Consider the following 115,343-nt stretch of genomic DNA (forward strand, 5'->3'; position numbering starts at 1 on the left):
GGTGGTTAGTAGTAGTTTGGGTTGGATGGCTTGGCAAAAAACCAGACAAGCAGAATTTAATCAAGCTGAGTCTCTTGGTAGATATTCCTTATCTCTATTGAATGAACATAAAAACTTGGAGGCTTTCGTCGAAGCGATTAAAGCGGGAAAAATTCTACAAAAGCAGCAGACGTACAACAAGGAGGTGACTAATGCCTTACAGGAACTTCTCAACCGCAAAAGTGAACGCAATCGCTTAGAGGGGCATGATAACTTTGTCCAGAGTGTTAATTTTAGTCCCGACGGCAAGACTTTGGTGAGCGGTAGTGTTGACAAGACTATCAAACTCTGGAATGTAGAAACAGGCCAAGAAATCCGCACCCTCAAGGGGCATGATAACTTTGTCACAAGCGTTAATTTTAGTCCCGACGGCAAGACTTTGGTGAGCGGTAGTGTTGACAAGACTATCAAACTCTGGAATGTAGAAACAGGCAAGGAAATCCGCACCCTTAAGGGGCATGATGGCTATGTCTCAAGCGTTAATTTTAGTCCCGACGGCAAGACTTTGGTGAGCGGTAGTGTTGACAAGACTATCAAACTCTGGAATGTAGAAACAGGCAAGGAAATCCGCACCCTTAAGGGGCATGATGGCTATGTCTCAAGCGTTAATTTTAGTCCCGACGGCAAGACTTTGGTGAGCGGTAGTTGGCAGACTATCAAACTCTGGAATGTAGAAACAGGCGAAGAAATCCGCACCCTCAGGGGGCATGATAGCGGTTTCAATAGCGTTAATTTTAGTCCCGACGGCAAAACTTTAGTGAGCGGTAGTAATGACAGCACCATCAAACTCTGGAATGTAGAAACAGGCAAAGAAATCCGCACCCTCAAGGGGCATGATAGCTATGTCAATAGCGTTAATTTTAGTCCCGACGGCAAGACTTTGGTGAGCGGTAGTATTGACACGACTATCAAACTCTGGAATGTAGAAACAGGCAAAGAAATCCGCACCCTCAAGGGGCATGATGAGCTTGTCAGAAGCGTTAATTTTAGTCCCGACGGCAAAACTTTAGTGAGCGGTAGTTGGGACAACACTATCAAACTCTGGAATGTAGAAACAGGCAAAGAAATCCGCACCCTCAAGGGGCATGATAGCTATGTCAATAGCGTTAATTTTAGTCCCGACGGCAAGACTTTGGTGAGCGGTAGTATTGACACGACTATCAAACTCTGGAATGTAGAAACAGGCAAGGAAATCCGCACCCTCAAGGGGCATGATGAGCTTGTCTCAAGCGTTAATTTTAGTCCCGACGACAAGACTTTGGTAAGCGGTAGTTGGGACAACACTATCAAACTCTGGAATGTAGAAACAGGCAAGGAAATCCGCACCCTTAAGGGGCATGATGGCTATGTCTCAAGCGTTAATTTTAGTCCCGACGGCAAGACTTTGGTGAGCGGTAGTGATGACAAGACTATCAAACTCTGGAATGGGTCAACAGGCAAAGAAATCCACACCCTCAAGGGGCATGATAGAGATGTCTTAAGCGTTAATTTTAGTCCCGACGGCAAGACTTTAGTGAGCGGTAGTTGGGACAAGACTATCAAACTCTGGAATGGGTCAACAGGCAAAGAAATCCACACCCTCAAGGGGCATGATAGAGATGTCTTAAGCGTTAATTTTAGTCCCGACGGCAAGACTTTAGTGAGCGGTAGTGCTGACAAGACTATCAAACTCTGGAATGGGTCAACAGGCAAAGAAATCCACACCCTCAAGGGGCATGATAGAGATGTCTATAGCGTTAATTTTAGTCCCGACGGCGAGACTTTGGTGAGCGGTAGTTTGGACGGGACTATCAAACTCTGGGATGTAAAAACAGGCAAAGAAATCCGCACCTTCAAGGGGCATGATAGAGGTGTCTATAGCGTTAATTTTAGTCCCGACGGCAAGACTTTAGTGAGCGGTAGTGGTGACAAGACTATCAAACTCTGGAATCTTGGGACAGACTGGGGTTTAAGTGATTTAATGGAACGTAGTTGCGATTGGGTGCGGGCTTATTTGCACAATCCTAATTCTGGTGTCAGGGAGGAGGATAGGGGTTTGTGTGATGGGATTGGGGGTAAATCGTCAGTATCAGGATTTTGAGGATTAGAGGATTTTCAGGATGCTCAATCTTAAAAGATTGTCAGGAGTTTCCAAGTAAATAATCCAGTTAATCCTAAAATCCCGTTAATCTTGGTTTAGACTTCTTTGTGAGGATACAGAAGGATTGTAGGGCGATGCAGAAGAGTTGTAGGACAATACAGAAAGATTGTAGGACAATGCAGGACTTAAACGCTTTAATGGGGCGTAGTTGCGATTGGGTGCGGGTTTATTTGCACAATCCTAATTCTGATGTTAGGGAGGAGGATAGGGGGTTGTGTGATGGGATTGGGGGTAAATCGTCAGTATCAGGATTTTGAGGATTAGAGGATTTTCAGGATGCTCAATCTTAAAAGATTGTCAGGAGTTTCCAAGTAAATAATCCAGTTAATCCTAAAATCCCGTTAATCTTGGTTTAGACTTCTTTGTGAGGATACAGAAGGATTATAGGGCGATGCAGAAGAGTTGTAGGACAATACAGAAAGATTGTAGGGCAATGCAGGACTTAAACACTTTAATGGAGCGTAGTTGTGATTGGGTGCGGGCTTATTTGCACAATCCTAATTCTGGTGTTAAGGAGGAGGATAGGGGTTTGTGTGATGGGATTGGGGGTAAATCGTCAGTATCAGGATTTTGAGGATTAGAGGATTTTCGGGATGCTCAATCTTAAAAGATTGTCAGGAGTTTCCAAGTAAATAATCCAGTTAATCCTAAAATCCCGTTAATCTTGGTTTAGACTTCTTTGTGAGGATACAGAAGGATTGTAGGGCGATGCAGAAGAGTTGTAGGGCAATGCAGGACTTAAACGCTTTAATGGAGCGTAGTTGTGATTGGGTGCGGGTTTATTTACACAATCCTAATTCTGGTGTTAAGGAGGAGGATAGGGGTTTGTGTGATGGGATTGGTGAGGAGAAGTGATAATATAGTTACATATTATGGAGGTTTAGAGAAGAAAATGATCTTACTCAATTATTGTGAAAAAGCTTTACAAAAAGCACAATACAAAAGGCTAAATGACGGTACTTGGTTTGCTGAAATAGAAGGCTTTCAAGGCGTTTGGGGAAATGGATTGACCGTTGAAGAATGCCGTCAAGACTTACTAGAAGTTCTAGAAGAATGGATCATTTTAAAATTACAAGATGGCGACCCTTTACCTGTCATAGATGGACTAGAAATTAAAGTTACAACAGTTGCAGAAGTTTAGTTATGCCATCAGCAATTTCTCGCAGAAAATTAATCAGAAAATTGAAAGCTTTAGGTTACACAGGGCCTTTTTCTGGTAGTAAACATCAATTTATGAAAAAGAGTCAACATAAAATTCGCATCCCTAACCCTCATGGAAATCAAGAAATCTCTACAGATTTAGTTAAGGAAATTCTCAAACAAGCGGGTATTAGTGATGAAGAATGGGACAACAGTTAAACAGTATTGGTTATATATTTAGGATTTGATCTTTATGATTCTTTTCATATCGCTTGCGCTGAATATGCTAGAATAGATGTATTGTTAACCACCGATGACAGATTACTGAGAAAAGCCATAAAATACAGTAAATTATTGCAAGTAAAATTAGCAGAATTAAATATCTTAACCAATTAAAAAAGCGAGAAAGTATTAGCAACCCTTCTCGCTTTATTATAACTAAACCAACGCCTCCACAGCTTGCGGAACCACTGCCGTCTCAGTTGTGGTATTTTCCCCTAGGTAAATTCCCAAAGAACGGGCTGTTTTGACGATAAAACCATCAGGATCCACGGGATAGGCACAGCGATTCTCTTGATGACATTTTTTGATAATTTTGATCACCGGTTTCAGAGGCAAACTACGCACTTGTCCCCCGCGCCAAATCACCACGCGATCGAGTTTTCCCTTTTCAATTAATTCTACGGCCTTAATGCCAAAAGCCGTGGCTAACAGTCGATCCATGGCCAAAGGAGGACGACTTCTTTGCAGGTGTCCCAAGGACATGGCCCGCACATCCATGGAATTGAGATAACAGAAGACGGGATCGGTAACGCACAAAGAGCGAGTTTTGTCAACTATTAATTTTTCTAAATAATCGGCAATATACTTCTCTTTTTGGTTATCTTCGTTTTTAACCCCCTCAGAAATGACAATGAGAGCGAATTTACGACCTTGAGCGCGTAATTCTGCCAAATGATCACAACAACCGTCGATGATTGCGGGAGTGAGAGCAGGGGTTAATTCGGGAATAAAAATCGCATCGGCACCCCCAGCAATCCCCGCATGAAGGGCTAAATGACCGGCATCTCTACCCATCACCTGCACAATCATCACCCTTTCGTGACTAGCGGCGGTAAAGGTGAGATCATACAAAGCTTGGGTGACGATATCGACGGCAGTGGTAAAACCGACGGCCCATTCCGTATAGGGAACATCATTATCGATGGTTTTGGGAACCGCGATAATATTCCAATTGCCTTTCTGAGCGAGATCATAGATGATATCAATGCTCCCGTCGCCCCCGACGACGATCAGGGCATCTAATCCTAGCATTTCGTATCCTTGCAGGATTTTCGTGGCAATTTCTGGGTTTTCAGGATGTCCTTTGCTCAAAGAACCCAAGACACTACCACTAAGAAACTGCAAAACGTCTAATCCTTTCAATATCCCGGGTAGGTTATAGCCATGGTGAGTCAGGATCAAATCTTGGGGGTGATATTTTCCCTCGGCAATCTGCATAAAACCATCGGTCCCGTAGGGAATGCCGTACACATCCCAACCCTTTAGTTTTGATGCTTTCACCACGGCACGAATTACCGCATTTAACCCCGGGCAATCGCCACCACTGGTCAGAATACCAATTTTTTTGTTTTGATTCTCGTTCATGGTTATATTCTCTAGGATTTTTTTGTCAGTTATCAGTTATCAGTTACCAGTTACCAGTTATCAGTTACCAGTTACCAGTTACCAGTTACCAGTTACCAGTTACCAGTTACCAGTTACCAGTTACCAGTTACCAGTTACCAGTTACCAGTTACCAGTTACCAGTTACCAGTTAAGTACCTAAGCAAAATTAATTACACATATCTAACCCCCTCTTGCCTTTTGCCTCTTGCCTTTTGCCTATCTTTACTAGGAAATTAATTTTGCACGACTACTTACCAGTTACCAGTTACCAGTTACCAGTTACCAGTTACCAGTTACCAGTTACCAGTTACCAGTTACCAGTTACCAGTTACCAGTTACCAGTTACCAGTTACCAGTTACCAGTTACCAGTTATCAGTGATCAGATGTAAGTTTTCAGTTTTCAGTTAAGTAGCTGGTTATAATTAAATTAAAAATGGATTTTAGGTTCGATCCCCCCTTAATCCCCCCTTGATAAGGGGGGTGTCTGATAATTTTTAACGCCTACCTACTTAAGTTTTCAGTTCACTGATTACTGATTACTGATTACTGATTACTGATTACTGATTACTGATTAAGTACCTAAGCAAAATTAATTACACATATCTAACCCCCTCTTGCCTTTTGCCTCTTGCCTTTTGCCTATCTTTACTAGGAAATTAATTTTGCACGACTACTTACTGTTTACTGATTACTGATTACTGATTACTGATAACTGATCACTGAAAAAAGCTTCCCACTTTTATTTGCTGGTGGTTTGAAAACGTTTCCAAACAGGTTCGTAACTTTGCAAGGCCCTCATGTACTGTACCCGTTCAAAAGCGGTCGGATCTGGGCAATTCATTTGACTCATGCTGCCAATTAACTGCTCGATCGATTCGTATTCATTTTCTTCCAACCAATGCAATAAACCCTGTTCGATCTTGGTAATTTCCTCCAAACCGTGGCGTAATAAAACACTAACTAACATAGTAGCTTTTGCCCCCACCATCATCATTTTGATCACGTCGATGGCGTTATGAATACCACTGGTAGCGGCAAAATCCGTCGCTACACGACCATAAAGCATGGCAATCCAGCGCAGGGGTAAACGCATTGCTTGGGGATTACTGAGGATAATATTGGGGTGAACATCTAAGGTGTCTAAGTCGATATCCGGCTGATAGAAACGGTTAAATAATACCAACCCATCGGCTCCCGCTTCCGCTAATTGTTTAGCCATATTAGCCGTATTGCTAAAGTAGGGACTTAACTTCATCGAGACGGGAATTGATACCTCCGATTTGACAATTTTGAGGATATCAATATAGTTTTGTTCGACGTGATTTCCGGTTAATTCTAGGTCGTTGGGAACATAATAAACATTCAACTCCAAAGCATCAGCGCCCGCTTGTTGAATTTGAATGGCATACTCTAACCATCCCCCAGAGGTCTCACCGTTGAGACTGGCAATAATGGGAATATCGACCATTTCTTTGGCTTTGCGAATATGGTTGAGATATTCGTCGGAACCAACGTGAAAAACCTCTGGTTCGGGAAAATAAGTCAAAGCTTCCGCAAAACTCTCGGCTCCGTGGGTAAAATGATGGTGTAGAGCCAGTCTTTCCTGTTTAATCTGCTCCTCGAAAAAGGAGTGTAAAACCACGGCAGCGGCTCCAAAGTCTTCCATTCTCTTGATATTGTCGATATCCTCGCTCAAGGGTGCGGCCGCACCGATAACTAACGGCGATCGCAATTGTAAACCCATGTAGGTAGTGTGTAGATTCATAACTATTCGTTGCCTCCTGTACCTTTTGCTGCTAAATACTGATACATTTGCCAGCGCGTATCCACATCTGCTTGTGCTTCTTTGAGCAGACGTTTAGCTTCCTCCGGCTTACTGGTGGCCAACATCTTAAAGCGATTCTCCGAGTAGAGAGTTTGCGCTACGGTAAGCTTAGGCGCACGGCTGTCCAATTGTAGGGGATTTTTGCCTTCTTTAGCTAAATCGGGATGATAACGGTACATTAACCAGCGACCGCTTTCCACCACTTCTTTTTGATGGTTCATGGCGGTGGTCATGTTGATCCCGTGAGCAATACAGTGAGAATAGGCGATAATTAACGATGGACCGTTATAAGCTTCCGCTTCTAGGAAAGCTTTGATAGTTTGCTCGTTTTTTGCCCCCATAGCCACGCTGGCCACATAGACGTTACCGTAGGTCATGGCCATTAAACCGAGGTCTTTTTTCGGTCCCGGTTTGCCACCAGAAGCAAATTTAGCTACGGCAGCGCGAGGAGTCGCTTTCGAGGCCTGGCCGCCCGTATTCGAGTAAACTTCCGTATCCATGACCAAAATATTCACATTACGACCACTGGCTAAAACGTGATCTAAACCACCATAACCGATGTCGTAGGCCCAACCGTCACCCCCGACAATCCAGACGCTTTTCTTGACCAGATAATCGGCCACGGATAACAACATTTTCACCTGCGTGGTCGGGGTTAATTGCCCTAAACGGGATTTTAAGGCCTCTACCCGTTGCCGTTGTTCGTAAATTTCCGCTTCATCGACTTGGTGACAATTGAGAACATCTGCCGCTAGACTTTCTCCGATTTCACTAGCGAGGGTTGCTAACAGTTCGGCGGCAAATTCTGCCTGTTTATCGATGGAAACCCGGAATCCTAAGCCAAATTCGGCATTATCTTCAAAGAGGGAATTCGACCAGGCCGGACCGCGACCTTCGGCGTTAACTGCCCAGGGTGTTGTCGGTAAATTACCTCCGTAGATAGATGAACAACCGGTGGCATTAGCCACTATCATGCGATCGCCAAATAGTTGACTGACTAATTTAACGTAGGGAGTCTCACCACAACCGGCACAGGCCCCGGAAAACTCAAAGAGAGGTTCCTGCATTTGCTGATGGTTAATTTTGTTGAGATTTAGGCTTAATCGGTCTGGATTAGGCAAATTAAGAAAGAAATCCCAGTTAACTCGTTCCTGTTCTCGCAGGGGCAGTTGGGGAGCCATATTAATGGCTCTTAGACGCGGTTGCGATTTGTTTTTAGCGGGGCAAACATCAACGCAGAGACCGCAACCGGTACAATCTTCGGCGGCCACTTGGATGGTGAATTTTAGACCTTTCCAGTCGTGATCCTTGGCATTAGCGACTTTAAAGGTTTCCGGGGCCGTGGCTAATTCGGCCTCATCATAAACTTTCGAGCGAATAACGGCGTGGGGACAAACGAGAACGCATTTACCGCACTGAACACAGACATCTGCATCCCAAACGGGGATTTCTTGGGCAATATTGCGTTTTTCCCATTGGCTAGTGGCAGTGGGATAGGTCCCATCGTTGGGAAGGGCGCTAACGGGCAATTCATCCCCGTGACGGGCGATAATTTTGCCGAGGACTTCTCGGACGAAAGCGGGTGCGTTGTCGGGAATTGGTGGTCTTAATTCAAAAGCTTCAGGGGTGACAGTGGCGGGAATTGAGACTTGATAGAGGTGTTCTAGGGCAGAATCCACAGCTTTGATGTTCATCTGCACGATTTCTTCTCCTTTCTTGCCGTAGGTCTTGCGGATGGCTTTTTTGATTTGTGCGATCGCCTCTTCCCGAGACAAAACCCCCGCTAGAGCAAAGAAACACACCTGCATCACGGTATTAATCCGGCTGCCCATCCCCGCTTCTTTGGCCACTTGAGTGGCATTAATCGTATAAACTTGCAGATTTTTGTCGATGATAGTTTGCTGGAGATTGCGGGGTAGGTGACTAAATAGCTCCTCCGGTGGATAGGGACTATTGAGGAGGAAAATTGAGTTCGGTTTAGCGGTTTCTAGCAGGTCAAATTGTTCGATAAATTCCCACTGATGACAGGCGATAAAGTTAGCATCGGTGATTAAATAGGTAGAGCGAATCGGCTCCGGTCCAAAGCGTAGGTGAGAAACGGTGACGGAGCCAGATTTTTTGGAATCATAGACGAAATAACCCTGGGCATAATTATCAGTATCTTCACCGATAATTTTAATTGAATTTTTGTTAGCTCCCACCGTACCATCGGAACCTAAACCGTAGAAAACCGCCCGCACTACTTTGTCTGGTTCAGTGGAAAAACTGTGGTCATATTCCAGACTGGAAAAGGTGAGATCGTCAACGATACCAATAGTGAAGTGATTTTTGGGTTTGTCGAGACTTAAGTTATCAAATATACCAGCAACCATGGCTGGAGTAAATTCTTTGGAAGATAAACCGTAGCGTCCTCCGACAATTTTCGGCAGCTTGCCTTCGTACTCTTCCATAAAGGCATTTACCACGTCTAAATATAGCGGATCGCCCCCGGCACCGGGTTCTTTACAGCGATCTAAAACGGCTATTTTTTTCACTGTGGTGGGCAAAGCTGCCAGTAATTTGTCGGCGGTAAAGGGACGATAAAGACGAACTTTTAAAACCCCAACTTTAGCCCCATTTTGATTGAGATAATCCACGGTTTCATGGACGGTTTCTCCTCCCGATCCCATTAAAATAATCACTCTTTCGGCATCGGGCGCACCGTGGTATTCATAGAGATGGTATTGCCGTCCTGTTAATTGGGCAAAACGATCCATAATTTTTTGGGCGATATCGGGACAAGCATGATAGAAAGGATTGACGCTTTCCCTTGCCTGGAAATAAACATCGGGATTTTGTGCTGTGCCTCGCAACACCGGTCGATCGGGAGTTAAAGCTCTTTGACGATGGGCAATAATTAGGTCTTCATCGATCAGTTCTTTGAGAATTTCATCACTAATTAATTCGACTTTTTGCACCTCATGACTGGTACGAAAACCATCAAAAAAGTGCAGAAAAGGAAGCCGCGTTTCTAGGGTAGTAGCTGTGGCGATTGCTGCCAGATCATGAGCTTCTTGAACGGAATTAGCCGCTAACATAGCCCACCCGGTACTTCTGGCGGACATGACATCACTATGATCGCCAAAAATTGACAATCCTTGAGCGGCTAAAGCACGGGCCGCCACATGGACCACTGAAGAGGTTAATTCCCCCGCAATTTTGTAGAAGTTGGGGAGCATTAATAATAATCCCTGGGAGGAGGTGAAGGTAGTAGTTAAAGAGCCTGTTTGTAGCGCTCCGTGCAGGGTTCCCGCTGCCCCACCTTCGCTCTGCATTTCGATTACAGAAGGGATGGTTCCCCAAAGATTAGCCCTGCGTTCGGCTGCCCAACTATCGGACCATTCACCCATAGGCGAGGAGGGAGTGATAGGATAAATAGCGATTACTTCACTGAGACGATAGGCAACGCGCGCAACAGCTTCGTTACCGTCTATGGTTGCATAGGTTTTTTTGGTCATGTGTTCCCCTTAGTTTTGACGATCTTTGTCGGGATTTTAAGTTTTTTTACGGCTCAATTTCGCACTAAATATCCCCTCGTTTCCCTGACAACCGAAGGACTTTCTTGAGCGTCGCTTTTGACTCCCTATCTACTATTGGACGCTTACGGCAGACAGGCTTAAGTAGAGCAATTTTTCTGTCTCCACCTCGATCATTATCCAGATTCTGGGCTTTCTAGCAATTCGTTATTTTTTCTTAATACGCTGCTGAGTTTGCCAGCAACCGACCCTGGGATTAATTAATATTGAGAATTGATAAGTAATCGTGCAGAATTAATTCTCTAAATTTTTGATTTTCGCAAGAGATCTAATAACCAGTTGATTTAGTCAGCCGATGAAGTTAAGATGTACTAGGTTAAACACAAATGAACTAAAGTACAAATTATCTTAACCCAAGGATAGGAAAATAGATCATGACTAACCTCGAATCCCTTACTCAAGCGCAACAGGAGTTGTACGACTGGCTAATTGAGTACATTCGCACTACTCAGCACGCCCCTTCCATCCGGCAAATGATGCGAGCGATGAATTTACGCTCTCCTGCACCGATTCAAAGCCGTTTAGAACGTTTACGCACCAAAGGCTATATTGATTGGACAGAAGGAAAAGCACGCACCCTGCGGATTCTCAAACAACCAGTGCAAGGTTTACCGGTTCTAGGCGCGATCGCTGCTGGTGGTTTAGTGGAACCCTTCACCGATGAGGAAGAAAAACTCGATCTTTCTAATCTGTTGCAACGCAGTCAAGACTGTTATGCTCTGCGCGTTTCCGGAGACAGTATGATCGAGGATCATATTGCCGATGGGGATCTGGTGATCATGCGTTCTCTCACGGGTAATGAAGGGGTGTCCAATGGGGAAATCGTCGCCGCCAGAGTTGAAGGCCACGGCACTACTTTAAAACGTTTCTACCAAGAAGGCGAAATCATCACTCTCCAACCCTCCAATCAAAAATATCAACCAATTACAGCCAATACTGAACAAGTACAGGTGCAAGGGGTTTTGGTTGGTGTTTGGCGCGGTTATTAGCCAAAACTGGGGCGCACTTAAGCGCCCCGATCATTTTTCCTCTCCTTGACTTCCGGAAAAGAATCGGGTGGGCCAACGAGGATAATAGAACGGAATCGAATATCTGTTTTCTTAGTTGCCCGGTGTCACCGTGTTCTAGATGTGCCATCCAGCTAGTCAGCGGTCGTTCTACATCTTGCCATTCAATTGTACCGATCGCATAATCTTGTTGCAATCGTCTGAGTCTTCTCCTACCCCGATGAAGGTTACTATTCCTGACGCGAACTCGGTCGGGTAGAATAGGGAAACCAAGGAAACTAGCACCGTATTTAGTGGCAAAAAGTTGACTTTCGGTCGCAACGCGCTCGCTACGCGAGATCGGGTGAATTTTCAGCTAATTCTTTGATTGCCTTAATAAAATTTAACATTAACGCCATTTTCTCAAAAAAATCGACCCGCCTAAGGGCGGGAAAGAAAAGAAAAAAGAAAAAATAGGGAATGAGGGTAAAAAGGGAAAAAAAGGGAAAAAGGGTTACAGAGTCCTCCCAGCACCGCACACCACCCGAAAACCGAAGTCGTAGGTGTAGTTGACGCGGCGGAGGCCGTAGTTGCGGTAAGCAGAACGGCAGTCATTTGGAAGGCCGTACCAAGAACCGCCCCGCATAGGAGAACGATTATTATTCCCATTTTCTGTCCAGACACTGCCATCCGTCGGCGCACCCTCATAATTATCGTGCCAGGTATCGGCGCACCATTCCAAGACATTACCGTGCATATCGTAGAGTCCGAAGGCATTGGGCGGAAACTGTCCCACGGGAGTCGTTTTTCCTCGATATTCTCCCTTCGCTTCCTCGGCGTAGGTATAGCCGGCATTGTAGTTGGCCAATTCCCCGGTAATGATTTCCCCAAAGTAAAATGGGGTGGTGGTTCCAGCACGACAAGCGTATTCCCATTCCGCTTCACTCGGTAATCGGTATTCCCTTCCCGTTAGTTTCGATAATCTCGCGCAGAACTCGATCGCATCGTACCAGTTGACTTGTTCCACGGGACGGCGATCGCTATCGGGACGGTCTTTAAAATGGGCCGGGTTGAGATCAAGGTTGACCCTGAGCGAAGCCGAAGGGTCAACTTTTAAATCCGTGCGAGAGGCGATCGCTTTCCACTGGGCCTGGGTGATGGGGTATTTACCCATAAAGAAGGGTGGGACAGTTACTTCATGTTGTGGTCTTTCCCTTCTAAATCCTTCCCAATTAAATTTTTTAACCAGTCTTTCGATTTCCTCATCTTCTGTTCCCATCAGGAAAGTTCCCCCCGGTATGGCGACCATTTCTAGGGTGATGCCGTTGCCCAGATCTTGGGCGAAATATTGGGACTGCTTCGACTCTTTTCTAATTTGCTCACCCTTCGCATTTACTCCCACCACCTCAAAGTTAAATACCTTGAGTCCAGTTTCTTGAGAAGGTTTAGGGGACGATGACCTATTTCCCTCAGACCCCGTGACGTATTCGCGACGCGTCAAAGGAATCGAAGACTGTCTTAGAGCGATGCGCTTGATAGCTTCGATCGCCTCTAAATCGCCACGAGATGCTCCTAAGACACGAATCCATAACTGTTCAGCTAAGTCAAGGTCGCCCCTATTTTCTGCTAAGGAAGCCTGATATTTTAGGGGTTGCACGTCCCTAAGCGTGGCAACTTGTTCTAACAAAATAAAATAGAGCTTGTGGGGCGGTTCTGCTTTCAGATAGGGATTCTGTCTCGGTTTCCCATATCTAGCGTTAGTTTGCTCGACTTGACGGCGCAGATATTCGTCTAGACGCTCGACCGTAGCACAATTGGCTTCTCCTCGCCGCCGCAATCCTTCCAGCAGCCCATGAGTAAATGAGCCTTGTTGCAACTCATCGATCTCCCAAGATTGCTGATTGGCAGTACAGGAATAAAAGGTTATGACTCCCTGATGCTCCTCTTCTCCAATGCCCAGACCGCCTCGGCTGTCCTCATCTCGACAGGCATCTAATAATAGTACGACGTTATCCGCCCCAGACCTCCGCAGCCGCTCGGTAACATAATCCACCGATACAGCCGTTTCTCTTACATTACCCGGATCGCTATCAGGGAGCATCAGATAGTCTTTGTCTTGATAGCGCCTGCCATGACCGGCAAAGAAAAACCAGAGATTGTCTCCAGACTTAAGCAGGGGAGTCTCGAACTGCCTCTGAAGAAACCGCTTGAGACGACCGTGGGTTAGCTGCGTGGGAATGGGGGGACTAGCAGGAATGGGTGGAGAATCTTCGGTAAAGAGAAATATCCCACTACGATCGAATCCTCCCTCCCCTTCACACCAAGCTTTGATCGCTTCCGCATCTTTCTTGGCGTATTTCAGCGGCTTGAGGTTATCATACTCGTTGATGCCGATCGCTATCACCCAGTTTTTAGCCATCTTTTCTCTTGAACTTAAACGTCATCGCTCCTTTCCCTCCTGCTTTGCCCCCGACCCCAAACAGGCTAACTTGTCCTTCCCCATTAATTTCTACAGACAGTTCCACTTCATCGAGCCGGATTTTAGCGCTTGGAGGATCGGCTTCATCGAGCATTTCCCGCATCGCTTTGAGAAAGCCCTGCATTTCTAGCTTCAGTTTGGACACATCCACTTGACTTCTTTCGGTGGCCGCAACTTCGGGCGATTTTTCCTTTTCACCGAGCCGTCCCCCGATATCACTGCTACTTCTAGCGCCGGTGGGCGTTTTTTGAAGATCAGATTCACCCGTAATAATCCATATTTTGCTGGGAGTTGCGATATCTTCGGTCATTGTGTTGATTTACCCTAAATGTTATCTCGCTTACCTTTAGCCAAACTTTCTAATTCCATTATCTTTCTCTCAACCTCAGCCATCCTCTGACTCAACGGCACAGTCTCGGCACAGCCCAAGTAAGCAGCATTGCCGAAGGCACTCGCTACGCGAGACCGCGCTGATGATCACATTCGTCTTGGACGTGCCAACCCGCTCGACGTACTGGTTGAGTTCGGCGAGGAGAGGTGGGGGAATTCGGACGGCGATTTGTGGTTTGCCCATAACAGTTACATTTCTTCTCCCGCCATGCTACCAAACGCATGACCAAGTATCACCCTTCCAGTCATTTTTCTTAACGAACGATCGAACAGCGAGCTACGTTCGAGTACCATCCTACAGTTATTCGCTAGAAACAATACAGGACAAAAGTTACAGAAAAATTTAAAAACCTGGCTCTTCGTTACTTGGTATGGTTCGATAGGGGGGCATAAATTGACTAAATCCTTATCTGGCAACAGACTTAATTGATGAGTTCGCTCTAGATGAAAAACAATTGACAAAAATCGCCAAATGCCTTTCTATATAAGGGTTCCATCCCTTATAACCCCCGTCCATTGCATAAGACAAACCGAAGAGCCAAAAACCTTTCCTTAAAAAATTAAGTGAACCACGAATAAAAATTTCTCCTTAGCCCAAAAGTATTCAGCAACAATTTCAGCTTTAACTTGGGATTTTTCTATAGATTTACCAAAAAAGAATTTTGTTACATTTTGTCATAATCTTCTGGCTCACCATCTGAAACTTTAGCTAATGCTTGTTGAAACTTCTCCCAACTTCCCTGTTGTGCTTTTTCTTCTAGATAATCTTTAGTCATCCAAGAGGATATTTGGGCAGATAAAGCCATTGTTACCAGTTGCTCTACTGGTATGTTTTGTTTATTGGCTAAGGTTTCAATTTGTTGATATAAAACATCTGGAATGTTTGTGCTTAGTTTCATGGTTTTATTTCTCCTAGTAATCGTAAAAATTGTTTGGGTGTTAAAATAAAAATGCCGAATTTTTCAATGGGCTTTAGGTCTCTTTGATTGTAACTGATTATAAAATTAGCTTGACATTTGAGAGCTAAATCCAAAGGCTCTAAAAGTTATCGTAAATACGAAAAACAATTAGCCAGACTTCAATACTTGAACCGACATAAGGTAAAAGGTTAAAATAATTGGAACAAAGCCCAAAGGCAAATAGTTAAACTTCATTTTAAAATAGCTAATATCCGTAAAGATACGTTACATAAACTCACCACTTATTTAGCCAAGAACCACGGCAAGATAGTAATTGAGGATCTAAATGTGTCTGGGATGATGGCTAATCACAAATTAGCTAAAGCCGTTCAGGATATGGGGTTTTACGAGTTCCGAAGACGACTTGATTATAAAACTCAGTTATATGGTTCGGAATTGATCATAGCGAATAGGTGGTTTCCTAGTAGTAAAACCTGTTTTAATTGTGGGTACAAAAAAGAGTCTCTATCTTTAACTGAAAGAGTTTTTGAGCGTGAACAATGCCATGGAGTTTGCGCTCGCAACGCGCTCGCAACGGGAGATCGAGACTTGAACGCTAGTCTAAATCTAGCTTCTTTGGCGGTGAGTTCCACCGTGTCAGCTTGTAGAGTAGATAGTGCCGACACTACTACAATGAAGCAGGAAGTTAACGTCAAATTTGCTCATGAGTAGATTTGAGTAAGTTTAATAGAACGGTTTTAGCCTATCCCGCACTCAGGTGTTTTAACTTTTATGCCCAAAAAACAGAAGTATCCCCATCTCTTAGGATCAAAATGGACGGCAAAACAAAAAACATGGGGCTGGCGACATTTTCAAGTGGTCAATCGTCAAAATCGCGGTCAATGGGTTTTTGCCGAATTAGTCGCTTCCTGCGATCCGACTGTCCGCTTCTGGATTAATGCTAAACAGTTGCAAGACGCGAATCTCTGGCAATCCGGTTGGCAAACCCTAACAGAAATGAACCAACCCGACAGCACCGACGAGATTATTGTTAATTAAATGCAGTACAGCCTAGGGACTTGCGCTTTGATAATGTACCTTTTGGGCGAACGCAGTTCGCCCCTACATTGTGGACAAAATCCGTTACTGTGGGGGCGCAAAGCTTGCGCCCTCCGATCGATTGGGATATTATTCCCACGCAAGTCCCCTATTACTGTTCCATAAAGGTCCGCACCGTACCATCAGAACCAAGAACTAGACGCAATTGGGGATTACCAGAGATATCGAGGGGAGACACGAAAGGTTGATTGAGCAGGGGCATATTAGTGCGATCGAGATAGATTTTCGCCGCCTGTCCTAGGGGAATAATCTGTTTTAGGGAACCATCCTGATTTAAGACCAAACGGTACTCTAGAGTATGTTTGAGACTTTCCGGGGGTTGCCAACGGGATTGAAAATATTCTCTGGTTTCTGCCACTTGGGGAATTGTATCTAGTAAGTTCGTCTCTGGAGCTTTAGCGGTACTTGTGGGCGGTTTGGAGTCTAAATTGACATTTTCGGGGTTAACAGGGCTTAGAGGCGGTAAATTGGGCAATTTTGGCGGTGCTGGAGTCGGATTCATCGTGGTGGGGGGGACATTTGCTAGTGCATTTGTACCCTGAGCGCTGGTGACAGGGGGGGCAGGAATCGGGATGTTCTGATTATTCGGTTCAATTACGATCGCCGTGCCGCCGGGACGGGAACCTGTGACTGGTGGCGGCGGTAAAGTGGACGGCGGAATCACTAGGGGGACGCTAGAGGGACGAACTGGGGCTGGAACGGTTGCCACGGGGGGCGGTGGCGGTAAAGGGGTTTTATTGCCCAAATTTGCCGGTAACTGCGGGTTTGGGGCGGCTGTTCCCGTGGGGGGTAAAGGCAGCGTTGGCAAGGGTTGGGGAATCCTGGCGCTATTGGGATCGGTGGTTAAATCATTGTTGGTTAGTTCTTGCTGTTGATAAAATGCGATCGCTATTCCCCCGATAGTTATTAGGGCTGAGGCGATTAATCCCGTCCAGATCAGGGTATTCTTTCGAGTTTTCTGGCGAATTAAAGGGGGTATTAGGGTGATTTCATGGTTATATTCCCCTAAAGCATTGGCTAGGTCGAATAATTGCGATGTGGTTAATTCAATCTCCTGTTTATCTCGATCGGTTAGCAGGGAACCCAAAAATAATTGATGCTGGAGAAGTCCCTGACAATGGAGAGAGGGTAAGGAGGGAAGATGACTTTCGGGGGAACCACTAGCCACGAAAGAGAGGCTAGAAACGGGACTAGAGAGTAAATTCTGCACATAATTAGCGACAATTTCCCCTAGTAGTTGTAATTGTGTGCGATCGCCTTTGATCGTCACCTGTTTTTCCTCACTCAATCTAGGATCATCAAAGCGCAATTGAAAGTGGGCATCGTTTAAGACATTTTTACCTAGCCAAACCGCTAGGGGCGAACTATTTCCCCAAATTTCTAGGGTACAGGTGGGGGGTGTATATTTGCGAATTAGATTAATCATTTTTAGTTATCCGTGGGAATTATAAATTATGAATTATGAATTATGAATTATGAACTGGGAAGCTTTTTTTCAGTGTTCAGTAAACAGTAATCAGTGAACTAAAAACTTACATCTGATAACTTACATCTGATAACTGATAACTGATAACTGATAACTGATAACTTACATCTGATAACTGATAACTGATAACTGATAACTGATAACTGATAACTGATAACTGATAACTGATAGGCTTTTTACTTTTTACTTGCTAAAAGGGTGTGCCAGAGAAGGAGATGACTGCGGGGGCTGCTGTAGAACAATAAATCGATTAATAATTTCCAGGCTAGGGAAGTCAGGCTAGAATCGCTGAGATTATTTTCCGATATTTCTGGGTATTTTAAGCGAAAATTATCGATATAATTGCCCAAAAGTGTAGTTTTGACCGGTTCTTCTCCTTGAGTTCCCACTTGTTCCAAGAGAATTACAGCGCGACGGATTAACTCTTGCTTTTTTTGGGCTAGATGACAAAGGAGGAGAACTAAAGAACGGATGTCCGCGAGGGAAAGTTTTGACTGGGGTTGCCAGTAGTGGGCAACTAGGCGATCGCTTGTATCCGCATCTAAGGCTAATTCCTGGGCTGCTTGGGTGATAGAATCGGAGTCTAAATTAGCTAGAGAGACTAAAGCAACCAAAATCAGGTTTAAATAGCTATTAATACTCTCTAACTGCTCGTTACTGGGTGAGATAGCTAGGGGTAAATCCTCACCCGTGGAGGACTCGGCAGACTGAGGCATAGTCAAGGACATAGATAAAAGGAATTGCCAGCAGAAAAACTTGGGTTTAGGAGAAAAAATCACTGGTTCTAAAGTGTAATAATAATTTAGATTGTTCTTTTCTTGCACGTCCGCTCACCGATTGCCTCCCACCCAATGAGTTTAGAATCCGCTACCGATGAAGTCATTAAGCAAAATTTAGAACAATTTCTAATTGTTTTGTCCGTTTCCCTGAGTGTGGCCACGGTTTCGAGGATTTTTAGCTGGTTTCGCCAAATTCCTTACACCCTATTGTTAGTGATAGTTGGTTTAGGTTTAGCTTTCATCGATATCCGTCTGGTGAACCTATCCCCCGAACTGATTCTAGAAATTTTTCTGCCCCCTTTGCTATTTGAAGCCGCTTGGAATACGCGCTGGCGAGATCTGAAGGATAATTGGATTCCCGTCAGTCTTTTCGCTATTGTCGGCGTAATTATCTCGATTTTCGGGGTTGGCTTTGCCCTAAATGAATTGACCAATTTACCCCTATTTACGGCATTATTAGTGGGTGCGAGCCTTTCTTCTACGGATCCCGTCGCTGTTGTCGCTCTTTTTCGCGAATTGGGGGCCAGTAAAAAACTCACCGTGCTTTTGGAAGGGGAAAGCTTATTTAATGATGGGGTCGCTGTCGTCGCTTTCGCTCTTTTGGTGGAAATTCCCCTCGGCGCTAGTGGTCTATCCTTAGAGACAACCATTAGCCGGATTGCGGCTTTTATCGGTATCGGGGTGGCAGTGGGTTGTTTAGTGGGTTTTGGTATTTCCTATCTGACTCAACGTCTCGATTTACCCCTAGTGGAACAGTCTTTAACTCTTGTGTCCGCCTACGGTGCTTATCTATTAACCGAGGAGTTCGGGGGTTCGGGGGTAATCGGAGTGGTGACTACGGGGATTATTTTAGGTAATTTTGGCTCTAGAATTAGCATGAGTCCCCGTACCCGCCTATTAGTCACGGAATTCTGGGAGTTTCTCGCTTTTTTTGTCAATTCGATCGTTTTTCTCCTCATCGGCGATCAGATCCGTCTCTCCAGTTTAGCTGATAATCTCAATTTAATTTTTATCACGATCGCCGCCGTGGTAGCGGCCCGTTTTCTGGCTACCTTTGCTTTGGCAACTGTTAGTAATGCCTTGATGGAAACTAAAATTAATTGGCGAGAAAAAACGGTTTTATGGTGGGGAGGTTTGCGTGGTTCCGTTTCTATTGCCCTAGCTTTAAGTGTGCCGGTTATTTTTCCTAATCGTCAGGATATCATCGATATCGTCTTCGGAGTTGTTCTCTTTACCCTTTTGGTTCAAGGATTAACTATTCAAACTTTCCTATCGAGATTAGACTTGATCGGTGATCAACCAATTCGAGAAAACTATGCGGAACTTTTAGCCCGACGGGTAGCTTTAAAAAGGGTTTTAGACTATCTTTCTAAGTTAGATAAATCTCCTGATGTTGCCCCCGAATTTTTTAGTTATGAGCAGCATCTCGTCAAAGAAAAGTTAAAGACTGTAGAAGCAGAAATACAATCTCTCAACGATAGTTATCCCCAATTACAACTATTAACAATGGAACAACTTCGGGAAACCCTCCTAGATATCGAAGCTGATACCTACGCTGAATTTATTCGAGCCGGCCGTTTAACTAGCAATTTATCCCCCGTCCTCCAAGAAATTCTCGCTGAAAGTAAAATCAGTGAACAGTAGGACTATTTTGGGGTATATACCTGAACTTTCCCCGTATAAATATACGGCTCATCTGAGTTCAGTATGCTCAAGATCGAAGACAAATTTCTCAAACAGTTTTCACACAACTATTTTGGCTCTTGATAACCGTCCTGTTGGATTTTAGGCTCTGTAATCTTGGGCAAGAGAGGGATTGAGTTTTTATAAATTTATAGATAACCTACTAAACTAGGATGAGCCCATTGGTATGGGAGACGATAGTTTCGATCGATACCGACTCCACAGACTATCTTGGCTTATCCTTTACTAAAGTTCTTCAGCCAAAGCTAAGACACGCTGATATAGCTGGGAACTGACACGAAAACCAGCTTGGCTAATCAAGGCATCCATAACAGGTTGAACTTGAGGGATGAGGCTTCTTTGTTTGGCAATCAGCAGAATGCCCAGAATACCAATGATAGACAGCCCTAGCCGCAGGGCTTCTTGCCGCCCCAAGCGTTCATCGATGAGCAGATCATCAGCTTGCAGATCAAGTGCCAAGGCTATTGCATTTGCTTCTCCAGCATCCAATCCTCGTTCTTGCTGAAGCTGGTTAGCGAGTTCGGAGTTGGTGAGGGGTTGGGGTTGAATCCAGCCGACTTGGAGAATGGCTGGAATGAGGGGATTGCTTGCGGCTGCTAGTTCCCTAGCAACAACGTCTGGAATAATAACGGTTTGGTAAATTGACTCTAGCAACCAGAGATGATCGACGATCGCTAGATTGGCAAGGGCGGAGGTATCGCTGACCACGATCATAGCCAGCCTCGATCGCGCAGATGTTGAACATCCTGCTCAAAGTCTTCTACATCGTAGTGAACACAAATATCGCGATCTGCCAGCAGTTTTTGAAAGTCCATGACTTCCATCCCGGCAATCTTACTGGCGCGACTTAGGGAAATCCGCTCTTGCTGAAACAGCGCAATGGCAATCTCCCGGAGCCAGTCGCCCTGGTTAAAGGTTTCGGCTTGGCTGAGGTTATCAGGTAGGTTCAGGGTAATTTGCATTGAGACATCCTCACGCACTAATCCTTATTTTCTCTAGCCTGCCAGATCTCGGTTAAAGCTTTTTCAATATCCGATCTTTGCAATTTTACCATGTCCTTAACATGGTCTTCATGAACTATCGTATCATAAACATCTGTGACATAATAGTCGTCACTTGATCGTTCACATAAAGCATCTTCCCAAGGAACAGAACACCTTCTTTCCGATGTTGTCCAAAAGTAACAAATTTTACAAAATTCTATGATAAAATCAGCCCGATCACTATATTGTGCTGATTTTTCAATTCCATTTTCAAGTCTTAAATACTGCTGCGTAAATTGCTTATTTTGAGTTAGCAATTTCACAGAATAGCCTGGGCTATTCAAATATCTAGCACTTAAAATAAATTCGGTATAAGAGCCTTTAACTTGATAATTCTTATGGGAAATTTCACGAACTATTTCTGAACTTCCCAAGCCTAAAAATCCTCTTGTATATTCCACTTTTTTTTCGATGGAATTACCATATATTAATTGCCCAAAATCATCAAGAATTTCGGGGATTAGGGAGGAGAAATGATGCCATATTCGGTTATTTTGTGCTTCCTGTGTCATTGAAAAGCTTTGTCTCGCCCGTTCGGCGCTTTCCATTGCTTGGTTGTATCGATACTGATTTTCACGACGTTCAGCTTCCGCTCTTTTCCTTTCCTCTAGCTTACGCGCTTCTTCTTGCTTTTGCCGAGCTTGCATTTTTCTGAGATCTTCAAAACTTGACATGATGAATCCTTTAGAATTGAGTCTAATTGCCAATTATGATTTTATTGCGATCACCCGATCGAGTCAACAAGCTTGAGCAATTCGTGATTCACTTAGGTTGGCTAGATCGGTGGAGATGCCTAATGGCCAAATTGAGCGGTATGCGATCGCGTTTTGGCTCAACAATATAGAGATTCAATTAACGTAACGGTAGAGAATCCCGTGATTTGGTTGATGGCGACTTTACAGGAGGATGGCAATGAAATTAGCTGAACTGAGAAAACAAGGATATCAAGCTTTAGTTGACTCTTTGGGGGTGGTGGGAATGCTCCGCTTCCTGCAACAATTGGAAGTCGGCCATGGCGATTACACCGCCGAGCGACACCAGTGGTTAGATGAACTGACCCTCGCCGATTTTCAGAGCTACGTTCAACAAAAGAAAAGTATCAATGGTGGGGAGTTAGGGGGTTAGAAGGCAAGAACTGGCTCTTCTGGTTTCTGTGTGAAAACGAGGTCTATACTGATAGAATATCCGCTAAATAGTGCTGAAAATCTTGCCCGATAAGCATTCCACGATTCCATAAGCAAAAATTATCAGACAAAATCGAGAAGAGCCATTAATTCTGTTGGGGTACTTAGAAAGGAATATCGTCTAAATTTTCCTCCACTGGTGTGTCGCTAGGTTGCCAAGCGGAAGGATTAGAAAGTTCATAGGATGCGTCGTATTCAAAGTCCCCGGTGGAGACAGGTGCGACGGGTTTTTCCACCGGGGTTTTATTCGATTTGTGGGTATTGATTGGTACGACTTTTTCTGGAGTCGGGGCTGCCATTTCACCGCTACTCATGCTGCCGTCAAGATGATAGAGATGACTAATGACTAATTCGGCCCGTTTTTCCTTAAAACCTTCGGGACGATCGATCGTCTGCATGGAGAGACGACCTTCCAAAATTACCCGATCGCCTTCATTATAGTTCTGAGCGACTTCTGAGGCCAAATTTCCCCAAGCTACGGCCCTTAAATTAGCCGGGGTTGCCTCGGCACGATTGGGAGAAAACTCGACTAACATTTGAGCGTAGGGAGTTTGATTATCTTGGGTATAACGTAATTCGGGACGACGGACAATTTTAGCCATTAAAATGCAACTGTTCATGGTCGAAAATCAGTCTGAATTTTTCTAATAGCACCATTGTACTGAAAAAGTACAATGATCACCACTGTGGAGGTTAGGGAATTTTATGGGACTCTGGTTAAGAAAAAATCTCTTTAACACTTGGTACAACGTCATCTTAACCCTTGCGGGTCTATTTCTCAGCCTCTGGGGTGGCTTAAGTTTCCTTGATTGGGCGATAACTCAGGCAAAATGGGCTGTAGTGACGGAAAATCTCGGTTTATTTGTGGTCGGTCGTTATCCAGAACAGTCAATATGGCGAATTTGGCTGATTTTAACGATAATTGCGGCTTTATCGCTGTTTTCTTGGCAATTAAACCGGGGTCGCTTCCCCGATTGTCCCGCTTTTCTGCAACGCTGGTGGGGATTGCTCTGGTTATTGACTTTACCTTTAATCGCTTGGTTGCTATTGGGGGGATTATTTTTAAAGGCAATTCCCCTTGATGATCTCAGTGGTTTAATCTTAACTTTATTAGTAGCGATCGCAAGTATGATTTTATCTTTCCCCTTGGGGGTATTATTGGCCCTAGGGAGACAGAGTGAATTACCGGCAATTCGTTGGCTATCTATTGGTTATATCGAATTATTGCGCGGTTTACCTTTGTTGGGAATTTTATTCATGGCTCAGGTGATGTTACCTTTAATTTTACCCGCCGGGACGAGACCGGAACGGGTGATCAGAGCGATCGCCGGATTTACCCTTTTTGCGGCAGCCTATCTGGCCGAAAATGTCCGGGGTGGTTTACAAGCGATTCCCAAAGGTCAAATTGAAGCGGCCAAAGCTTTGGGTTTAAAACCGATTTTCGTTTTATTATTGATCGTTCTACCCCAAGCTTTAAAAGCGGTCATTCCCGCTATTGTTGGTCAATTTATCAGTTTATTTAAGGATACTTCCCTACTGGCGATCGTGGGACTGGTGGACCTCTTGGGTATGGCAGGATCGGTTTTGGCTAATCCGAAATTTATCGGCGATTATCCAGAGGTTTATCTATTTTTGGCGTTTATTTACTGGATTTTCTGTTATTCTATGTCCCTAGCCAGTCGTAGGTTAGAACAGCGTTGATTGGGGTGTGGGGTGATGGGGAAGTGGGGTGATGGGGTGTGGGGAGACCAGTTCCTGCGAGTTGCGGGGGGAAGTGGAGAGTTTTCCGCTGTGAACAGTAAACAGTAATCGGTAAACTGAAAACTCTTATCTGATCTGGTGCATCTCGCATTTGCTGAAATACCGACAATTAGCAATTATCGGTGACTCTTAAACTATGACAGATATATCAGCAGCTGGCTGTAAGCATCCCACCGAAAAACTAATGCGCTCCGGGGTTTGGGGAGTTCTACCCCCCAAAAGCTTGGATTGAGTGATAAAATCGAAAGTAATGCCCGACTTTAGCAGAGAGTTTCCCTTTTAAAATCCCAACTTAGTAGATTTACAAAAATGAGATGCACCCAATCTCAGAAAGTACAGGAATCTCTTTTTTGGCTAGGCGGGATGGTAATAAAAAGCCACTGCCAAGATTAAATAGGTGGCTAGTAATAGGGTTCCATCTAACCAATTAGAACGACCGGTAAAGCTGATTAAATTAGTGACAACCACTGCTACAATTAAAGCCACCACGTTAAAGGGATTAAAATTTAAATCCATCGGTTGCTGCCACAATTGGCCGATAAAAACTAATAAAGGTGCTACGAATAAAGCCACCAATAAACTATCACCCATCGCCACGGAAACCGTTAAATCCATCTGATTTTTTAGGGCTAATTGAGTGACGGTAACTATTCCAGAAATATCAGTAATTAAAGGAATGAAAATCACCCCAATAAAGAGAGGAGTGAGATTAAATCCTTCCATCACCGATTCCACCACATTAACAAATAAATCCGACTCATAGGCTACAGCTACGGTGGAAGTAAGCAGCACAACTAACCACATCCAGACTTGAGCTTTCTCTTCCTCACTAACCTGATTGTCGGGGGTATTTTCGTTACTTAATCCCACTTCGTATAGATAGCTATGGGTTTTCAGGGAAAATAATAAAGTTAACCCATAAACTATTAATAAAACCGTAGCGGTGACTAGGGAAAGACTGAGAATATCGGCAACTTCCACCACGTTAGAAGTATATATTACCAAAGTTGGTAAAGCGATCGCTATTACTGCTAAAGTCATAGAAGAACCATTTACCCGCGCTAAAATTGGTTTAAATTCCTGCTCTTTGTAGCGAATTCCTCCGGTGAGCATTCCCATCCCCATAAATAATAATAAATCGCTGAGAATACTACCGGTAATACTGGCTTGTACGATGTCCACCAAGCCTTTTTTTAGGGCAATTAAGGCAATAACTAAAGTGGTAGTATTGCCAAAGATAGCATTAACTAATCCTCCCAAAGTTGGCCCAGTGACTACGGCAACTCTTTCCACAGAGGTACTTAACCAAATTGACAGGGGAATGATCGATAAAGCGGCAGTGATAAAAATAGCTTGATCTCCCCAATTAAGACGACTAGCGACCACGGATAGGGGAATAAATAATAGGAAAGCAAAGGAGACAATTTTTCTTAAATTCATGGATTATTAATGGCAATTTCTCCCACCATTCCCGCTTCGGCATGACCCGGAATAGTACAGATTAATTTATACTTACCAGTTTTGAGAGGAACTATTACCCATTCTGCCTGTGCATTAGGTTTTAATTCTAGTTCGTGAATTGCCCCTTTAATCTCCACTTTTCCCGCTTCAACTTTCTGAGTCCAACTAGCATCGGCGAAGTCTTTAGCAGTAAAATAATGTTTAGTGGGACTGGGATTATCGAGGATTAATTTGTATTTTTGTCCAGCAATAAAGTCTAATTGACTAGGAAAGAATTTTAATTCTCCTTGTCCGGAGCCTAGACTAATTTTAACTTCTAAAGGGGCGAGTCCAGCGAAGGAGGGAAAAGTCACTAACCAACAACTAATTAAAAGTATTACTACTGCCACAAATTTTTGATAAATATCCTTGCCAGCGAAGTAAGGATTAGAATTCATTTTGCTCCTCCAGCTTATATTATGATAGAGAAAATCCGGCGGTTTTTAGGTAGCTAGACATAATCAATTACACATATTTAACTACTTCTTGCCTTTTGCCTATCCCAACCAAGAAATTAATTTTACACGACTCTTAGGATAATTTTACAACAAGTGGTGATTCTTCCTAGCTCTCTTCCTTTCTTTCTCTGAAAAGTCCCTTGGCCACTGTTCAAACCTCGGGACTTCTCGCCACTGTCAGTTAAATCGACAAAATTAATCTAAGCTATCGGGAGAATGGGGATAAAGTTGTTCTGCTTCCGGACAATCTTCCGAGACATTAATATCAGGATTCGTCCGCGACACGGAGGCCAGTTTTCTGCTAACTGCACCGATACTTTCTAAGCGCACCATTTCTTCCCAAGAACTAATCTCGTCTTCTTCTTCTGTTTCGTAGCGAATGGTGACGAGATCGCTTTCTAGATCGATAATACGAGCATTATCAATCCATCTTTGCTGATCGCGCAAGAAAATGCAGACTTCCTGACCATCCATACAGAATTGATAAATCTTGCGGTGTAACATAAATTGCTCCTAAACAGCTTCTTTTGTTGGATTCAACTAACGGGAAGTGACAAGATGCCAATCTCAGCAATAGCTCAAGAATTCCCGTGGGTAACACAAAAAGGAGAAAAATTCCGCTAGTAGTGGCAAGAATGGGAAAGGAAAGTCAGGTTTCCAGTTTGGGACTACGTTCTTCAAAGACATCGATTCGATTAATAGACGGCCTCGGCGATTCAGTAAAAAACCGCCCTTATAGAGTCATTGTTACATAAATTTTCACTTCTTAACAGTATCTGTAGATGGAATCGGGAAATGGGGAGATAGGGAAATTTCCACTAAAACCCTAAAAACCCAACACCTAACCCCGATGCTGATTTAAAATAGCGATCATCTTTTGGGCCACGGCTGCTGTTTGTTCGAGCATGGCAAAATGACCACAATCGGATAACTCAATCACGTTGCTGCCGGTTTCAAACAAGGGATGAAAACTAGCCAAATGGTTAACGTACTTAACTTCCATAATCGTATCCTCTTTCCCCGCCAGAAAATAGACCGGCTGCGGAAGACGGGAGACAATCTGGGGTAAAAGATGAACTTCATCGATAGTGGTGGTTTCCAACAGTGACCCTAGGGCTGCTTGGTAATCGGCCCGGACAAAATCAATCACGCGCTGTTTGCCCCATTTTGTACTTAGGGTTTGCTTGACCATCATCCGCGAGAATAAAAGATCAATAAAGGGAACACTGGGCAACCAAGATGGTCTTCTCTCTAAAATCTGTCTTCCGGCTTCCCGAAATCGCTCAAATTCCTCCTTTAGATAGATGCCACCGCCGGCATTCATACAGATTACCCCTTTAATCCGTTGAGGACAGATATCCGCGGCCCATAAAGCAACACTACCACCGAGGGAATGACCAACTAACCAAGCAACATCGAGGTTTAAGCAGTTAAGAAGAGTAATAACGTCTTGGGAGTAGGATTCAAGGTTATAACTGCTAGGAGGACTGTTAGAGGTAATTTTTTGGGAGTCGCCAAAGCCACGGAGATCGTAAACTAGACAGGGATAATCCGGGGAGAGAATATCTACCAAAGGCTGCCAGTAGTGACGACTCAACAGCCAACCGTGTATAAAGACTAAAACCGGTTTATCCGCTTGGGGCGAAAATAACTCGTAACTGTGGGATACTCCCGATATGTCGATGGTAGGCATATAATCAATCTCAACCTAAGTTAAACCGTTGATAGGGGTTACTAGGGAAACTTCTAGAGAAAAATCGGTGTATTTAGCCTTGTTTACAGAGCATAGTCAGGAAAGCTTAGGATTTTCCCTGATAGTTGGTCAATCAATGCTATAGACAATTTTAAAAGCTTCTGCTTTAAGTATAAAACACTGGGGATACCTCCCTAAAATAGGATGAAAACCCTAAACTAGGATTTGTCTATGAAATGCGATCGCTTTTTAACTCTTTCCCTAGTGTTAAGTCTGGGATTAGTTTTTCCCCCCTCTTTACCCTCTCAAAATCCCCCCGCTACCACCTTTCAACCGGGTCCCTGGCAGCCTGTCGCTAGGGTGAATATGAGTCGTCCTGTGGAGATTAAAATCATCAATCAAACCGATATTGACCTCAATTATGACCTATCGGCCAATATTGATTCCTCTCCCCAATTATTATCTCCCGGTACGGAGACAACCCTAAAAGGTTTCGTAATTCCAGCATATATTTTGATTAATCGAGCTAATGCGGCTGCGGATCGCTATTCTTCTAGTTTAATCTATGGCGTAGAAGTCAATGATGATAATTTAGTCACGATTACTGTCACCAAAGTTCCGGGGAGTACCCCCGGTTATACCACCTTTAACATCAATCAACAGGGTGCTATTTATATTTACTAGCTCTAACTTAGGGCGATCAGACTACAATTATATGATCGCGATCGAGATTTATTCGAGATTGATCAATAATTGTAACGTTTTAGTCAATTAACCGTAATTTCCGCCCCAGGGAGGTTAAATTAATAGGGGTATGACCCCAAATTAGCCGACAAAAGGTTAAAAAATCTCCTATAAACCTGGCGAGGACAAGCATGAATACAATCACTAATTTTTTAGCTAGTGCTATTGTCGGTGGTTGGATTATGACTATGGCAGTTTTTGCTATTCAAAATATCCAACCAGTTTCTTTAAAGTTTCTACAATTTGAGTCAATTAAAGTACCCATCGGTGTTTTGTTGGCTTTTTCTTTGGGAATCGGATTTTTTATCGCCGCAATTATTCCCGCTTTTTTTAGAAAGTCGAAAAAATCTCCTCGCAGTCGCTTTTCTTCCCCACAATCGGAGTTAGACGAGTTTGATTTTTAAATAGTCTTTTGACTTGCTAAAATCATCTTGATTATTTAATTATCAGTCACACCGAACCCGACCACAGTGGTTTAGTCAAAGAAGTTTTAGAATTAGTCCCAGAAGTTACCGTGGTGGGGGCAAAAGTTGCCATGCAATTCCTCGAAAACATGGTACACCGACCCTTTAAACAGTTAATTATTAAAAGTGGTGATACTTTAGATTTAGGTAATGGCCATATCTTAGAATTTGTTGCAGCCCCTAATCTTCATTGGCCTGATACTATCTTCACTTTTGATGCTAAAACCGCCACCCTTTTTACCTGTGATGCCTTCGGAATGCACTTTTGTGATGATCAAACCTACGATCAAGAAAAAGAGCTGCTAGAAGCGGATTTTCAAACCTATTATGACTGTCTGATGCGACCGAATGCTCGTTCAGTTTTAGGGGCAATTAAAAGGATCGAGAAATTTGCGATTAATCTCATTGCCACCGGTCACGGTCCCCTATTAAAACACCATATCTCTGATTGGGTGGGACGCTATCAAACTTGGAGTCAAGAACAAACTTCTGCTGATACTTTAGTGGCTGTATTTTTTACCCAAGATTACGGACAAAGTGAACATTTAGCTACTATGATTAGTCAGGGTTTGAATAAAAATGATGTGGTGACAGAATTAGTCGATATGAATAATGCTGATCCTCACGAAGTCAGAGAATTAATCAATCAATCTAAGGGAGTTATCATTGGAATGCCTCCCCAATCTTCCCCGATTAACCAGACGATTTTAAGCACGATTCTTGCTTCAATTAATGGCAAACAAGCAGTAGGATTATTTGAGTCAGGAGGTGGGGAAGATGAACCAATTTTTCCCCTAAGAAATAAATTACAGGAAATCGGGGCGATCGAAGCTTTTCCTCCTCTTTTAGTTAAAGACAATTCCCATCAATCCCTCGATTTAATTGCCGATGAAGCAGGAATCGACCTCGGCCAATGGTTAAGTCGAGAAAAAACGATTAAACAAATTAAATCGATTAACAACGACTTAGAAAAAGCTCTAGGACGTATTAGCACGGGATTGTACCTAATTACTTCCCAAAAAGCTGATTTATCCAGTGCCATGATTGCCTCTTGGGTGACACAAGCAAGTTTAAATCCTTTAGGTGTGGCAATTGCAGTGGCTAAAGATCGGGCAATGGTATCCTTTTTACAGCCTAGCGATACCTTTGTTTTAAATGTTTTAGCTGAGGATAATTATCAGAAATTAATGAAACATTTCCTCAAGCGTTTCTCTCCCGGTTCCAATCGTTTTGAAGGCATTAAAACCTATACTGCTAACAATGGATCACCAATTTTAGCCGATGCCTTAGCTTACATAGAATGTCAAGTCACCAGTCGTTTAGATTGCGGCGATCATTGGGTAGTTTATTGTACTGTTAATACTGGACGAGTTGCTCGTTTAGATACCTTAACTGCTGTCCATCATCGCAAAGTTGGCAACCATTATTAACAGTTATCAGTTATCAGTTATCAGTTATCAGTTAGAAGGGGATAGGTAAATGGGGGAATAGGGTAATGGGGGAATAGGGTAATGGGGAGATAGAGTAATTTCCACTAAAACCCTAAAACCCTAAAACCCTAAAACCCTAAAACCCTACTCCCCCAACACCCCACTTCCCACTTCATAATTCATAATTCATAATTCCCACTTCCCACTTCATAATTCATAATTCATAATTCATAATTCCCACACCCAACAACCAATAACCAAATTAAAAACTATGACCACTACTACCTTAATTTCCAATCCTGCTATTAATAATCGACCTCGGGATGTTCAAAGCGCAGAAATTGCCGATCAAACTTGGGTTTTTCGCTCGCGTACTTGGGACAGATTAAAATTTGAAATAGAATATGCTCGTCAACGGGGAACCACCGCTAATTCCTATCTTATCTGGGGCGATAAAACTGCCTTAATCGATCCTCCTGGAGAATCCTTCACCGAAATTTATTTAGAAGAAATTCGTCAATATGTCCCCTTACATCGTCTCGATTATCTAATTCTCAGTCACGTTAATCCCAATCGTATTGTCACTTTAAAGGCATTATTAGCCGAAACCCATCAAATCACTATCCTCTGTTCTAAAGCTGCCGTCAATACCCTGAAAAATGCCCTGCCTGATGCCCAAATTTTGGGCATAAGAACCGATGAAATCCTTGATTTGGGGCAAGGTCATCGACTCAGTTTTATTAATGTCCCTACGCCGCGTTGGCCTGATGGTATCTGCACTTTTGACCAAAAAACCCAAATTTTATACAGCGATAAATTCTTTAGTGTGCATCTGTGTAGTGACGATATTTGGGATAAAAATTGGAAAGAATTAGACGCAGATCGTCGTTATTATTTTGATTGTCTCCATGCCGTGCAATCTAAAGCAGTAGAAACAGCCATCGAGAAAATTAAAGAATTTCCCGCCCAATATTATGCACCCGCCCACGGTTCGATAATTCGTTATAGTCTTAGTCGTCTTGCCCACGATTATCGTTATTGGTGTCAAGAACAAAAAACTCGACCCCTACAAGTGGCCTTATTATATGCTTCTGCCTACGGAAATACTGCCACTCTGGCCCGCTCGATCAAACGAGGATTACTAGAAAATGATCTAGCCGTAGAATCAATCAATTGTGAGTTTGCCACCCCCGCCGAAATTAGTCAAGCGATCGAAAATTGTGACGGATTTATTATCGGTTCTCCCACCTTAGCCGGTCATGCTCCTACCCAAATTCAAACTGCTTTAGGAATCGTTCTTTCCACGGCAGCAAAAACTAAATTGGCCGGAGTTTTTGGTTCCTACGGTTGGAGTGGGGAAGCTGTCGATTTAATTGAAACTAAACTCAAAGATGCCAATTATCGCCTCGGTTTTGAATCCTTGCGCGTGCGTTTTAACCCCACAGAAAGCAGTTTACAAGCTGGTTATTTAGCTGGACAAACCTTCGCCCAGACCTTGAAAAAAACCAAAAAATTTCGGGTTCCCCAACAGGGAATGACCGAAACACAAATCGATCGCACTGCCCAGGCCGTTGGTCGGATCGTCGGTTCCCTTTCTGTTCTCACTACTCGTCAGGGGGAGGATCATGCTGGTTTCCTGACCTCTTGGGTATCCCAAGCCAGTTTTAACCCCCCAGGGCTAATTATCGCCGTTGCTGACGAACAAGCCGCCGATCGCCTAATTAACTCAGGAACCGTCTTTATCTTGAATATTCTCAAGGAAGGGCGCAATTTACGCCGCCATTTTTCCAATTGCATCAAATCCGGCAGCGATGTCTTTACGGAATTAGAAACCCAAGTCGGGGAAAATGGCTGTCTGATTTTAGGCGAAAGTCTCGCCTATCTAGAGTGTACTGTCAAAGAGCGACAACTCTGCGGCGATCGCTGGTTAGTCTATGCCACCGTCGAGCGGGGTCAAGTTTTGGATAGCAACGGTGTCACCGCCATCGGTCATCGTAAATCCGGTAGTCAGCATTAAATTTAGACTAGCGGGGCAAAGTTTCTGACTTTCCCCCTATAATCAGCCTAGATTTCTGGGGAACAAATGTTATGTTAGTATCGAGGGTTGTCCCTCAGGGCTATTTTGTCTTTGTTTCCCCATGAAAAAATTGCCGCTAATCCTATCGGTGGGGAGTGTCGCTTTATTGTTGGTGGGATGTCCAGCTTCTAACCAAGCTAATCAATCCCCACCACCCACCCAAGAAACCCCCACCCCCTCTCCCAGTCCCCCGGCTGCCCAACCTCCCACCTTTAGCAATCCTGTGCAACCGGCCACCAAACCCACCCCCCCAAGGGTAACAGGGTTGATTCCCTCTACCGATCCCGACCAAAAACGGGCAGAAATTAATCGCGGTCGCAGGGATCCCTTTGCCCCCTTTCCCCTAAAACCAAATATTACGATTACAGTAGAGGAGAAACCCTCAGCAGAGACTCCGACGGCCACCGCAGCCGCAGCAATGGGCGATCGTCCCGCAACTACACCCGCAGCCGCAGCAATGGGCGATCGTCCCGCAACTACACCCGCAGCCGCACCAATGGACAATCGTCCTACCCCCAGACAACCGATAGTGAAAGCACCGCCACCACCACCGCAACCGACGGAAGCAACAGAAGTGCAAGTATCAGGTATCGTCCAATTATCTACCACTCCTATGGCGATCGTGAAAGCCCCCGGAGAAGCCACGGAACGTCGAGTTACTCCCGGTTCTACCCTCTCTAATGGTTTAATTTTAGTTAAAGCGATCGATACTAATCCCGATAACCCCTCTATTGTCTTAGAACAATACGGTCAAACTATTACCCGTCGTTTAGGGGATGGTGTCCCTGAACCCGCCGCCGCACCGCAAGCCTCGATCAGCTATAATGTTTCCGAATCAGGAGAATAAAACCCGTGCGATCGATTGCTATTCAACAAAAACAAACCATTATTTATCCGCGAATGCCCTTGGCTATCTATCGAGAATTAGCCAGCCATTTACAACAAGTTCAGGGGGTCGAAACCCATCTCACTCCCCAGCAGTTCCAACAATTCGATTATCATCAAAGTCAGATCGGTAGTCTAGAAATTAACTATACCGAGACTTTTCAGGAAAGCGATCGCGCTCTGGTCACAACAATTCTCGATTATTATGCCCAACGTCACGGCTCCTATCAGCTTTCCTAAGCTTTCTCTCCTCACCTTCTTTTCCACGATTACCGAATTTCTTCTTAAAAACTAAAAATATCGGGTTCTTCGTTACTTAGTATGGTTCGATAGGGGGGCATAAATCGACTAAATCCTTATCTGGCAAGAGACTTAATTGATTAGCCCGTTGCAGAGCGAAAACAATTGACAAAAATCGCCAAATGCCTTTCTATATAGGGCTTGCTGAAAAAGTACGGGCGAAGCATTCGGGCAATAACCTATCGGTGAAACCTTAGATTTTCTATCCGAATGCTTCGCCCCTACAGGATGCGGGCCGATGAAGACGCAAGGTTTTGAACGACGATTCTCTCAAAATCTTGCACCTGTGGGAGCGAGAAAAGCCCCAAAACCCTTACGTTGCCTACATTTCACATTTATTCAGCAAGCCCTATATAGGGCTTGCTGAATAATGGTAAAACCCCACTTATTATTAACTGTCGATCGAGCTTCAAAAACCCAGTTATGGATTATTTCTTGCTGCTCTGGCTTCCCCGTTGCCACAAGGACACAAGTTAACTTGTGTCCTTTTTCAGGCTCAAAATCAGAAATTAGGCTAATCCGACTAATTTAGCACTGTATTCCCACATTTTTTCGCCTCTTTCCTCATCGCGAGCTTGAGGAGAAACCCTTTGTACAAAAGATTTACCCTCTTTTTTCTGACGGTTGCCCCAACTCCAGTAAGCGCCAGATTGACGGTATTCGGGGTCAGCTACCACCATAGCGACTCTTTCCCCGGCTAATTCTTGGGAAACATAGCCACCGGTGATATTTTTCTGGAACCAGGGGAAAAACTGCTGGAAAAAGGGGTAATGGTTGCGGAAAAGGGGTGTATCGGCCACACAACCCGGATAGAGGGAAGTAAAAGTGATTCCAGTCGATTCGTGATAGCGTTTGTGCAGTTCCCGCATAGTGAGAACATTACACACCTTACTATCTTTGTAGGCTTTGACCGATTCAAATTTTTTGCCGTCGGCCATAGTAATCGGCTCTTTGAAACCCTTGGCAAACCCTTCTAAATCGCCCAAATCGGGACGAGGAGGAATTTTACCGCCTAATTCATCGGGATTATGGGTGACAGTGCCGAGAATGACTAAACGGCGGTCGGGAGAGGGGGAATTTTTTAGGTCTTCCAAGAGCAAATTCGACAGCAGGAAATGACCTAAATGATTGGTGGCCATGCTTAATTCGTAACCGTCGGGACTTCTTAAGGGTTCTTTGAGCAAAGGGAGATAGATAGCGGCGTTGCAGACTAAAGCGGTTAGGGATCTGCCCAAAGCCCGGAAATTTTTAACGAAGCGCCGGACGCTATCGAGGGAACCGAGGTCGATAAATTCAATACAGTAGTTATCCCGGGGAATGTTCAATTCCTTGGCAGCCTGTTCCATTTTCGGGATATCCCGACAGGCCATAACCACAAACCAACCTCTTTGAGCAAGGGATTTAGCGGCGTAGAGACCGACTCCAGAAGTTGTCCCGGTAATGATCACCGTGGGTTTTTGATCTTGTACCATTTTTTGATAATTTTTGTTGATCGCTCTGGTCTAGGGAATATGCAAGGGATTCCGATTATAAATTTTATCGGTTGTCTTACCTAGTCCCAGGGTTCCCTTTACATAAATTCAAATTTTAGTGAGTGTTCACTTATCAGTTATTTTAGCTAGGGAGAAGGGGATTGACTGCTCGTAATTTGCAGAGTGAAGCTCTTGCATAATTAATTTTTAGGGTTCAAAAACGGCAAAAATAACGATTAAATGGCATAAAGTATCTCAATAGACTATTTAAATGATTATTGTTCATTCTTAATTTTCCTGACTACTAGAATCCTAACCCTAACAACAATTTTTGATTTTTACAACAGGTCTATTATGCGATCGCCTAGTAATCTTGTACGCTAATAATCGTTATTGGTAATTCTGCCATCTTTGCACAGTGATAGAATGCGAAATATCCCCCGCACAAGGAATTTAGTTTACGAGTCAATCGGGATAAACCATCACCTATTCCCTAGAAGCTATCCTGATGCGGATCGAGGCAAAAATCGCTCGAATCGATAGGAGGATTTCGGCAAAACATGAAAATTATCGCCTACACTTATACCGACCCCCTGCTCGATGCTCCCCCCGATACCTCCATTTCGGCCTATTCTCCCGAACAAGTGTATCAAGATTTTGGTGATCGCTTACAGCGCCAGCAACTTCTCTTGGATTGTCAAGGAACCCCCCCCCAACTGCTGATCCTGCGTCGCCTAGCAGAATTGGGAGACAATGGCACAGAAATTAGCAAAATTTTACAATCCCTAGAAGCCCTCGACATAGATATAATTGCCCTGGAAGACCCGGATTATAAGCTGAATTTTGCCAAGATTGTGCAAGAAATATCAAAAAATGAACTGAGTAATCGGTTAAAAGCAGGTCACGCTCACAATCGTCTGCAAGCTTTGCCTCCCCCCGGAAAAGCACCCTACGGTTATCGTCGTGGCAAGGAGCGTTATATACTCGATCGCAGTACCGCACCAGTAGTCAAAGACTTTTTTGATCGCTTTTTGATTTCTGCTTCCCTGCGTTCCACGGTACGCTATCTAGAAAAACGCTACGGCAAAAAGATATCGGTAGCTACTGCCCATAAATGGCTGACAAATCCCGTTTATCGCGGTGATTTGTGTTATCTCGGCCAAGATATTATCCCCGATACCCACACCCCAATTATCTCCCGGGAAGAAGCAGCCCAAATCGATCGTATCCTGAGAAATAATCGCAAATTACCCCCCCGCAGTGCCAGCGCCCCGCGTTCCTTAGCAGGTTTAGTCGTCTGTAGTCAATGTCAATCGGGGATGACGATTACCAAAGTGACAGCGCGAGGAAAGAACACAGAATATCTCTATTTGCGACCTTTGCAATGTCCCCAGACAAAAAAATGTTCGGCGATCGCTTATGAACAAATTCTCAATGGCACAATCGAGCGCATTTGTCAAGATCTACCACCGACGATCGCTCAAATATCCTTACCAGATTTAGAGACGATCAAACGGGGAATGAGCGAGGAAATAGGGCAAAAAAACGATATTTTGTCGCAATTGCCCTCCCTAGAAGCGGCAGGAATTTTAGATCAAGAAACGGCCAATCTCAGGGCCTATAAACTGAAAAACGAGATCGCGCAGATTCAAGGAAGTTTAGACCAATTACCCCCCGATAACCTGACTATTATCGCTCGTGCCGTTGCTTTTCCGCAATTTTGGCGAGATTTATCGGAAATCGAGCGCCGTTTTTATTTTCGCGAGTTTATCCGTCGCATCGAAATCGAGAGAGAAACAGCTAATAATTGGCATTTACGTTTAATCTTCGTTTTTTAACAGTCTTAGCTAATCTTAAAGTTAGCTAAAAATTGCGGCATTTTTGAGCGATCAATGCTAAGAAAAAGGCAAATAGCGATCGATCTCAACTATGAGCAATAACAAAAAATTAACTAGGTATAAAAAAGGGCGAAAATCCTCCCAAACAAAACCCCATCTTTACGATTATCACTATAACCAACCCGGGACAATGCCAGGGTTAATCACCATCGATGAAAATGCCGTTGCTACGGAGATATTTTTAATTAATTATAACTCCCAGCAAGCCACTAGAGTTAATAATCTCTTACCCCAAGACTGTCTTAAATACTTATCCAATGATTCCATCTCTTGGATTGATATCGTCGGTTTGGGTAATGAAGATAAACTGCAAGAGTTGGGAGAAATTTTTCATTTACATCCCCTAACCCTTGAGGATATAGTCAGTATTCCCCAAAGACCAAAAGTAGAAGAATGCGAGAATTATATTTTAATTATAGTGCCAATGGCCATCCTGATCGATCATCAGGGTTTTTTGCTAGAACAAATCAGTTTAATAGTCGGGAAGAATTATGTTTTAACCGTGCAGGAGGAAGGACAATACGACTCTTTAGAGGGAGTTAGGGAAAGAATCCGTTTAAATAAAGGTTCCATCCGGCAGCAAAAATCGGGTTATTTAGCCTACTCGATTTGGGATGCTATTATTGACGGTTATTTTCCTGTTTTAGAGTCCTACGGAGAAAGAATCGAGGAGTTAGAAAACGAAATTTTAGCTAGTCCCACAGAACAGACTTTATCAAAAATTTACCAACTACGTCAAGAATTACTCTCCCTACGACGAGCAATTTGGCCGCAAAGAGACACTCTCAATGCTCTTTTGCGCGATGAGTATATTCTTATCGATACAACAATTAAACCCTATCTACGGGACTGTTATGACCACGTGGTACAAATCCTTGATGTTGTCGAAAATTATCGGGAATTTGCCAATGGTTTAATGGATTTTTACCTGTCTTCCGTGAGTAATAAAATGAACGAGATTATGAAAACTTTAACGGTAATCTCGACGATTTTTATCCCTCTCACCTTCATTGTCGGTGTTTATGGCATGAACTTTAATACTGATAAATCCCCCTATAATATGCCCGAATTAGAATGGTATTGGGGCTATGTATTTGTCTGGGTATTGATGCTAACCGTTGCTTTCAGTTTAATCATTTTCTTTTGGCAACGCGGTTGGTTTAAGAACCTATCGACAGAGAAGAAAAGATAAACTGTTAAGCAAATTAGGCCGACTCTATGGCATTGCTGGCATCTAGCAAGATAAAATGGCTATTGCAGAGAAATCAATAATTTAGTGTCTGCGTTATTTTTTAACACTTTCAGTTGATGGCTTCTAATTTTGTCCAACCAACTATAGTGCTGGTTGCGACATTGATAGACTATATCGATGTCACCAATCTCTGACTTAATCTGAGCCAAGTAGTTTTCTAGTTCGCTAATTTTCATAACCGCTCTCGCTTGCGCTGAAGGACATCAACCCTAAACCAAGAATTATCCCTAAAGGATAGGGGTGACTATAGTTATTATTATAGACTGATCATAATTGCTAAAAAAGTTCTTATCTAACAAAGTTAGCTAATGTCAGGGTTAGATGACATTAGCTAACTTTCTTTCTAGTCCTCTAGGGAGCAGGACTATCCCTAGGGAAACGGATTAATTTACCGAAGACAAAGGTAAATAGTAACATGGTTAAAATGACGGAAGTAATCTCCAAGCAGTACTGATAAAAGTTCGCTCATAACTAACTAAGTCAGTAGTCGTGCAAAATTAATTTCCTACTCGATACAGTTATCAGTTATCAGTAGGCAAGTGATCAGATTTAAGTTTTAAGTCAACAGGAGTAAACTTCTGTTGACTCCTGTTTTTTCCTTGATTACTGTTTACTGATTACGGATAACTAAAAAGTCTGACAGTTTAGATGTGTAATTAATTTTGCTTAGGTACTTACTTAGGATTCGATATCCTCAACTTTTTTGGGAACTGTTGCAGTTAACACCTCATTTCCTGTGGCAGTAACTAACACATCATCTTCAATACGGATGCCGATACCTCGCCATTTTTCCGGTACTTCCGGCTGTCCTTCAGCAGGTTTAATATCGGGGGATATATAAATCCCTGGTTCCACGGTTAAAACATGACCAGGCTGCAAATTTTGCCAAGTTTCTTCGTTAATTTTATAAGTTCCTGCATCATGAACATCTAATCCTAACCAATGACCAGTTCTGTGCATATAAAAAGGCTTATATTTTTCCTCTTTAATTATCTCATCAATGTCGCCGACCAATAGCCCTAAATCTACTAATCCCTCCACAATTGTTCTCACAGCTGTGTCATGAAAAAGATTATAAGGATTACCAGTTTTCACCACTTCAATCGCCTTTAGTTGAGCTTCCAGAACAATTTCATAGATAATTTTTTGTTCAGGGGTAAATTTACCATTAACAGGAAAAGTGCGGGTAATATCACCGTTATAGTAATTGTAGGCACAACCGGCATCAATTAATAAAAGCTCATTTTCTTGTACTTGGCGATCATTGTTGATATAGTGCAGAATACAGGCATTAGCACCACTAGCGACAATAGAAGGATAAGCAGGACCCATACCCCCTTCTAGGCGAAAAGTATGCTCAATTTCTGCTTGAATTTGATACTCATAGTGACCAACTTTAGTGAATTCTCTGGCCCGATTATGTGCCTGGGCCGAAATAGCGGTTGCTTTGCGAATATTGTCCAATTCGGCCGCAGTTTTCAGTAAGCGCAAAGGATGGAGAATAAAATTAGTATCCTCTAAAGCAGTCGGTCCGGTGCCGCGACGGGGAAAAGTGGCGATTAATTTTTGCCAGTGATTAAGAACGTTTGTATTAAAAGTTTTGTCCCGGCCGAGATGATAATAAATTCGTTCGGCTTTTTCGAGATATTGGGGTAATTTTTCCTCCAATTCTTCGATAGAATAGGCCTCATCAGCAGCAAAAGTTTCCTTTGCTCCTTCCACACCGTGGAGATAGCCGGTCCAGGTTTCTTTTTCTGGGTCCTTTGGCTGCACGAACAGGATAAACTGATGTTCGGGGTGATGGGGTGCTAAAACCGCCACCGCATCCGGTTCATTAAATCCTGTCAGGTAAAAAAAGTCACTATCCTGACGATAGGTGTATTCTACGTCATTGTGCATCACCGCCATGGGCGCACTGCGAAAAATTGCCGTTCCATTGCCGATTTTTTCCATTACCTGCTGACGACGCTGCTGAAACTCTCTGCGATCGATGCCCATAGATATTCCTAAAAATGTCACAATAAGTCCTAGAATCTATTATCGCTAATCTTCTTAATTTATGAACCCTGAAGAACCGGATTTTTCCCAAGATATCATCGAAAGGCGCGAGTTTACCCTAGCAGATTTTATCGCTCAAGAGGGGGCGGATTTCCTCAAAGGAGAATCTCCCGTCCCCAAATTAGTGCAAGTTACCACAGAGATTAAACAATTTATTGCCGCTAATTTAGGGGATTCTTCGGGAGCTTTGCAGATAATTTTACAGCTGATCGTCGATGAAGAATTAACCAAAGTCAGTCAAAATTTAGATAATCCCGTTCAAGCTTTACAGTTAATCCTAGAAGAAATTTTAGACAATCAAGAATTACTCTATGAATTAGTACACCGAGTCGATGTGAAATGGGGACAATTATACGGGGAACGTCCCTATTTTCAAAAACCCCATCAAAAACCTCACCCTGAAGACGAATACACCCACAATTCCGTTAGAGATAAGTTAGTCAGTTTATTAGCCAGATTAGAAGCAGATGAGTAGTAGAGCCTATGGCAGTTATGAGGAGACTCCGAGACGATTCAAGACATACCTTATCTTCATAAAAAACTCTGTATTTTAATTATTTCTTAGTCACCAGAGACTAACAGGACTGACAAGGATTATCTATCCCTAGACAGACAACCGGGGGGCGGTCAGAGGTGAAAATAGGTGTAAGATCAAAAAATTCTCCGATAACTGTTGCCCTATCCCCTGCGTGCCTACCTATTCCTACTATACCGCCGATGTTTTTAGCGATCGCATTTTTGGCGGTAATCCCCTGGCGGTTTTTCCGGAAGCATCTGGATTAACCCGCACCCAGATGCAAAAAATCGCCGCCGAATTTAACTTCTCGGAGACAGTCTTCGTTTTTCCGCCAGAAACAGACCAAGGCAGCAAAAAAGTCCGTATTTTCACACCCAGTACCGAATTACCCTTTGCTGGTCATCCTACCGTCGGCACAGCCTATATTTTAGCCCTAATCGGTGCTATTCCCCCCCACCAAGAAACCACGATTTATCTGGAGGAAGGAGTCGGTTTAGTACAGGTAAAAATTCTCATGGAGGGGGAAAAACCGGTCTATAGTGAGTTAAAAGTGGCACAATTGCCAGAATTAGTGACGGATAATTATGCTCTCGATGATTTAGCGGCGATTCTTTCCCTCAGCGTTGCCGATTTCCTACCCGGTTATCCCCCCCGGGCCTTTTCCTGCGGCCTTCCTTTTTTATTCATCCCCGTCAAAAATAGAGATATTTTAGGGAAAATAAAACTAAATCTAACTCAATGGGCATCATTATTAGGCCAATCCCCCGCTAATTCCCTTTTTGTCTGCTGTTTTGACCCAGAATCACCCCAATCTCGTCTCTATGGCCGAATGTTTGCCCCCGGTTTGGGAGTTATGGAAGATCCCGCCACTGGTTCGGCTGTGGCCGCTTTAGCGGGCTACCTAGGGGGGTTAGAATCTTCTAGGGAAGGGATGAATCAATGGACGATAATCCAAGGGGTGGAGATGGGCAGACCAAGCACCATACAATTAAAGTTTCAGAAAAATAACCGGTCAATTACGGAAGTTTCTGTGGGTGGTGCATCAGTTCTAGTCTGCCAAGGCAAGATGATAATTCCCGATGGGGAAACACTTTAGCTGGTTAGAAAATGAATGGTTTCCGCTAGGGATTTTAGCTCTAAATCCGAGATTTGGTCATCATTCCAATAGCTAATTTCTTTGCCTACTTTTTCGATAAAATAATTGGCCGCATAACGATATCTTTGTTGACAAGCTTCCCGAGCGAAATCTACCAAGGCTCTAGCGTAGGATTCGGGGGAATGATTATTTTCTAGCCAAATTTGACCATTTTTCCCGATAGTCTGATAGAATTGCGGATCGTGAAGAAATTGAGAGAAATGTTGGTGTAAATCGGCGATTTCGTTGCCAACAGTCACATAACCTACGGTATTTTCCGGCAACTCACTATACCAACCTATTTTAGTCACTAAACTTGGCAAACCATGGCTCCAAATCTGCAGCTGACTGACGGATGCTTCTCCCATAGTAGGATAACGTAAATTGATTGCTAAATCTGCGTCAGCTAAGGCGGTTTCTAATTTGGTTTCCGTAACAAAACCATGCAAGGTTACTAAATTATTTAAATTTAAGCTATTAATTTTTTGAACGAGATAATTACTATCCCATAATTCTCCATAAATGTCTAAGCGAAAAGCTTGTTTTTGGGAAAAACTAGCTAAAGCATCCAGAATCATATCAACACATCTATTTTTTCCAATATGACCAAAAACAATTAGTTGATAAAAATCCTGGTTTTTCTGCAATTCGTAATTTGATGACAAATCGCATCTAGAATAGGGTAGGGGAAAATAAGCAGTAAGAATCGCATTTTCTTGCTGAAACTTACGATAACCTTCCTGACTGTGAGTAATCACCCCAATAGCATTTTTTAACGCTAAAGGAGTCAGGGGATAATTATCAGCCATAAATTGCATAGTAATTTTCTGATCCCACCACATTTCTGTGGCTATTTTTCCTTCCTTTCCATAGTAATAGAACATTTGATTAAGATAGCCATCTAGGTCATTATTGATTCTAGCAATTTCATTAAAAAAATCCTGCAGCTTTAAATCATGAAGGACAACTATACCGGGGCATTGACAACTAATCCGCCAGATATCCTCATGAAAATCTGGGTTATTACCAATATGATAAATATTTATGTCTGCTTGGTTAATTTTTGACCACATTATGTTATCTCTATGGTAGGAATTAACTTTAACATAGTTGTTTAGTTCTCGATCGTAAATTTTTTGATTAGTCCATAGTTCTAACTGACAATTTTTAATCAAAGCTGGCAAGATACAAGTCATGTAATCAGCGATACCAGTTTTAGCGGGAGGTAAAGGGGAAAACCAATTAATTTTCATGCGAGTAGTTTTTTGATAACGTTTGACCAATTAATATCGAGACTTTTGTAGTATTCACCAGCAGATTTACCTAAGTTTGCTGCCCAAGACCGATTTTCCCAAAGTTCGTCCATCGCTGCTGCTAGAGCATTAGCCGTCGGTTCCACAATTAAACCGGTTTCTCGATCACGAATAAATTCCAGGGGGCCTCCCGAATCTTGGCAGGTAATCACCGGTTTAGAAGCTAACATTCCTTCGAGGGTGACATATCCGTAATCTTCGTCAAAAGGTGGATAGATAACTCCTAGGGATTTAGCACAATAGGCAATTTTTTGTTCATTAGTTATTCTGCCGATAAACCTGGCTCTTTCTGTTAGTCCCAGCTTGGCAATTTTTTCCTGCAAATAAATGTCAAAATTACCCTCGGCTTTACCAGCAAAAATAACTTGCACGGGGTGAGTTGTTTTTGCTAAGGCTTCCAGCACCAATTCCTGTCGTTTAATCCGATTAATGCGGCTGGGAAAAAAGAAATAACCCTCCTCTTCCTGAAAATAAAAAGAATCTGCATCTTGAGGGGGATGATAGACAGCGATAGAATCAACATTATTATAGGTTTTCAGACGGCGGACAACCTTTTGAGAAATTGTATAAATTCCTTGACATTCGGCACAAACTTTATTATCCGCTCTGATAATGCTTTCTCGAATCGCTAACCCGTTGGCACTGATATCTAAACCATCATATTCACCACCCCAGAGATCGTAGGCCTGCCGATGTTGATGCAATAACCATAGAACTTTATTGGGATGCTGAATTAAATAGGCGGGAAATTTTAGGCCGATTAATCGATCAATTTTCTGTCCGTAAAAACTTGATAAATCTAGCAAGCGACAGCTTAACATTGTGTCTAATATTCTCTCTAAGGGATCAGACCGAAAAGGTATTGCTACTATTTCAGCTTCGTGACCTGCTTCTTGTAGTGATTGACATAATTGTGTGGCTAAAATTTCCGCACCACCATAAATAAAGGGGGCTTGACTTGTGGCAATAATAATTCGCATAGATAAGCACTCAAAATAATCTAATTTTTACAGTTTATGGCCGATTATCGCATAATCCATCGGACCATAAAAACATTCATTAAATCGCTTGGCGATTTCCGAGTCTTCGCAGATAGCAGTTTCCGTTGAAGGATTTAAATTAAGAATTTCTACCTCGGCAAAACCGCAGTATTGCCCTAGGAATTGAGTCATCAAACTGGGTAGAGGATTGCGGTGGGTTGGATCGAAGTAAAAATTACAACTCCCCACTAAAACATTAGCAGGATTGGGAGTCTCAAAGATAACCAACCCTCGATGACGCAGCACTCGAAATGCTTCATTTAATAGCTTTACTAATATTTCAAAGGGTAGATGTTCAATAATATGGAATCCCGTGATTACCGCCACGCTTTCGTCTGGCATTGATTGCAAATAAGCGATAACATCCCCTTCTAAAACGTCTAATCCTCGACTTTGACACTGTTCAATGACGACTCGGTTTAGATCGATACCTCTGGCTCTGTAACCATTATCTCGCAAAAGCTCTAACCACTCTCCCCGACCACAACCTAAATCTAAAATCAGCGAGTCTCCCGGAGCAATTTGTGCTTCTCTGAGTCGGGGAAGATACACTTCTAATCTCTTATTAATTTCCTCGCGACTGCCGCGAAAATGCTCCTCAAAAGCGAAGTAAAAAGCATCTAGAGAATGGTCTAACTCTCCCGCAAAAATTTGCGCTGGTTCACTTGAAAATCCCCCTTCCGCTCCTGCTGTCACTTCTAAAAACTTATTAATTAAGCGCTTTTGTTGCAGTAAATCTATCTTCAAATAATGGCTATTTTGAAAATTCTTCTCATTACTATCTTTAATTTGAGTTTCTAGATACTCCTGCAATTGCTCGGTCTTCTGATACAATTCTCGATCGAGGTGTTGGATTTGGGTTTGCAGTCCCTCTTGAATTTGATTAGCGATCCGATCGCGCTTTTGATCCAGTTGCTCGATTTGGGTTTGCAGTCCCTCTTGAATTTGATTAGCGATCCGATCGCGCTTTTGATCCAGTTGCTCGATTTGGGTTTGCAGCCCCTCTTGAATTTGATTAGCGATCCGATCGCGCTTTTGATCCAGTTGCTCGATTTGGGTTTGCATCTCTCGCTTAATTTCTTGGCTGTAACCAGATAAACTTTGACTAACCGCCATTAAATTCTCTAAATCTCGCTGGGATTGCGATCGCAAATTTTCCACTTCTGATAATAACTGTCGATTTAATTGTAGGCATTCTCGCAAGGCACTGGCCAGATTGAAATTCACTTCCCTTTGATCGCGAAATATGGTATTGAGAATCTTTAAAGCCAGAGCTTGCAAGGGTTTAAATAATAACCAGGGGAAACGTCCAAATTTCTCTGGCAGTTGGTTACGCACTGCCGCTCTTGACTCGGCTGTTTTGATAAATCCCTCTATATAATCGATTTGATTATTAATTGCTTCCCGATCAAAATCCCCCTTCAGGACTAATTCCCCCGTCGCTGCCGGTGGTGGTGGTGCGGAGGGAACCCCTGTATCTGGGTTTTGACGCAGGGCTTCTTGGCGAATTTTACCAAGCAAATGCTTGACATTTAGATTGGGATAGTAAGTTTCGATAGTCATGGAAGAAAAAATTAAGTTTAATATTCTCGTTCATCCCAGCACCGACAGAGACGAAACTGCCTTGATTGAGAATCTAGATTCTCGATAGTGACTACCAATCCCATCTTACAGGTTCCTGTACCATCAGGCTGGGAGGGCATCGCTGTTAAGACAGTTTTTTTCTGATAAAGTTTCCCCGAACAAGACATTTGCTGCCCTGTGATGACAAAATTGACCAAAGAAGTTGGCCTAACCTATAGGTATGTGTGGATAAACTAAGACAGTTTAAATATTGTAACCGAATTGCCGAATCAAGGTGAGTCAGGGTGTATTCTGGGGAATGGGAATATAACCTCAAGTCTTCAGGAATCCACTCAATTTGGTCGAGGGTCAGTCTTCAACGACCATTACCAACGGTAGAAGACCTTGACCAGGACTGCTCCCACAAAAAAAATTTTTGCCATAGCTTGATAATTGAGGTCATCTATGCTAGTATACGTGCCATGTTTCAACAGCCTTTTACTTTGTTTCGAGGAGTGAAAAATTAGTTATGACTGTAGATCAAAATTCCATCGTCGGCTTGTACGTCATCTACTTTAACCGCGCCCCTGACCCCGCAGGTCTTGCCTTCTGGCAGACCCAAGATGTAACCATAGATGAGCTTGCTGCCCAGTTCGGTGCTTCCCCGGAGGCTCAAGCCCTTTACCCCTTCTTGGCAGCCCCCACCTTGGCCAACCCAGAAGAATTTATTAACGAAATTTATCGGAACGCCTTTGGTCGTGATGCCGATGAGGCAGGTTTGGCCTTTTGGTCAGGTGTTCTCGAACAGGATAGCTCTCCCGAATCAGTGGCTCAATTTGTCCTCGCAGTGGCTCAAGGAGCGCAGGGAACCGACCAGGTCGCTCTGCAAAACCGCGCCGACATAGCTCTGCAATTTACCCAAGACTTTGTGAACGCGAACATCGCCTTCACTTCCTCCGTATTTGCCACCTCATCGGACATCATCAGCACGGTGACTTTTGAGGAGGAAAGCGTTACCGCTGCCCAAGCTGCAATCGATCAGGCGATTATCGCCAGTCAGCCTAGCAATACTGTCACCCTCACCCCAAATGTGGACACCCTCACCGCTAACAGCTTCCTCGCTCCGACGGTGAGCAGCTCGGGTCAGTTTAACGCCACCTTCAACAGTGGTGACAATCTCACCGGTTCTGGCGCCAACCCCACCTTGACAGTTCTCAACACCGGTGGCGACACCCTCAGTACAGGTACTGTGCTACCGACGATGAAGGGCATCGAAACCCTCAACGTGGTGAACACAGGCGGCGGCCCCTTAACGGTGTTAGGTGCTAATGTTGTTGGGGTTAAAAATGTTGACCTATCAGATAGCACACAAGGACTGGTACTCAGCAACTTCCAGACGGCGGTAGAAAAAGTCTCGGTCAGTCGTACTGCCCTCACTACTGACGTACCACTCACTATCACTATTGCGGGTGCTGCTTTAGCGGGTAGTGAAGATACGGTGGCTGTCACCCTCAATCAGGTGGGTAGCGTTGACCCCACCAATGGAAGTGCTACTGTTGCTACTGCCAACCAATTAACTTTAGGACTTGACCCGGTATCTGGTAACAATGGTTACGAAAAAATTTCCATCGAAAGCAAGGGTCTAGCCAACCTGGTGGATAAACTAACCGCCAATGGCTCGAAGCAAATCACCATCACTGGGGATCAAAACCTCCGGATCAACCAAGCTCTCCCCAACACCGCCGTCAAGCTGGACGCTTCTGCCCTTCAAGGTAATCTTGACGTGACTGCGGGCAACGGTACAGTGGATTTCCTCGGCGGCAAAGGTAATGACACTTTCCGTTTCAACGTAGGTGAGTTCACTGCCACCGATAAAGTGGACGGTGGCGAGGGTGCTAACACTTTGGTAGTAGCGGCGGCAGATGCAGAAGCCATTACCGCAGCCGATACCAACATCAAAAATACCCAAACCCTGACCTTATCTACTGGAGGCACGGCTAGCAAGACTCTCCGGGCTGACCTAATCGGTGATAAGATAACCACGGTGAACCTAACCACAGCAACTGCTGCTGACTACACGTTGCGCTTTGCCGCAGGTGCCAACTCGGTTAACGTCTTAAAGAATACATCTGTTGGTAATACTCTCAACGTACAAGCCAATGGTGGCGGTAACAACGATTCTTTGACCTTCACCATCGACGGCGATGATCCCACTACTCCTTTACAAACAGAAAAGGCTAACATTATTGTCGGCAAACTTAACCTGAATAACACCGACACGCCTAACCGCTCGATCGAGCAACTTAAACTTGTCGTCAATAACTCTGGGGCTGGTACTCATACAATTGGCGCAATAACCCTTCCTCAGGCCGCTGGTGTGGTGGAAACCATCACCATCACTGGTAACTCCAGCCTGACAATCAATGGTGCAGTGACAGCCGAGAAACTGGATGCTTCTGGTCTGACGGAGGCAACCGCTGGAACCACTGGTTTAACCATGACGGCAACATCGGTATCTACTGTGGGAATTAACCTCACTGGCTCCACTTTCGATGATGCTCTGATTGGCAGTGTTGCTAATGACTTCATCAGTGGCGGTGCTGGAAAAGACACCATCACTGGTTCTGGTGGTGCTGACCAGATCACAGTAGGGGATGGGTTCGATACGGTTATCTTCAAAAATACGCAGGTTGGAAATCAAGCGTTAAATTTGCAAGCTAGTTACAGCACCGTCACCGATTTCCTCACTGGTGGAACCGCTACTACCACCGACCTCATTACGATTTCAAACGCTGGTGTTACTGGTGGTGGTGCTAACACCTTAGAGACCCTTGCTGGTGTTGCCGTGGCTGCTGGTGGTGCAGTGCAGAGTGTCGACGTAGCCCAAGGTGCTTCGGTTAACCTGTCAACCTCTACGGCCAATTTCCTGAGACTTACTGGTACTGGCAGTAACGTTGCCGGTAACACCGCACAGCTAGGCTTTGATGCAGCGATCGGTGCTGGTGTTATCACTGTTGGTGCGGCTAGTATTGATATTCTCACCTCCTACTACGATACGGCTAATAAACAGATGGTATTGGGTGTAGTCAAAGATAATAATGCCTCCGGCACTATCACAGCTCTAACTGATGTTTTCACCGTCATTTCCCGCTTCGAAATGACTGCCGCGGATTACGCTAACTTCGGCAACGCTCAGTTTAACACTTTCATTGCTTAATCCTCTGCCCCTCGGCTAGAAAAAACCTCCCCTTATTGGGGGGGTTTTTGGTTTTTTCTAGTTCTAGGGTTCTACCTTTAATCCCCCCTTAATCCCCCCTTGATAAGGGGGGTGATAGCTTCAATTTCCTGGCGACTTTTCCGGGGGAAACCGCTTTAAGAGTTCCTGCTTGGAACAATGTAGGAGTAAAGGAGTAAATTCTTCCGGAGGCAGTTGTAAAATCCGGCTGATAATAGCTTGAATTTGTGAGTCTAACTCACCAAAACGGACTCGGAGCAGGTTTTCCACCACCAGACGTTCTCCCTCTTGCAGACCCCGTTCTAGACCCCGTTCTTCTCCTTCGGCCAGTGCCTCTTGATAGACTCTCGTTTGTTTTAAATCACTTAGTCCAAACATAGCTTCAATTTCCTCGCGACTTTTCTGGGGTAATTTGTAAATAATGATACTTTCGATTAGATTAATTAACTGCCGTTGACTGGATTGGTCGGTGATTTCTTCTCTAGTCCGCTCGATTAGGGTTTGACCTTCATCGATTTCAGGCTCTCTTGGATTTGGTGGGTAAAATGTATTCTAAGATACAGTCCTGCTGGCGGTCGCAACGCGCTCGCTACGCGAGACCGAGTGGAAAGAACCACAGAGACACAGAGGACACAAAGATCGATCATAATGTAAGTTAAACTTATCACACAGAACCTAGAAGAGCCATCATCCTATGGCGATAATGACAAAATCATTTAGACAAAGACTGGCAGAGATTTTCGGGTTTGACCTGCGATCGCTGGCTTTATTTCGCATTGCCTTGGCGTTAGTGGTTTTAGTGGATTTATCAGTTCGTTTTAGCCAAATAACTGCCCATTACAGCGAATTAGGGGTTTTACCCCTAGGAAGCTTATCAAAAGTCTCTGCTAGTCCTTTTTACTGGTCTATTTTTGCTCTCAGTGACTCGGTACTGGTGCAGAGTATCCTGTTTATTGTTGCTATAGCGATCGCATTATTGCTTTTAATTGGCTATCATACCCGTTTAGCTACGATCGCCACTTGGGCGCTAATCGTCTCTTTACATCATCGCAACCCCCTGTTACTATTTGCCGCTGATGACGTAATCCGGGCAGTATTATTCTGGGCGATGTTTTTACCCCTCGGTGCTTGTTATTCCGTGGAAAGTGCCTTAAACACCAATCCTAACCCCCTACCCAAGCGCGTGGTTTCGGCAGCCACGGTGGCTTTGATGATACAAATTTGTTACATCTATATGTGGTCAGCGGCCTTTAAAACCAAAAGTGAGACTTGGTGGCCCGATGGTACGGCGGTTTATTACTCTCTTAGTTACGATCAGTACGGTACTGCTTTTGCTGGTTTCTTACTATCTTTACCGCAACAATTACTAAAAATCCTGACCTTTTCTGCGTTAATCTTTGAATGGGTGGGTCCACTGCTAATTTTTATTCCCTTTCGCAATAGTTTCTTTAAAATAGTCGCTATTCTCTCGTTTATTCTTTTACATATCGGTTTTGGTCTCAGTTTTCATCTGGGAATTTTCCCGTTTTTGAGTGTCACCCATTGGTTGCCGATCATACCTAGTCTTGTCTGGGATTGGGGACAAAAACGGATGATAACCCCAGAAAGAGAAGGTTTAAGGGTTAATTACGATCGAGATTGTGGATTTTGCAAGAAAGTTGTTTATCTTCTCCGCACTTTTCTTATTTTACCCGGCACTCCCCTGTTAGTCGCTCAGGATAACCCCTCAATATACGAGGATATGGTGGCCCAAAATTCTTGGGTGGTGGAAGATTGGCAGGGAAAACGTCGGTTTAAATGGTCAGCATTGGTTTATGTTGTCAGTCTTTCGCCAATTTTCTGGTTTTTAGCCTCAATTTTGCGTTTACCGCCCCTCATGACCCTAGGAACGAGAATTTATGAGTGGATTGCCTCCCATCGTCGTTTTATGGGCAATTTCACCAAACCTCTCAAGTTTCGTCCCCTGACGATTAAATCCTCTTTACCCTTAAATATTTTGGTAATTTTCTTCTTCTTGTTGACCAGTATCTGGAATTTACGCAGTTTTGTCCGGCAATCGGTCGATAGAGGCGATTTAAATACACCTTTAGTTCAATCCCTCGATCGCTTGCTCACCCGTCGTACTTTTAATACAATTGATATTCTGGCAAGAGTTACCCGTTTAGACCAGTATTGGACTATTTTTGCCCCCGGTCCGCCTCGCGATGATGCTTGGTTTGTGGCAGTCAGTCAATTGGCCGATGGTTCCACGGTAGATATATTTAGAGAAGGACAGCCGGTAATTTGGGATAAACCCACGGAAAGCGATCGCAATCGTTTGTATAAAACCATGCAGTGGCGACAATATTTTATTAATCTTAATCGAGCTATTGGTCGGTCAGTTTATGGAGAGTTTGGTCAGTATCTCTGTCAAAACTGGAATCAGCAGCACGGTAGGGATCAACAGATTAAATCCCTGCAACTTTATATTATGCGAGAAAGGACTGTAGCCCCCGGAGAAAAACAAGGAATTGAAAAAGAACTACTCTGGCAGCAAAATTGTCTTTAATCAGTTATCAGTTATCAGTTATCAGTCATCAGTTATTAGTCAGATCAAAGTTATCTTGTAACTAAAATCTGATAACTAAAATCTGATTGCTTCTTTTTCCCTTTCAAACTAACTACCGCTAAACCTTAAACATCGCTAGAACCGCTCTGGAGAGTAGCGAGGGATTTTTCAAAATTCATTCTCTGTTCGGCATTGCGGAGAAAGTAACCACTCATCATTGCCGAGGCCAATAACCGGCCCAGATGTTCGCGACTGGTACTGATAGTGACACCGAAATGTTCGGAAGGAAGATTACCCAAAAGTCCGATAATGTTGCGTTCCATCACTTGAAAAACCTCTTGGGACTCCGGTTTAGAGAGTTGGGCGATTGTTTCCGGACTTAAGGTCTGGACATACTGCCACAAACTCTCAGAAAATTCACTATCGCTACCGAATAAATTGTGAGGGCGATCGTTTTCTCTGTACACCTTTGATCTCCTTAACTCAATTTTTTTATAAACTATCCTTTTGGTTCTTCCAATTTAACAGTTTTTTGAGATAGTGGGAGTCGGTAGAACCGAACCTGAAGGGAATGGTAATCCCAAGCAGAAAATCCATCTCCGGCAAAAATCAAAAACTTAACACTGATGATAACCGATCACTGATAACTTTTATTTACCCATACCTAACTGCTGGGCCTTTTGATATACTTTCCCTTCCGTCAGCAGCGAAGGAGCAATCACCACTTCCACCTGTTGCATTTCCTTTAAGTTCTTAGCACCTAAAGTCCCCATACTGGTTTTCAGCGCCCCTAGGAGGTTATGAGTACCATCATCTAATTTTGCCGGTCCCACGAGGATTTCGGCAATAGTTCCCGTACTGCCCACACTAATCCTAGTTCCCCGGGGTAGAACCGGACTAGGTGTGGCCATACCCCAGTGAAAACCGCGGCCGGGGGCCTCCAAGGAGCGGGCAATGGGAGAACCAATCATCACCGCATCAGCACCACAGGCGATACATTTGCAGATATCACCGCCGGTAATAATGCCGCCATCGGCAATAACGGGGACGTATTGACCGGTTTCTTGGAAAAAATCGTCCCTAGCGGCGGCACAATCGGCCACAGCAGTGGCTTGGGGAACTCCCACCCCTAAAACGCCGCGAGAAGTACAGGCAGCCCCGGGACCAATACCGACTAAAACCCCGGCTGCCCCGGTTTTCATCAGGTTAAGGGCGACTTCGTAGGTGACGCAGTTGCCCAAAACCACGGGAATGGGCATTTCTTGGCACAGTTGCACTAAATCGAGGGGGGTGATAGCTTCCGGGGATAAATGGGCAGTGGAAACGACGGTTGCTTGGACAAAGAGAATATCGGCCGCTGCTTGGGCAACAATAGCACCGTATTTGACGGCACCAGCAGGGGTGAGGCTAACTGCCGCAATACCGCCTTTTTCTTGAATTTCTTGGATACGAAGCTCGATTAGTTGCGGTTTAATCGGTTCTGCGTAGAGTTCCTGCATTAAACTGACGAATTCTGCTTTGCCGACCGCCGCAATGCGATCAAGAATCGGGTTAGGATCCTCGTAACGGGTTTGAATACCTTCGAGGTTTAGTACCCCTAGCGCCCCCAACTCGGAGAGAAGGACGGCCATTTTAGTATCCACCACCCCATCCATAGCGCTGGCGATAATCGGGATTTCCCGCTCGATATTGCCGAGAGACCAACGGGTATCGGCTAAACTGGGATCGAGGGTTCGCACTCCGGGTACAAGTGCGATTTCATCGATACCGTAAGCTCTACGGGCTGTTTTGCCCCGACCAATAATTGTATCCACGTTTCTATACTATTTCAGACCTATTTAGCCTAGACTAGCAAATTTCGCACCATCTCGAAAAGCTTTTCGGTATTATTGCTGACTAGGCCCTGGGAAAATAATCGCCGCAGTCGATCGCTTGTTCGGTGTTGGCGCTCCGGGGTTGTACACTACATTTGAGGCGATAATCGTTGGTAAAGTAGCGGCAGTGGGAGCAAGGGATGGAGTGCATCCGTCGGGCAACTTGCCAACTATCGCGCACGGCACTGGTTAAAGACCAGCAAACTAAAGCGATAATGGCAGCGGCGATTGAAAAACGTAAAATAATCCAGATTTCCATGGCGAGCGACTAAAATTACCTGATGTGGAGGGGAATCAACCGAGGCAATTGGCAGAGGTTTAGACACTGAACAGTTTACTGACATCCAGACTAACCGTTAGCAATCACCAGACTTTTAAGAACATTTTCGGTCATGGCCGCTATTTGATCCAATTGTTCCTGATGGCGTTTTGCCTGTTTTTTGGCTTCTACCTTGCGTTTCAGGGCTTCCCGGGCTAAATCATCGCGATTTCTGCTTAAAGCTTCGATCGCTACTCGATTCCATGTTTCTGCTTCTTGAAGGGCTTTTTTGTACTGGGGTTGAATTTCATCCCAACTGACCTTAAGATTGCTTAAAGCCCCTTTTAACAGGGTTTGGGCATTGTTGGGGTCGGCTCCGATGAGGGATTTTTTCAGAGGTTCGTAGAGTCCCACCGCTTGTAAATGGGTAATAATCGGGATAAATTCTTCTATCTGTTGACTTTTGCTAATACCGGTCTTACACCAAGTGGCAAAATGTTCGCAGTTGTTAAAAAGAAGATTATATTTCTGCTCCCCCAGACGACTTAGCGCCCTTTCTACCACCACATCGGGGATAAAGGAAAATCCCACCTCTACATGGCGCACCACATAGATTTTACCGCCCCTAGCAAAGGTTTCTAGGGAAGTTCGTTCCACAATCTCGCTCGGTTTTCGGTAATGAATGACGCTACCATCACCACAATCGATGCCATGATGAGCATAAACACCCTGAAGATTGAGCAATTCCCGATAGGCGTATATTTGATCCCCTTTAGCCATATTTTTTTAGTGATAGAGTAAACAAGGAGATTATCTATTGACCCAGTTTTTCTGGTTATTACTCTTATATTTTAGAGATTATGGATGCTTTTAGTCCCTTTCCCCCTGACTGGACAGAGAATGCTGTTCACGCCTACAATTTTTGTTGTCCTTACTGTGGGGCAAAAGCTAAAGAAGCTCAGGCCGTTTGGATCAATCGCCGCGCTCCCGTTTTAGGAGAAGATTCCCGTCGTAAATGGCAGGAATTCTATCATTGTCAATGCGATCGAGTTTGGTGGGCCTGGAGTAGTGATCGACCTGCCGAAAATAAGTAATTCTCAATCGGGAATGGAAAATATGGCCGATGTCTATGTTTCTTGGGATGAATACCATCGTCTGATCGAAAAATTAGCAGTAAAAATCGATCGTTCCGGTTGGCAATTTGCTCAGATTGTCTGTTTAGCTAAGGGAGGATTGCGCGTCGGTGACATTCTCTGTCGTCTTTTTCGTCAACCCCTAGCCATTCTCTATGCTGCTTCCTACGGGGGGCAAAATCATCAAATTCGGGGAGAATTAACTATTTCCTCGAATTTAGCCATGATCGAAGCCAAATTAAAGAGTCCCTTGTTATTAGTGGATGATTTAGTCGATTCGGGAATCACTCTCCAAAAAACCTCGATTTTATTGCAGGAAAAATACGGGATTACCAATATCAAAACTGCGGTGATCTGGTACAAAGCAGCCTCAAGAATTAAACCTGACTATTATGTGGAATATTACCCCGATAATCCTTGGATTCATCAACCCTTCGAGCGTTACGAATTAATTACACCCAAAGATCTCCTAGAGTAAATTCAGTTTACCATCAGCTTAGAGAGTCCCCCTTTAAAAATCTCACCAAAGAAGATTCATATCTGAAATCGGCAACGCCATCTATTCTCCGTAGGATTCAGCAGTAATTTTACCCCGAAAAACTATGTAATTATAAACCGTATAGGCTAGTAAAATTGGGATTAAAAAACCCACAAAAGTCAGCATAAACACCAAAGAACTGGGAGCGGCTGCCGCTTGATAAATTGTCACGGACGGGGGAATAATATCGGGAAAAATCAACAATCCCAAACCGATAAAAGAGAGCATAAACAGCAATACTGTCCAGACCATCGGGGTGTTTTCTTCCTTTAGTTGCAAACTCCGCAGTAATAAACCCAGTAAGACCACAGCTAAAATCGGGATGAGGATAAAGATGTAAATTAGTCGAGGGTCAAATAAACGCTGACGGATATGGTCAGAAAGCAGCGGTGTACTGATAGTGATAAAGATAGCACCGATAAAAGTGGTAATAGCGGCGATTTTTGCCGTTTTATAGTGAACTTCCTGTAAATTCCCCGTAGTTTTCAGAATTAGGTAAGTGGAACCCACTAAAACATAAGCTTGGATTAAAGTTAGAGACACTAGAATTGATCGCCATGTTAACCAATCAAAGGGACCGCCGGCAAAATGACCCAATTCATCCACTTTAATGCCCTCAAAAACCGCACCGAGGGCGAATCCTTGCCCCAAAGCGGCCAAAAAACTGCCGAGTCCGAAGGCATAATTCCAGAACAACTTGCGACGAGAATGTTCACGAAACTCGAAGGAAACAGCCCGAAATAACAGCCCCACCACCATAATCACTGCTGGAAGGTATAAAGCGTTTAAAATTGTCCCGTAAGCTAGGGGAAACGCCCCAAACAGGGAACCCCCCATCAAAACAATCCAAGTTTCGTTAGCATCCCAAACATTGCCCAAACTGGTCATTAAAATACTGCGACGCTTCTCGGAGGAGGAAGTCAGGGAAAGAATTCCCACCCCCAAGTCAAAACCATCGAGGAGGACGTAGAGAAACAGGAATAAACCCAGAATAAAAAACCAAATTTGCGGCAAAAAATACTGTAACGGTTCCATAGTTCCTCCTATTGTTGCGTTTCCAGGGAACGAGAACTAACCTCCTGTGAGGTCACTTTTTCCTCTTGAGTCCCCGGCAGTGGTAAGTTAAGATTTGGTCCCTGACGGATAATAAGACTGCCGAAATAGAGAGCAGAAACCAAGAAAACGACATAAATCGCTGTAATTCCGATTAAAGAAGTTAAAATCTCGCCTGCGGGCAGTTTAGAAGCAGCATCCACCGTCCGGATTTGATTGTAAACTGTCCAGGGTTGACGACCGACACAACGGACAATCCAACCGGTTTCAACCGCAAGATAACCCAGAGGGGCCGCAAAAACCCAAGCGCGTAGTAACCATTTTTGACTGTCGATTTTTTCGTTAGATAATTGACCGCGCAGCCATTGCCCGACAGTTACAGCCATTAAAGACGCGAGAAAAAGACCGATAGCGACCATAATCCGGAAGGAATAATAGATTAGCCCCACCATGTGCGGTCTGTCTTCGTATTTCCACGTTTTTAAGCCGAGAACAGGTTCCGATAACTTGGGTTTTAATTCCAAAAGATAACCCAAAGCATTAGGAATCTTCACTTCCCAGCTATTGGTCTCCGCTTTATCCTTGGGTAAAGCAACCAAACTCCAACCGGCAGTTTCTCCCGCAGGAATGGTTTCCCATTGCGCTTCCATGGCGGCTAATTTAGCCGGTTGATAGTGATACACTTGTTCGGCACTAAGATGACCGACAAAAATTTGCAAGGGGGCGATAACAATCGCTAGAGTAAGAATAATTTTGAGAGAACGACTAAAAAAGCTAATGTGACGTTTATTGAGCAAATACCAAGCACTAATCCCACCAATGACGAATAAAGAAGTTTCCAGAGTAGCGAAAAACATATGCAGGAAACTATTAACCATGAAGGGATTGAGAATCGCTTGTAGGTAATCTTGAACGATAAATTTACCATCCACGAAAATGCCGCCGGCGGGGGTTTGCAGCCAAGAATTAGCGGTTAGAATCCAGAAAGTGGAAAGATTAGCCCCGAAAGCGACGAGAATTGTCGCTAGGAAGTGAATTAAAGGGGGAACTCGTCCCCAACCAAACAGCATAATTCCTAGAAAACTAGCCTCTAGCATAAAGGCCATGGTTCCCTCGAAACCGAGGATAGTTCCGAAAAAGTCCCCCACCGCTTCCGAAAAAGGTGCCCAATTCATGCCAAACTGAAAAGCCATGGGTAAACCAGAAGCAACTCCAATGCCGAAATTGAGAATGTAGAGTTTTGACCAGAAGCGAGCGTGATGATAGTAGTCAGGATTGCGGGTTTTTAGCCATAATCCTTCGACAATGACTAGATAAATGCCCATACCAGTGGTTAAGACCGGCCAAAGCATATGAAAAATAGCGGTGATGGCGAATTGTATCCGCGACAAAGCAACGGGATTGGCAAGTAAATCCATGATTATAATCTTTAAACGATCGTGAAGATATCATAAGCACCTATAATACTTAGCCAGTAATGCCCTGAAAAGGCAAGGTTAAACAGGAATTATATAGATTGTTTTTAGATTTATGCGATCGCTTTGGTGTTAGTCAATGACTTTAGTTAGTATTCTTGTATTATATTAGGGGGAAAACTCAGAAAAATTGCTAGAATATTAGCCTGATTAATTAATTTTCCCCTCGATCGAGTATGACTTTCTCCTCAGCCGCAGACTTTCAAGACGAATTTGATGTCATCGTCGTCGGGGCAGGCCATTCCGGCTGTGAAGCGGCCCTAGCTTGCGCCCGTCTCGGTTGTCGTACCCTTCTCCTCACCCTTAATCTCGATAAAATCGCTTGGCAACCCTGTAACCCCGCCGTTGGTGGTCCGGCTAAATCCCAATTAACCCACGAAGTGGACGCTTTAGGCGGCGAAATTGGCAAAATGGCCGACCGCACCTATCTGCAAAAACGGGTTCTTAATGCCTCTCGCGGACCGGCAGTCTGGGCCCTACGCGCCCAAACCGATAAACGGGAATACGCGGCGGTGATGAAAGGTATCGTCGAAACCCAAGCAAATCTCGTTATTCGGGAAGGCATGGCCACAGACCTGATTTTAGGGGTAAATGAGCAAGTTTTAGGGGTAGAAACCTATTTCGGCACTTGTTTCGCCGCTAAAGCCGTCATTTTAACCACTGGCACTTTTTTAGGCGGCAAAATCTGGATTGGCGGCAAATCCATGGCCGCCGGACGCGCGGGCGAATTTGCGGCGGTGGGTTTAACAGAAACCCTAAATCGCCTCGGATTCGAGACTGGTCGCCTAAAAACTGGCACTCCTGCCCGTGTGGATAAGCGTTCGGTGGATTACTCCCGCATGGAACCGCAACCGCCCGATGACGAGGTACGTTGGTTTAGTTTTGATCCGGAGGTGTGGATCGAACGAGAACAAATGAACTGTCATCTCACCCGCACCACGGCGGCCACTCATCAATTAATCAGAGATAATTTACATTTATCCCCCATTTATGGCGGTTTTATTGACTCCAAAGGGCCGCGTTATTGTCCCAGTATTGAGGATAAAATCGTTCGTTTTGCCGATAAAGAAAGTCATCAAATTTTTATTGAACCGGAAGGGCGCGATATTCCCGAACTTTATATCCAAGGCTTTTCAACCGGACTGCCGGAAAATGTTCAATTAGCAATGCTGCGGACTTTACCCGGTTTAGAAAACTGTGTAATGTTGCGGGCTGCCTATGCAGTGGAATACGATTATTTACCAGCAACTCAGTGTTATCCAACCCTGATGACGAAGAAGATTGAGGGGTTATTTTGTGCGGGACAAATTAACGGCACAACCGGTTATGAAGAAGCGGCAGCCCAGGGACTGGTGGCGGGGATTAATGCGGCGCGGTTTGCTTTAGGAAAAGAGTTAATTGTTTTTCCCCGGGAGGAAAGTTATCTAGGAACTTTGGTCGATGATTTGTGTACCAAAGATTTGCGCGAACCCTATCGAATGTTAACCAGTCGTTCTGAATATCGCTTAGTATTGCGATCGGATAATGCCGATCAAAGATTAACACCTTTAGGGCGAGAAATTGGTTTAATTAATGACCGGCGTTGGCAATTATTCCAAACGAAACAGACTAATATTATCGCTGAAAAAGAACGCCTACACGAAACGAGAATTAAAGAACGGGATCAGGTGGCAATTGCTATCGTTAAGGATACGGAACAAAAAATTAAAGGTTCTCTCTCTTTAGCGGATTTACTGCGTCGTCCTAGCTTGCATTATCTCGATCTCGATCGCTATGGTTTGGGTAATCCCGATTTAAATTTAGCCGAAAGAGAAGGGGTAGAAATTGAGATTAAATATTCTGGTTATTTGAAGCGACAACAAAATCAAATTGACCAAATTAGTCGCCACAGTAACCGTCATTTATCCCCCGATATTGACTACATGAAAATCGAAACTTTGTCAATGGAATCCCGGGAAAAATTAACAAAAATTAAACCCGCCACCATCGGCCAAGCCTCGCGAATTGGCGGAGTCAATCCTGCTGATATTAACGCTTTATTAGTGTATTTAGAAATGCGGCAGATGTCAGCAGTTAAAAGTTAGGAAATAATCCTGATTATCAGCGATCAAGAGTTGTTATCGGCTGCTTAATTAGCAGCCCCAATCAAAATAAATGGCGACCAAAAGAAAGGATGGGGTACTTTTCGATCAGGCTTAATTTTGCCACTATCATCACGAAAATTGGAGGTACATTGCATGAGTCAACCTAAATTTCAAGCAATGAGTCAAAAAGAACTGCAAGATTATATGCTTTCTCACAGAGATGATCAACAAGCCTTCTATGCTTATATAGACAGATTAGATCAAGAAGGAAATTGGATTGAAATGCCCCCAGTAGATTCGGTTGAAGATTTAGAAAAATATCCTGAATTTACAGCACGATTTCGCCAAAAATCTCAATTACAAAAACAGCCTACAATATTTAGACTAAATCCAGTTATTGAAGACTGATTATTTACACAACCCCGTAGAAATGTTAGATTTTAGGGGTGGTGATAATTTATCTATCTATCCCTCCCATTGATCGATCTAGGAGATAAGCAATGAAAATGAAAGTTATCGTTCACGAGGCGGAGGAAGGCGGCTTCTGGGGGGAAGTCCCGGCGCTCCCCGGCTGTGCCACCCAAGCAGAAACTTTCGAGGAACTACTAGAGAATTTACACGAGGCGATCGAAGGTTGTCTATCCATAGATGTGGAATCCTTGCCGACCGATCCGAAAACTCGGATTCTAGAAATAGCGATATGAAATCGATTTCCGGGAAAAAGTTCGCCAAAATTTTAGAGCGTCACGGATGGGAATTATTGAGAATTCAAGGTAGTCATCACATTTACTGTCAGCCAGATAATCCCACCCGTATCTCTGTGCCGATTCACGGAAACCAGGATTTAAAAATCGGATTACTCAAGCATTTTTTGAAACAAGCGGGACTTTCTGAAGAAGATATTTGATCAATGCGATCGCTGTAATTCCGTCACTCCCGAAAGATCACAGAATTACCAATAACGATTATCAGCCTACAATAGTACTAGGCGATCGAATATTCCCGGAAATTCAGATGAGTCAATCCCCCGTCACCGATTCCCTAGAAATTATCCTAACAAATATCACGGAAAAATTAGACTCTTTACAGAAAGATGTCGCTGATCTAAAAGTAGATATGGCCGAGGTGAAAACCGAACTCAAGATTATTGATAGGCGATTGGAAAAAGTAGAGGGAACACAGGACGCTTTAATTCAGGATGTCTCTGACCTTAAGGGATCAAAATCGTTGATTATTCCCGTGGTAGTGGCAGTATTAACCAGTATTCTGACTCTGCTGGTGCGATCGATCCCGAATCCTTAAAGGATTTTTCTGGGAACGGCGATCGATTTTTGCCGGTGTATTCTCGTTTTCCCTTCAATCCGCCGGAGGGAGAAGGATCGGCTCGAAAACCGTCACATCCTCTTGATTTAACCTTTGAGCTAGATCAGCCTCTTCCAATCTTTCTAGAAAGGGCAAAATATCACTAAATGCCCGAAAACCTAAACTTTCAAGCTCATCGATGGTGATCGAATCGTCAGAGATATTACCTTTGCGTTGCAAAAGCAGACGAATTCTTTCCTCTTTGGCGTTTAAGGCCGCTTGTTGTCGGAAATCCTGTTCGGCTGCTCTTAATCCTTGTTCGAGAACTTCCATTGTGATTGTTTTAACCTGAAGATCGGCCGCAGTGGAGAGTACAATATTCCCCAAGCGGTTGAACAAACGGGGTCTGCCGAGAGAAACCTCGCAAAAACGTCTTGCCGCGTCTGGTAAAAAGGGAAGTACACACCTGTCATCTTTCGGATCGGTACAATCGTTTTTAATTCTGGCACTGTTGAGATAGTTAATTAACATCTGGTATGTGGTATCCGCATCTAGTTCTTCTAGCGGCAATTGCAAGTCAAATAAACCGCGTTCGCTGGTTAATAAATCTCCCGTCATCCCGATGGGGTGAGCCGTCAGCATAAACCAAGCCCGACCTTTTAACATTCCCTGCGCGTCGTGCATCATTTGCCGTACCACACTAGGATTTTGTTTATCTAGATCATCGATCGCGATCAGAATCCCCTGCGGATATATTTTTTGCGCCCGCTCTAACAATGTATCGAAGCTCACAGTCGGATATTGAAATTTCGTGGGCGGTAAATCTTTCTCGCCGATTTTACCACCGATGCCTAAACTACCGCTAATTTCAGCGCTACGCTCTTTCAATGGTTTTTCGGTGGGAATTCCCATCTGATGGAGTTGACGCTGCGCCCAATCGTCATTTGGCATCGCTCTAGCGAGGGCGATCAGTGCTGTAGTGGCGATATCTAAACCTGCGGGTAGAGATATATAGGTAGTCAACATTTGCGGACGATTGCGGCGTATAACCGACAATGCTTCCAGTAAAAAAGCACTTTTGCCGATTCCTAAACGACCAGAAACCAGAATCCGACGACGCTCGCGACTTTGGAACAGATTAAACACCCGTCCCAATTCTTTTTCTCGCCCGGTAAAAACACGATCGAGGGTATCGCTGTTTAAATCGATCGGGCTTTCGGTAAAGGGGATTTCCTTCAGTCCTAACCCTTGGATATTGTCAGAGGATTGCTTAAAAAGATCATCGGCACTTGTCATAAATATACCTCGCTGGTTTGTCGTTCGATCGCCCGTCGAGAAGCTTGATAGATAATGTCTATCTCCTCCACTTTATTGGGATCGGTCTGTGGTAGTTGTTGGTAGATTGCTTTCGCTCGATCGAGTTCCTCCATTCCTTTCTCTAGATGTCCTTGGGATACGAAAACATTCCCCAATCCGGTGCGACTTTTAGCGATTCCGGGTAAATCCTGTAAATATTCGTACCAACGCAGGGCATCGCGATAGTAGAGACGGGCTTTCTCTCGATCGGACAGAACTTCGTAGGCGCGGCCGGTGTGGTAGAGCGCGTTCGCATGGGCTAGGCGATCGTCACTGGTGCTAAGTTGATTGACGCTATTTAACAACAGTTGTAACCCTTGCTGCCATTCGCCATCCCGCACCAGACGACTACCGAGAATGGTTTGGGTAGTGGGCAGCGCCTTCCAGATATCTTTTCGATCGTAATGTTCGGGACTAATCAGATCTAGGGCGGTTTTATAAGCTACTAAAGCCTGTCGGAGATCGTCGAAATTTTTGTCGCGATCGTACCTTTGAGAAAGAGCTATTCCTAATCGATACTGAAAGTCAATAAAATCTTGACAACCTGCGGGGGAGACTTCTAGAGCTTCTCGAAGTAGAGCGATCGCAGTATCGAGATCGCCGGGGTTATCCCGTTGCATCAAAGCTTCTGCCAAATCCCCTTGATTCCCCGCCCATGGCACGGGAAACGCGGCACGAGTAGAGATTTGAGCGGCTTGATTGTAGAGATCGATCGCCTGTTCTAAATTGTCCTTCCGCTCTCCTAAAACTCGCTCGCGATAGGCATTGGCCAAATTATGCTGACTTATCGCCCAATTTTCGGGGAAATTCTCCCGGGTATAGACTTCTAACGCTTGCTCGTACAGTTCGATCGCTTTCTCTAGATTTTCCGCCCGATCTCCCAGTATTCGATTACTGTAAGCGCTGGCAAGGTTATTGAGGGTCATCGCCCAATCGACGGGGAAATTCTTGCGGGTTTTAATTTCTAAAGCTTGCCCGTACAGTTCGATCGCTTTCTCTAGATTTTCCGCCCGATCGCCCAGTATTCGATTACTGTAAGCGCTGGCAAGGTTATTGAGGGTCATCGCCCAATCGACGGGGAAATTCTTGCGGGTTTTAATTTCTAAAGCTTGCCCGTACAGTTCGATCGCTTTCTCTAGATTTTCCGCCCGATCGCCCAGTATTCGATTAATGTAAGCGCTGGCGAGGTTATTGAGGGTCATCGCCCAATCGACGGGGAAATTCTTGCGGGTTCTAACTTCTAAAGCTTGCCCGTACAGTTCGATCGCTTTCTCTAGATTTTCCGCACGATCGCCCCGAATTCGATCGCTGTAAGCGATAGCGAGGTTATTAAGGATTCTTGCCAAATCGACGGGGAAATTCTTGCGGGTATAGATTTCTAAAGCTTGCCCGTACAGTTCGATCGCTTTCTCTAGATTATCAGCCCGATCACCCCGAATTCGATCGCTGTAAGCGAGAGCGAGGTTATTGAGGGTTCCCGCCCAATCTACGGGGAAATTTTTGCGGGTTCTAACTTCTAAAGCTTGCTCGTACAGTTTGATCGCCCTTTCTAGATTCTCAGCCCTGTCGCCCAGTATTCTGTTTTTGCAAGCGACAGCGAGGTTATTGAGGATTTGCGCCCAATTTTCGGGGGAATCCTTGCGGGTGTAAATTTTTAGGCTGAGATTATGAGCAATAATACTTAATTCTAAATTTGTTGCTCGATCGCCTAACGGAAACTTGTCAATGGTGACAGCAAAATTCTCGAAAAGGCAGGCTATTTTTTCTCGCTCGTCTATTGATTTATCGGCGATTAAGCTTGTGAAGACTAAAGGTAAAGCGTCTAAAAGTAAATCATCTAATTTATTAATATTTGCTTTTAAAAATTGCTGTAGCTTCGTTTCATCTTTGGAATTTTTTCGATAAAAATCCCCAAAAGCAAAGAGAAAATCCTTAAATTTTCTCGTGGGAGTTGGCGACTGACCGAATCCTTTCGCTTTTTTCGACATCGTGGTATAAGTTAACAATCCAGATTTGTTCCGCATGGCGGGCTGTAAATCGGGATACCCGATCGAGCTATCAATATTTTACCGCAAGGAAAAAGCACCGGGGATAAAATTGTACTTTCCCTAACCCGAAGTGATGTTTTTTCATAAAAAAAACTCGATCGCATTTAAGTGATCGAGTCGAGAAAAAACAGACTAATTATTAATAGTCGAAGTCACCACCGCCGGCGGGAGGAGCGGATTTTTCTTTTTCCGGTTTATCCACCACAATACACTCGGTAGTTAAAACCATACCGGCGATAGAAGCGGCATTTTGTAGGGCAGAACGAGTCACTTTAGCGGGGTCAACGATACCCGCCTCAAACATATCGGAGAACTCACCGGTAGCGGCATTATAACCGACATTAAAGGGCTTTTCTTTCACCCGTTCGGCAATAACTGCACCGTTTTGGCCGGCATTTTCAGCGATCCGTTTTAAGGGAGCAGCAATGGCGCGAGAAACGATTAAAGCACCGGTTAATTCTTCATGGTGTAGGGTTTCTTTGGCCCAGGTTTCCAATTGGGGAGCCAGGTGAGCTAAAGTAGTACCACCCCCGGGGACGATACCTTCTTCTACGGCTGCTTTAGTGGCGTTAATTGCGTCTTCTAGGCGCAATTTGCGGTCTTTCATTTCCGTTTCCGTAGCGGCACCGACTTTAATCACTGCCACACCCCCGGCTAATTTAGCCAGACGTTCTTGCAGTTTTTCTTTATCGTAGGAAGAATCGGTGTCGTCGATTTGACGGCGAATTTGCTCACAACGGGTTTTCACTGCCACGTCGTTGCCTTCGGCGACGATGGTGGTAGTATCTTTGTTCATGGTGATACGACGGGCCGTACCTAAGCTATCAATTTTGGTGGTTTCCAGTTTTAAACCCGCATCTTCGCTGATTACTTGACCACCGGTTAAGACGGCGATATCTTCTAACATCGCTTTTCTGCGATCGCCAAATCCAGGAGCCTTCACCGCAGTGACGTTAAGAACACCGCGCAGACGGTTAACCACTAGGGTTGCCAAAGCTTCTTTTTCGATGTCTTCGGCGATAATTACTAGGGGTTTACCTTGACGGGCCACTTGTTCGAGAATGGGAACCAAATCCTGTACTAAACCGATTTTTTTGTCGGTAATCAGAATAGCGGGATCTTCAAAAACGCATTCCATGCGTTCGGTGTCGGTGACAAAGTAGGGAGAGATATAACCTTTGTCAAAACGCATCCCTTCGGTGATTTCTAGTTCGGTGGTCATCGATTTCCCTTCTTCTAGGGAAATTACGCCTTCTTTACCGACTTTATCCATGGCCGAGGCGATCATTTGACCGACTTCATCATCGTTACCAGCAGAGATAGCGCCCACTTGTGCGATCGCTTTGGAATCTTCTACGGGTTTCGCGTGTTTGGCGATTTGACTGACGAGGAAATCGGCAGCTTTATCGATACCTTTTTTCAGAGAAATCGGGTTAGCACCAGCAGCGACGTTGCGTAAACCTTCTTTAACGATAGCGTGGGCGAGAACGGTGGCGGTAGTTGTACCATCACCGGCTACATCGTTGGTTTTTGAGGCGGCTTGGCGAATTAAAGCCACACCAGTGTTCTCGATATGGTCTTCCAGTTCGATTTCTTTAGCGATGGTGATGCCATCATTGACGATTTGGGGTGCGCCAAATTTCTTTTCGAGGACGACGTTACGACCTTTGGGACCGAGGGTGACGGCTACCGCTTCGGCCAGCAGATCCATGCCTTTTTCTAGGGCGCGACGAGCATCTTCGTTGTAGATAATAGATTTAGCCATAATGTATCGTTATTCGTGCAAAATAGGGGTTTTCAAGGGTAGATGATTAGGAAACGGAGGCGAGAATGTCTTTTTCGGAGAGGAGAACGTATTCTTCGCCACCAAGTTTGATATCGGTTCCGGCATATTTGGAGTAGAGAACTTTGTCCCCCACACCCACTTCCACAGGGGTGCGGCTGCCGTCATCGTTGCGTTTGCCAGCGCCGACGGCTACGACTTCTCCGATTTGGGGTTTTTCTTTAGCGGCATCGGGAAGGAAAATGCCACCGGCGGTTTTTTCTTCGCTGGGGCTAACTTTAACGAAAACTCGATCGCCTAGGGGTTTAACAGTTGTTACGTTGATGCTGACTGCAGCCATGGAATATCCTCCGTTTGTATTGTATTTGGGTAAGTGCCTTTTCCAGATTAGCACTCTTACCTTCCGAGTGCTAATTTACCGAAATAGAAGTCCCCCTGACAACGGATCGATCGGTACGGGTTCCCGAACTATGGTGTTAAGCTAGGGTTTGCTGAAAAAGTTTGTTGGTGGGGTTAGGGACTTGCGTAGGAATAATATCCCAGCCAGAAAATCGCTCTGCAGAAGAACCAGACCAGCCAGATGGCGCATTATCAAAGCGCAAGTCCCTAACATCTCGAAGGCTCTCCCCCTACTTAGGGTGATCAGCAAACCTGAGCGATCGGAGGGCGCAAGCATTGCGCCCCTACAGTAACGGATTTTGTCCACAATGTAGGGGCGAACTGCGTTCGCCCAAAAGGTACATTATCAAAGCGCAAGTCCCTTAGGAGTCAGTATTCTCCGAGTCAGGATTCAGGATTCAGGAGAATTAAGAATGAGCATTAATCAATTAAATGCTCTATTTAGAGATTTTAGGCAATTTTGTGCTTATTTTTCTCATTTTTGCCCTTTCAAAAATTAATTCTGCAAGAACTCTATTAAATCTGGTTATTAAAAACTGATTATTTATTCCCCTTTGCCTTTTGCCTCTTGCCTTTTGCCTCTCCTCATAACTAGCCTGTACTCAACGGATTTAGTATAAGCTGTTGTGCAAAAACAAAGGAGTTGAGCGGAAACACTCAACTCCTTTGTTTTTTATGCTTGATTCTATCTATAAAGTGTTATTGTGACTGCCAAAAACTTGCGCTTTTAGTGCATCAATTTCGGCTAATAACTCGCGACGATTTTCATCTTTGAGCAGATAGCGCCAGACAAACCAACCAGTATAAACGATCCCAACTAATTGTAGGATAGGAGCAAGGAGGGGAATATCATCGATCGCATCTAAAACCGCTAGGGTAACTTTTACGGTGACAAAACTGGCTAAAATTGCCCCCAGAACGATTAAAGGTTTTTTGTATCCAGAGAAGAAACTACCGATATAATCGGGGACATTAGCCAGATAGGACATTACCGAATCCCAAACTGGTTCTACATATTCAGACCAAATCTGTTCGGTGCTGCTGCTGCTGGGTTTGCTCAGAGACCCGGGTAAATCTGTTCTAATCGGATTTTGTGTTTCGGTGGGTTGCATTGATTCCATATTAACTGATCCTCATCATAAAGGTTAGACAGTGCGCGAATACGACCAACGGGGGTCAATTTTAACAGACTGAATAGACTAACTCGCTGTTGCCCATATTATCGGATAATTGCGATAGTAGGCGGAAAGTTTCTCAACAACTATTAAGAATCAAGGATTTAGCTTCTCAATTTTATCGTCAGTCTGACCGCAATTCTCTATTTTAACAGCAGGTAGCGATCGGAGTTGAGGAGTCAGGGGGTGTCAGTTGGGTGTTAGGGATTGGTTGTTAGGATTACCAGATAAGATAATTAAATGCAGACTAAATATCTTCGAGATGCGTTCTATGGACTCCACAGTTAGCTTGCTTACCCGCATTACTCAAACACCCGGCCAGTGTGGTGGTCGTCCTTGTATTCGGGGGATGCGAATTCGAGTAACGGATATTTTGGAAATGTTAGCGGAGAATGTGAGCATAACTGAAATTCTAGAAGACTTTCCCGATTTGGAACTCGCAGATATCCAAGCTTGTTTACTTTTTGCCGCTTAAAATCCTCCCCTATTCCTGGATAAGTTGCATGGGTGCGGTGCGAGGATCGATGATTTTCTGACCTAAACCCGAAAATTTGACCGCTAGATTCATTTTTTTGCCCGTACCGAGGATATGGGTCACTTCTCCTTCTCCAAAAGTAGAGTGTAACACTCGATCGCCTACCTGCCATTTTCTTTGATCAGAGACAGCTTTTTCCATAGAAATCACTTTTGGGGTCTTTTTCGGTTTCAGGTTGCTTGTGAGCAATTCTGGAGGCAATTCCTGCAAAAATTGGGAAGCTACCTTTGTCTCTTTATTTCCCCAGACATATCTTTCTTTTGCGTAGGTTAAAAATAATTGTTCCTTGGCCCGAGTCACTCCCACATAACACAAACGGCGTTCTTCCTCAAGGGCAATGGGATCGTTTAAACTACGATTGTGGGGAAAAATGCCCTGTTCTAAACCGACTAAAAAGACGATAGGAAACTCTAAACCTTTGGCCGAATGAAGGGTCATTAACGAGACTTTTTCTTGACCTTCCTGAAGATTATCTAAATCCGAGGCTAAACTAGCACTAGCGAGAAATTCCCGGAGATTGGTTTCTTCGTTTTCCTCTTGGAATTGTACCACGGCGCTATAAAGTTCTTGAATATTCTCGATCCGGGTATCAGCTTCCTCGGTTCCCTGCTGTTTTAATTCATCAATATATCCCGAATCTTCCATGATTTTATCTAGGATTTCACTAGCGGATAAATCGGTGATTTTTTCTTGCAGGTTTTGGATAATTTTAGCTAATTTATTGATGCTTTTAGTCGCACGACCAGCGAGAGTATTAACGGAAGTTTCATCGCTGATAATTTCCCATAAAGGTACTCCTAATTCTTGGGCAGCTTTGAGCAAATTATCGATTGTGGTTTTACCAATACCGCGCCGGGGAGTGTTAATAATTCTCAGTAAACTAACGGTGTCAGCAGGATTAGCAATCACTCGTAAATAAGCGATCGCATCTTTAATCTCCTGTCGATCATAAAATTTAAATCCCCCGACAATATTATAGGGGATATTATTGCGAATCAACCCATCTTCAAAGGGACGAGATTGGGCGTTAATTCGGTAGAGAATGGCAAAACTACCCCAATTTAATTCGGGGTTTTCTTGGGTAAATTCTCTGATTTTATCGATAACAAAAGCCGCTTCTTCCTGTTCATCTCTGGCTTTAAAAACATAGATACTATCCCCCCCTTCTCTAGTAGGAACAAGAACTTTATCGATTCTTTGACTATTCTTTTCAATTAATTTATTTGCCGCTTGTAGAATATTCTCCCGTGAACGATAGTTTTCCTGTAATTTCACCATCGTGCGAGTATCATCATCGGGTAAACCATCGCCAAAGTCCGCTTGAAAATTGAGCAGAATAGTAAAATCCGCCATCCGAAAACTATAGATAGATTGGTCAGCATCACCCACCACAAAAATCGATCGATCCCTCCAATTCCACTCACTTTTTTTCGTTTCACCATTGGTGGACAAAAGCCTAATTAACTCGTACTGAATCCGGTTAGTATCCTGGTATTCATCGACTAAAATATGCTTAAATTGCGTGTGCCAATAACCGAGAATAGATTCATTTTGCTGAAAAAGACGGACTGGAACCAGTATCAAATCATCAAAATCTAGGGCGTTATTTTGTGCCAATTGCATCTGATAAGCCTGATAAACTTCAGAAATGACCTTTCCCCGAAAATGAGGGTTTTCTCTAGCGTAATCCGTGGGGTTTAAACCTAAATTTTTGGCATTACTAATCGCATAACGTAGATTGCGAGCATCAAATTTTTTATCGTCTAAATTCATTTGTTTAGTGACGATATTTTTCACCAAACTCTGGGCATCCGATTCGTCCATAATTGAGAAATTTCTTTGCCAACTATGACCATATTCATCCTGATATTTATTAATGTCATAGCGCAAAATCCGACCACAAAGACTGTGAAAAGTCCCAATCCAGAGTTTTTTAGTATAATTCCGATAAACTTGAGAAAAGAGTTTTTTCTGTTCGTATTCTTCCAAAAGTTCTAATCTTTGACCGTATTTTTCCTGTGCTTTTTGTTGAGCAAAAGTTTTTTCAATTCTCGTTTTCATTTCCCGGGCTGCCTTATTGGTAAAAGTGACCGCGAGAATATTTTCCGGATCGACCCTGTGATGACGGATCAAATGGGCGATACGATAGGTTAAAGCGCTGGTTTTTCCTGATCCTGCTCCAGCAACCACCAACAAAGGGCCGCAAAAATGCTCCACAGCAAGGCGCTGAGAAGGATTGAGTTGTTCTAAATAATCGGCTGTGACTGTCATAATTTTTCCATATAGCTCTGCGACCTCTATTACTCAGGCTACATCATCGAGACGGGGATCAGGCATTAGTCAACCCCTTAAAGAAATAAAAATTTTTTTGGCCAGTTTGTGTCAAGTCGTTCAAGATTCTAAGTTGTCCTCTACAATGGAATTAGCGGAGACGCAAGTTTCCGTTCACTCCTCACACCACACTCCGTCCGGACAATGTTCGGGCGGTTTCTTATTGAAAATACTCAATCTCTACAAATTCCCTGTTACACTGTATGATCAAAGATTTCTTGGAATCTTTTCACGTTCAAATGTACTACTATGTGAGGGACATCACTTGTCTAAACGTTATTTGTTCACCTCCGAATCGGTTACAGAGGGACATCCCGATAAAATTTGTGACCAGATTTCTGATACCATTCTTGATGCTCTGTTATCCCAAGATGACCACAGTCGTGTAGCGGCTGAAGTGGTTGTCAATACAGGGTTAGTCTTGATTACTGGTGAAATCACCTCGAAAGCACAGGTTCACTTCGTCGATTTAGTTCGCAAGAAAATCGCTGAAATTGGCTATATCAACGCCGATAACGGTTTTTCCTCGAATAGTTGCACCGTTTTAGTCGCTTTAGACGAACAATCTCCCGATATTTCCCAGGGGGTCACGGCTGCTCAGGAAAATCGCGAACTTCTCAGCAATGATGAACTAGATAAAATTGGTGCGGGAGACCAGGGTATTGTCTTCGGTTTCGCTTGCAATGAAACCCCCGAATTTATGCCCTTACCGATTAGTTTAGCCCACCGCATCGCTCGCCGTCTAGCGGCAGTCAGAAAAACCGGTGAACTATCCTATCTGCGTCCCGACGGTAAAACGCAAGTATCGGTCATTTATGAAGATGGTCGTCCCGTGGGTATCGATACTATTCTTGTTTCTACCCAACACGATGCTAGTATCGGTGATATCACCGATAATGATCTCGTCCAACAAAAGATTAAAAGTGATCTCTGGAAAGCGGTAGTAGAGCCGGTTTTCAGCGATTTAGAGATTAAACCCGATGCCAACACCCGTTATCTGGTTAATCCCACCGGAAAATTCGTCATTGGTGGACCCCAAGGCGACGCGGGATTAACGGGACGGAAAATTATCGTCGATACCTACGGTGGCTATTCTCGTCACGGTGGCGGTGCTTTCTCCGGTAAGGATCCTACCAAAGTTGATCGCTCTGCGGCATACGCTTGCCGTTATGTGGCTAAAAATATCGTCGCTGCTGGTTTGGCCGATAAGTGCGAGATTCAAGTGGGTTACGCGATTGGGGTAGCTCGTCCGGTGAGTCTCTTCGTGGAAACCTTTGGCACTGGCAAAGTCGCCGATGATGTGATTCTGGACTTAATCAATAAATACTTTGAACTTCGTCCGGCCGGCATTATCCAAACCTTTAACCTGCGCGGTTTACCCAGTGAAAGAGGCGAGCGTTTTTACCAAGATGTGGCCGCTTATGGTCATTTTGGCCGTAATGATCTCGATTTACCCTGGGAAAAAACCGATAAAGCCGCTATTCTCAAAGAAGCTTTAACTTCTGCGGTGGTATAGGGTTAAAAATTAACTGAAAATTTTGATTGAGGAATAGAGTTTAAGGCTCTATTCCTTATTTTTGTCTAGCTATAGCAGTAAATCCGTTGAGTAACGCACAGAAAACGGGTTTCTCCGAGAAACCCGTTTTCTACTTATACAAAAGGCAAAACGGAGAATAAATAATCAGTTTTTAATAACCAGATTTATAGCGTTTCTGATTCACAAGAGGTACATTCCCGATCCTGAACAGCTTAATCAGCAAAGGTTTAAGTGTGCCGCACAGATGCGAGAACCGCTATAGTATCAGGAGATTATTTGGCTCTTCGGTAACTGTTATGCAAATAATTAACTTAAAATAAAAATCGATGAGACTGCCTACGCCCAAAAATAGCTGAAACCCATACAGGAAAACGTTTAAGGCACAAACTGGTTAATACAAAAATATAGACAATCGAGTTAAGATTTGATATAATAGCCAAAAACCAGAGTATTTTACTTATGATACTTGACAAATTTTTGAACCTAGAAGGAACCTCTATTCAAGGCTATCTACACCTAGAAAATATCGGTATAGTTTGACCAGTCGAATCGAAAAATAAAAAAGCAGTCTGTCCTCGTTGTGGGTTAGAGAGCGATAAACTCCACCAAAATCATCGACATTTAGTCAAAGATTTACCGCTCTCAGGTCAACCAGTGTACCTACAAGTTAATCGTCGTCAATTTAAGTGCGGTAATTGTCAGAAACCCTTTAGCGAAGAGTTAGATTTTGTCGGCAAGAAACGAACCTATACGAAAAGACTAGCCGAGAATATACTCGAACAATTAAAATCAGGAGATATTTTAAATGTTAGCCGAAGAAATGACGTAACGGAAGAAGAGATTCAAAGAATGATAGAGGACATAGCTGAAGAAATTACAGAGACAGACCTATCGAAATTAAAAAGACTAGGAATTGATGAAATCGCTCTAGTCAAAGGACAAAAAAATTACTGTGCAGTTTTAGTAAATTTAGATACGGGAAAACTAATAGCTATTCTAGAGAAGCGAACACAAGAGGAGTTGAGGGAAACGCTTACAGGGTGGGGAAAAGAGGTGTTAGAGCAAATTGAAGAAGTCAGCATAGACCTTTGGTTGCCCTATAAAAATTTGGTGAAAGAATTGATGCCATCGGCCGAGGTAGTCGCCGATAGATTCCATGTAATGAAACAAATTAATCAAGAGTTAGACGAACAGAGAAAAGCAGAAAAAAGAGCGGTAGAAGCGCAGAAAAATAAAAAACAGAAAGCGGAAAAAGAAGCAAAGCTAGAAGTTTTAAAGCGAAGTAAATATAGCTTGTTAAAAAATGAAAAAGATTTAACGGAAACCCAAAAAATTAAACTAGAAGCTATCAAAGAAAATTTTCCAAATTTGAAAAAGATGCAGGAATTAAAGGAAGAATTTAGAAAGATTTATGAAACCTCAGAGAATCCGACAGAGGGAATGCTATCCATCTCGGAATGGTTGGCAAAATCCTCCAGTGTTTTTACTAAGAGTTGTCAAACAATCCGAAACTGGTTTGGAGAAATAATTAGTTATTTCGAGCAAAGGACAACAAATGGGGTGGTCGAGGGAATCAACAATAAACTTAAACTAATAAAACGGAGAGCCTATGGCTTTAGAAACTTTCGGAATTTTTGGGTTAGAAGTATGTTATCTTGGCATCTTGTCTGTTGATTTAGCATAAAGGGTAACGAAGAGCCGATTATTTTTATTTATTCTCCTCATCTCCCCATACCCCACTTCCAGTGCAGTTAATCACCCGCTGCAGGATCGCAGAATCCAACCTAGCAAGACTCCGATACCACCAAAGCGGACAATTTGCCAAAAAACTTCCCCCAGTAGTCCGCGACGGATTCCTTCCCAGAATAGGCGCTTTAATTCCCCTTCTTTGAGTAAATTGCTTTCTAAAATTACCTCTAATTCTTGAATCTGTTCGCGAATTTGTAACAATTCCTTTTCTAGTTCAGGTAGGGGATTTTCGCGCCATTGGGGTTCTATTTGGATCAATTGTGCTTCTAGGTCTTTTTTTTGCTGTTCTGCTTCGTTGATCTGTCGATAACGGTCTTTTAGTGATGCGATTGCCGCTTCGACTTCTTCAATCGCTTCGGTAAATTCTGCCGATTCATCGTTAGGGTAGGGGTTTTCTTCTAAGGACATGGACTCGATCCGATTGCCTGCGTCTAAACTATAGTTATAGACGATTTTACGGTTTCACGAAACCTTTTGATTATGATTCCATCCCCTGTCTCTTCCTCATCTCAGACTGTTGATGATCTATCTACCCTGGAATTGGCGCGGATTTTGGCGGAACGTTTGGCGATCGCACCGATTGACTGGCATCGTCTGAAAGCCAATCGTAATGCTCGGGCTGCTGAACAATTGGGGACGGCTTTGGTGTTTTTATTAGATAATCAGCCAGAAGAAGCACTTCCTCGGCTACAACAGGCTACAGGTTGGCTTGATCGCTCGATTTCTGCTCCTCCCTGTCCTTCTCACGGTCATGGTCATTAATTCAACCAGCGTTCCTGTTTAATTTGTTTACAAAGTTTCAGTTGGGTTCCTTGTTGATTCCAGTGAACTTGGTCGAAGATTTGATATAACATACACAGTCCTCGGCCATTTTCCGCTTCTTCGGGGGGTAAATCAGGACAATCGCAACTACAGCCATGATGGTGACAACGGGGGGTAAATCCACAACCTTCGTCGGTAATTACCCAAGAATACTCGTCTTTACTGCTAGAAAAGTGAACGACCACGGTTTTGCTGGGATCGAGATGATTGCCGTGTTTAGCGGCATTAACTAACGCTTCTTGCAATCCTAATCTAATTTCTGGTTCTAACTCTTCGGGAATACTAGCGGTCAATAAATCTAAAATCGGACAAAGATACAAGGTGGAAGCGAAACTCATGGTCTTCCAGCTTCGTTTGCTTGTTGGCAGTGAAATAGCAATCACGCACTTTACCTCTAGCTTTTATTCAATGACTATTCTTTTACAGAAAGATTAAGGTCTCTTAACCGTTGATCTAGATAATTGCCATACCTAATGAGTCATATTTTGTCCCTTTTCTGTCTCTGAGATGGATTAGATATTTTTATGATTGATCTACAAACTAATCGAAAATCAAGGCCACTTTGAGGGAGTAGTTAATCAAAAAAGTAGTTGACTGGAACGGGGCTTAATATGCTATTATCCTTAACCGTTGACTTTTCAGCCATAAACGGCTAAAGGATTGGGTTTTTCCCCTTATCTCATCCTACCATATTTGTGTTTTTTTGTCTAAGAAAAGCAGCGCATTCGACGTGGGGAGTTTGGGGAAAGAAATCGGCGGTTTGCACTTCTAGCAGTTGATAATCGCCTGTTTTACAGAGATATTGCAAGTCTCTGGCTAAAGTTGCACTTTGACAACTGATATAAACAATGCGTTGACTTTGCAGCTGTAACAGGCTATCGAGAACAGATCGATCGCAACCTTTGCGGGGCGGATCGAGTAAAATAATGTCGGGTTTAACTGTCAGTTGCGGTAAAGTTTTTTCTACGGCCCCCAAAATAAAGGTTGTGTTGGTAATATCATTTAATTGGGCGTTAATTTTGGCTCGATCGAGGGAAAAGCTATAGGATTCTAGTCCAATCACCTCTTTAACCCGTTTAGCGAGGGGTAAAGTAAAAGTACCGATACCACAGTAGGCATCAATAAGAATTTCTTCACCTTTAAGCTCTAATTTCTGGCAAATAAGCGAAAATAAGGCTTCAGCAGCCTCTGTATTAACCTGAAAAAAGGTATCGGCAGCCAATTGATAGGTTAATCCGGCGAACTTTTCGTTAATATAGTCCCTTCCGGCGATAGTTGTGGTCTGAGTGCCAAAAATAGCATTACCTCGATCGGGGTTATAATTGACGGTTACACCGACTAAATTGGCGTATTTTGCCAGCCATTGCTGCGCTTGGGTCTCAATTCCCTGTAAATTATTATCGGTACTAATCAGGGTTAATAAAATTTCTCCCGTGTGCCGGCCAATTCTTAGGGATAAATGGCGTAATTGTCCTTGATGGGTCTTTTCATCGTAAATTGACCAGCCTTGCTCCTGAATATCCTGTTTTATCTCTGCTAGAAACGGATTTAAAGCTTGATCTTGAATCGGACATTGATTGAGATTAATCAGATGATGGCTGCCGCGACGATAATAACCCGCTTGCACATTGCCGGTGGGGGAAAATCCGAGGGGATAGGTAGCTTTATTGCGATAAGCGAGGGGAGAATTACCGGTGAGGGGAGGATAAACCAAAGGATCGGTAAACCCGCCAATTCTGGTTAATGCCTCTTGTACTTGCTCTTTTTTGACCCGAAGCTGAAATTGATCCTCGATGTGTTGCCATTGACAACCACCACATTTATCGGCAACGATGCAGCGGGGCCGGATACGATGGGGAGATGCTTGTAGAATAGTTTGGAGTTTGCCGATCGCATGACTTTTTTTGATATAGGTGATGCGAGTTTGAATGCGATCGCCAATGACCGTATCTGGCACAAAAATCACTTGTCCTCGGTATTTTCCCACACCTTCGCCCGTATGGTTGAGGTCGGTAATCTCGATCTCGATTAAATCACCTTGTTGCATAGTTAGGGAAACCAGTTTTCAGCCAGGGTTTCTGCTGGGGTAATAATGACTTCTATGGGAATTTCTTGCTTGCTCAATTTCGAGACTATTTGCCTAGCTTTTCCATAACAAGAATCGAAAATTTCGAGGAGATAAGGTTTTAAGCTAGGACTGTCTTCCAGCAGATCGGCAATTTGAACTCGAAAATTAATAATTTCCGCTTCCCATTTATTAGCATTATACTCCCTTTCCGTCTGCCAATAAATTAACTTGAGCAGATGAGCTAATAATTGAATTAACAAACTTTTGAGAGCGTGTCGATTATTTTTTCCCATACTTGCTAATTCCTCGATCAGATTAGTCCAGTCAACCGAGTCAAAATCCTCCTGTCGTAATTGGTTAACGGTTGTCTCGATCCATAGCTGAAAATCTCGATCGTATAAGCTGATCTTCGAGATTGGTATTTGAGCGGTCATGGGAGGTAAACAGTAAAAACAATCCAACTCTATTCTACAATCAAAAGTTAATTTTTCTAAAATCCTAGATCAGCTTTGGCAATTTTGGCCGCCGCTAAAACTTCCTCATCGGGTAATTCTCGCCAGTCGGTCGCACCTATTTCAGTGTAGAATTTTTGATCGTAGGCGCGAGTACGAATTACTACCGGCATAGGGACCGCATGACCTAAAACTAAAGCTTGTTGTTTTGAGTCTAATTTCGCTAAAACCGATCGCAAACTTCCCCCTCCAGAAACCCCAGTAAATATGGCTTCGATGTCTTTTTCATCGTTTAATAAACAGGTGATTCTCGTCCCTACCTGAGACATAACTTCGTTATCAATTCCTGAAGGTCTTTGATCGACAATTAAGAGAGTAACAAAGTATTTTCGCATCTCCCTGGCGATAGTTCCAAAAATAGTTTGATGTACCACAGCAGAATCTAAAAATCGATGAGCTTCTTCAATGGTAATCACTAACTGTTGCGGTCGATCAACGGGGTTTTTAGTTTGTAAAAAATATTCAGCTTTTTTAACATAATTAGCATGAATCCGACGGGTGATCATATTGGTGGCTAACATATAGGAAAGCATATTACTTTGGGAGCCAAATTCAATAACAACGTGCTTACCTGCATCTAAAGCTTGTAAAACCTGATCGATATAATTGTGGGGACAAACACTTTTTAAATATTTCAAACTATCTAGACGCATTAATTTTCTCTGGAGGGACATAATTGATCCCGCATGACCTTGTTTTTCCGTACAGAAGATTTTAATATCCTCGTTACTCATATTTAATAACTGAGTAATCCAAGATTCTCCATACTCGTTATAGAGAATATTGGCATTATCTAAACTAGCTTCCGAGATGCCTAATTCCCGACCGATTAAACGAATATCCTCGATTTCAATCTGATTATAACTTAAGAATAATTCCTGCGCTCCTCGTACTCCCCGGCGTTTGGTAGAATCGGGATCGAGGGTGTAAATTTCCACCTGTCCGGGGAATAATTGACATAATCCTTTCACCGTAGAAACCTCCTTCCCCTCTTTCATCGCTTCCCAACCGTATTCCGAGTGCATATCAAACATGAGGTTAACCCCTGCTTGTTTGCGAATAATGCCCGAAATTAGTAATCTAGTTAAAAAGGATTTTCCCGTCCCGGATTTGCCAAAAACACCGTTACTACGTTCCACAAAGCGATCGAGATTAATACATATTGGCACGTCCATGTCAAGGGGTTGACCAATAGCAAAATTCTTTCTGGTGGGATCATCTTCCCAACCGAAAACCATGCGAAAATCCTGCTCACAAGCTTCATAAACTTGGCTAAAATGCGCGGGAATAGTTTTAACTGGCAGTAATTCTAAATCGGCGCTGGTTTGGGGTTGAAAAGAGCCTAAAGAAGTGTCGGAAACTGCCGGGGAATTACCTCCAGTCGGGGTAAACATGAGCATAGGAGATAGTTCAATAGTACCATAAGTACCGCTACCCGCTAAAACATCGCGCATAAAACTATCATCGGGATGGGGAGGATTCGCGATAATCCGGGGACTGGAGTTACCCAGGGAGACATCGGTGAGGAGACAGAAAAAACGCGAGCGAGTGCCTTGCACCACCAAAAACTTACCGACTCGCATATCTTCTACCGAAATATCCGGATAAAGACGGATTTCTAAACCTTCACTCAGGGAACCTTGAATAACCGATCCGAGGGGTTGTTCACTCATGCTAACCTTTATTTGTGGCGATGAATTATGAATTATGAATTATGAATTATGAATGAGGAAGTGTTTTCAGTAAACAGTAAACAGCAAAAAGACAGTAGGAAACTGGAAGATGTACCAAACTAAGCCTGAATCCGCCGTATTTAATACTTCCCACTTAATACATACTGCACACTTAAAACTCAAATCTGATAACTGATTCAAGTCAGTTGATTTTTTTTCGGTCTATCTAGGCTAAAAATGAGGGGTTCGCAGGCAGGCACGGATTCCCATTATGAATATAAGTGTATGTCAAGTGATGGGGTTTTGTCAAGGGCTTTAAGAAAAAAAATCCGGTCTATGAACGGGAAGCAAGGAAATAGCCAAGGGAGAAGAGAATGCCACTAAAAAAGTGAAGATTAACCGCTATAAACTTGCAGTTACTGACTAGCTGAGGTTGGTCGTGATTTTGGTTAACGTGGTGGACTAATTGCCAAGCGAAAGGGAGACTAAGAAAGATTAAAAGAGTGAGAGGGGGATAAACTTGCAGCAGGACAAAAACTACCGTTAAAACGTAAACGAGAACCGTCACTGCGGTTAAAACTCTAGAACCTTTCAAAGTACCTAAACGGGCAATAGGTGATTTTTTACCCGCTTTGAGATCATCGGCAACTTGATGGAAATGGGAACAAAAAAGGATGATAGAAGTGGTAATTCCGATAATAATTGAAGCCGCTAGACTAGAGAGAGAAAAAGCACCAACTTGGGAATAGTAGGCAGCGGCAATCGCCAAGGGTCCAAAAGTAAAGAAACAGATAATTTCACCTAATCCTTGATAACCAAGACGGAAGGGAGGCCCTTGATAGGTATAGCCCAAAAAACAGCAGAGGGCGATTAATTCTAGGATAGTCCAATCGCCTCGCCAATAACTAATAGCAAATATACCAGCAATACCCACTAATAGAAAAAGATTACTCAGCCAGAAAATTAAAGATTTATTGCCAGTTAAATTAACGATCGAATGAGCTTTATTAACATCGATCCCGGTATCGGCATCAAAAACATCATTACTGAGATTTAACCAAGCGAGAATTAAAATAGCTGAGAGGATAAAAGTGACAAAAATCGGGGGAGAAAATCGACCTGTTTCCTGATAAGCGATCGCTGTTCCCAAAATAATCGGTATAATCGCCACACTATACATTGGTGGTTTCAGGGCTGCTAACCAGAGTTTTTTGGGTGAGGGAGTGGTGATAGTATCGGTGGTCATAGCTGAATAATAATCAGGAAAACTCGATCGCTCTAGGGATAAAAAACGAGGGTTTAAGGTAGAATTATAGCTTTTTGTGCCTCCACTAGAAAGACGGCATTTCCTATTTGTGATGATAAACAGAAGTTATTAAAAATGGCAGGGGTGCAGGGGATGCGCCCAAAATTTCCTATAGGGTGTTATTCTCTAGACGGTAAACTGAAAATTCCTATAACTTTCCTAGCCACCGATGAGAGCGATCGCTAAAGATGATATTCTTTATATTCACCATGAGGATGTGCCGGTTTATAAAAAAGGCGGTTCAGTGGTGAGAAATAGTTATTTTTGGGCGCTAAAATCGATCGCCTGTGGAGCGCGTCGGGGACAGGATTGGGAGTTCGATGCAGAGGTGTGGGTGGCGCTGGTGCGGATGTTGCTCTGTTTTGCCAATTCTGGCTATTTGGGGGATGGTGAGACAATTTTAGAGTTTACTGTCGATTGTCCTATTCCCGAACCTTTGCGGGGGATATCTACTTACTTATAGCCTCGCTGAGATAGTTAGCGGTGGATTCCACTAGGGGAATAGTATTTTCGTATAACATTCGCGTCGGTCCGATAATACCAACACTACCGACGGGAGTATCTCCCTGTTTATAAAAAGCGGAGATAAGAGTACAAGGACGCATGGATTCCAGAGGATTTTCAGAACCAATGGTGATTTTGACTTTTTTAGCTGATTTTTCTGGTTCTGGTCTTTGTAAAATCAGGGGTAAAAGGCGATCCTGTTCTGCTTCCAATAGATGCAGTAACATTTGTACTTGTTGCCATTGGGCGAATTCTGGCTGTCGAATGACTTCAGCGACACCATGGACGATAATCTCTGGGATGGCAGTGGATTGGAGACTAGCGCTGATTTCTTGGCTTAATTGTTGGAGAAAATGGGTATAACGGGTAAATTCTCGCTCGATTTGCTGCCAATCGAGGTTAATTAAATCTGCCAAGCAATAACCCTTTAATTTTTCCCCGAGAAAATTAGAGAGGATTTGTAATTCTTCTGCTAATCCATCCTCCTTGTCCGTTGCCATAGACTCAGGAATCTCTATCATAACCGAGCGTGTTTGTAAACTATCTGTAACAATAATTAACATGATCTGCCGGTCAGAGACGGGGATTAATTGCAGATGACGCAGGGTATTAGTGAGGGTGTGGGGAAGGGTAACGATAGCGATATAACCGCTTAAACCGGCTAAAAACTGGGTGGCCCGTTGCAGCAGACTTTCGAGACTCCAAGCGGGAGATTTAGCGTTTTGATGCAGATAATAGCCGATTTTTTCGCCGATACGGTCATCGGGAGTCATTAACTCATCGACGTAGAGACGATAACCCCAATCGGAGGGAATACGTCCGGAGGAAGTGTGGGGTTGATAGAGTAAACCTTCTTTTTCCAGTTTACCGAGAGCATTGCGAATCGTGGCGGAACTAACAGTAAATTTGTACTCCTCCAGCAGAGTTTTCGAGCCAACCGGTTCGGCCGTGGCGATATAATGTTGAATTGTCGCCTTTAAGATATGTTGATAGCGATCGCTGAGATTAGTTCTAGCGGACATAGGGGAATAATCTTAAGATAAAGATTTATAACATTTTTCTAGACAGTATAACGCTTAATCAGTTATCAGTAATCAGTAATCAGTAATCAGTAATCAGTTATCAGTTATCAGTAGTCAGTTATCAGTCGGGATCATCTCATTTATGCAAGTGAGTAATTATACTTATCCATAAAACTGTTTCTAGCAAGGCTTTCAAAATAGCTTGACATAAAAACCTGATTTAGGGGTTACAAAGGTGAGATGCTCCCTATCAGTCCTCCGTGGGGAGAAAGGGGATAGTTTGCCCCTCTCTTTTCCCGATGGGGGCTATAAAAATTAGTAACGGGGAATATTAGGATCGACGAGGAGGGAATAAGCATCGATGCCGCCGTTAATATTTTTAACATTAGTAAAACCCTGACTTTGTAGCCATTGGCACATTTGCAGGGATCTCATGCCATGGTGACAGATAACGAGGGTTTCCGCTTGGGGGTTGAATTGGCTGGCAATAGTGGGCGACCATTCTTGGTATTGACTCAAGGGTAAAATGGTAAAATTGGCCACAAATGCCATGGCAACTTCCTCCGGTTCGCGCACATCAATAAGTTGTAAATTAGGATCATGATCGGCTAAACGGAGAGCGAGTTCATGGACGCTAATTTCGGGAATGCTCATAGATTTGGTCTTAAGAATCGGTTATCTTTCCTTTAGAGTAGCAAATCGAGGGACCCTGAGCGGTTAGGTACTTGCGTAGGAATAATATCGCAGCCAAGTGGGGGGATTTGGTCAGTGCCAGAGCGGGGGGGTGATATAATGGGGAAAGGGCGGGTATTGAAGACATTGATGCTTTTTAGTACGCCGATTAATCGACAAGCTGAATTTCGATGAATATTGAACAAGCCGTTATCGAAAACTTGCGAAAACTTCCTTTAGAAAAACAACAAGAAGTCTTAAACTTCAGCCAATTTCTAACTCAGAAAACTTCGCCAAAAATTGAAGAGATGACCTCCCACGAAAAAGCAGAAGATTGGCTAAAATTTCTGGAAAGTCAACCCAAGGATACCCCCGGATTACCCAATGAAGCCTTAGGGCGTGAAACTATCTATGACTAATGGCTAACTATCTATTTGATACCAATATTTTACTGAGGCTGAGTGACAGAATTTCCGCTAATTATGCCTTGTACTGAATTCTCTCCCTCTCCTTTCTCCCCATCTCCCCACTTCATAATTCATAATTCATAATTCATAATTCATAATTTCTCCCAGCTTATGATTCCCCTACAATTAACCCTAAAAAATTTTCTCAGTTATCGCGAGGCAGTGCTAGATTTTCGCGGATTACATACTGCCTGTATTTGTGGTGCCAATGGTGCGGGAAAATCCTCTTTACTCGAAGCAATTACTTGGGCAATTTGGGGAGAAAGTCGCGTCTCGATTGGTGATGATGTCATTCATGCGGGCAGCGATTATGCGCGGGTAGATTTCGAGTTTAGTTATGGGGGAGAAATCTATAAAATTATCCGTAGTCGTCACCGGGGGGGGAAAGCTTCTGGTTTAGATTTTCAGGTGATTAATGATCAAAGTTTTCGTCCTTTATCGGGTAAAAGTATTAAAGATACCCAAGCACAGATTAATACTTATCTAAAAATAGACCATAAAACTTTCATTAATTCTGCTTATTTACGACAGGGACAAGCGGACGAATTTATGAAACAGCCTCCCAGTGGTCGTAAACAAATCTTAGCAGAATTATTACAACTCGATCGCTATGAAATTTTAGCGAACAAAGCTAAGGATATATCGAAACAATTTGATGGACAGTCCCTCCAAATCGAGCAGCAAGTAGAAACTATCAAACTCCGTCTTCAGGAGAAAAATTCTTATCAGGAACACCTGCAAGAGTTAAACACCCAAATTAACCAAATTAATCAAGAACAAGAGGTAAATAATCAGCGTTTACAGCAACTGCAAGGGGAAGAAAATCAGCGTCAGAATTGGGAAAAACAGCTGCAGTGGCAAAGAGAACAGGAGCGAGGTTTATTAGCAGAAATCGAGAGATTAGACCGGGAAAAAGTTAGTCTAGACAATCAATTAAATCAAATAAGGACTACTCTTCATCGCAAAAATGACATTATCACTGCACACGAGCGCCTAATCAATCTAGACCAGAAAGAGGCCAGTTTGTCAAGTCAATTGCAAGCTTGGCAACAGGCCCAGTATGATAAACAACAATTAGAACAGAAATTACAGCAAAAAATTAACGAATTTACCCTTCCTATCCAACAAACGAGCGCTCGTTTAGAAGAATTGCGAAGACAGGAACAAGAAACTCAAAAAATTATCGAGCAAGCGGGGGATATTCAAGCAGGATTAGAGAAGTTAAATTATCATCGTCAACGTCTTCAGGAATTGGATAGATTAGCTTTAAAATATGCCCCTTTAAATAGCCGAAAAGCTGATTTAAATATACAGTTGGAACGGGAAAAAGCCGGGATTAATGCTCGTCGGGAACAACTGCAAAGAAATCGGCAACAATTGGAGACAGAAATCGCTCGTATTCCTGTACTAAGAGAGGAAGCTCTCAATTTAGCCAAACGAATTAAGGAATTAGATAAAAAACAAACCTATTGTGAACGAGTGGAAGAAAAGGAAACCGTTAAACAAGTGGATAAAAAAAGTTTATTGGAGCAACAGAAAAGATATGAAGAACAACTTTTAGAGTTAACTGATAAATTGGAAAAATTAAATATTCCCGATTCTGTTTGTCCTTTGTGTGAACAGAATTTAGACAGTCATCACCGTCATCAGGTAATCAGGAAAACCCATCAACATCAAGAACAAATTCAAGAGCAAATTTGGTCCCTACAGGAACAGATGGCAGACTGCGATCGAGATTTAAAACGTTTACGGGAGGAATTAGCCCAAATTAAACAAGAATTGCCTGTAAGATCGAATCTACAACAAAAATATGTGCAGTTAGAAGTCAAGTTAGAAACTATTGAAGAAAAGGAAATAGAACTAGAGAAAACCGAGGAGATACTTGTGGAATTAGAAGCACTTTTAAGCAGTGGCAATTATGCCCTAGAATTACAGCAAGAATTGCAAATTGTCAATCAAGAAATCGCCCTATTAAACTATGATGAACAAAGTCATGCTTTAGTCAGAGGAGAAGAAAAAAGATGGCGTTGGGCAGAAATTCAAGAATCAGAACTTAAGCAAGCAAACCGTCGTTTAGCTAATATCAATGCCGAGAAACCTAATTTAATTAATCAACTAGCTAGACTAGAACAAGAGAAGCAAGAACTAGGTCAAAATTCCCCACTTAAACAGGAAATTGAACGCTTAGAAAAGTTTATTCAAAACTTGAATTATGATCGCAGTGAACATCAGAATATTCAAAATTTGATCCGACAATTACAGGGGGTAAGATTACAGTATCAAGATTGGCAACAAGCAGAAAAAAATTATCCAGAAATAGCCGCTAAAATTGCTGACATTGAGCAAAGACTACAGCTGCGAAATGAGGATCACCAAAAGATAAATCAGGAGTTAGCAAATATTAGTCAAAAGATTGGTACTTTGACTGACTATCGCCAAGAAATAGCCGCATTATCGACTAATATTCAACAGCGAAGACAGATAATTGATGGATTGCTCTCCCAAAAAGGTCGGGTTGAGGAGAAGTTACATCAACTAGAAACTTTAGGTAAACAACTGACAGAAAAAGAGAGCGATTTAGCTAAAGTTAAAAAACAATATACAGTTTATAAAGAGTTAGCCATAGCTTTTGGCAAAAATGGTTTACAAACTCTGATGATTGAGAATGTTTTACCGGAGTTGGAAGCACAAACTAATCATATCTTAGCTCGCTTAACCGGTAATCAATTTCATGTGCAGTTTTTAACCCAAAAAAGCGGTAAAGGTACGAAAAAACAGCGACAAAAGTTAATCGATACTTTAGATATTGTTATTGGTGATACCCGGGGATCTCGTCCCTACGAAACCTATTCAGGAGGGGAAGCTTTTCGGATTAATTTCTCGATTCGATTAGCTTTAGCGAGATTATTAGCACAAAGAGCCGGAACAGCCCTACAAATGCTCATTGTTGACGAAGGATTCGGAACTCAGGATGCGGAAGGATGCGATCGCTTAATTGCGGCAATTAATGCTATATCCGCCGATTTTGCCTGTATTTTGACTGTAACTCATATGCCCCAATTTAAAGAAGCTTTTCAACACCGCATCGAAGTCCGCAAAACCGAACAGGGTTCTCAATTGATGTTATTATCCTAGGAAAAATATGGAAAAAATTACGGTTAGAGTAAAACTATTTGCTATTTATCAAGAAGTCTATCAAACTTCTCAATTAAACCTCGAATTTCCTGCCCACACTTCCGTTACAGAAGTGTTAAACTATATTATAGCCCCCTATCCTCAATTAGAAAGATGGCGCGATGTTACTCGTTTTGGAGTTAATCTTCAGTTTGTTTCGGGAGAGAAAATCCTCAAAAATGGCGATGAGATAGTTTTAATTCCCCCCGTTAGTGGTGGCTAAATGGAGATAGGGAAAATCACAAAAACTGCCACCTTTTTTACTTTTTCCCTGATATCCCGTGTCTAACTGGCAAATTCCCCCATCGGTAGAGCTTCCCCAAGAGTTTTTAAAAATAGTCCAAGACTACACCTCACAGTCGGATGGCAGCGTCGTGGCACAAATATTATGGCATCGCGGTGTCCAAGATGGGGCGACTCTGCGGACGTTTCTGGATGAGAAAGCTTATCAGTCAAAAACTCCCTTTGATTTTGGGCAAGAAATGAACTTCGCCGTCAAAAGACTGGAAAAAGCCCTAAATAAAGGCGAAAAAGTGACTATTTGGGGTGATTTCGATGCCGATGGTGTCACCGCTACCAGTGTCCTTTGGGAAGGATTGGGACAGTTTTTCCCACCCTATCAACAGTTAGATTATTACATACCCGATCGCCAAAAAGAATCCCACGGCCTCAATTATCCCGGTATCGAGAAACTAGCGCATCAAGGAACCCGCTTAATCGTCACCTGTGACACGGGAAGCACGAATATCGCTGAAATTGACTATGCAAACAGTCTAGGCATCGATATTATCATCACCGATCATCATACCCTACCCGACGAGCGCCCCGAGGTGATTGCCCTGATTAATCCCCGCTACTTTGTGGAAACCCATCCTTTCTATCATCTTTCTGGGGTTGCTGTTGCTTATAAATTAGTGGAAGCGATGTATTTAACCCTGGCAGATATTCCCAGAAAACCCCTAGAAAATTTACTGGATTTAGTTGCGATTGGTTTAATTGCCGATTTAGTCAAATTGACGGGAGAATGTCGTTATTTAGCCCAAAAAGGTCTTCAAAAACTGCAAAATACTCAGCGTTTAGGCGTTAAAAAATTACTGGATTTATGTAACAAAACCGGAGATAGACCGATGGATATATCCTTCGGTATTGGACCGCGAATTAATGCCGTCAGTCGCATTTATGGCGATGCTAGATTTTGTGTGGAATTACTTACCAGTGAAGATGAAAAGCGTTGTCACGAATTAGCTGAACAAGCGGAATTAGCCAACATTCGTCGCCAAGAAATCCAACGGGATATTATTAAACAAGTTCAGAAAAAACTAGAGAGAATTGATCTTTCTACCACTAATGTAATTATTTTAGATGATCCCCAATGGCCGGCGGGAATTTTAGGATTAGTTGCGGGACAAATTGCCCAAGAATACCAGCGACCAACAATTTTATTAAGTACCAGTGAACCACCTTTTGCTAAGGGTTCCGCTCGGTCAATTCGTGAGATCGATCTTTATCAATTAGTATCCTCTCAATCCCATCTTTTACATCGTTTTGGTGGTCATCCTTTGGCCGCTGGTTTAAGTTTAACTATAGAAAATTTACCCCTATTTATTGAGGGAATTAATCAACAGTTGCGACGCACAGGAATTGATTTAACTTCCCTTTCTTCCCAGATAGAAGTGGATGCAGTGGTGACGGTTTCCCAATTGGGAAAAAGTCTATTTCGAGAATTAAAATTACTGGAACCCTGTGGGATGGGTAATCCGACACCGAAGCTATTAATTCAAAATTGTTATTTTCAAAATCTTTGGCATAAAAATCTTGAGGATTTAAAAGGCAAAAAAATTACTTATCCCCGGACAACTTTTGAGATATGGGATAGTTCAATCGAGCAGGGATTCCCTGGTATGTGGTGGGGTCATCACAAAGATGAAATTGCTGCCGATACCCGTTATGATGCCGTAGTAGAATTGGATTTTAATACCTACAAAAATCGCTATGAAGTGCGCTTAATTGCTCTGCAACCCTATCAACAAGAATCCCTAATCTATAGCAATAAAAAAGATTTTTTAATCGACAATCGCAATCGAGAAATTAATCAAGAATTTGAACAATTAAATCCCCTTTTTCTCTGGGAATGTCCCCGGGATTGGACAAAACTTTCTAGGGAATATCAACAGGCAATTTTACGGGATAAAAAGTTAGTTCTTGCCTATGCTAGTCCTTTAAAAAAATCCGCTCACACCACATGGATAAACCTTGTGGGGATTGGGAAATATTTAGCTAGAACTAAAACCAGTATTTCCCGTCAACAATTACAAAACCGCTTAAACCTCAGTTATCATACCCTAGAATTAGGATTAATTTCCCTAGCAGAAAATGGCTTTAAAGTCAAGGAAAATCAAGAAAATTTATCCTTTGAATTAGTCAATCATGAGGCAAAAATTAATAAGATTGAGCAATTTCTGGAAGCGGTGGCCTTAGAAAACTTTCTCCAGCAATACTTTGCTACTGTTCCCCTAGAAATTCTGCAAACAATTCTTAATCATGAAGACTCGATCGATTTCTAATTAGGGTTTGCTAAAAAAGTTTGTTGGTGAGGTGTGGGGTGTGGGAATTATGAATTATGAATTATGAATTATGAATTATAAATTATGAAATGGGGAAATGGGGAAGTGGGGAAACTGTCTCATCACCCCATTACCTCAAAACCCTATCACCCTATCTCCTCCTGACGACCGACTCCCGATAACTGATAACTGATAACTGATTACTGATAACTGATTACTGATAACTGATAACTGATAACTGATTACTGATTACTGATTACTCCTTGACCGAAGAATTTCGGGGGTTTTGCTAAAGTATAAACTTCCGTATTTTGTGCGATAGCTTGACGAATATAGAGAGGAGTTTGTAACATTCCTAGTAAAGTCATGCCATCAATTAAACGTAATCCTCCCGTAGTTGTATCGGTGATTAATTCATCCACCACATCGGGATCGGGACGAGTATTTAAAGGATGATTAGCACAGAGAGTAAAACCCCAAGGGGAACCATAACTAGGAGTAGGAGCGCAATAGGAATGAACGTAGGGAAAAACTGCTTTTAAAGTATTCACCAAACGCGCATGATACATCACCGAAGGAGGAGAAACCGGACCAGATTGGACAACCACAATGCCATTTTCGGCCAAAACTCTTTGTAGTTTTTCAAAGTATTCTTTTGTGAATAGGGGGAAAGAAGGACCCTCTCCGATGGGATCAACCAGATCAGAAATAATAATATCCCATTGATCATTAGTGGTGTCTAAAACTTCTAAAGCATCGGCCACAACTAACTCAAAACGAGGATCATCAAAAGTGCCTTGGTGCATTTCGGGAAGATGTTCCTTACAAGCTGCCACCACATCCCCATCGATATCGATCATCATCACTTTTTCGATTGTTTTCCAACGCAATAACTCCCGCGTTGTCGCACCTTCACCACCTCCCAGAATTAAAGCAGTTTTTGCTTCTTGGTGGGCAATCATTGCCGGTTGCACTAATGCTTCATGATAAATAAATTCATCCCCCGTACAAGATTGCCATTTGCCATCCAGTACCAAGGCTTTTCCATAGGCCCCCGACTCAACAATATACATCTCCTGAAAAGCGGTTTTTTTGTAGGCTAAAATCCGCGAAACCCCATGACTATAAATGTCCCAGGGGGTAATATATTCGTTAACCCATAGATCCGCTTTTAGTTCACTTCCTGCCATAACTAATCCTCCTTGGGGTGAAAAAGGCACGATCTATCATTATACAACAATTGACAAAATTTGATCGATAACTTGAAATTATCTCCCAGTCATCCCGAAGCTGCCGATAATCGATCGCTGAAAAACGCTAAGCTAGAAAAGATTAAGTAAGTAGTTATAATTAAATTGAAGATAGATTTTGCCTCTGATCCCCCCTGCCCCCCTTAATCCCCCCTTGATAAGGGGGGTGCTGATCCCCCCTTAATCCCCCCTTGATAAGGGGGGTATTTGATAATTTTTAACGCCTACCTACTTAGCGAACAGTAAACTTCTAGCCACTAACCTATGACCAAAAACGAGACTACCGAGAAAAAGATTTTTCTCCTAGATTTTGAAAAACCCCTCTACGAATTAGAATCCCGCATCGAACAGATTAAAGAATTAGCCCAAGAAAATAGCGTAGATGTCTCGGAACAAATTAGTCAACTAGACGAACGAGCTAATCAATTACGGCGTGAAATTTTTAGCAATCTCACCCCTTCCCAACGGCTACAATTAGCCCGTCATCCCCGGCGCCCCAGTACCCTAGACTATATTCAGGCAATCACCGATGAATGGTTCGAGTTGCACGGGGATCGCGGTGGTTACGACGATCCCGCTCTTGTGGGTGGTGTTGCCCGTTTTAACGGTCGTCCCGTGGTGATTATCGGGCATCAAAAAGGCCGGGATACTAAGGATAATGTGGCTAGAAATTTCGGCATGGCTGCCCCCGGTGGTTATCGTAAAGCCATGCGTTTAATGGAACACGCTCATCAGTTTAATCAGCCAATTTTAACCTTTATTGACACCCCCGGCGCCTGGGCGGGGGTAGAAGCGGAAAAATTAGGTCAAGGGGAAGCGATCGCCTATAATCTCCGGGAAATGTTCCGTTTAGATGTGCCGATCATTTGTACTGTTATTGGCGAAGGTGGTTCCGGCGGCGCTTTGGGAATTGGTGTCGGCGATCGCCTATTAATGTTAGAGCATTCTGTCTATACCGTGGCGACTCCCGAAGCTTGTGCAGCCATTCTCTGGAAAGATGCCAAAAAATCCGATAAAGCGGCAGTGGCCCTCAAAATTACCTCAAAAGACTTAAAAGAGTTAAATATTATCGATCAGATCGTTCCTGAACCCTCCAGAGGGGCCCATGCTGATCCGATTAAAGCGGCAGCCAATTTAAAAGCCGCTATTAGTGAAAATTTAGAGACTTTATCTTTATTAACACCCCAACAACGGCGCGAATCTCGTTATCAAAAATTCCGCAATTTAGGCGTATTTTTAGAGGCTACAGCTTAATCAATGAGCAGTGAGCAGATGTGAGTTGATGTGATACTAGATCCGTTGAGTAACGCACAGAAAACGGGTTTCTCGGAGAAACCCGTTTTCTGCTCATGCACTCATGCAAAAAGGGGAATAAATAATCAGTCTTTAATAACCAGATTTAGTATAACTGCTATAATTGCTAGATAAATTATCTGAAAAAACCCCCTAATATTAATTAGGAGGTTACAGGGAAAAAATTAATCAGAGTTGATGGGATTAACTAGCGCTAACTTCAGCAGGATAAACGCTAACTTGACGGCGACTTTTATCCTTGTATTCAAATTTAACCACACCATCAATTAAAGCGAATAAAGTATCATCGCCACCACGACCAACATTTTTACCCGGGTGAACTTTAGTACCCCGTTGACGGATGAGAATATTTCCCGCTTTTACCACTTGACCACCGTAGCGCTTAACACCTAGTCTCTGGGAACGAGAATCGCGTCCGTTGCGGGTACTACCCGTACCTTTCTTATGAGCCATAATTTCTCTCCAAATGCTTTTTTGATTGTAAAAGTTATTCTTCTTCGTCGCTACTATCTTCCACAACTTCAGCGACGGAGGTAGCATCAGTGGCAGTTAGGGTTTTACCGTTATAATTGATTGAATCAATCATAAAACGGGTAATTTCTTGACGATGACCGCGTTTTTTACGGGTTTTCTTTTTCGGGCGCATTTTATAGACAATAACTTTTTTGCCCCGACGATGTTGCATGACGGTCCCTTCGACGCTGGCCCCTTCGATAAAGGGCTGACCGATGCTAATATCATCCTCATCATGGATTAATAGCACTTTGTCGATGGTATGGGTACTTTGTTCATCGACGGGAAGAAGTTCGATATCGTAATAGCGACCGGGTTCCACCCGAATCTGTTTGCCACCGGTCTCAATAATTGCGTAACTCATGAATTTTCTGCGCTCGTTTTGCCGTACAGGTAGCTGAAAAAAATCCCAGCTTTTGTGCTAATGTCTTCACCTGATCCGAGCAGGAATTGACACAATTTACTATCATCTAACATTCGGGGGGCAATTGTCAAGCTTTTAGCCCACCGATTTGCTATATACTAAAAATAATCTTACGAAAAGCTCAATTAAACCGTTATGGAACAGTGGGAAAGCAGAGGACACCTGTTAACCGAACAAATTAACCCAAACAGCCTAAATTTAGACCAATTAAACCCGCTCGAATTGGTGGATCTCTTCAATCGCGAGGATGCCCAAACCCTAAAAGCGATCGCCATAGCCCGGCAAGAATTGGCTCTGGCGATCTCCCTGACCAGTCAAGCTCTGGCTAAAGGTGGTAGGCTCTTTTACATTGGGGCGGGAACCAGTGGCCGACTGGGGGTTTTGGACGCGGCCGAATGTCCTCCCACTTTCTGTACTCCCCCGGAATTAGTACAGGGAATTATTGCCGGTGGAGCAGCAGCTCTGGTGCGTAGTTCCGAAGATTTGGAGGATAAAGCGGAAGATGGGGCAGCCGTGATTGCCCAGCGAGAAATTCACGAATTAGACGTGGTAGTGGGGATTACCGCCGGGGGTACAACCCCCTACGTTCACGGGGCTTTACAGGCGGCAAAACAGCGAGGTGCGACGACGATTGCCATTAGTTGTGTCCCCGCCGAACAAGTGGAGATCCCTGTGGATGTGGATATCCGCTTATTGACTGGACCAGAACTTTTGGCCGGTTCCACGCGCCTGAAAGCGGGAACGGTGACGAAAATGGCTTTAAATATCCTCTCCACAGGGACAATGGTAATGTTAGGCAAAGTTTACGGCAACCAGATGGTCGATGTGGCTGTTACTAATCATAAACTCCATGACCGCGCCCTGCGGATTATCTGCCACCTTACCGATGTTAGTCGCGAGGAAGCGGCAATTTTACTGGAAAAAAGTGGCCGCCAGGTTAAATTGGCTTTGTTAATGCAGAAAACGGGACTTTCGGCAGCCGCAGGACAAGAATTGTTACAAAAGCATCGGGGTCAATTACGGGCCGCCCTGCAAGCTTATAATCAAATTGATTGATAAAAACCTGTTAATTTTGACTTTCCTATGGTTAATATTTCTTCGGAAATTGCTGTGATCGCTGTTATTTTCCTCGTCGCTGGTGCTATCTTGACTTGGAGTTTTTATCGGTCTAAACCCTACGGACAACTGGGAATTTTAGCTTGGTTACAATCCTTGGTACTAATTGCTCCTTGGTTAATTTTTTTCGGGCTATTTGCGGCAGGAATTAAACTCAATCTAGCGGTAATTCTCTTTTTACTGGTTGCTTCCACAATTATCTATATTTATTTGGGCAACCGTTTACGCTTACTGAAAACCAATCAGATAATTGAACCAAAAGTTAACCAGGCAGTTAGCCAGTCCGTTACTCCCCCAGAAACCCCGGCAGCGGTGACAGCAATTGTGCCGGATGTAATGCCAATTTCCGAACAGGATCTAAAAGTTATTCAGAGTATTTTTGGGATAGATACTTTTTTTGCCACCGAGACTATCTCTTTTCAGGAAGGGGCAATTTTTAAAGGCAATTTACGGGGAGAACCGGATCTAGTTCACTCGCGCTTAACCCAGAAATTAAGTAATCATTTTGGCGATAAATATCGTTTATTTTTGGTGGAAGGAACCGAGGAAAAACCGGTGGTAATTATCCTTCCCAAAACTAATGATCCTAGTGCTGCCACTCTTGCTCAAAAAAATCTCGCTTTAGTTTTGTTAGTGGCTACTATTGTCACCAGCTTAGAAGCGGCGGGAATTTTATTGGGTTTTGATTTGTTTAGTAATTGGCAGAGATATCGAGAAGCAATTCCCCTGAGTTTGGGTTTATGGTCGGTATTAATTGCCCACGAAATCGGTCATCTAATTATCGCTAAACGCCATAATGTTCGTCTCAGTTTACCCTATTTTCTTCCCACTTGGCAGATTGGTTCTTTTGGGGCGATTACTCGTTTTGAATCTTTATTACCTAACCGCAGTGTCCTATTTGATATAGCTTTTGCTGGTCCTGCTTTGGGAGGTTTGGTTTCTTTAATCTTGTTAATTGTTGGACTGACTTTATCTAATTCTACCAGCCTTTTTCAAATCCCTAGTACCTTTTTCCAAAGTTCAATTTTAGTGAGTTTTTTAGCGCGGATAGTTTTAGGTGACCAGTTACAAAATGCCGTTATCTCCGTGCATCCTTTAACTGTTATCGGTTGGTTAGGATTGGTGATTACTGCCCTTAATTTACTGCCCGCTGGACAGTTAGATGGTGGCAGAATTGTTCAGGCTATTTATGGTCGCAAAATTGCCCGCCGTACCACAGTGGCCACTTTGGTTATTTTGGGCATTATTTCCTTAGTTAATTCTAGCAATCCCATTCCTCTCTATTGGACAATTTTAGTCGCTTTTTTACAAAGAGAGTTGGAAAGACCTAGTTTAAACGAGTTAACCGAACCCGATGACACCCGCGCTGGTTGGGGTTTATTACTGCTCTTTTTAATGTTAGCAACTCTGATTCCTTTAAGCCCTAGTTTAGCAGGGCGTTTAGGCATCGGTGGCTAAATACTTCCCCGAAATTCTCGCCATTGATTGCCGTCAAAAAAAGCTTGACAGAAACTCAAGTTTTGACCTATAACCTTCCTAGAATCAGGATTTCCTATTTGTAGGCCGATAGTCAGCATTCCCGTATCTCCGCTGACTGCCCCCTAACCCCTAATCCCCTAGGAAAGATTGCCAGAAACCGCTTTTGCCACTGGGCATAACTGTTAACCAATTGGTTTTCGCTAGGGCGATTTGTTCTGGAGTTACTTGGGCATCACAGAGATTAGCTCCGCAAAGATTAGCATCTTTGAGATTCGCGCAGCGAAGATGGGTGCTGCTGAGATTAGCTCCCCGTAAATCGGCCCCTTCGAGGTCTGCATAACCGAGATAGGCATTATTTAAATTGGTATTTTTGAGAATAGCTTGACTGAGATTAGCTCGGCCTAGATCCGCATTGGACAGATCCGCCCCTTGTAAATTAGTTCCTGTTAATTTGGATTGACAGAAATTTACGCCTAAAAGTTTTGCTTTGGCCAGATTGAGATTCGGTAATTCCTCTTGACCAAAATTGCGCCGGCCGTTATGGTAAGCATCCAGAATCGCCTTTTCATCCAAGCGGGGTTTTTTCTTCAGTACGTTTAGATCTGTGCTGCTGCGGGCTTTACCTTTAACAAATACATTTGCATTAGCCATTTGAAAGGCCATTTGTCCCCCTAGGGTATTATCTGGAGAGGCCTCTGGATTTTTATTTTTAGGGCGAAATTTAGACGTGAGAGGTACAGAAACGGCGGAAGTGGCTATCGGGCTTGCATTTTCTCGGGGGGGCGGGGAAGTAACGATTGGAGCGGCGATTAAACTTTGGGCTAGACTATCGGCATAAGCGGTCATCTCTAAAGCATCCATTACCTCTTGAGCGGATTTGTAGCGATGACCGACAGAGGCTTCCAACATTGTTTTCAGGACTTTAGTAAACTGGGGACTGACCTTGACTAATTTTTCCCAAAGTAGTTCGCCTGTATTGACATCAACCGGGATAGTTTTAGGAGATTTGCCCGTGAGCAGATAGAGACAGGTAGCTCCCACCCCGTAGATATCACTAGCATAGACGGGACGCATGGCCATCTGTTCGGGGGGGGCAAAACCCTGGGTCCCCACGGCGAAATTAGTGAAAGCGGTTTGAGAATTGCTATTGACAATGACGGTATTAACATGATTTTTGACAGCCCCGAAGTCAATCAGAACCAATTTTCGGTCTGTTTGCCGACGAATTAGGTTAGCGGGTTTGATATCCCGATGAATTACCTTTTGTTTGTGGACGTATTGCAAAATCGGCAAAAGTTCACTTAAAAACTGTTTGACTCCCGCTTCGCTAAACGGTCCGCGTTTTTTGACCTCTTGGTGTAGGTTATGACCTTTAACGTATTCTTGAACTAGATAAAACTGTTGGTTATCTTCAAAATAGTCCAATAATCGGGGAACCTGGGGATGAACGCCTAGTTTTCCTAGGGTTTCCGCTTCTCGTTCAAAAAGTTCCCTAGCCATGCGAAAAACATTATCATCGTCAGTGGAAGGTCGCAGTTGTTTGACCACACATATTGGTTTATCGGGTAGGGACAAATCCGATGATAGAAAAGTTGCCCCAAACCCTCCTTTCCCCAAAATACCTAGGATTTGATAGCGGTCGTGCAGAAGAAGTTTTGAGCCGCAACTATCGCAGATTAACGCTGTTGGGCTGTTTTTCGGTTGAGGACAGTCGGGATTAAGGCAGTAGGTCATATAGAGTCACCAGTTGACCAATACTTTTTTGCTAACACAGTTCAACAATGCACTCTCAGAGATTCTCCTCAAGAGGGGGTATCTCCCAAAGTCTAAAACCATAAAGAAGATTTAGACAATCAAAGTAGGTGTGTAGTCTTGGTTATCGACTAAAACAAGGCCTTGTAGTGTCATCGCTCAGTTAGCTCGGGGGCAACTTATTAAGATAGTGGCTGCTCCCTAGCTAGGATTTTTACCTAAACCCCCCCAGTATATCACACACCCTAACAATGGCTAGTTCTGCCAACCGTCAAATAATGTTAGCTTTTCTTGATAATTTGCCATCTCTTCCTTCCTATCCCCTAGTTACTTTTTCCCCCGCTAACGCACGGGTACTTGTTGACTTTGTAGATAATTTTTGACCTCAGCGATGGTTAATTGACCATAATGGAGCAAAGAAGCTAATAAAGCTGCTTCTGCCCGCCCTTCTGTCAATGCTTCGTAGATATGCTGACAATTACCTGCTCCTCCAGAGGCAATCACAGGAATCTCCACCCTTTCCGCGATCGCTTTTGTCAATGCCAAATCGTAACCCGCTTGCGTGCCGTCGGCATCCATACTGGTAACTAACAACTCGCCCGCTCCGCGTTTTTCCACTTCTTGCGCCCATAATAAAGCATCAATACCCGTATTTTCCCGTCCACCCCGAACATAAACCTCCCAACCAGGGTTATGCTCATCTTTACGTCGTCTAGCATCGATCGCCACCACAATACACTGTTTACCAAAGCGATCGCTGGCTCGATCGAGCAATTCTGGATCGCGCACGGCAGCCGAGTTAATGCTGACTTTATCGGCCCCGGCTCTTAACAAATTTTTAATATTTTCCAAGGATTGGATGCCCCCCCCCACGGTCAGAGGAATAAAAACCTGTTCCGCTGTGCGATAGACTACATCAATAATCGTGTCGCGATCTTCATGGGTAGCAGTAATATCAAGAAAAACCAACTCATCAGCCCCTGCCTGATTATACAAGCGAGCTAACTCCACGGGGTCGCCAGCATCCTGAAGATTGACAAAATTAACCCCTTTCACTACCCGACCGTTATTGACATCCAAACAGGGCAAAATCCGCTTCGCTAACATATCCTAGACTCTTGATTGTAACAATGGCTATCAAACGATCGCACAATTCCCCCCTGGCTGCCGAGGAAAATCTGCTCACTCCCAATCCCACTATAGAAGAAACGGAAAAAGCAGAAGCGCAGATTCGTCCGCAATCCCTAGAGGATTATATCGGTCAACAGGACTTAAAGGCTAATCTAAAAGTCACCATCGCTGCGGCCAAAGCTAGACAAGAAGCGATCGATCATTTGCTCTTCTACGGACCACCGGGATTAGGCAAAACCACTATGGCTTTAATTTTAGCGGCTGAGATGGGAGTAAATTGCCGCATTACTGCCGCCCCCGCTTTAGAGCGTCCCCGGGACATTACCGGCATCCTGATCAATCTTCAACCCCGGGATATTCTTTTTATCGACGAAATTCATCGACTGAATCGGGTGACGGAGGAGTTATTATACCCAGCGATGGAGGATTATCGCCTAGATGTGACGATTGGTAAGGGTCAAGCGGCGAAAATTCGCAGTATTTCTTTACCTCCCTTTACTTTAATCGGTGCTACTACCAAAGTTGGCTCTTTAACTGCGCCTTTACGCGATCGTTTTGGACTGATTCAACGTCTGCGTTTCTATACGGTCGAGGAATTGACGGCAATTATGCTCAGAAGTGCCACTATTTTTAGTATTCCCATTACTGAAGCAGGTGCGATCGAAATTTCCCGTCGCAGTCGGGGAACTCCACGCATTGCCAATCGTTTATTAAAACGGGTACGCGACTATGTGCAGGTGAAGGGAGAGACTATGATTACCCCCCAGTTGGCCGATGAGGGATTAAATCAATTAAATGTGGATTCTATGGGTTTAGATTGGACCGATCGATTAGTATTAAAGACGATGATCGAACAGTTTCAAGGTAAACCCGTGGGATTGGAAGCGGTAGCGGCAGCCACGGGAGAAGATGCCAAGACGATTGAGGAGGTGTATGAGCCTTATTTATTACAAATAGGTTATCTTCATCGTACTCCCCGGGGTCGCGTGGTGACAGCGGCTGCCTATGAACATTTAGGTTTACTGGCAAAATTGCCGAAACATAACGATCGCAGTTTACCTTTGTTTGAGTTCTAGTTTTCTGGATAGGGTTGGCTGAATAAATCCAAAAACCTTTTAGATTAAGGCTTTTTCAGGGGGAAAATTCACCCCACACCCTACACCCAGGAAAAACTTTTTCAGCAGACCCTACCTAGGTTTTGGCCTATTTGTGCCCTTCAATACTTCCTTAATCAGATAAAGTCACACAAGTCTTTGTATAAAGGTCGTATCATGGGGATAGTAGTAGATTACATTGTCCCCATTGCTGCCCGCTTCTGATCCAGACTGTGTTGGGATTGATCAAAGCTAATGGCAATAGTGATCTGTTATAGTCAACACTTTTTAAGTCTGTTAACGCCCTATGTCTGTCCTAAATAAAGAAAATCTTAAACTGGAAACTCTCACACTTTTTCAAAAATATCAAAAAACAGGAGACAATAAGTTACGAGATCGGATTATGGAGTTAAACTTAGGATTAGTCAGAAGGGAAGCTCATCATTGGGTCAATCAATGCCGTGAAAATTATGAAGATTTAGTGCAGGTTGGCTGTATGGGACTAATTCGGGCGATCAACCGTTTTGACAGCAGCAAAGGTCATGCTTTTAGTTCTTTTGCTATTCCCTATATTCGCGGGGAAATTCAACACCATCTGCGGGATAAAGGTTATACAGTTCGTATTCCTCGTCGTTGGTTAGATTTAGGCAGACAAGCGACAAATGTGCGTCGGGATTTCCAGTCCCTCTACAACCGCCAACCCAATGATACAGAAATATCCCTCGCTTTAAATATTTCCCCCGAAGAATGGCAAGAGGTCAAACTGGCTTTCCAAAACCGTGAACTTCTTAGTCTCGATGCGATGGTTAATAGCGATGAAGATAATAATACTTGTTTAAAAGACCTCGTTCCCGATCCCCGTTATCGCAGCTTTCAACTTTGTCAAGAGGATTGCATTCGTTTACAACAAGCACTCGCTCAATTAGAAGACAAAACCCGTCATATTCTCGAATTTGTTTTCCTTAAAGATCTTACTCAACGGGAAACCGCCGAACAATTAGGCATTAGCATTGTTACCGTCTCCCGTCGGGTGAAAAAAGGTTTAGAAATGCTCAGGGAAACCATGATCCAAGAAGTATTTTAGCCTAATTATCGGTTTGATGCGGCCGCAATAGCAAGTGATTTAAAACCACAGCTAAATGTTCATACTGCTCGATCAAATTATAGTAGTGAGCAGAAATTCTGACAATTAATGATCCTTCTCTCCAAGCAATGATCGGCACTTCAATCTGATATTTTTCCCACAGTTGTCTAGATAAATCTTCTGCTGCCCAGGAATAACTAGGAATTAAAATTGAGGACATCGCTCCGATCATTGATTCTGGACAAGGATAATTGACCTGCAAGGCACGACAAAGCAAATTTCTGGCTTTTAAAACCAAATTATGATTCCTCGCCATCAGACCCAGTAAACCATCAATAGAGAGAGAATTTAAAAACTCGATCGCTTTTGGCACTGATAAATAAGCACTGGGATCATCGGTTCCCATCCAAGCAAATTCTAACTGAAAACGGGAGCGATCTTGTCGAGGAGAATTTGCCCCATGGCTAATAGTTAAAGGTCGAATTATTGCCTGTTTATCCCCGCGCACATAGAGAAAAGCAGCCCCCTTGGGACTACATAACCACTTATGACAATTAGCAGTATAATAGGTAGGGTTAATTTCCCCAATATTAAGGGGTAAAAAACCTAGAGCATGAGCGCCATCGATAAGAGTATCAATACCCCGATTATTTAATTCTTGCACAATTTCTGCGATTGGCCAAATTAAGGCCGTGGGACTGGTGACATGATCTAAAACTACTAATTTTGTTCGGGGAGAAACAGATGCTAAAATTGCTTGACTAATTTCTAAAGGAGACTGTAGGGGAAAGGGAATTTTAGCAATAATTACCTTTAAACCCCATCTTTTAGCTATATGTTTAACTGCATTAGCACAAGCATTATAAGTCTGATCGGTGATGAGAATTTCCTCATTTTCCTGAAAAGTTAAGGAATTTAATACTGCATTCACTGCTGTGGTTGCATTGGGAACAAAGACTAAATCATCGCTATTTACGCTGACTAAATCCGCTAATTTTTGCCTAGCAATATCTAATAAACCCTCTAATTCTCTCCCCAAAAATGCTAAAGGTTGTCTTTCCATTCGTTCCCGCAATTGCTGCTGATAATCCAAGACTATTCTAGGGGTTGCACCATAGGAACCATGGTTGAGAAAATAAATATTATCAGGAATTAACCAAGCATTCTTAGACATATTAATTTGATTTTGTTTAGAACTAGAAAGAATAGCTGAAAAATTACCGATTGTATTCAGATACTAACTAGCTAGTATATTTATGACATAACGATCCGTTTTAGATTAATCTCCCATGGGGTGAAAACGATGAATAATTTCAGTGACAAAAGTTTCTCCATCTATAGAGAGGATGATTTTCTGATACTAAGATAGCTTCATCTATTTTTTGCCGAATATCTTCCCTCCATTCTGCATCAGTTATTTGTTCATATTCATCGAGTAACTGCAAAGCAAAGTCGATGACTTCTTGGGGAGATTGATATTTTCCCGTTTTCACTTTCTGTTGGAGATGTAGGTTCATAGGTATTATGAGCATCTACTGAGAAAACCAGCTTTATCTTAATTTTAAGCTAAATATCGACAAAAAAAGCTCTCCGGGAAAAAGGAGAGAGGAGAGAACGAGTTAGAAAAAATTATTAATGTAACCATCCTTTCAGACGACGCGCAACTTGAGGACGACGTAATTTTCGCATCGCTTTACTTTGAATTTGACGTACTCGTTCGCGAGATAAATTGAACATTCCTCCCACTTCCTCTAGGGTATAAGGTTGACTGGTAGCTAAACCATAACGGAGAGAGATAACATCTTTTTCCCGTTCCGTGAGAACATCACTTAAAACTGCGAAAATTTCTTGACGCATCATCATCTCATTCATTTTATCTTCGGGAAGTTGTAGATCATCATCTTCCAAAAGATCCACTAATTCCGTATCTTCTCCTTTCCCTACACGATGATTTAAAGAGAGAGATTGACGACGCAATTGTAATAATTGCCGCAATTGTTCGGGAGTTATTTCTAACGCTTCCGCGAGTTCCCGTTCATTGGGATTGCGCTGTAAATCTTGCTTGAGAATGCGCTGCGCTTTTTTGAGTTTATTGAGTTTTTCGACAATGTGAATCGGTAAACGAATCGTCCGCGCATCGTTAGCAATGGTGCGGGTGATTGCTTGTCGAATCCACCAATAAGCATAGGTAGAGAATTTATAACCTTTATTGGGATCGAATTTTTCGGCCGCACGGTTGAGTCCGATCGCACCTTCTTGAATTAAATCTAAGAAAGGAACTCCTCGATTTAAATAGCGTTTAGCGATAGAAACCACCAAGCGCAAATTAGAACGAATCATTTTCCGTTTAGCTGTTCGTCCGCGATAAAGACGGTTTTCCAGTTGACGTTCATTATCTAATTCTAAAGCGATCGCCCATTCTGTTTTCGTCGGGGGACGATGTAAATTTTCTTGCAGTTTTTGGTGTACCTCTTCCGCTTCCATGAGAAACTTGACCGAGTAGGCTAATTCAATTTCTTCTTCCGCATTAAGCAGGGGATAACGCGCCATTTCCTTAAAAAATGCCCCAACAGTATCTTCATTGCTGCCCTTATCGTATCCCGTTCCACTACCGGCAGCCGTGGTTTTTGGGTTTTCTGGTAAAGGTTCGGTGAGATCCTCGTCAATTCTTTCAGCAAAATCCACGCTGTCTAGTTCTAAAGGATTTGTTTCAAGGGTAATGACTTGATTAAAATTATCATCAGTGGCCAGTTTAGAGATTTTCATAAGCAGTTATGGATGGAGTGGGGTTATAATAGCGGGGAAAAACTTAGTGTCTCCCAATGGGCTGATTGTTACATTGAATTTTCGGGGAGCAGATTTTTTAAACGTTTTCTTAATTAATGGCGGCCATTTCTGGGATATAATTGTTCGCTTCTGTGTGAATGGTTACAAATCGCTCAACCAGATAATAAGATTTTCTGGTGAATAGGGGAGACTTTCAGGGTTTCCACTTATACACTCTAACTAGGGTTTTTGCTATTTGACTAGGTAAAGATCACGGTTCTTAACAATCAAGATAGCTATCAGCTTTTTATTACTATTCTTCGCTCTTCCTATTGAGAACTATTCTCATCTTTGGACTCACTAGGGTTTGATTGAATAGTCAATAAGCTGTTCGTAATTTAAATTGCTTGTTGAGATCAGCCAGTCGGCAGGAGGCTGACAGGTGTAGGTTTATTACAAAGAGGTGAGCAGTCACACACTCAAGGTGAGAAAATCAAGCTAGAGATTTAGAGGAGCATCGTGAAAGGCAATGCTGAAAAACAAATATCTCAAGCAGTGGTTGTGCATAGTATCAGAACATCTGCCCCATTTGTCAAGACCGCAAGCTATGCTCTCTGGTATGGCTTAGGTCCTCCTAGGAAGTGTGTTTACCGCAACCTCAAATCCGACGGGGCAGCGGAAAATCAATCTCCTGAACCCAATTTGTCGCCACTTCCCCCCCAACATACTGTCTTTAGTAAAACTCTCCACCTCAAACCTCTACGTCAGCTTTCTTGTTTTCTTCCGGCTACTACCCCCAGGAAACACTTTTTCAGCAGACCCTACCTACACCTGTCAGCACACCCCACACCCCATACCCCAGTTCCCCAACCTGATTGAAACAAACAACCTGTCACCATGATCACTGATAATGTATGTTGAGTTACTGTCTTGAATTAAGGTAATGTTTAAGAAATTCCCCCCTCACACCCCGCTCATTCTTGGACTAGGTTCTGGGGTTGCGCTTTTTACTCTCACCAGTCTCTTTCTCTTTCACCCGAAAATTCTCGCTTGGCTCGATCGCAATAGTGCTTCCCTTCCTAGTCAAGATCCTAACCAACCCTCTGCCGTAGTTGATAGCGCTTCCTTACCACAAACCGAGCGAGATGTCAAGTTAAAAGATGTTGCTGATGCCAACGCGCCCTCTTTAGATCGTAGTCGCGCCCGCTATCTCTTGGCTATGGATTTATTGAGAAAATATGAAGGCGGTCCGGCTTTAAAACAATTAGAAGGCTTAGAAAAACAATATCCTGTCCTCGCTCCCCAGATTCTCCTCAAACAGGGACGCGCCCAGGAATTAAGCAATGATAGTGAAAAAGCGCAAGAAATTTGGCAAAAATTACTGAAAAACTATCCCCAATCGCCTGTAGTAGCGGAAGCTTACTACTCTTTGGGCAAATACGACCCCAGTTATCATGAAAAATTGCTCAAGGAATACCCCCGACACCCGCGCACTTTGGCTTTAATTCGCCAACGTCTTCAAGAAAATCCCGATCAATTTCCCCTATGGTTACAGTTAGCCAAGGCTAATCCTTTTGATCCTACCCTCAATCAGGCCCGCGATCGTTTGGTGAAAGACTACGCCAATCAGTTAACTCCGGCGGATTGGGCAATGATTGGGGCGGGTTATTGGCAGTCGGGATTGTACGAAAAAGCCTATAAAGCCTATGCTAAAGCCACTCCTAGCCCCGAACAAGCCTATCGTTACGCCAGGGGGCTACAAATTGCCAAAAAACTGCCAGAAGCTCGCAGCGCTTACCAAAAATTAATTAAAACCTATCCCCAAGCTCCAGAAACCAGTTTAGGATTACTGCGACTCGCCCAAATTTCTCCTAACCGTGATGCCACAGCATATCTTGATCGCATTGTCAAGCAATTTCCCGATCGCGCTCCAGAAGCTTTGCAAGCGAAAGCCAAATTACTGGAATCAACTAATGCCCAGGCCGCTAGTCAAACATGGCAGACTTTATTAAATAAATACCCAAAATCCGACGAAGCCGCCGATTATCGCTGGTTAATGGCCCAAAAAGCCGCTAAATCCGGTAACTACGCCAAGGCGTGGCAGTGGGCGCAGCCAATTGCGGTTAATAATCCCGATAGTCAAATTGCCCCGAAAGCGGCGTTTTGGGTGGGAAAATGGGCGCAAAAACTGGGCAAAAACCAAGAAGCAAAACAAGCTTTTACCTACACTATTTCTCGTCATCCCCATTCCTATTATGCTTGGCGCTCGGCGGTTTTATTAGGTTGGGACGTGGGGGATTTTACCACTGTCCGCTCCTATAATCCTACCACCGTCAAACCCGCCACCCGTAACGATACTCCCGCCGGATCGGAAGCTTTCAAGGAACTATATCGCATTGGTGAAGATACGGACGCGTGGAATCTCTTTCAAGCAGAAATTGTCGATCCTTGGAATTTAACCGTTGACGAACAATTTAACCTCGGTGTCTATAAACTCTCTCGCAATCAAAATTTAGAAGGAATTAACCTGATTTGGCGCTTGCGAGAAAGAGATACCCCGGAGGAAAGGAAAGCATGGAAAGTCCTGCGACAAAATGATAAATACTGGCACGCTTTATTCCCTTTTCCCTACTACGATACTATCCTAGAATGGTCAAAAGATAGACAATTAAATCCCCTGCTAGTGACAGCTTTAATCCGCCAAGAATCCCGCTTTGAAAAAGAAATTCGTTCTCCTGTGGGGGCAGTGGGATTAATGCAAATTATGCCCGATACGGGTAAATATATCGCGGGTAATACTGGCAATAAAAGTTATTCTTTAACTAATCCCGAAGATAACATTATGATGGGGACATGGTATCTCGATTATACCCACGGTAAATTCGCTGGAAATTCACTTTTTGCTGTGGCTAGTTATAACGCTGGACCTGGGGCAGTTTCTAAATGGAGACAGCGTTTTGATTTTAGCGATCCCGATGAATTTGTCGAGAATATTCCCTTTAGAGAAACTAAGGGTTATATAGAATCGGTGTTTGGTAATTATTGGAATTATCTCCAGATTTATAACCCCGAAATTCAAGAGCAAATGAAGAGAGTTGCTAACCCTTCCTAGTGGATTAATGGGGATGGGTAATTAACTCATTCCCTTACTATATAGCAGTTATCTTAATAGTGAGATACCAAATATCTGGTTTCAGAGAACAGGGAACAGTAGCTAGTCGTCCAGAGATGGTGCATCTCAAATTTGTAGAAATATCGACAATCAGCAATTATCAGTGACTCTTAAATTACCACAAATATATCAACAACTGCGTGTAAGCATCTCACCGAAAAGCTAATGCGCTTCGGGGTTTGGGGACGGCACTTCGACACATTTCGACAAGCTCAATGTAAAAGCTCAGTGACCGCGCTTGCGTCCCCAACAGGGGGTTTGGGGGGTAGAACCCCCCAAAGGTTTGGATTGAGTGATAAAATCAGAAGTAACGCCCAATTTTAGCAGAGAGTTTCCCTTGAAAAATCCCAATTTAGTAGATTTACAAAAATGAGATGCACCCTATCGAACTACCTATTGCTTCTTACTTTTCCTAACCAAGAAATTAATTTTCTTCAATTACTTATATGCAATCATTTAACTGGCAAACCGTCGATCGAGATTCTCCTTTTACTCGCCTAGATTTTCGGACAAAATTAACCATGATGATCGTGGTTACTCTCATCGCTTTTACTTGGGAAAGTCCGCTTGCTGGTGGTTTCCTAACTCTTCTTGTCGCTTTAGCTTGTCTCTGGGCCGGGGTAAAGTGGTCTTATCTCCTCACTATTTTAAAATTCATGGCTCCTTTTTATCTATTCTTATTAATTACCATGGGATTTTTTAATGTGGAACAGGTAAAAGCTTTAACAGGAAAAACTGAATTAACTCCCCTATTAACTGTCGGTTCGGCTCAAATGACTGTGGAGGGAACCCTCTACGGTTTAAATGTGATCTTTAAAACTCTGACGATGGTTTTAATTATTCCTCTTGCTATTTTTACCACTGATATAAATCAGATGATGGTGAGTTTAACTAAAGCCAGAATTCCTTACAAAATAGTCTTTATTTTTTCCTCTACCCTGCGCTTATTTCCTCTCCTAGTAGAAGAATCTCGATCAATTATTTCTGCTCAAAGATTACGAGGATTAGCAATAGAAAAAATGGGTTGGTTGCAAAAAGGAAAAATTTATGCTTCCATCGCTGTACCTTTAATTTTAAACGCTATGGCCAAATCACAAAAATTAGAAGTAGTTCTACAAGCTAAAGCTTTCTCTGGTGATCCCGATCGCACATTTTTACAGGAATCAATCTTAACCAATAAAGACTATTTATTAATTATTGGCTTTCTATTTTTATTAGTTTTGGCAATTATTCTCTATGTAAAATTCGGGGTGGGGAAATTTGCCTGGTTGTTTTAAAATTAATCCCTATTGTATAGCTCGATCGATCTGAGTATATAAAGCTTCTAAATTCCCAGAATTGTCTAAAATAATATCAGCTAGAGCAATTTTTTCGGCCAAAGGTATTTGATTATTAATCCTAGTGATCGCTTGTTCTCTACTTAAGTTATTTCTAGTCGTTAAGCGTTGAATTTGTTGCTCGAAACTGCAAGAAACCACCCAAATCTCCGTGACTAAATCGGTTAATTTAGCTTCAAATAATAAAGGAATAGAAAAAACAACTATCGCCGCTTCTAACTGCTCTAAATGCCGATTAAAACATTCTCTAACGTAGGGATGAATCTGACTTTCTAACCAGATTTTTTCCTCGGGATTATTAAAAATAATTTCTCCTAACTGTTGGCGATTAAGGGAATTATCCTCAGTTTTAACTTTTTTGCCATAACGCGCCAAAATTCTCTCTAAAATTGCCGAACCTTTTTCCACTGCTTCCCGGGCATAAATATCCGCATCAAGAACGGGAATTTTGTAGATATTTTCTAAATAATGAGAAACCGTAGATTTACCAGAGGCTATTCCCCCCGTTAACCCGATAATTCTTCTCGATATAAATACAGCTTTTGTCATAAACATTAATTATGGTCATTTCAAAAATTTTTTGTGGAGGCAGGTTCTGGGATGTAGTTGGCGGCGATTTAGCCATCTTTCAGATGGTCAATTACCCAATTTTCAGGGAAAAAGTACCTGAGTTTTCCCCCTGACCACTCCAATCTCCCGCGCTTTTTGATGTCAAAACAGTCTATAAGTCTTATCCAAAAAGGTTTTTAGATTTATTCAGCCATTCTCAGACATTTCTACAAGGTTGAGAAGAACCCACTCCCAGTTCCTGCGGTAAGGAGAGCGATCGAAGCTGATCGGAAAAAGCTGACGGCTGATGACCTACTATTATAAAATTAAAGGTTGCGACTGAAACGAGAATAATTATGGCAACCATTAACAGTAATTACTTAAAACTAAAAGCGGGTTATCTTTTCCCAGAAATTGCCCGACGAGTCCAAGCTTTTGCGGCAGCCAATCCCGATGCTAATATTATCCGTCTGGGGATTGGGGATGTCACCGAACCTTTACCCCGCGCTTGTCGCGAGGCCATGATCAAAGCGGTGGAGGAAATGGGCGATCGCTCTAGCTTTAAGGGTTACGGGCCCGAACAGGGTTATGCTTGGTTACGGGAAAAAATCGCTGTCCATGATTTTCAGGCTCGCGGTTGTGATATCAGTGCCGATGAAATCTTTATTTCCGACGGTTCTAAGTGCGATACGGGCAATATTCTCGATATTTTTGGGGATAATAACTCGATCGCCGTGACCGACCCAGTATATCCCGTTTACGTCGATACTAATGTTATGGCTGGACACACGGGAGAGGTCAACGAACGCGGTGAATACGAGGGCTTGATTTATCTGCCAATTACCGCTGAAAATAACTTTACTGCCCAGATTCCGACGGAAAAAGTCGATTTAATCTATCTCTGTTTTCCCAACAATCCCACCGGGGCCACAGCTACCAAAGAACACTTGACAGCTTGGGTTAATTATGCTAGGGAAAACGGATCGATTATCTTTTTTGATGCAGCCTACGAGGCCTTTATTACCGATGCCAGTTTACCCCATTCCATCTACGAAATCGAGGGGGCGCGGCAATGTGCGATCGAATTTCGCTCTTTTTCTAAAAATGCCGGTTTTACCGGGACTCGTTGCGCTTTAACCGTGGTTCCCCAAAGTCTCACGGCCAAAGCTGCCGACGGGACGGATGTGCAACTCTGGAAACTGTGGAATCGTCGGCAATCGACCAAATTTAACGGCGTTTCCTACATTGTCCAACGGGGGGCCGAGGCGGTTTATTCCCCAGAAGGACAAGCACAAGTAGAAGAACTTGTCAAGTTTTATTTACAAAATGCAACAATTATCCGAGAAAAATTAACCACCGCCGGTTTAGAAGTGCATGGTGGTGTCAATGCGCCCTATGTTTGGGTAAAAACGCCCCAAGGTCTATCCAGTTGGGATTTCTTCGATAAACTGCTACATACCTGTAAGGTGGTGGGGACCCCCGGATCTGGCTTTGGGGCTGCTGGAGAGGGTTATTTCCGGCTATCAGCTTTTAATAGTCGTGCCAACGTCGAGGCCGCTATGGAGAGAATTATCGATAAATTTCAAGGCTAATCGTTAAGAGGAGGGATGTTTGCGGAAGCGTCCTCCGGCAACCCCATCGGGAATTGATAGACTGGTAACTGCTCACCGACAACGGCTCACCGATGCGACCCTTTTGGTTAGAATCCTTACAGGTAGAAAGATTAACGATCGCAATTGCTGGCCTACCAGCGCATCTGCAAGGGATCAAGTTGGTGCAGTGGTCAGATCTGCACTGCGATGCACAGCATTTGCCTCTAGCTGTCCTGCAAGAAGCGATCGCCATTACCAATCAGGAAAAACCCGATCTCATCTTCCTGACAGGGGACTTTATCACCCATAGTCCCAGGCCAATTTTTGCCCTAGTCGAGAGCATAAAAGCTCTCAAAAGTCAAGGGGGTATTTATGCTTGTTTAGGAAATCATGACAGTTATCTTCCCAACGCTAGGGAAACGGTCAGATCGGCCTTAACTAGCGTGGGAATTCGGGTACTCTGGAATGAAATCGTCACACCCTACGGCGAAAATTTTCCCATCGTCGGACTGGCCGATTATTGGTCTGGGGAATTTTTACCGCAAATCCTCGAGCAAATCCCCCCTGATATACCCAGACTTGTTCTTTCCCACAATCCTGATACAGCCATGATTTTAAAGGATTGGCGCGTGGATTTGCAGTTATCTGGTCATACCCACGGAGGCCAAGTGACTATCCCCGGTATCGGTTCCCTACCAATGGTTTTAGAGAAACTTAGGCGATCGCTGCCCGAACCCTATCATCCATGGGTTCCCCTTCATCGGCAGTTCAGCAGAGTAGTCCGATACTGGCAATGGTCCGAGGGATTTCATCGAGTCGGGGAAAATCAATTATATGTGAATCGAGGCTTAGGAACCTATTTTCCCGGTCGTCTTTTTTGTCCCCCCGAAGTGACAGTAATCACTTTGGTCAACAGTAGTCAGTCTTGAATCAGTCATTAGTTATCAGATTTGAGTTTTAAGTGTGCAGCATTAAATCAGCTGTTGACTATCTAAATTACTCGTTAGGACTGCACTGGAGTGCCGGAGTTGGGAGCAGGGAGGGCAAGTTTGAGCATTTGTACTAAAATTTCTAATATGCAGTTTAAATTCAGTACAGCTTAGAAGTTTCCTACTGTCTTTTCACTGATTACTGTTTACTGATAACTGAAAAACCACTTATGACAGAAAATAGAGATAACTTCAGCGAAACTTATAATGCACTAATCGAGCGCATTGTCAATCTAACTTTAGAAGGAAAAATCAGGGCTAAATCACAGGTTTATAACCTTTTAGCGGAGGGTTTAAAAAATGGCACAGGAGAAATTTTTGAGCGTTGTTTAACGGAAAAAATAATCGTTACTCGCTCACAGTTAGAAACAAAAATTAAAGCGACTAGGGTTTTGCGCGCCTTGGAAACCATCGAAAGTGAATGGGAAAATTATCAAAAAACCAATCAGCAAAATTCTCTCACGGCAGCGGCGATCGATAGTCTGGTGAAAATCGATCGAGAGGATCGTTTACTAACTTTAGTGAATTTAATCGATCCCAATCAAAGTAATGCTTTAAACCTAGAACAATTACAACAGTTAGCCAAGCATTTACAGACAGTTTCTCAGCAGCGGGGAGAAGCGGATTTATGGCAAATTGCCACGGGGATTAATCTGGGGTTAAATACTTGGTCAAATTTATCGAATGATCTCACCAGTTGGCTCTACGAACAAAATCGTAATCTTGGTTTTACTAATGATAATGAGCGAGTGACACCCTGGCAAATTTGGGCAAGTAAAGTTAATCCCTCTTGGTTAAAACGAGTCTTAGAAAGTTTAGCTAATCAACAAGCTTTTGATTCTCTCACCCAGGATTTAACTCTAACCGATTGGGTAGAAACTGCTATTGTTTTTCAATATATCCAAAGGGGACTAATTAACTTTTTTGATCAGCGTATCTATAGCGAAAAATTAGGAGCAAAATTATCTATTTCTACCTTTCTCACCTTTGCTTTAATTTGGTCACTGTTAACCAATAGTTTTGAGCAAGTTAGTAAAAATTCCCTCTATAGTCGTGGCTGTTTTCAGATGGCTTTACAAATTCTGAGAACCTTTGCTCAACGGGACTATTTTCCTTTATACGGAGGAATTTTTGCTTCCTTTTCTGGCAGTTATCTCAAGGAAGCATTAGATTATTTATCAATTCCTCTGCGTTATGTGGAAGGTACGGGAGAAAAGGCGAGAATTTTAACTTTAATTGCCTATTCTAATCGCATTCGTGGCGACTATCCACAGGCCAGAGAATGTCATCAACAAGCTTTAGAAATTGCTCGTCAACAGCAGGATTATGCTTGTGAAATAGCTAATTTAAACCATTTATCCCGTCTCAATGCTATCCAGAAAAACTATACAGAAGCGATTAATTTAAGTCAGAGAGCTTTAATTTTAAGTCGTCAACAGGGTAATAGTTTAGGACAGGCTAACGCTTTAGCTAATTTGGGTTATAGTCAGGTACAAGAAGCACAACAGTTAGAGAGATGTGATCCAGAAATTTATCAAAGTTCGATCGAGTATTTAAAACAGGGACTAAAGTTAGCGGAAAGTCTCCAAGATTGGCAGAGTAAATCCCTTTGTTGTAGCAGTTTAGGTCTAGCCTATATTATCCTCGAAAGACCCCAAGAAGCGATTAATATTCTCCTACAAGGATTAGAATCGGCCAAATACTACGGAGATGTATATCTGCAAGGTTTATTACTAACTTATTTAGGGGAAGCTTACTATCAAGACAAGAATTTTGAACAGGCAATTTATATGGGTTCCCTAGGAATGTATTGGCTACACGAAATAGGTGCAGTGGAATGGCGACAAGCTGCTAGTCTATTAACAGTTATTCGCGGTAAAAATATCGCAGAATTTGAGCAGAATTTCAGTCAGGAACGTTCCTCCCTGATTAAATCCCTTGGGGTGGAAGGCTACCAATATATCTCAGAAATCCTCAGCAAATATCAACAGGGTAATTAGTGAATACACAGCCTAAGTTATTAATTAATCTCTCGGTACTTTTTCCCCAACCCACAGGAATCAGTACCTACATTCTTAACCTCTTACCCTACCTGAAAAATTTAGAACCAACCCTACTAACAGCTAATAGTTATCCCGACTTTAACTGTTATTCTATCCCCAAGAATCTCGCTCCCGATCGAGGAGCGAAAGGTCATTTAAAACGCTTACTCTGGACTCAGTGGCAGTTACCGTCAATTTACCGACAATTAAAGGCCAATTTACTCTTTTCTCCCCTTCCAGAAGCGCCGATAAATTCTCATTGTCGCTTTGTCGTCATGGTCCACGATTTAATTCCCCTGCGGTTTCCCAGTTTTACTTCCCCCCTAACCCACTATTTCCGTTATTATGTGCCGCAGGTATTACAACAGGCAAAACATATCATCTGTAACTCTCAGGCAACGGCCAAAGATATCACTGAATATTATCAAATTCCCGCCGATAAAATTACTTCTATTCCCCTAGCCTATGATCATCATCACTTTCGCCCTACTGAAGATAATAAGCCAGAACATCCCTATTTTCTCTATCTCGGTCGTCCCAATCCCTATAAAAATTTACCGCGTTTAATCGCCGCTTTTGCCCAACTGCCCCCAGATTTAAGAGATTATCATCTTTGGATTGCCGGCAGCTTTGATCGCCGTTATACCCCCAATTTACAACAACAAGCGCGAGAATTAGCAGTTAGCGATCGCATTAAATTTCTCGACTATATCCCCTACGATCACCTACCCAAGGTTATCAGTCAAGCCACTGCTTTAGTCTTCCCTAGTCTTTGGGAAGGCTTCGGATTGCCCGTTTTAGAGGCTATGGCCTGCGGTACACCCGTGATTACCTCAAATTTGTCATCTTTGCCAGAAGTCACGGCAACAGCGGCAATTTTAATCGATCCCTATCGAGTCGAGTGCATAGCCGATGCCCTAAAAATTATCGCTCAAGATCGACAATTACAGTCAAAATTAAGTTATCTAGGCAAAAAACGAGCCGATGAGTTTAGTTGGCAGAAAACCGGTCTAGCTACAGCCGCAATCTTAAACCAATATCTAGGGTATGCTTAAAAAGTCTTGCAGTGGGAACCCCAGACAGGATTACAACTTATACTAAATCCGTTGAGTATAGGCTACATATCAGAAAAGGCAAGAAGCAAAAGGGGGAATAAATAATCAGTTTTTAATAACCAGATTTAGCATTAATAGTTTCTAGAAAATTGACCCAAAAAAAGAGGCTACTTTCTCCAAGATGGCCTCTAAATTTTTTATTAGGGGTTGGGGTTTTAGGGTGTTAGGGTTTTAGTTGAATTCCCCCACTTCCCTACTTCCATCTCCCCACTTCCCTATTCCCCAGAAGTATTAGGATCGATTTTGAGAACTAAAACCCCTAAAGGTGGTAAACAAAGATCGATCGAGTAGGGACGGCTATGATAGGACCATTCCTCCGACCATTTACCGCCAAGGTTGCCCATATTACTACCGCCATATTTACCCGCATCGCTGTTAAAGATTTCCTGATAAAAACCGGGATGAGGTACACCAACACGATAATGGCTGTGGGGTTGGGGAGTAAAATTACAGACCACCACGACGAACTCCTGCCAATTTTTGCTCCAGCGCAGGAAAGAAACGACGCTATGACTATTATCACTACAGTCGATCCACTCAAAGCCATCCTGACCAAAATCCTGGGTATATAAAGCAGGTTCACTCTTATAGGTGGTGTTCAAATCAGTGAAAAAGCGTTTTAGCTGTTGATGGGGTTCGTACTGCAAAAGACCCCACTCCAAATCACCCCAAACATTCCACTCACTCCACTGGCCAAATTCCATGCTCATAAACATGGTTTTCTTGCCGGGGTGGGTAAACATATAACCAAATAATGCCCGGACATTGGCAAATTTTTGCCACTCATCCCCCGGCATTTTGCCAATCATATTACTTTTGCCGTGAACCACTTCATCGTGGGACAAAGCCAGCATATAATTCTCGCTGTGGTTATACCACATACTAAAAGTGACATTATTTTGATGGAATTGACGGAACCAGGGATCCATGCCGAAATAATCGAGCATATCGTGCATCCAGCCCATATTCCACTTCAAATTAAAGCCTAAACCGCCCATATAGGTGGGCCAGGACACCATCGGCCAAGCAGTGGATTCTTCGGCAATAGAGAGAATTCCGGGGAAATAGCTAAAAATTACATGATTAACTTGACGCAGGAATTCCGCAGCCTCTAAATTTTCCCGGCCCCCGTACTCGTTGGCCACCCATTCCCCATCTTTACGACAATAATCGAGATAGAGCATAGAAGCCACCGCATCTACGCGAATACCGTCAATATGGTACTTATCGAACCAAAATAGGGCATTAGCGACCAAGAAATTCCTGACTTCGTTGCGACCATAGTTAAAAATTAGGGTTCCCCATTCCTTGTGTTCCCCTTTGCGCGGGTCGCCGTGTTCATAAAGATGAGTCCCGTCAAAGAAAGCTAACCCGTGGCCATCTTTGGGGAAGTGACCGGGGACCCAATC

The 115,343-nt window shown here is 43.3% G+C and carries 102 protein-coding genes and 4 pseudogenes (2 of these 106 cut by a window edge); 49 read left to right on the top strand and 57 right to left on the bottom strand.

The window, feature by feature from the left end; translation table 11 throughout:
• The 4 genes from ACE3JL_RS03135 to ACE3JL_RS03150 form a co-directional block, all read left to right on the top strand.
• Window positions 1–2,119, top strand: the 3' portion of a protein-coding gene (locus tag ACE3JL_RS03135) for an NACHT and WD repeat domain-containing protein (protein WP_375328825.1). Its footprint begins 1,526 nt before the window's first position; the window shows 2,119 of its 3,645 coding nt (coding positions 1,527–3,645); the start codon falls outside the window, past its left edge; it ends in the stop codon at window positions 2,117–2,119.
• A gap of 768 nt (window positions 2,120–2,887) precedes the next feature.
• Entirely contained in the window at window positions 2,888–3,034 is a 147-nt protein-coding gene (locus ACE3JL_RS03140) for a hypothetical protein (protein ID WP_375328826.1), read from the top strand.
• Window positions 3,035–3,071: 37 nt separating this feature from the next.
• Entirely contained in the window at window positions 3,072–3,320 is a 249-nt protein-coding gene (locus tag ACE3JL_RS03145) for a type II toxin-antitoxin system HicB family antitoxin (protein WP_375328827.1), read from the top strand.
• A gap of 2 nt (window positions 3,321–3,322) precedes the next feature.
• Window positions 3,323–3,538: a type II toxin-antitoxin system HicA family toxin gene (locus ACE3JL_RS03150; protein ID WP_375328828.1), complete on the top strand. Its 216-nt coding sequence runs from the start codon at window positions 3,323–3,325 to the stop codon at window positions 3,536–3,538.
• Between the two features lie 219 nt (window positions 3,539–3,757).
• On the opposite strand, the gene ACE3JL_RS03155 is transcribed toward ACE3JL_RS03150, so the two are convergent.
• From ACE3JL_RS03155 to nifJ, 3 genes are all read right to left on the bottom strand, one after another.
• Window positions 3,758–4,966: an ATP-dependent 6-phosphofructokinase gene (locus tag ACE3JL_RS03155; protein ID WP_375328829.1), complete on the bottom strand. Its 1,209-nt coding sequence runs from the start codon at window positions 4,964–4,966 to the stop codon at window positions 3,758–3,760.
• A gap of 761 nt (window positions 4,967–5,727) precedes the next feature.
• The gene (locus ACE3JL_RS03160) at window positions 5,728–6,753 is read right to left on the bottom strand and encodes a dihydroorotate dehydrogenase-like protein (RefSeq protein WP_271987658.1); all 1,026 of its coding nucleotides are present in this window, start codon (window positions 6,751–6,753) and stop codon (window positions 5,728–5,730) included.
• Window positions 6,754–6,755: 2 nt separating this feature from the next.
• Window positions 6,756–10,310, bottom strand: coding sequence for a pyruvate:ferredoxin (flavodoxin) oxidoreductase (gene nifJ, locus ACE3JL_RS03165; RefSeq protein ID WP_375328830.1), 3,555 nt, complete (start codon window positions 10,308–10,310; stop codon window positions 6,756–6,758).
• A 452-nt stretch (window positions 10,311–10,762) separates the two neighbouring features.
• On the opposite strand from nifJ, the gene lexA reads away from it, so the two are divergent.
• Window positions 10,763–11,377 carry a transcriptional repressor LexA gene (gene lexA / locus ACE3JL_RS03170; protein WP_375328831.1) on the top strand — a complete coding sequence of 205 codons (615 nt, stop codon included), beginning with the start codon at window positions 10,763–10,765 and terminating at the stop codon, window positions 11,375–11,377.
• A gap of 511 nt (window positions 11,378–11,888) precedes the next feature.
• Here the strand turns inward: lexA and ACE3JL_RS03175 are convergent.
• The 4 genes from ACE3JL_RS03175 to ACE3JL_RS03190 form a co-directional block, all read right to left on the bottom strand.
• Window positions 11,889–13,793 carry an SUMF1/EgtB/PvdO family nonheme iron enzyme gene (locus ACE3JL_RS03175; RefSeq protein WP_375328832.1) on the bottom strand — a complete coding sequence of 635 codons (1,905 nt, stop codon included), beginning with the start codon at window positions 13,791–13,793 and terminating at the stop codon, window positions 11,889–11,891.
• Window positions 13,786–14,163 carry a hypothetical protein gene (locus ACE3JL_RS03180; RefSeq protein WP_375328833.1) on the bottom strand — a complete coding sequence of 126 codons (378 nt, stop codon included), beginning with the start codon at window positions 14,161–14,163 and terminating at the stop codon, window positions 13,786–13,788. Before ACE3JL_RS03180 ends, ACE3JL_RS03175 begins: the two co-directional genes overlap by 8 nt.
• 145 nt (window positions 14,164–14,308) lie before the next feature.
• Complete coding sequence (locus tag ACE3JL_RS03185; protein WP_155119318.1) at window positions 14,309–14,467, bottom strand: hypothetical protein; 159 nt, start codon at window positions 14,465–14,467, stop codon at window positions 14,309–14,311.
• A 441-nt stretch (window positions 14,468–14,908) separates the two neighbouring features.
• Entirely contained in the window at window positions 14,909–15,142 is a 234-nt protein-coding gene (locus tag ACE3JL_RS03190; RefSeq protein WP_002746549.1) for a hypothetical protein, read from the bottom strand.
• Between the two features lie 132 nt (window positions 15,143–15,274).
• On the opposite strand from ACE3JL_RS03190, the pseudogene ACE3JL_RS03195 reads away from it, so the two are divergent.
• A pseudogene (locus tag ACE3JL_RS03195) lies at window positions 15,275–15,874 on the top strand (RNA-guided endonuclease InsQ/TnpB family protein); the annotation flags it as partial.
• A gap of 60 nt (window positions 15,875–15,934) precedes the next feature.
• A complete protein-coding gene (locus ACE3JL_RS03200) occupies window positions 15,935–16,201 on the top strand; it encodes a TIGR02450 family Trp-rich protein (RefSeq protein WP_002800208.1) in 267 nt (88 codons plus the stop codon).
• Between the two features lie 151 nt (window positions 16,202–16,352).
• Here the strand turns inward: ACE3JL_RS03200 and ACE3JL_RS03205 are convergent, their stop codons facing one another.
• Both ACE3JL_RS03205 and ACE3JL_RS03210 read right to left on the bottom strand, forming a co-directional pair.
• On the bottom strand, window positions 16,353–17,687 hold the full coding sequence (locus tag ACE3JL_RS03205; RefSeq protein WP_271992735.1) for a DUF4335 domain-containing protein: 1,335 nt from the start codon (window positions 17,685–17,687) through the stop codon (window positions 16,353–16,355).
• 236 nt (window positions 17,688–17,923) lie between these two features.
• Window positions 17,924–18,463: a DUF3038 domain-containing protein gene (locus tag ACE3JL_RS03210; protein ID WP_375328834.1), complete on the bottom strand. Its 540-nt coding sequence runs from the start codon at window positions 18,461–18,463 to the stop codon at window positions 17,924–17,926.
• 135 nt (window positions 18,464–18,598) lie between these two features.
• Here ACE3JL_RS03210 and ACE3JL_RS03215 point away from each other — a divergent pair, with 135 nt between their 5' ends.
• Complete coding sequence (locus ACE3JL_RS03215; protein WP_375328835.1) at window positions 18,599–20,170, top strand: Na+/H+ antiporter; 1,572 nt, start codon at window positions 18,599–18,601, stop codon at window positions 20,168–20,170.
• A 285-nt stretch (window positions 20,171–20,455) separates the two neighbouring features.
• Here ACE3JL_RS03215 and ACE3JL_RS03220 read toward each other — a convergent pair whose 3' ends face one another.
• From ACE3JL_RS03220 to ACE3JL_RS03230, 3 genes are read right to left on the bottom strand one after another with little or no spacing between them, the layout of a single operon-like run.
• Complete coding sequence (locus tag ACE3JL_RS03220) at window positions 20,456–20,944, bottom strand: DUF3368 domain-containing protein (RefSeq protein ID WP_072925503.1); 489 nt, start codon at window positions 20,942–20,944, stop codon at window positions 20,456–20,458.
• Window positions 20,941–21,192: a UPF0175 family protein gene (locus ACE3JL_RS03225; protein ID WP_002736449.1), complete on the bottom strand. Its 252-nt coding sequence runs from the start codon at window positions 21,190–21,192 to the stop codon at window positions 20,941–20,943. Before ACE3JL_RS03225 ends, ACE3JL_RS03220 begins: the two co-directional genes overlap by 4 nt.
• Window positions 21,193–21,209: 17 nt before the next feature.
• On the bottom strand, window positions 21,210–21,947 hold the full coding sequence (locus ACE3JL_RS03230; protein WP_072925507.1) for a hypothetical protein: 738 nt from the start codon (window positions 21,945–21,947) through the stop codon (window positions 21,210–21,212).
• A gap of 238 nt (window positions 21,948–22,185) precedes the next feature.
• On the opposite strand from ACE3JL_RS03230, the gene ACE3JL_RS03235 reads away from it, so the two are divergent.
• Entirely contained in the window at window positions 22,186–22,398 is a 213-nt protein-coding gene (locus ACE3JL_RS03235) for a hypothetical protein (protein WP_002758270.1), read from the top strand.
• Window positions 22,399–22,561: 163 nt separating this feature from the next.
• Here the strand turns inward: ACE3JL_RS03235 and ACE3JL_RS03240 are convergent, their stop codons facing one another.
• Window positions 22,562–23,077 carry a single-stranded DNA-binding protein gene (locus tag ACE3JL_RS03240; protein ID WP_002767053.1) on the bottom strand — a complete coding sequence of 172 codons (516 nt, stop codon included), beginning with the start codon at window positions 23,075–23,077 and terminating at the stop codon, window positions 22,562–22,564.
• An 85-nt stretch (window positions 23,078–23,162) separates the two neighbouring features.
• On the opposite strand from ACE3JL_RS03240, the gene ACE3JL_RS03245 reads away from it, so the two are divergent.
• Window positions 23,163–24,158 carry an amino acid ABC transporter permease gene (locus tag ACE3JL_RS03245; protein WP_271992588.1) on the top strand — a complete coding sequence of 332 codons (996 nt, stop codon included), beginning with the start codon at window positions 23,163–23,165 and terminating at the stop codon, window positions 24,156–24,158.
• A gap of 414 nt (window positions 24,159–24,572) precedes the next feature.
• Here the strand turns inward: ACE3JL_RS03245 and cax are convergent, their stop codons facing one another.
• From cax to ACE3JL_RS03265, 4 genes are all read right to left on the bottom strand, one after another.
• Complete coding sequence (gene cax, locus ACE3JL_RS03250; protein ID WP_375328836.1) at window positions 24,573–25,658, bottom strand: calcium/proton exchanger; 1,086 nt, start codon at window positions 25,656–25,658, stop codon at window positions 24,573–24,575.
• Complete coding sequence (locus tag ACE3JL_RS03255) at window positions 25,655–26,116, bottom strand: plastocyanin/azurin family copper-binding protein (protein ID WP_375328837.1); 462 nt, start codon at window positions 26,114–26,116, stop codon at window positions 25,655–25,657. Before ACE3JL_RS03255 ends, cax begins: the two co-directional genes overlap by 4 nt.
• Window positions 26,117–26,371: 255 nt before the next feature.
• Complete coding sequence (locus ACE3JL_RS03260) at window positions 26,372–26,680, bottom strand: DUF6679 family protein (protein ID WP_002735547.1); 309 nt, start codon at window positions 26,678–26,680, stop codon at window positions 26,372–26,374.
• 337 nt (window positions 26,681–27,017) lie between these two features.
• On the bottom strand, window positions 27,018–27,869 hold the full coding sequence (locus ACE3JL_RS03265) for an alpha/beta fold hydrolase (RefSeq protein WP_271992584.1): 852 nt from the start codon (window positions 27,867–27,869) through the stop codon (window positions 27,018–27,020).
• Window positions 27,870–28,100: 231 nt separating this feature from the next.
• Between ACE3JL_RS03265 and ACE3JL_RS03270 the strand changes: the two genes are divergently transcribed.
• The 6 genes and pseudogenes from ACE3JL_RS03270 (at window position 28,101) to ACE3JL_RS03295 (ending at window position 33,709) form a co-directional block, all read left to right on the top strand.
• Window positions 28,101–28,553 (top strand): hypothetical protein, encoded by a 453-nt coding sequence (locus ACE3JL_RS03270; RefSeq protein WP_271992582.1) that lies wholly within the window; start codon window positions 28,101–28,103, stop codon window positions 28,551–28,553.
• A 191-nt stretch (window positions 28,554–28,744) separates the two neighbouring features.
• The gene (locus ACE3JL_RS03275) at window positions 28,745–29,017 is read left to right on the top strand and encodes a lipopolysaccharide assembly protein LapA domain-containing protein (RefSeq protein ID WP_271992580.1); all 273 of its coding nucleotides are present in this window, start codon (window positions 28,745–28,747) and stop codon (window positions 29,015–29,017) included.
• A 20-nt stretch (window positions 29,018–29,037) separates the two neighbouring features.
• Window positions 29,038–30,507 (top strand): annotated as a pseudogene (locus ACE3JL_RS03280) (diflavin flavoprotein); the annotation flags it as partial.
• Between the two features lie 271 nt (window positions 30,508–30,778).
• Window positions 30,779–32,524, top strand: coding sequence for a diflavin flavoprotein (locus ACE3JL_RS03285; protein WP_375328838.1), 1,746 nt, complete (start codon window positions 30,779–30,781; stop codon window positions 32,522–32,524).
• Between the two features lie 121 nt (window positions 32,525–32,645).
• Complete coding sequence (locus ACE3JL_RS03290; RefSeq protein ID WP_271992577.1) at window positions 32,646–33,431, top strand: hypothetical protein; 786 nt, start codon at window positions 32,646–32,648, stop codon at window positions 33,429–33,431.
• 5 nt (window positions 33,432–33,436) lie between these two features.
• Window positions 33,437–33,709 (top strand): hypothetical protein, encoded by a 273-nt coding sequence (locus tag ACE3JL_RS03295; protein ID WP_002769284.1) that lies wholly within the window; start codon window positions 33,437–33,439, stop codon window positions 33,707–33,709.
• Window positions 33,710–34,278: 569 nt separating this feature from the next.
• Here the strand turns inward: ACE3JL_RS03295 and ACE3JL_RS03300 are convergent.
• Window positions 34,279–35,241, bottom strand: coding sequence for a protochlorophyllide reductase (locus ACE3JL_RS03300; RefSeq protein WP_375328839.1), 963 nt, complete (start codon window positions 35,239–35,241; stop codon window positions 34,279–34,281).
• Window positions 35,242–35,801: 560 nt separating this feature from the next.
• On the opposite strand from ACE3JL_RS03300, the gene ACE3JL_RS03305 reads away from it, so the two are divergent.
• Window positions 35,802–37,079 carry a recombinase family protein gene (locus ACE3JL_RS03305; protein ID WP_375328840.1) on the top strand — a complete coding sequence of 426 codons (1,278 nt, stop codon included), beginning with the start codon at window positions 35,802–35,804 and terminating at the stop codon, window positions 37,077–37,079.
• A 91-nt stretch (window positions 37,080–37,170) separates the two neighbouring features.
• Window positions 37,171–38,331, top strand: coding sequence for a magnesium/cobalt transporter CorA (gene corA, locus ACE3JL_RS03310; RefSeq protein ID WP_375328841.1), 1,161 nt, complete (start codon window positions 37,171–37,173; stop codon window positions 38,329–38,331).
• A 59-nt stretch (window positions 38,332–38,390) separates the two neighbouring features.
• Here the strand turns inward: corA and ACE3JL_RS03315 are convergent, their stop codons facing one another.
• Window positions 38,391–38,567, bottom strand: a complete 177-nt coding sequence (locus ACE3JL_RS03315) for a hypothetical protein (RefSeq protein ID WP_375328842.1) — start codon at window positions 38,565–38,567, stop codon at window positions 38,391–38,393.
• Window positions 38,568–39,069: 502 nt separating this feature from the next.
• Window positions 39,070–40,389 (bottom strand): aminopeptidase P N-terminal domain-containing protein, encoded by a 1,320-nt coding sequence (locus ACE3JL_RS03320; protein WP_375328843.1) that lies wholly within the window; start codon window positions 40,387–40,389, stop codon window positions 39,070–39,072.
• A 61-nt stretch (window positions 40,390–40,450) separates the two neighbouring features.
• On the opposite strand from ACE3JL_RS03320, the gene ACE3JL_RS03325 reads away from it, so the two are divergent.
• Entirely contained in the window at window positions 40,451–40,924 is a 474-nt protein-coding gene (locus ACE3JL_RS03325) for a hypothetical protein (RefSeq protein ID WP_375328844.1), read from the top strand.
• Window positions 40,925–41,138: 214 nt separating this feature from the next.
• Entirely contained in the window at window positions 41,139–42,062 is a 924-nt protein-coding gene (locus tag ACE3JL_RS03330) for a PhzF family phenazine biosynthesis protein (protein WP_375328845.1), read from the top strand.
• On the opposite strand, the gene ACE3JL_RS03335 is transcribed toward ACE3JL_RS03330, so the two are convergent.
• Genes ACE3JL_RS03335 through ACE3JL_RS03350 form a run of 4 tightly spaced genes read right to left on the bottom strand, consistent with a single transcriptional unit; the run spans window position 42,059 to window position 46,157 of the window.
• A complete protein-coding gene (locus tag ACE3JL_RS03335; protein WP_375328846.1) occupies window positions 42,059–43,354 on the bottom strand; it encodes a glycosyltransferase in 1,296 nt (431 codons plus the stop codon). The genes ACE3JL_RS03330 and ACE3JL_RS03335 overlap by 4 nt on opposite strands.
• On the bottom strand, window positions 43,351–44,394 hold the full coding sequence (locus ACE3JL_RS03340; protein WP_149979093.1) for a glycosyltransferase family 4 protein: 1,044 nt from the start codon (window positions 44,392–44,394) through the stop codon (window positions 43,351–43,353). The genes ACE3JL_RS03335 and ACE3JL_RS03340 overlap by 4 nt, the downstream gene beginning before the upstream one ends.
• Before the next feature lie 27 nt (window positions 44,395–44,421).
• Complete coding sequence (locus ACE3JL_RS03345; protein ID WP_375328847.1) at window positions 44,422–46,017, bottom strand: methyltransferase domain-containing protein; 1,596 nt, start codon at window positions 46,015–46,017, stop codon at window positions 44,422–44,424.
• 17 nt (window positions 46,018–46,034) lie between these two features.
• Window positions 46,035–46,157, bottom strand: coding sequence for a hypothetical protein (locus ACE3JL_RS03350; RefSeq protein WP_271992566.1), 123 nt, complete (start codon window positions 46,155–46,157; stop codon window positions 46,035–46,037).
• Between the two features lie 389 nt (window positions 46,158–46,546).
• Here ACE3JL_RS03350 and ACE3JL_RS03355 point away from each other — a divergent pair, with 389 nt between their 5' ends.
• A complete protein-coding gene (locus tag ACE3JL_RS03355) occupies window positions 46,547–49,234 on the top strand; it encodes a DUF4214 domain-containing protein (RefSeq protein ID WP_375328848.1) in 2,688 nt (895 codons plus the stop codon).
• Window positions 49,235–49,354: 120 nt separating this feature from the next.
• Here the strand turns inward: ACE3JL_RS03355 and ACE3JL_RS03360 are convergent, their stop codons facing one another.
• Both ACE3JL_RS03360 and ACE3JL_RS03365 read right to left on the bottom strand, forming a co-directional pair.
• Window positions 49,355–49,630 carry a hypothetical protein gene (locus ACE3JL_RS03360; protein WP_375328849.1) on the bottom strand — a complete coding sequence of 92 codons (276 nt, stop codon included), beginning with the start codon at window positions 49,628–49,630 and terminating at the stop codon, window positions 49,355–49,357.
• Between the two features lie 54 nt (window positions 49,631–49,684).
• A pseudogene (locus ACE3JL_RS03365) lies at window positions 49,685–49,768 on the bottom strand (hypothetical protein); the annotation flags it as partial.
• A 178-nt stretch (window positions 49,769–49,946) separates the two neighbouring features.
• Between ACE3JL_RS03365 and ACE3JL_RS03370 the strand changes: the two are divergent.
• Window positions 49,947–51,800, top strand: a complete 1,854-nt coding sequence (locus tag ACE3JL_RS03370; protein ID WP_375328850.1) for a hypothetical protein — start codon at window positions 49,947–49,949, stop codon at window positions 51,798–51,800.
• 125 nt (window positions 51,801–51,925) lie between these two features.
• Here the strand turns inward: ACE3JL_RS03370 and ACE3JL_RS03375 are convergent, their stop codons facing one another.
• The 4 genes from ACE3JL_RS03375 to ACE3JL_RS03390 all read right to left on the bottom strand — a co-directional run bounded on the left by ACE3JL_RS03375 (window position 51,926) and on the right by ACE3JL_RS03390 (window position 54,713).
• A complete protein-coding gene (locus ACE3JL_RS03375) occupies window positions 51,926–52,267 on the bottom strand; it encodes a DUF760 domain-containing protein (protein WP_375328851.1) in 342 nt (113 codons plus the stop codon).
• 183 nt (window positions 52,268–52,450) lie between these two features.
• Entirely contained in the window at window positions 52,451–53,614 is a 1,164-nt protein-coding gene (locus ACE3JL_RS03380; RefSeq protein WP_271992562.1) for a GuaB3 family IMP dehydrogenase-related protein, read from the bottom strand.
• A gap of 82 nt (window positions 53,615–53,696) precedes the next feature.
• On the bottom strand, window positions 53,697–53,933 hold the full coding sequence (locus ACE3JL_RS03385) for a hypothetical protein (protein WP_190380147.1): 237 nt from the start codon (window positions 53,931–53,933) through the stop codon (window positions 53,697–53,699).
• A gap of 90 nt (window positions 53,934–54,023) precedes the next feature.
• Window positions 54,024–54,713: a lecithin retinol acyltransferase family protein gene (locus ACE3JL_RS03390; RefSeq protein WP_375328852.1), complete on the bottom strand. Its 690-nt coding sequence runs from the start codon at window positions 54,711–54,713 to the stop codon at window positions 54,024–54,026.
• An 80-nt stretch (window positions 54,714–54,793) separates the two neighbouring features.
• Here ACE3JL_RS03390 and ACE3JL_RS03395 point away from each other — a divergent pair, with 80 nt between their 5' ends.
• Complete coding sequence (locus ACE3JL_RS03395; protein ID WP_002771307.1) at window positions 54,794–55,027, top strand: hypothetical protein; 234 nt, start codon at window positions 54,794–54,796, stop codon at window positions 55,025–55,027.
• 22 nt (window positions 55,028–55,049) lie between these two features.
• Window positions 55,050–55,544 (top strand): phosphoribosyltransferase, encoded by a 495-nt coding sequence (locus ACE3JL_RS03400; protein WP_375329578.1) that lies wholly within the window; start codon window positions 55,050–55,052, stop codon window positions 55,542–55,544.
• 81 nt (window positions 55,545–55,625) lie between these two features.
• Here ACE3JL_RS03400 and cydB read toward each other — a convergent pair whose 3' ends face one another.
• Both cydB and ACE3JL_RS03410 read right to left on the bottom strand, forming a co-directional pair.
• The gene (gene cydB / locus ACE3JL_RS03405; protein WP_002792975.1) at window positions 55,626–56,639 is read right to left on the bottom strand and encodes a cytochrome d ubiquinol oxidase subunit II; all 1,014 of its coding nucleotides are present in this window, start codon (window positions 56,637–56,639) and stop codon (window positions 55,626–55,628) included.
• An 8-nt stretch (window positions 56,640–56,647) separates the two neighbouring features.
• Window positions 56,648–58,075: a cytochrome ubiquinol oxidase subunit I gene (locus ACE3JL_RS03410; protein WP_375328853.1), complete on the bottom strand. Its 1,428-nt coding sequence runs from the start codon at window positions 58,073–58,075 to the stop codon at window positions 56,648–56,650.
• Window positions 58,076–58,308: 233 nt separating this feature from the next.
• Here ACE3JL_RS03410 and mnmG point away from each other — a divergent pair, with 233 nt between their 5' ends.
• The 5 genes from mnmG to ACE3JL_RS03435 all read left to right on the top strand — a co-directional run bounded on the left by mnmG (window position 58,309) and on the right by ACE3JL_RS03435 (window position 61,518).
• On the top strand, window positions 58,309–60,216 hold the full coding sequence (gene mnmG, locus ACE3JL_RS03415) for a tRNA uridine-5-carboxymethylaminomethyl(34) synthesis enzyme MnmG (protein ID WP_375328854.1): 1,908 nt from the start codon (window positions 58,309–58,311) through the stop codon (window positions 60,214–60,216).
• A gap of 153 nt (window positions 60,217–60,369) precedes the next feature.
• Window positions 60,370–60,624 carry a hypothetical protein gene (locus tag ACE3JL_RS03420; RefSeq protein WP_375328855.1) on the top strand — a complete coding sequence of 85 codons (255 nt, stop codon included), beginning with the start codon at window positions 60,370–60,372 and terminating at the stop codon, window positions 60,622–60,624.
• A gap of 92 nt (window positions 60,625–60,716) precedes the next feature.
• Window positions 60,717–60,920: a type II toxin-antitoxin system HicB family antitoxin gene (locus ACE3JL_RS03425; protein WP_002737783.1), complete on the top strand. Its 204-nt coding sequence runs from the start codon at window positions 60,717–60,719 to the stop codon at window positions 60,918–60,920.
• Window positions 60,917–61,123 (top strand): type II toxin-antitoxin system HicA family toxin, encoded by a 207-nt coding sequence (locus ACE3JL_RS03430; RefSeq protein WP_002737289.1) that lies wholly within the window; start codon window positions 60,917–60,919, stop codon window positions 61,121–61,123. Before ACE3JL_RS03425 ends, ACE3JL_RS03430 begins: the two co-directional genes overlap by 4 nt.
• Before the next feature lie 107 nt (window positions 61,124–61,230).
• Complete coding sequence (locus ACE3JL_RS03435) at window positions 61,231–61,518, top strand: shikimate dehydrogenase (RefSeq protein ID WP_375328856.1); 288 nt, start codon at window positions 61,231–61,233, stop codon at window positions 61,516–61,518.
• A 54-nt stretch (window positions 61,519–61,572) separates the two neighbouring features.
• Here the strand turns inward: ACE3JL_RS03435 and ACE3JL_RS03440 are convergent, their stop codons facing one another.
• The 5 genes from ACE3JL_RS03440 to ACE3JL_RS03460 form a co-directional block, all read right to left on the bottom strand.
• The gene (locus ACE3JL_RS03440) at window positions 61,573–62,814 is read right to left on the bottom strand and encodes a hypothetical protein (protein ID WP_375328857.1); all 1,242 of its coding nucleotides are present in this window, start codon (window positions 62,812–62,814) and stop codon (window positions 61,573–61,575) included.
• The gene (locus ACE3JL_RS03445; RefSeq protein ID WP_375328858.1) at window positions 62,811–64,898 is read right to left on the bottom strand and encodes a tetratricopeptide repeat protein; all 2,088 of its coding nucleotides are present in this window, start codon (window positions 64,896–64,898) and stop codon (window positions 62,811–62,813) included. The genes ACE3JL_RS03440 and ACE3JL_RS03445 overlap by 4 nt, the downstream gene beginning before the upstream one ends.
• A 163-nt stretch (window positions 64,899–65,061) precedes the next feature.
• Window positions 65,062–66,687: a chaperonin GroEL gene (gene groL / locus ACE3JL_RS03450; RefSeq protein ID WP_271937613.1), complete on the bottom strand. Its 1,626-nt coding sequence runs from the start codon at window positions 66,685–66,687 to the stop codon at window positions 65,062–65,064.
• A gap of 46 nt (window positions 66,688–66,733) precedes the next feature.
• Window positions 66,734–67,045, bottom strand: a complete 312-nt coding sequence (gene groES / locus ACE3JL_RS03455; protein ID WP_002769848.1) for a co-chaperone GroES — start codon at window positions 67,043–67,045, stop codon at window positions 66,734–66,736.
• Between the two features lie 748 nt (window positions 67,046–67,793).
• Window positions 67,794–68,225, bottom strand: coding sequence for a CAAD domain-containing protein (locus tag ACE3JL_RS03460; RefSeq protein ID WP_002769850.1), 432 nt, complete (start codon window positions 68,223–68,225; stop codon window positions 67,794–67,796).
• Between the two features lie 325 nt (window positions 68,226–68,550).
• Here ACE3JL_RS03460 and ACE3JL_RS03465 point away from each other — a divergent pair, with 325 nt between their 5' ends.
• Entirely contained in the window at window positions 68,551–68,754 is a 204-nt protein-coding gene (locus tag ACE3JL_RS03465; protein WP_043995753.1) for a DUF433 domain-containing protein, read from the top strand.
• Window positions 68,755–68,763: 9 nt separating this feature from the next.
• Here the strand turns inward: ACE3JL_RS03465 and pcrA are convergent, their stop codons facing one another.
• Window positions 68,764–71,085 (bottom strand): DNA helicase PcrA, encoded by a 2,322-nt coding sequence (gene pcrA / locus ACE3JL_RS03470; protein WP_271991446.1) that lies wholly within the window; start codon window positions 71,083–71,085, stop codon window positions 68,764–68,766.
• A gap of 325 nt (window positions 71,086–71,410) precedes the next feature.
• Here pcrA and metK point away from each other — a divergent pair, with 325 nt between their 5' ends.
• Both metK and ACE3JL_RS03480 read left to right on the top strand, forming a co-directional pair.
• The gene (gene metK, locus ACE3JL_RS03475) at window positions 71,411–72,661 is read left to right on the top strand and encodes a methionine adenosyltransferase (protein ID WP_271991449.1); all 1,251 of its coding nucleotides are present in this window, start codon (window positions 71,411–71,413) and stop codon (window positions 72,659–72,661) included.
• A gap of 480 nt (window positions 72,662–73,141) precedes the next feature.
• A pseudogene (locus tag ACE3JL_RS03480) lies at window positions 73,142–74,356 on the top strand (ISL3 family transposase).
• 81 nt (window positions 74,357–74,437) lie between these two features.
• Here the strand turns inward: ACE3JL_RS03480 and ACE3JL_RS03485 are convergent.
• The gene (locus ACE3JL_RS03485) at window positions 74,438–74,839 is read right to left on the bottom strand and encodes a DUF2203 domain-containing protein (protein WP_271991452.1); all 402 of its coding nucleotides are present in this window, start codon (window positions 74,837–74,839) and stop codon (window positions 74,438–74,440) included.
• Between the two features lie 72 nt (window positions 74,840–74,911).
• Here ACE3JL_RS03485 and ACE3JL_RS03490 point away from each other — a divergent pair, with 72 nt between their 5' ends.
• Window positions 74,912–75,193 carry a DUF6439 family protein gene (locus ACE3JL_RS03490; RefSeq protein ID WP_002735085.1) on the top strand — a complete coding sequence of 94 codons (282 nt, stop codon included), beginning with the start codon at window positions 74,912–74,914 and terminating at the stop codon, window positions 75,191–75,193.
• On the opposite strand, the gene ACE3JL_RS03495 is transcribed toward ACE3JL_RS03490, so the two are convergent.
• The 5 genes from ACE3JL_RS03495 to menA form a co-directional block, all read right to left on the bottom strand.
• Window positions 75,190–75,591, bottom strand: coding sequence for an anti-sigma regulatory factor (locus tag ACE3JL_RS03495; RefSeq protein ID WP_271991455.1), 402 nt, complete (start codon window positions 75,589–75,591; stop codon window positions 75,190–75,192). The two genes, ACE3JL_RS03490 and ACE3JL_RS03495, sit on opposite strands and share 4 nt — an antisense overlap.
• Window positions 75,592–75,932: 341 nt before the next feature.
• A complete protein-coding gene (rlmD, locus tag ACE3JL_RS03500) occupies window positions 75,933–77,300 on the bottom strand; it encodes a 23S rRNA (uracil(1939)-C(5))-methyltransferase RlmD (protein ID WP_271991457.1) in 1,368 nt (455 codons plus the stop codon).
• 2 nt (window positions 77,301–77,302) lie between these two features.
• Window positions 77,303–77,755 carry a DUF29 domain-containing protein gene (locus ACE3JL_RS03505; RefSeq protein WP_271991459.1) on the bottom strand — a complete coding sequence of 151 codons (453 nt, stop codon included), beginning with the start codon at window positions 77,753–77,755 and terminating at the stop codon, window positions 77,303–77,305.
• Window positions 77,756–77,811: 56 nt separating this feature from the next.
• The gene (locus tag ACE3JL_RS03510) at window positions 77,812–79,506 is read right to left on the bottom strand and encodes an ATP-binding protein (protein ID WP_271991461.1); all 1,695 of its coding nucleotides are present in this window, start codon (window positions 79,504–79,506) and stop codon (window positions 77,812–77,814) included.
• A 334-nt stretch (window positions 79,507–79,840) separates the two neighbouring features.
• Window positions 79,841–80,752, bottom strand: coding sequence for a 2-carboxy-1,4-naphthoquinone phytyltransferase (menA, locus tag ACE3JL_RS03515; protein ID WP_271991463.1), 912 nt, complete (start codon window positions 80,750–80,752; stop codon window positions 79,841–79,843).
• Between the two features lie 229 nt (window positions 80,753–80,981).
• Here menA and ACE3JL_RS03520 point away from each other — a divergent pair, with 229 nt between their 5' ends.
• Window positions 80,982–81,275 (top strand): hypothetical protein, encoded by a 294-nt coding sequence (locus ACE3JL_RS03520; RefSeq protein ID WP_002760270.1) that lies wholly within the window; start codon window positions 80,982–80,984, stop codon window positions 81,273–81,275.
• Here ACE3JL_RS03520 and hrcA read toward each other — a convergent pair.
• Both hrcA and ACE3JL_RS03530 read right to left on the bottom strand, forming a co-directional pair.
• Window positions 81,262–82,338 (bottom strand): heat-inducible transcriptional repressor HrcA, encoded by a 1,077-nt coding sequence (gene hrcA / locus ACE3JL_RS03525; RefSeq protein ID WP_375328859.1) that lies wholly within the window; start codon window positions 82,336–82,338, stop codon window positions 81,262–81,264. The two genes, ACE3JL_RS03520 and hrcA, sit on opposite strands and share 14 nt — an antisense overlap.
• A gap of 315 nt (window positions 82,339–82,653) precedes the next feature.
• Complete coding sequence (locus ACE3JL_RS03530) at window positions 82,654–82,992, bottom strand: rhodanese-like domain-containing protein (RefSeq protein ID WP_002800651.1); 339 nt, start codon at window positions 82,990–82,992, stop codon at window positions 82,654–82,656.
• 209 nt (window positions 82,993–83,201) lie between these two features.
• Here ACE3JL_RS03530 and ACE3JL_RS03535 point away from each other — a divergent pair, with 209 nt between their 5' ends.
• The 4 genes from ACE3JL_RS03535 to recJ all read left to right on the top strand — a co-directional run bounded on the left by ACE3JL_RS03535 (window position 83,202) and on the right by recJ (window position 89,215).
• Window positions 83,202–83,429 carry a hypothetical protein gene (locus ACE3JL_RS03535; protein ID WP_271991468.1) on the top strand — a complete coding sequence of 76 codons (228 nt, stop codon included), beginning with the start codon at window positions 83,202–83,204 and terminating at the stop codon, window positions 83,427–83,429.
• A 159-nt stretch (window positions 83,430–83,588) separates the two neighbouring features.
• Entirely contained in the window at window positions 83,589–86,612 is a 3,024-nt protein-coding gene (gene sbcC, locus ACE3JL_RS03540; protein WP_375328860.1) for an exonuclease subunit SbcC, read from the top strand.
• A 7-nt stretch (window positions 86,613–86,619) separates the two neighbouring features.
• Window positions 86,620–86,874: a MoaD/ThiS family protein gene (locus tag ACE3JL_RS03545; RefSeq protein WP_271991474.1), complete on the top strand. Its 255-nt coding sequence runs from the start codon at window positions 86,620–86,622 to the stop codon at window positions 86,872–86,874.
• Window positions 86,875–86,932: 58 nt separating this feature from the next.
• Entirely contained in the window at window positions 86,933–89,215 is a 2,283-nt protein-coding gene (gene recJ / locus ACE3JL_RS03550; RefSeq protein ID WP_375328861.1) for a single-stranded-DNA-specific exonuclease RecJ, read from the top strand.
• A 242-nt stretch (window positions 89,216–89,457) separates the two neighbouring features.
• On the opposite strand, the gene ACE3JL_RS03555 is transcribed toward recJ, so the two are convergent.
• Window positions 89,458–90,405, bottom strand: coding sequence for a fused MFS/spermidine synthase (locus ACE3JL_RS03555; protein WP_002790724.1), 948 nt, complete (start codon window positions 90,403–90,405; stop codon window positions 89,458–89,460).
• 324 nt (window positions 90,406–90,729) lie between these two features.
• Between ACE3JL_RS03555 and accA the strand changes: the two genes are divergently transcribed.
• Window positions 90,730–91,719, top strand: a complete 990-nt coding sequence (gene accA, locus ACE3JL_RS03560) for an acetyl-CoA carboxylase carboxyl transferase subunit alpha (protein WP_002737858.1) — start codon at window positions 90,730–90,732, stop codon at window positions 91,717–91,719.
• A gap of 243 nt (window positions 91,720–91,962) precedes the next feature.
• Here the strand turns inward: accA and rpmA are convergent, their stop codons facing one another.
• A complete protein-coding gene (rpmA, locus tag ACE3JL_RS03565) occupies window positions 91,963–92,232 on the bottom strand; it encodes a 50S ribosomal protein L27 (protein ID WP_002744094.1) in 270 nt (89 codons plus the stop codon).
• A gap of 34 nt (window positions 92,233–92,266) precedes the next feature.
• Window positions 92,267–92,656, bottom strand: a complete 390-nt coding sequence (gene rplU / locus ACE3JL_RS03570; RefSeq protein ID WP_271991481.1) for a 50S ribosomal protein L21 — start codon at window positions 92,654–92,656, stop codon at window positions 92,267–92,269.
• Between the two features lie 195 nt (window positions 92,657–92,851).
• Between rplU and murQ the strand changes: the two genes are divergently transcribed.
• On the top strand, window positions 92,852–93,772 hold the full coding sequence (gene murQ / locus ACE3JL_RS03575) for an N-acetylmuramic acid 6-phosphate etherase (protein ID WP_271991484.1): 921 nt from the start codon (window positions 92,852–92,854) through the stop codon (window positions 93,770–93,772).
• Window positions 93,773–93,799: 27 nt separating this feature from the next.
• Complete coding sequence (locus ACE3JL_RS03580; protein WP_271991487.1) at window positions 93,800–95,290, top strand: site-2 protease family protein; 1,491 nt, start codon at window positions 93,800–93,802, stop codon at window positions 95,288–95,290.
• Here ACE3JL_RS03580 and ACE3JL_RS03585 read toward each other — a convergent pair.
• From ACE3JL_RS03585 to hisF, 3 genes are all read right to left on the bottom strand, one after another.
• A complete protein-coding gene (locus ACE3JL_RS03585; protein WP_271991488.1) occupies window positions 95,287–95,409 on the bottom strand; it encodes a hypothetical protein in 123 nt (40 codons plus the stop codon). The two genes, ACE3JL_RS03580 and ACE3JL_RS03585, sit on opposite strands and share 4 nt — an antisense overlap.
• A 31-nt stretch (window positions 95,410–95,440) precedes the next feature.
• On the bottom strand, window positions 95,441–97,045 hold the full coding sequence (locus ACE3JL_RS03590; protein WP_271991490.1) for a serine/threonine-protein kinase: 1,605 nt from the start codon (window positions 97,043–97,045) through the stop codon (window positions 95,441–95,443).
• A 360-nt stretch (window positions 97,046–97,405) separates the two neighbouring features.
• On the bottom strand, window positions 97,406–98,170 hold the full coding sequence (hisF, locus tag ACE3JL_RS03595; protein ID WP_271991492.1) for an imidazole glycerol phosphate synthase subunit HisF: 765 nt from the start codon (window positions 98,168–98,170) through the stop codon (window positions 97,406–97,408).
• 23 nt (window positions 98,171–98,193) lie between these two features.
• On the opposite strand from hisF, the gene ruvB reads away from it, so the two are divergent.
• Together ruvB and ACE3JL_RS03605 are read left to right on the top strand one after the other, a co-directional pair.
• Window positions 98,194–99,270: a Holliday junction branch migration DNA helicase RuvB gene (ruvB, locus tag ACE3JL_RS03600; RefSeq protein ID WP_271991496.1), complete on the top strand. Its 1,077-nt coding sequence runs from the start codon at window positions 98,194–98,196 to the stop codon at window positions 99,268–99,270.
• 325 nt (window positions 99,271–99,595) lie between these two features.
• The gene (locus ACE3JL_RS03605; RefSeq protein WP_271991498.1) at window positions 99,596–100,372 is read left to right on the top strand and encodes an RNA polymerase sigma factor SigF; all 777 of its coding nucleotides are present in this window, start codon (window positions 99,596–99,598) and stop codon (window positions 100,370–100,372) included.
• Window position 100,373: 1 nt separating this feature from the next.
• Here ACE3JL_RS03605 and ACE3JL_RS03610 read toward each other — a convergent pair whose 3' ends face one another.
• The 3 genes from ACE3JL_RS03610 to ACE3JL_RS03620 form a co-directional block, all read right to left on the bottom strand.
• Entirely contained in the window at window positions 100,374–101,546 is a 1,173-nt protein-coding gene (locus ACE3JL_RS03610) for an aminotransferase class V-fold PLP-dependent enzyme (RefSeq protein ID WP_375328862.1), read from the bottom strand.
• Window positions 101,547–101,685: 139 nt separating this feature from the next.
• Window positions 101,686–101,889, bottom strand: a complete 204-nt coding sequence (locus ACE3JL_RS03615) for a transcriptional regulator (RefSeq protein ID WP_241673911.1) — start codon at window positions 101,887–101,889, stop codon at window positions 101,686–101,688.
• A gap of 115 nt (window positions 101,890–102,004) precedes the next feature.
• Window positions 102,005–103,138 carry an RNA polymerase sigma factor, RpoD/SigA family gene (locus ACE3JL_RS03620; protein ID WP_271991505.1) on the bottom strand — a complete coding sequence of 378 codons (1,134 nt, stop codon included), beginning with the start codon at window positions 103,136–103,138 and terminating at the stop codon, window positions 102,005–102,007.
• 943 nt (window positions 103,139–104,081) lie between these two features.
• On the opposite strand from ACE3JL_RS03620, the gene ACE3JL_RS03625 reads away from it, so the two are divergent.
• Both ACE3JL_RS03625 and ACE3JL_RS03630 read left to right on the top strand, forming a co-directional pair.
• Window positions 104,082–106,250 (top strand): transglycosylase SLT domain-containing protein, encoded by a 2,169-nt coding sequence (locus ACE3JL_RS03625; RefSeq protein ID WP_375328863.1) that lies wholly within the window; start codon window positions 104,082–104,084, stop codon window positions 106,248–106,250.
• Window positions 106,251–106,756: 506 nt separating this feature from the next.
• Window positions 106,757–107,587: an energy-coupling factor transporter transmembrane component T family protein gene (locus tag ACE3JL_RS03630; protein ID WP_375328864.1), complete on the top strand. Its 831-nt coding sequence runs from the start codon at window positions 106,757–106,759 to the stop codon at window positions 107,585–107,587.
• A gap of 9 nt (window positions 107,588–107,596) precedes the next feature.
• Here the strand turns inward: ACE3JL_RS03630 and coaE are convergent, their stop codons facing one another.
• Window positions 107,597–108,178, bottom strand: coding sequence for a dephospho-CoA kinase (gene coaE / locus ACE3JL_RS03635; protein ID WP_271991526.1), 582 nt, complete (start codon window positions 108,176–108,178; stop codon window positions 107,597–107,599).
• A gap of 374 nt (window positions 108,179–108,552) precedes the next feature.
• Here coaE and ACE3JL_RS03640 point away from each other — a divergent pair, with 374 nt between their 5' ends.
• From ACE3JL_RS03640 to ACE3JL_RS03655, 4 genes are all read left to right on the top strand, one after another.
• The gene (locus ACE3JL_RS03640; RefSeq protein ID WP_271991512.1) at window positions 108,553–109,788 is read left to right on the top strand and encodes an LL-diaminopimelate aminotransferase; all 1,236 of its coding nucleotides are present in this window, start codon (window positions 108,553–108,555) and stop codon (window positions 109,786–109,788) included.
• A 92-nt stretch (window positions 109,789–109,880) separates the two neighbouring features.
• Window positions 109,881–110,717: a metallophosphoesterase gene (locus ACE3JL_RS03645; RefSeq protein WP_271991514.1), complete on the top strand. Its 837-nt coding sequence runs from the start codon at window positions 109,881–109,883 to the stop codon at window positions 110,715–110,717.
• Between the two features lie 230 nt (window positions 110,718–110,947).
• Window positions 110,948–112,777, top strand: a complete 1,830-nt coding sequence (locus tag ACE3JL_RS03650) for a hypothetical protein (RefSeq protein ID WP_375328865.1) — start codon at window positions 110,948–110,950, stop codon at window positions 112,775–112,777.
• Entirely contained in the window at window positions 112,777–113,874 is a 1,098-nt protein-coding gene (locus ACE3JL_RS03655) for a glycosyltransferase family 1 protein (protein WP_271991519.1), read from the top strand. Before ACE3JL_RS03650 ends, ACE3JL_RS03655 begins: the two co-directional genes overlap by 1 nt.
• A gap of 275 nt (window positions 113,875–114,149) precedes the next feature.
• On the opposite strand, the gene glgB is transcribed toward ACE3JL_RS03655, so the two are convergent.
• On the bottom strand, window positions 114,150–115,343 hold the 3' portion of the coding sequence (glgB, locus tag ACE3JL_RS03660; protein WP_375328866.1) for a 1,4-alpha-glucan branching enzyme. The gene runs 1,086 nt beyond the window's last position; only the last 1,194 of its 2,280 coding nucleotides appear in the window; the start codon falls outside the window, past its right edge; its stop codon occupies window positions 114,150–114,152.

Source organism: Microcystis sp. BLCC-F210, from assembly GCF_042134685.1.
GTDB lineage: Bacteria > Cyanobacteriota > Cyanobacteriia > Cyanobacteriales > Microcystaceae > Microcystis > Microcystis aeruginosa_D.

Coding starts and splice junctions, on each gene's coding strand:
- ACE3JL_RS03140 (WP_375328826.1), top strand. CDS start 2,888: ATGCAGAAGAGTTGTAGGGCAATGCAGGACTTAAACGCTTTAATGGAG.
- ACE3JL_RS03145 (WP_375328827.1), top strand. CDS start 3,072: ATGATCTTACTCAATTATTGTGAAAAAGCTTTACAAAAAGCACAATAC.
- ACE3JL_RS03150 (WP_375328828.1), top strand. CDS start 3,323: ATGCCATCAGCAATTTCTCGCAGAAAATTAATCAGAAAATTGAAAGCT.
- ACE3JL_RS03155 (WP_375328829.1), bottom strand. CDS start 4,966: ATGAACGAGAATCAAAACAAAAAAATTGGTATTCTGACCAGTGGTGGC.
- ACE3JL_RS03160 (WP_271987658.1), bottom strand. CDS start 6,753: ATGAATCTACACACTACCTACATGGGTTTACAATTGCGATCGCCGTTA.
- nifJ (WP_375328830.1), bottom strand. CDS start 10,310: ATGACCAAAAAAACCTATGCAACCATAGACGGTAACGAAGCTGTTGCG.
- lexA (WP_375328831.1), top strand. CDS start 10,763: ATGACTAACCTCGAATCCCTTACTCAAGCGCAACAGGAGTTGTACGAC.
- ACE3JL_RS03175 (WP_375328832.1), bottom strand. CDS start 13,793: ATGGCTAAAAACTGGGTGATAGCGATCGGCATCAACGAGTATGATAAC.
- ACE3JL_RS03180 (WP_375328833.1), bottom strand. CDS start 14,163: ATGACCGAAGATATCGCAACTCCCAGCAAAATATGGATTATTACGGGT.
- ACE3JL_RS03185 (WP_155119318.1), bottom strand. CDS start 14,467: ATGCGTTTGGTAGCATGGCGGGAGAAGAAATGTAACTGTTATGGGCAA.
- ACE3JL_RS03190 (WP_002746549.1), bottom strand. CDS start 15,142: ATGAAACTAAGCACAAACATTCCAGATGTTTTATATCAACAAATTGAA.
- ACE3JL_RS03200 (WP_002800208.1), top strand. CDS start 15,935: ATGCCCAAAAAACAGAAGTATCCCCATCTCTTAGGATCAAAATGGACG.
- ACE3JL_RS03205 (WP_271992735.1), bottom strand. CDS start 17,687: ATGATTAATCTAATTCGCAAATATACACCCCCCACCTGTACCCTAGAA.
- ACE3JL_RS03210 (WP_375328834.1), bottom strand. CDS start 18,463: ATGCCTCAGTCTGCCGAGTCCTCCACGGGTGAGGATTTACCCCTAGCT.
- ACE3JL_RS03215 (WP_375328835.1), top strand. CDS start 18,599: ATGAGTTTAGAATCCGCTACCGATGAAGTCATTAAGCAAAATTTAGAA.
- ACE3JL_RS03220 (WP_072925503.1), bottom strand. CDS start 20,944: ATGATCGTGGTCAGCGATACCTCCGCCCTTGCCAATCTAGCGATCGTC.
- ACE3JL_RS03225 (WP_002736449.1), bottom strand. CDS start 21,192: ATGCAAATTACCCTGAACCTACCTGATAACCTCAGCCAAGCCGAAACC.
- ACE3JL_RS03230 (WP_072925507.1), bottom strand. CDS start 21,947: ATGTCAAGTTTTGAAGATCTCAGAAAAATGCAAGCTCGGCAAAAGCAA.
- ACE3JL_RS03235 (WP_002758270.1), top strand. CDS start 22,186: ATGAAATTAGCTGAACTGAGAAAACAAGGATATCAAGCTTTAGTTGAC.
- ACE3JL_RS03240 (WP_002767053.1), bottom strand. CDS start 23,077: ATGAACAGTTGCATTTTAATGGCTAAAATTGTCCGTCGTCCCGAATTA.
- ACE3JL_RS03245 (WP_271992588.1), top strand. CDS start 23,163: ATGGGACTCTGGTTAAGAAAAAATCTCTTTAACACTTGGTACAACGTC.
- cax (WP_375328836.1), bottom strand. CDS start 25,658: ATGAATTTAAGAAAAATTGTCTCCTTTGCTTTCCTATTATTTATTCCC.
- ACE3JL_RS03255 (WP_375328837.1), bottom strand. CDS start 26,116: ATGAATTCTAATCCTTACTTCGCTGGCAAGGATATTTATCAAAAATTT.
- ACE3JL_RS03260 (WP_002735547.1), bottom strand. CDS start 26,680: ATGTTACACCGCAAGATTTATCAATTCTGTATGGATGGTCAGGAAGTC.
- ACE3JL_RS03265 (WP_271992584.1), bottom strand. CDS start 27,869: ATGCCTACCATCGACATATCGGGAGTATCCCACAGTTACGAGTTATTT.
- ACE3JL_RS03270 (WP_271992582.1), top strand. CDS start 28,101: ATGAAATGCGATCGCTTTTTAACTCTTTCCCTAGTGTTAAGTCTGGGA.
- ACE3JL_RS03275 (WP_271992580.1), top strand. CDS start 28,745: ATGAATACAATCACTAATTTTTTAGCTAGTGCTATTGTCGGTGGTTGG.
- ACE3JL_RS03285 (WP_375328838.1), top strand. CDS start 30,779: ATGACCACTACTACCTTAATTTCCAATCCTGCTATTAATAATCGACCT.
- ACE3JL_RS03290 (WP_271992577.1), top strand. CDS start 32,646: ATGAAAAAATTGCCGCTAATCCTATCGGTGGGGAGTGTCGCTTTATTG.
- ACE3JL_RS03300 (WP_375328839.1), bottom strand. CDS start 35,241: ATGGTACAAGATCAAAAACCCACGGTGATCATTACCGGGACAACTTCT.
- ACE3JL_RS03305 (WP_375328840.1), top strand. CDS start 35,802: ATGAAAATTATCGCCTACACTTATACCGACCCCCTGCTCGATGCTCCC.
- corA (WP_375328841.1), top strand. CDS start 37,171: ATGAGCAATAACAAAAAATTAACTAGGTATAAAAAAGGGCGAAAATCC.
- ACE3JL_RS03315 (WP_375328842.1), bottom strand. CDS start 38,567: ATGAAAATTAGCGAACTAGAAAACTACTTGGCTCAGATTAAGTCAGAG.
- ACE3JL_RS03320 (WP_375328843.1), bottom strand. CDS start 40,389: ATGGGCATCGATCGCAGAGAGTTTCAGCAGCGTCGTCAGCAGGTAATG.
- ACE3JL_RS03325 (WP_375328844.1), top strand. CDS start 40,451: ATGAACCCTGAAGAACCGGATTTTTCCCAAGATATCATCGAAAGGCGC.
- ACE3JL_RS03335 (WP_375328846.1), bottom strand. CDS start 43,354: ATGAAAATTAATTGGTTTTCCCCTTTACCTCCCGCTAAAACTGGTATC.
- ACE3JL_RS03340 (WP_149979093.1), bottom strand. CDS start 44,394: ATGCGAATTATTATTGCCACAAGTCAAGCCCCCTTTATTTATGGTGGT.
- ACE3JL_RS03345 (WP_375328847.1), bottom strand. CDS start 46,017: ATGACTATCGAAACTTACTATCCCAATCTAAATGTCAAGCATTTGCTT.
- ACE3JL_RS03350 (WP_271992566.1), bottom strand. CDS start 46,157: ATGCCCTCCCAGCCTGATGGTACAGGAACCTGTAAGATGGGATTGGTA.
- ACE3JL_RS03355 (WP_375328848.1), top strand. CDS start 46,547: ATGACTGTAGATCAAAATTCCATCGTCGGCTTGTACGTCATCTACTTT.
- ACE3JL_RS03360 (WP_375328849.1), bottom strand. CDS start 49,630: ATGTTTGGACTAAGTGATTTAAAACAAACGAGAGTCTATCAAGAGGCA.
- ACE3JL_RS03370 (WP_375328850.1), top strand. CDS start 49,947: ATGGCGATAATGACAAAATCATTTAGACAAAGACTGGCAGAGATTTTC.
- ACE3JL_RS03385 (WP_190380147.1), bottom strand. CDS start 53,933: ATGGAAATCTGGATTATTTTACGTTTTTCAATCGCCGCTGCCATTATC.
- ACE3JL_RS03390 (WP_375328852.1), bottom strand. CDS start 54,713: ATGGCTAAAGGGGATCAAATATACGCCTATCGGGAATTGCTCAATCTT.
- ACE3JL_RS03395 (WP_002771307.1), top strand. CDS start 54,794: ATGGATGCTTTTAGTCCCTTTCCCCCTGACTGGACAGAGAATGCTGTT.
- ACE3JL_RS03400 (WP_375329578.1), top strand. CDS start 55,050: ATGGCCGATGTCTATGTTTCTTGGGATGAATACCATCGTCTGATCGAA.
- cydB (WP_002792975.1), bottom strand. CDS start 56,639: ATGGAACCGTTACAGTATTTTTTGCCGCAAATTTGGTTTTTTATTCTG.
- ACE3JL_RS03410 (WP_375328853.1), bottom strand. CDS start 58,075: ATGGATTTACTTGCCAATCCCGTTGCTTTGTCGCGGATACAATTCGCC.
- mnmG (WP_375328854.1), top strand. CDS start 58,309: ATGACTTTCTCCTCAGCCGCAGACTTTCAAGACGAATTTGATGTCATC.
- ACE3JL_RS03420 (WP_375328855.1), top strand. CDS start 60,370: ATGAGTCAACCTAAATTTCAAGCAATGAGTCAAAAAGAACTGCAAGAT.
- ACE3JL_RS03425 (WP_002737783.1), top strand. CDS start 60,717: ATGAAAATGAAAGTTATCGTTCACGAGGCGGAGGAAGGCGGCTTCTGG.
- ACE3JL_RS03430 (WP_002737289.1), top strand. CDS start 60,917: ATGAAATCGATTTCCGGGAAAAAGTTCGCCAAAATTTTAGAGCGTCAC.
- ACE3JL_RS03435 (WP_375328856.1), top strand. CDS start 61,231: ATGAGTCAATCCCCCGTCACCGATTCCCTAGAAATTATCCTAACAAAT.
- ACE3JL_RS03440 (WP_375328857.1), bottom strand. CDS start 62,814: ATGACAAGTGCCGATGATCTTTTTAAGCAATCCTCTGACAATATCCAA.
- ACE3JL_RS03445 (WP_375328858.1), bottom strand. CDS start 64,898: ATGCGGAACAAATCTGGATTGTTAACTTATACCACGATGTCGAAAAAA.
- groL (WP_271937613.1), bottom strand. CDS start 66,687: ATGGCTAAATCTATTATCTACAACGAAGATGCTCGTCGCGCCCTAGAA.
- groES (WP_002769848.1), bottom strand. CDS start 67,045: ATGGCTGCAGTCAGCATCAACGTAACAACTGTTAAACCCCTAGGCGAT.
- ACE3JL_RS03460 (WP_002769850.1), bottom strand. CDS start 68,225: ATGGAATCAATGCAACCCACCGAAACACAAAATCCGATTAGAACAGAT.
- ACE3JL_RS03465 (WP_043995753.1), top strand. CDS start 68,551: ATGGACTCCACAGTTAGCTTGCTTACCCGCATTACTCAAACACCCGGC.
- pcrA (WP_271991446.1), bottom strand. CDS start 71,085: ATGACAGTCACAGCCGATTATTTAGAACAACTCAATCCTTCTCAGCGC.
- ACE3JL_RS03485 (WP_271991452.1), bottom strand. CDS start 74,839: ATGTCCTTAGAAGAAAACCCCTACCCTAACGATGAATCGGCAGAATTT.
- ACE3JL_RS03490 (WP_002735085.1), top strand. CDS start 74,912: ATGATTCCATCCCCTGTCTCTTCCTCATCTCAGACTGTTGATGATCTA.
- ACE3JL_RS03495 (WP_271991455.1), bottom strand. CDS start 75,591: ATGAGTTTCGCTTCCACCTTGTATCTTTGTCCGATTTTAGATTTATTG.
- rlmD (WP_271991457.1), bottom strand. CDS start 77,300: ATGCAACAAGGTGATTTAATCGAGATCGAGATTACCGACCTCAACCAT.
- ACE3JL_RS03505 (WP_271991459.1), bottom strand. CDS start 77,755: ATGACCGCTCAAATACCAATCTCGAAGATCAGCTTATACGATCGAGAT.
- ACE3JL_RS03510 (WP_271991461.1), bottom strand. CDS start 79,506: ATGAGTGAACAACCCCTCGGATCGGTTATTCAAGGTTCCCTGAGTGAA.
- menA (WP_271991463.1), bottom strand. CDS start 80,752: ATGACCACCGATACTATCACCACTCCCTCACCCAAAAAACTCTGGTTA.
- ACE3JL_RS03520 (WP_002760270.1), top strand. CDS start 80,982: ATGAGAGCGATCGCTAAAGATGATATTCTTTATATTCACCATGAGGAT.
- hrcA (WP_375328859.1), bottom strand. CDS start 82,338: ATGTCCGCTAGAACTAATCTCAGCGATCGCTATCAACATATCTTAAAG.
- ACE3JL_RS03530 (WP_002800651.1), bottom strand. CDS start 82,992: ATGAGCATTCCCGAAATTAGCGTCCATGAACTCGCTCTCCGTTTAGCC.
- ACE3JL_RS03535 (WP_271991468.1), top strand. CDS start 83,202: ATGAATATTGAACAAGCCGTTATCGAAAACTTGCGAAAACTTCCTTTA.
- sbcC (WP_375328860.1), top strand. CDS start 83,589: ATGATTCCCCTACAATTAACCCTAAAAAATTTTCTCAGTTATCGCGAG.
- ACE3JL_RS03545 (WP_271991474.1), top strand. CDS start 86,620: ATGGAAAAAATTACGGTTAGAGTAAAACTATTTGCTATTTATCAAGAA.
- ACE3JL_RS03555 (WP_002790724.1), bottom strand. CDS start 90,405: ATGGCAGGAAGTGAACTAAAAGCGGATCTATGGGTTAACGAATATATT.
- accA (WP_002737858.1), top strand. CDS start 90,730: ATGACCAAAAACGAGACTACCGAGAAAAAGATTTTTCTCCTAGATTTT.
- rpmA (WP_002744094.1), bottom strand. CDS start 92,232: ATGGCTCATAAGAAAGGTACGGGTAGTACCCGCAACGGACGCGATTCT.
- rplU (WP_271991481.1), bottom strand. CDS start 92,656: ATGAGTTACGCAATTATTGAGACCGGTGGCAAACAGATTCGGGTGGAA.
- murQ (WP_271991484.1), top strand. CDS start 92,852: ATGGAACAGTGGGAAAGCAGAGGACACCTGTTAACCGAACAAATTAAC.
- ACE3JL_RS03580 (WP_271991487.1), top strand. CDS start 93,800: ATGGTTAATATTTCTTCGGAAATTGCTGTGATCGCTGTTATTTTCCTC.
- ACE3JL_RS03585 (WP_271991488.1), bottom strand. CDS start 95,409: ATGCTGACTATCGGCCTACAAATAGGAAATCCTGATTCTAGGAAGGTT.
- ACE3JL_RS03590 (WP_271991490.1), bottom strand. CDS start 97,045: ATGACCTACTGCCTTAATCCCGACTGTCCTCAACCGAAAAACAGCCCA.
- hisF (WP_271991492.1), bottom strand. CDS start 98,170: ATGTTAGCGAAGCGGATTTTGCCCTGTTTGGATGTCAATAACGGTCGG.
- ruvB (WP_271991496.1), top strand. CDS start 98,194: ATGGCTATCAAACGATCGCACAATTCCCCCCTGGCTGCCGAGGAAAAT.
- ACE3JL_RS03605 (WP_271991498.1), top strand. CDS start 99,596: ATGTCTGTCCTAAATAAAGAAAATCTTAAACTGGAAACTCTCACACTT.
- ACE3JL_RS03610 (WP_375328862.1), bottom strand. CDS start 101,546: ATGTCTAAGAATGCTTGGTTAATTCCTGATAATATTTATTTTCTCAAC.
- ACE3JL_RS03615 (WP_241673911.1), bottom strand. CDS start 101,889: ATGAACCTACATCTCCAACAGAAAGTGAAAACGGGAAAATATCAATCT.
- ACE3JL_RS03620 (WP_271991505.1), bottom strand. CDS start 103,138: ATGAAAATCTCTAAACTGGCCACTGATGATAATTTTAATCAAGTCATT.
- ACE3JL_RS03625 (WP_375328863.1), top strand. CDS start 104,082: ATGTTTAAGAAATTCCCCCCTCACACCCCGCTCATTCTTGGACTAGGT.
- ACE3JL_RS03630 (WP_375328864.1), top strand. CDS start 106,757: ATGCAATCATTTAACTGGCAAACCGTCGATCGAGATTCTCCTTTTACT.
- ACE3JL_RS03640 (WP_271991512.1), top strand. CDS start 108,553: ATGGCAACCATTAACAGTAATTACTTAAAACTAAAAGCGGGTTATCTT.
- ACE3JL_RS03645 (WP_271991514.1), top strand. CDS start 109,881: ATGCGACCCTTTTGGTTAGAATCCTTACAGGTAGAAAGATTAACGATC.
- ACE3JL_RS03650 (WP_375328865.1), top strand. CDS start 110,948: ATGACAGAAAATAGAGATAACTTCAGCGAAACTTATAATGCACTAATC.